Origin of the sequence: Herbaspirillum sp. NPDC087042 (assembly GCF_044745245.1) — a bacterium.
Classification (GTDB): Bacteria; Pseudomonadota; Gammaproteobacteria; order Burkholderiales; family Burkholderiaceae_D; genus Herbaspirillum.
In genome coordinates this window covers 1-107927 of the sequence record NZ_JBIUZW010000019.1, presented here as the reverse complement: position 1 = coordinate 107927, position 107927 = coordinate 1, and the positions used below count along the sequence as shown (strand labels likewise).

At 64.9% G+C, this 107927-nt stretch carries 101 protein-coding genes; 56 read left to right on the top strand and 45 right to left on the bottom strand.

Going from position 1 to position 107927, the window contains the following annotated elements; translation table 11 throughout:
• Positions 1–74 precede the first annotated feature (74 nt).
• The 15 genes from ACIPHN_RS22555 (at position 75) to ACIPHN_RS22485 (ending at position 14502) form a co-directional block, all read left to right on the top strand.
• Complete coding sequence (locus tag ACIPHN_RS22555; RefSeq protein ID WP_006462119.1) at positions 75–380, top strand: integration host factor subunit beta; 306 nt, start codon at positions 75–77, stop codon at positions 378–380.
• A gap of 317 nt (positions 381–697) precedes the next feature.
• Positions 698–1024 carry a lipopolysaccharide assembly LapA domain-containing protein gene (locus ACIPHN_RS22550; RefSeq protein ID WP_400440444.1) on the top strand — a complete coding sequence of 109 codons (327 nt, stop codon included), beginning with the start codon at positions 698–700 and terminating at the stop codon, positions 1022–1024.
• A gap of 15 nt (positions 1025–1039) precedes the next feature.
• A complete protein-coding gene (gene lapB / locus ACIPHN_RS22545) occupies positions 1040–2215 on the top strand; it encodes a lipopolysaccharide assembly protein LapB (protein WP_400440441.1) in 1176 nt (391 codons plus the stop codon).
• 37 nt (positions 2216–2252) lie between these two features.
• A complete protein-coding gene (locus tag ACIPHN_RS22540) occupies positions 2253–3632 on the top strand; it encodes a UDP-glucose dehydrogenase family protein (RefSeq protein WP_400440438.1) in 1380 nt (459 codons plus the stop codon).
• The gene (gene rfaE1, locus ACIPHN_RS22535) at positions 3595–4569 is read left to right on the top strand and encodes a D-glycero-beta-D-manno-heptose-7-phosphate kinase (protein WP_400440436.1); all 975 of its coding nucleotides are present in this window, start codon (positions 3595–3597) and stop codon (positions 4567–4569) included. Before ACIPHN_RS22540 ends, rfaE1 begins: the two co-directional genes overlap by 38 nt.
• A gap of 166 nt (positions 4570–4735) precedes the next feature.
• Complete coding sequence (locus ACIPHN_RS22530) at positions 4736–5113, top strand: ComEA family DNA-binding protein (protein WP_400440434.1); 378 nt, start codon at positions 4736–4738, stop codon at positions 5111–5113.
• Positions 5114–5315: 202 nt separating this feature from the next.
• Positions 5316–6287 carry a sensor domain-containing diguanylate cyclase gene (locus ACIPHN_RS22525; protein ID WP_400440431.1) on the top strand — a complete coding sequence of 324 codons (972 nt, stop codon included), beginning with the start codon at positions 5316–5318 and terminating at the stop codon, positions 6285–6287.
• A gap of 100 nt (positions 6288–6387) precedes the next feature.
• The gene (locus ACIPHN_RS22520) at positions 6388–8532 is read left to right on the top strand and encodes a DNA polymerase III subunit gamma/tau (RefSeq protein WP_400440429.1); all 2145 of its coding nucleotides are present in this window, start codon (positions 6388–6390) and stop codon (positions 8530–8532) included.
• Positions 8533–8619: 87 nt separating this feature from the next.
• Positions 8620–8946, top strand: a complete 327-nt coding sequence (locus ACIPHN_RS22515; protein ID WP_400440427.1) for a YbaB/EbfC family nucleoid-associated protein — start codon at positions 8620–8622, stop codon at positions 8944–8946.
• A gap of 98 nt (positions 8947–9044) precedes the next feature.
• Positions 9045–9347, top strand: a complete 303-nt coding sequence (locus ACIPHN_RS22510; protein WP_400440424.1) for a YciI family protein — start codon at positions 9045–9047, stop codon at positions 9345–9347.
• Complete coding sequence (gene recR / locus ACIPHN_RS22505; protein ID WP_400440421.1) at positions 9344–9940, top strand: recombination mediator RecR; 597 nt, start codon at positions 9344–9346, stop codon at positions 9938–9940. Before ACIPHN_RS22510 ends, recR begins: the two co-directional genes overlap by 4 nt.
• Positions 9941–10269: 329 nt before the next feature.
• Positions 10270–11517, top strand: coding sequence for a CaiB/BaiF CoA transferase family protein (locus ACIPHN_RS22500; RefSeq protein ID WP_400440419.1), 1248 nt, complete (start codon positions 10270–10272; stop codon positions 11515–11517).
• A gap of 68 nt (positions 11518–11585) precedes the next feature.
• A complete protein-coding gene (locus ACIPHN_RS22495; protein WP_400440416.1) occupies positions 11586–12623 on the top strand; it encodes an ABC transporter substrate-binding protein in 1038 nt (345 codons plus the stop codon).
• Between the two features lie 177 nt (positions 12624–12800).
• Entirely contained in the window at positions 12801–13610 is an 810-nt protein-coding gene (locus ACIPHN_RS22490) for an ABC transporter ATP-binding protein (protein ID WP_400440413.1), read from the top strand.
• 40 nt (positions 13611–13650) lie between these two features.
• On the top strand, positions 13651–14502 hold the full coding sequence (locus ACIPHN_RS22485) for an ABC transporter permease (RefSeq protein WP_400440410.1): 852 nt from the start codon (positions 13651–13653) through the stop codon (positions 14500–14502).
• Positions 14503–14559: 57 nt separating this feature from the next.
• Here the strand turns inward: ACIPHN_RS22485 and ACIPHN_RS22480 are convergent, their stop codons facing one another.
• Positions 14560–15687: a mandelate racemase/muconate lactonizing enzyme family protein gene (locus tag ACIPHN_RS22480; protein ID WP_400440407.1), complete on the bottom strand. Its 1128-nt coding sequence runs from the start codon at positions 15685–15687 to the stop codon at positions 14560–14562.
• A gap of 157 nt (positions 15688–15844) precedes the next feature.
• Between ACIPHN_RS22480 and ACIPHN_RS22475 the strand changes: the two genes are divergently transcribed.
• From ACIPHN_RS22475 to ACIPHN_RS22465, 3 genes are all read left to right on the top strand, one after another.
• Positions 15845–16738 (top strand): LysR substrate-binding domain-containing protein, encoded by an 894-nt coding sequence (locus tag ACIPHN_RS22475; RefSeq protein WP_400440404.1) that lies wholly within the window; start codon positions 15845–15847, stop codon positions 16736–16738.
• A gap of 124 nt (positions 16739–16862) precedes the next feature.
• Positions 16863–17828 (top strand): dihydrodipicolinate synthase family protein, encoded by a 966-nt coding sequence (locus tag ACIPHN_RS22470; protein ID WP_400440402.1) that lies wholly within the window; start codon positions 16863–16865, stop codon positions 17826–17828.
• A gap of 89 nt (positions 17829–17917) precedes the next feature.
• The gene (locus ACIPHN_RS22465) at positions 17918–19261 is read left to right on the top strand and encodes an MFS transporter (protein ID WP_400440399.1); all 1344 of its coding nucleotides are present in this window, start codon (positions 17918–17920) and stop codon (positions 19259–19261) included.
• Between the two features lie 136 nt (positions 19262–19397).
• On the opposite strand, the gene mctP is transcribed toward ACIPHN_RS22465, so the two are convergent.
• Together mctP and ACIPHN_RS22455 are read right to left on the bottom strand one after the other, a co-directional pair.
• Positions 19398–20891 carry a monocarboxylate uptake permease MctP gene (gene mctP, locus ACIPHN_RS22460; protein ID WP_400440397.1) on the bottom strand — a complete coding sequence of 498 codons (1494 nt, stop codon included), beginning with the start codon at positions 20889–20891 and terminating at the stop codon, positions 19398–19400.
• Positions 20892–21071 (bottom strand): DUF3311 domain-containing protein, encoded by a 180-nt coding sequence (locus ACIPHN_RS22455; protein ID WP_400440394.1) that lies wholly within the window; start codon positions 21069–21071, stop codon positions 20892–20894. It lies immediately after the preceding gene.
• Between the two features lie 286 nt (positions 21072–21357).
• On the opposite strand from ACIPHN_RS22455, the gene ACIPHN_RS22450 reads away from it, so the two are divergent.
• Together ACIPHN_RS22450 and ACIPHN_RS22445 are read left to right on the top strand one after the other, a co-directional pair.
• Complete coding sequence (locus ACIPHN_RS22450; RefSeq protein ID WP_400440392.1) at positions 21358–23454, top strand: putative bifunctional diguanylate cyclase/phosphodiesterase; 2097 nt, start codon at positions 21358–21360, stop codon at positions 23452–23454.
• A complete protein-coding gene (locus tag ACIPHN_RS22445) occupies positions 23447–24295 on the top strand; it encodes an NAD-dependent protein deacetylase (RefSeq protein ID WP_400440389.1) in 849 nt (282 codons plus the stop codon). The genes ACIPHN_RS22450 and ACIPHN_RS22445 overlap by 8 nt, the downstream gene beginning before the upstream one ends.
• On the opposite strand, the gene ACIPHN_RS22440 is transcribed toward ACIPHN_RS22445, so the two are convergent.
• Together ACIPHN_RS22440 and ACIPHN_RS22435 are read right to left on the bottom strand one after the other, a co-directional pair.
• Positions 24222–25787 carry an MFS transporter gene (locus ACIPHN_RS22440; protein WP_400440386.1) on the bottom strand — a complete coding sequence of 522 codons (1566 nt, stop codon included), beginning with the start codon at positions 25785–25787 and terminating at the stop codon, positions 24222–24224. The genes ACIPHN_RS22445 and ACIPHN_RS22440 overlap by 74 nt on opposite strands.
• 57 nt (positions 25788–25844) lie before the next feature.
• Complete coding sequence (locus ACIPHN_RS22435; RefSeq protein WP_400440383.1) at positions 25845–26333, bottom strand: heme-binding protein; 489 nt, start codon at positions 26331–26333, stop codon at positions 25845–25847.
• Positions 26334–26478: 145 nt separating this feature from the next.
• On the opposite strand from ACIPHN_RS22435, the gene ACIPHN_RS22430 reads away from it, so the two are divergent.
• The 3 genes from ACIPHN_RS22430 (at position 26479) to ACIPHN_RS22420 (ending at position 29582) form a co-directional block, all read left to right on the top strand.
• Positions 26479–27387: a LysR family transcriptional regulator gene (locus tag ACIPHN_RS22430; protein WP_400440380.1), complete on the top strand. Its 909-nt coding sequence runs from the start codon at positions 26479–26481 to the stop codon at positions 27385–27387.
• Between the two features lie 105 nt (positions 27388–27492).
• Positions 27493–28698 carry an acyl-CoA dehydrogenase family protein gene (locus tag ACIPHN_RS22425; protein WP_400440377.1) on the top strand — a complete coding sequence of 402 codons (1206 nt, stop codon included), beginning with the start codon at positions 27493–27495 and terminating at the stop codon, positions 28696–28698.
• A 29-nt stretch (positions 28699–28727) separates the two neighbouring features.
• Positions 28728–29582, top strand: a complete 855-nt coding sequence (locus ACIPHN_RS22420; protein ID WP_400440374.1) for a MetQ/NlpA family ABC transporter substrate-binding protein — start codon at positions 28728–28730, stop codon at positions 29580–29582.
• A 259-nt stretch (positions 29583–29841) separates the two neighbouring features.
• Here the strand turns inward: ACIPHN_RS22420 and ACIPHN_RS22415 are convergent, their stop codons facing one another.
• Positions 29842–31182: an LLM class flavin-dependent oxidoreductase gene (locus ACIPHN_RS22415; RefSeq protein ID WP_400440372.1), complete on the bottom strand. Its 1341-nt coding sequence runs from the start codon at positions 31180–31182 to the stop codon at positions 29842–29844.
• A 22-nt stretch (positions 31183–31204) separates the two neighbouring features.
• Positions 31205–31549, bottom strand: a complete 345-nt coding sequence (locus ACIPHN_RS22410) for a DUF3088 domain-containing protein (RefSeq protein WP_400440369.1) — start codon at positions 31547–31549, stop codon at positions 31205–31207.
• A gap of 163 nt (positions 31550–31712) precedes the next feature.
• On the opposite strand from ACIPHN_RS22410, the gene ACIPHN_RS22405 reads away from it, so the two are divergent.
• The 5 genes from ACIPHN_RS22405 to ACIPHN_RS22385 all read left to right on the top strand — a co-directional run bounded on the left by ACIPHN_RS22405 (position 31713) and on the right by ACIPHN_RS22385 (position 36693).
• On the top strand, positions 31713–32732 hold the full coding sequence (locus ACIPHN_RS22405; RefSeq protein WP_400440366.1) for a DUF4105 domain-containing protein: 1020 nt from the start codon (positions 31713–31715) through the stop codon (positions 32730–32732).
• Positions 32733–32874: 142 nt separating this feature from the next.
• Positions 32875–33741, top strand: a complete 867-nt coding sequence (locus tag ACIPHN_RS22400) for an ABC transporter permease subunit (RefSeq protein WP_400440363.1) — start codon at positions 32875–32877, stop codon at positions 33739–33741.
• A complete protein-coding gene (locus tag ACIPHN_RS22395; protein ID WP_400440360.1) occupies positions 33741–34490 on the top strand; it encodes an ABC transporter ATP-binding protein in 750 nt (249 codons plus the stop codon). Before ACIPHN_RS22400 ends, ACIPHN_RS22395 begins: the two co-directional genes overlap by 1 nt.
• Positions 34491–34530: 40 nt before the next feature.
• Positions 34531–35541, top strand: coding sequence for an NrtA/SsuA/CpmA family ABC transporter substrate-binding protein (locus ACIPHN_RS22390; protein WP_400440357.1), 1011 nt, complete (start codon positions 34531–34533; stop codon positions 35539–35541).
• A gap of 54 nt (positions 35542–35595) precedes the next feature.
• The gene (locus ACIPHN_RS22385; RefSeq protein ID WP_400440354.1) at positions 35596–36693 is read left to right on the top strand and encodes an LLM class flavin-dependent oxidoreductase; all 1098 of its coding nucleotides are present in this window, start codon (positions 35596–35598) and stop codon (positions 36691–36693) included.
• Positions 36694–36720: 27 nt separating this feature from the next.
• Here ACIPHN_RS22385 and ACIPHN_RS22380 read toward each other — a convergent pair whose 3' ends face one another.
• Complete coding sequence (locus ACIPHN_RS22380; RefSeq protein WP_400440351.1) at positions 36721–37275, bottom strand: GNAT family N-acetyltransferase; 555 nt, start codon at positions 37273–37275, stop codon at positions 36721–36723.
• Between the two features lie 73 nt (positions 37276–37348).
• Between ACIPHN_RS22380 and ACIPHN_RS22375 the strand changes: the two genes are divergently transcribed.
• On the top strand, positions 37349–38257 hold the full coding sequence (locus tag ACIPHN_RS22375) for a LysR family transcriptional regulator (RefSeq protein WP_400440348.1): 909 nt from the start codon (positions 37349–37351) through the stop codon (positions 38255–38257).
• Between the two features lie 16 nt (positions 38258–38273).
• Here ACIPHN_RS22375 and ACIPHN_RS22370 read toward each other — a convergent pair whose 3' ends face one another.
• Positions 38274–39563, bottom strand: coding sequence for an O-acetylhomoserine aminocarboxypropyltransferase/cysteine synthase family protein (locus ACIPHN_RS22370; protein WP_400440345.1), 1290 nt, complete (start codon positions 39561–39563; stop codon positions 38274–38276).
• Between the two features lie 224 nt (positions 39564–39787).
• On the opposite strand from ACIPHN_RS22370, the gene ACIPHN_RS22365 reads away from it, so the two are divergent.
• Positions 39788–40636 (top strand): CmcJ/NvfI family oxidoreductase, encoded by an 849-nt coding sequence (locus ACIPHN_RS22365; protein WP_400440342.1) that lies wholly within the window; start codon positions 39788–39790, stop codon positions 40634–40636.
• Complete coding sequence (locus tag ACIPHN_RS22360; RefSeq protein WP_400440339.1) at positions 40633–41247, top strand: 2-hydroxychromene-2-carboxylate isomerase; 615 nt, start codon at positions 40633–40635, stop codon at positions 41245–41247. The genes ACIPHN_RS22365 and ACIPHN_RS22360 overlap by 4 nt, the downstream gene beginning before the upstream one ends.
• Here ACIPHN_RS22360 and ACIPHN_RS22355 read toward each other — a convergent pair.
• On the bottom strand, positions 41244–42140 hold the full coding sequence (locus tag ACIPHN_RS22355) for a LysR substrate-binding domain-containing protein (RefSeq protein ID WP_400440337.1): 897 nt from the start codon (positions 42138–42140) through the stop codon (positions 41244–41246). The two genes, ACIPHN_RS22360 and ACIPHN_RS22355, sit on opposite strands and share 4 nt — an antisense overlap.
• A 193-nt stretch (positions 42141–42333) precedes the next feature.
• Between ACIPHN_RS22355 and ACIPHN_RS22350 the strand changes: the two genes are divergently transcribed.
• A complete protein-coding gene (locus ACIPHN_RS22350) occupies positions 42334–43548 on the top strand; it encodes an MFS transporter (RefSeq protein ID WP_400440335.1) in 1215 nt (404 codons plus the stop codon).
• A gap of 16 nt (positions 43549–43564) precedes the next feature.
• Here the strand turns inward: ACIPHN_RS22350 and ACIPHN_RS22345 are convergent, their stop codons facing one another.
• Together ACIPHN_RS22345 and ACIPHN_RS22340 are read right to left on the bottom strand one after the other, a co-directional pair.
• Positions 43565–45118 carry a methyl-accepting chemotaxis protein gene (locus ACIPHN_RS22345; RefSeq protein ID WP_400440332.1) on the bottom strand — a complete coding sequence of 518 codons (1554 nt, stop codon included), beginning with the start codon at positions 45116–45118 and terminating at the stop codon, positions 43565–43567.
• 215 nt (positions 45119–45333) lie between these two features.
• Positions 45334–46224, bottom strand: a complete 891-nt coding sequence (locus ACIPHN_RS22340) for a LysR family transcriptional regulator (RefSeq protein ID WP_400440329.1) — start codon at positions 46222–46224, stop codon at positions 45334–45336.
• Positions 46225–46358: 134 nt separating this feature from the next.
• Here ACIPHN_RS22340 and ACIPHN_RS22335 point away from each other — a divergent pair, with 134 nt between their 5' ends.
• Both ACIPHN_RS22335 and argE read left to right on the top strand, forming a co-directional pair.
• Positions 46359–47672, top strand: coding sequence for an MFS transporter (locus ACIPHN_RS22335; RefSeq protein ID WP_400440326.1), 1314 nt, complete (start codon positions 46359–46361; stop codon positions 47670–47672).
• An 80-nt stretch (positions 47673–47752) separates the two neighbouring features.
• A complete protein-coding gene (gene argE, locus ACIPHN_RS22330; RefSeq protein ID WP_400440324.1) occupies positions 47753–48985 on the top strand; it encodes an acetylornithine deacetylase in 1233 nt (410 codons plus the stop codon).
• A gap of 59 nt (positions 48986–49044) precedes the next feature.
• Here argE and ACIPHN_RS22325 read toward each other — a convergent pair whose 3' ends face one another.
• A complete protein-coding gene (locus tag ACIPHN_RS22325; RefSeq protein ID WP_400440321.1) occupies positions 49045–50490 on the bottom strand; it encodes an efflux transporter outer membrane subunit in 1446 nt (481 codons plus the stop codon).
• A gap of 158 nt (positions 50491–50648) precedes the next feature.
• Here ACIPHN_RS22325 and ACIPHN_RS22320 point away from each other — a divergent pair, with 158 nt between their 5' ends.
• From ACIPHN_RS22320 to ACIPHN_RS22305, 4 genes are all read left to right on the top strand, one after another.
• Positions 50649–51755, top strand: a complete 1107-nt coding sequence (locus ACIPHN_RS22320) for an HlyD family secretion protein (protein ID WP_400440318.1) — start codon at positions 50649–50651, stop codon at positions 51753–51755.
• A complete protein-coding gene (locus ACIPHN_RS22315; RefSeq protein ID WP_400440315.1) occupies positions 51752–53332 on the top strand; it encodes a DHA2 family efflux MFS transporter permease subunit in 1581 nt (526 codons plus the stop codon). Before ACIPHN_RS22320 ends, ACIPHN_RS22315 begins: the two co-directional genes overlap by 4 nt.
• Positions 53333–53465: 133 nt before the next feature.
• On the top strand, positions 53466–53948 hold the full coding sequence (locus ACIPHN_RS22310) for a winged helix-turn-helix transcriptional regulator (RefSeq protein WP_400440312.1): 483 nt from the start codon (positions 53466–53468) through the stop codon (positions 53946–53948).
• A 193-nt stretch (positions 53949–54141) separates the two neighbouring features.
• Positions 54142–54987: an ABC transporter substrate-binding protein gene (locus ACIPHN_RS22305; protein ID WP_400440309.1), complete on the top strand. Its 846-nt coding sequence runs from the start codon at positions 54142–54144 to the stop codon at positions 54985–54987.
• A gap of 81 nt (positions 54988–55068) precedes the next feature.
• Here ACIPHN_RS22305 and ACIPHN_RS22300 read toward each other — a convergent pair whose 3' ends face one another.
• From ACIPHN_RS22300 to ACIPHN_RS22205, 20 genes are all read right to left on the bottom strand, one after another.
• A complete protein-coding gene (locus ACIPHN_RS22300; protein WP_400440306.1) occupies positions 55069–55686 on the bottom strand; it encodes a riboflavin synthase in 618 nt (205 codons plus the stop codon).
• A gap of 44 nt (positions 55687–55730) precedes the next feature.
• The gene (gene ribD, locus ACIPHN_RS22295) at positions 55731–56852 is read right to left on the bottom strand and encodes a bifunctional diaminohydroxyphosphoribosylaminopyrimidine deaminase/5-amino-6-(5-phosphoribosylamino)uracil reductase RibD (RefSeq protein WP_400440303.1); all 1122 of its coding nucleotides are present in this window, start codon (positions 56850–56852) and stop codon (positions 55731–55733) included.
• Between the two features lie 88 nt (positions 56853–56940).
• Positions 56941–57414 carry a GspH/FimT family pseudopilin gene (locus tag ACIPHN_RS22290; RefSeq protein WP_400440301.1) on the bottom strand — a complete coding sequence of 158 codons (474 nt, stop codon included), beginning with the start codon at positions 57412–57414 and terminating at the stop codon, positions 56941–56943.
• Positions 57415–57418: 4 nt separating this feature from the next.
• Positions 57419–57874 (bottom strand): type IV pilin protein, encoded by a 456-nt coding sequence (locus ACIPHN_RS22285; RefSeq protein ID WP_400440298.1) that lies wholly within the window; start codon positions 57872–57874, stop codon positions 57419–57421.
• Between the two features lie 2 nt (positions 57875–57876).
• On the bottom strand, positions 57877–58515 hold the full coding sequence (locus ACIPHN_RS22280; protein ID WP_400440295.1) for a PilX N-terminal domain-containing pilus assembly protein: 639 nt from the start codon (positions 58513–58515) through the stop codon (positions 57877–57879).
• A complete protein-coding gene (locus ACIPHN_RS22275) occupies positions 58512–59408 on the bottom strand; it encodes a PilW family protein (protein WP_400440292.1) in 897 nt (298 codons plus the stop codon). Before ACIPHN_RS22275 ends, ACIPHN_RS22280 begins: the two co-directional genes overlap by 4 nt.
• On the bottom strand, positions 59409–59933 hold the full coding sequence (gene pilV / locus ACIPHN_RS22270; protein ID WP_400440290.1) for a type IV pilus modification protein PilV: 525 nt from the start codon (positions 59931–59933) through the stop codon (positions 59409–59411).
• A 106-nt stretch (positions 59934–60039) separates the two neighbouring features.
• The gene (locus ACIPHN_RS22265; RefSeq protein WP_400440287.1) at positions 60040–60657 is read right to left on the bottom strand and encodes a DUF924 family protein; all 618 of its coding nucleotides are present in this window, start codon (positions 60655–60657) and stop codon (positions 60040–60042) included.
• Positions 60657–60875 (bottom strand): RNA-binding S4 domain-containing protein, encoded by a 219-nt coding sequence (locus ACIPHN_RS22260; protein WP_198983772.1) that lies wholly within the window; start codon positions 60873–60875, stop codon positions 60657–60659. The genes ACIPHN_RS22265 and ACIPHN_RS22260 overlap by 1 nt, the downstream gene beginning before the upstream one ends.
• A 69-nt stretch (positions 60876–60944) precedes the next feature.
• A complete protein-coding gene (locus ACIPHN_RS22255) occupies positions 60945–61598 on the bottom strand; it encodes a response regulator (RefSeq protein ID WP_400440284.1) in 654 nt (217 codons plus the stop codon).
• 51 nt (positions 61599–61649) lie between these two features.
• Positions 61650–63584 (bottom strand): type IV pili methyl-accepting chemotaxis transducer N-terminal domain-containing protein, encoded by a 1935-nt coding sequence (locus tag ACIPHN_RS22250; protein WP_400440281.1) that lies wholly within the window; start codon positions 63582–63584, stop codon positions 61650–61652.
• Between the two features lie 135 nt (positions 63585–63719).
• Positions 63720–64727 carry a GTP 3',8-cyclase MoaA gene (gene moaA, locus ACIPHN_RS22245; protein WP_400440278.1) on the bottom strand — a complete coding sequence of 336 codons (1008 nt, stop codon included), beginning with the start codon at positions 64725–64727 and terminating at the stop codon, positions 63720–63722.
• A 7-nt stretch (positions 64728–64734) separates the two neighbouring features.
• Positions 64735–65418, bottom strand: a complete 684-nt coding sequence (gene narI / locus ACIPHN_RS22240) for a respiratory nitrate reductase subunit gamma (RefSeq protein ID WP_400440275.1) — start codon at positions 65416–65418, stop codon at positions 64735–64737.
• Positions 65415–66107: a nitrate reductase molybdenum cofactor assembly chaperone gene (gene narJ / locus ACIPHN_RS22235; RefSeq protein WP_400440272.1), complete on the bottom strand. Its 693-nt coding sequence runs from the start codon at positions 66105–66107 to the stop codon at positions 65415–65417. Before narJ ends, narI begins: the two co-directional genes overlap by 4 nt.
• 57 nt (positions 66108–66164) lie before the next feature.
• Positions 66165–67718, bottom strand: a complete 1554-nt coding sequence (gene narH / locus ACIPHN_RS22230; protein ID WP_400440269.1) for a nitrate reductase subunit beta — start codon at positions 67716–67718, stop codon at positions 66165–66167.
• The gene (locus tag ACIPHN_RS22225; protein WP_400440267.1) at positions 67715–71449 is read right to left on the bottom strand and encodes a nitrate reductase subunit alpha; all 3735 of its coding nucleotides are present in this window, start codon (positions 71447–71449) and stop codon (positions 67715–67717) included. The genes narH and ACIPHN_RS22225 overlap by 4 nt, the downstream gene beginning before the upstream one ends.
• Before the next feature lie 157 nt (positions 71450–71606).
• Positions 71607–72992, bottom strand: a complete 1386-nt coding sequence (locus tag ACIPHN_RS22220) for a NarK family nitrate/nitrite MFS transporter (protein ID WP_400440265.1) — start codon at positions 72990–72992, stop codon at positions 71607–71609.
• Positions 72993–73017: 25 nt separating this feature from the next.
• A complete protein-coding gene (locus ACIPHN_RS22215; protein ID WP_400440262.1) occupies positions 73018–74274 on the bottom strand; it encodes a nitrate/nitrite transporter in 1257 nt (418 codons plus the stop codon).
• Between the two features lie 151 nt (positions 74275–74425).
• On the bottom strand, positions 74426–74710 hold the full coding sequence (locus ACIPHN_RS22210) for a hypothetical protein (protein WP_400440259.1): 285 nt from the start codon (positions 74708–74710) through the stop codon (positions 74426–74428).
• Between the two features lie 51 nt (positions 74711–74761).
• Positions 74762–75652, bottom strand: a complete 891-nt coding sequence (locus ACIPHN_RS22205) for a neutral zinc metallopeptidase (protein WP_400440256.1) — start codon at positions 75650–75652, stop codon at positions 74762–74764.
• A 195-nt stretch (positions 75653–75847) separates the two neighbouring features.
• On the opposite strand from ACIPHN_RS22205, the gene ACIPHN_RS22200 reads away from it, so the two are divergent.
• Positions 75848–78322, top strand: a complete 2475-nt coding sequence (locus ACIPHN_RS22200; RefSeq protein ID WP_400440254.1) for an acyl-CoA dehydrogenase — start codon at positions 75848–75850, stop codon at positions 78320–78322.
• Between the two features lie 50 nt (positions 78323–78372).
• The gene (locus ACIPHN_RS22195; RefSeq protein ID WP_400440450.1) at positions 78373–78873 is read left to right on the top strand and encodes a nucleoside 2-deoxyribosyltransferase; all 501 of its coding nucleotides are present in this window, start codon (positions 78373–78375) and stop codon (positions 78871–78873) included.
• A 15-nt stretch (positions 78874–78888) separates the two neighbouring features.
• Here ACIPHN_RS22195 and ACIPHN_RS22190 read toward each other — a convergent pair whose 3' ends face one another.
• A complete protein-coding gene (locus tag ACIPHN_RS22190; protein ID WP_400440251.1) occupies positions 78889–79479 on the bottom strand; it encodes a peroxidase-related enzyme in 591 nt (196 codons plus the stop codon).
• A 242-nt stretch (positions 79480–79721) separates the two neighbouring features.
• On the opposite strand from ACIPHN_RS22190, the gene ACIPHN_RS22185 reads away from it, so the two are divergent.
• Positions 79722–80333 (top strand): PadR family transcriptional regulator, encoded by a 612-nt coding sequence (locus ACIPHN_RS22185; protein ID WP_400440249.1) that lies wholly within the window; start codon positions 79722–79724, stop codon positions 80331–80333.
• 28 nt (positions 80334–80361) lie between these two features.
• Positions 80362–80664, top strand: coding sequence for a DUF3861 domain-containing protein (locus ACIPHN_RS22180; RefSeq protein WP_198983778.1), 303 nt, complete (start codon positions 80362–80364; stop codon positions 80662–80664).
• Between the two features lie 19 nt (positions 80665–80683).
• Here the strand turns inward: ACIPHN_RS22180 and sbcB are convergent, their stop codons facing one another.
• From sbcB to ACIPHN_RS22155, 5 genes are all read right to left on the bottom strand, one after another.
• Positions 80684–82120: an exodeoxyribonuclease I gene (gene sbcB / locus ACIPHN_RS22175; protein ID WP_400440246.1), complete on the bottom strand. Its 1437-nt coding sequence runs from the start codon at positions 82118–82120 to the stop codon at positions 80684–80686.
• A gap of 129 nt (positions 82121–82249) precedes the next feature.
• Positions 82250–82816, bottom strand: a complete 567-nt coding sequence (locus ACIPHN_RS22170; protein WP_400440243.1) for a hypothetical protein — start codon at positions 82814–82816, stop codon at positions 82250–82252.
• Positions 82817–83133: 317 nt separating this feature from the next.
• Complete coding sequence (locus ACIPHN_RS22165; protein WP_400440240.1) at positions 83134–83667, bottom strand: DUF3828 domain-containing protein; 534 nt, start codon at positions 83665–83667, stop codon at positions 83134–83136.
• 229 nt (positions 83668–83896) lie between these two features.
• The gene (locus ACIPHN_RS22160) at positions 83897–84199 is read right to left on the bottom strand and encodes an antibiotic biosynthesis monooxygenase family protein (protein ID WP_400440237.1); all 303 of its coding nucleotides are present in this window, start codon (positions 84197–84199) and stop codon (positions 83897–83899) included.
• 125 nt (positions 84200–84324) lie between these two features.
• A complete protein-coding gene (locus tag ACIPHN_RS22155) occupies positions 84325–84741 on the bottom strand; it encodes a DUF2721 domain-containing protein (protein ID WP_400440447.1) in 417 nt (138 codons plus the stop codon).
• Between the two features lie 310 nt (positions 84742–85051).
• On the opposite strand from ACIPHN_RS22155, the gene ACIPHN_RS22150 reads away from it, so the two are divergent.
• From ACIPHN_RS22150 to ACIPHN_RS22140, 3 genes are all read left to right on the top strand, one after another.
• The gene (locus tag ACIPHN_RS22150; RefSeq protein WP_400440234.1) at positions 85052–86347 is read left to right on the top strand and encodes a solute carrier family 23 protein; all 1296 of its coding nucleotides are present in this window, start codon (positions 85052–85054) and stop codon (positions 86345–86347) included.
• Positions 86348–86607: 260 nt separating this feature from the next.
• Positions 86608–86841, top strand: coding sequence for a hypothetical protein (locus ACIPHN_RS22145; protein ID WP_400440231.1), 234 nt, complete (start codon positions 86608–86610; stop codon positions 86839–86841).
• 111 nt (positions 86842–86952) lie between these two features.
• Positions 86953–87966 carry a transporter gene (locus tag ACIPHN_RS22140; protein ID WP_400440228.1) on the top strand — a complete coding sequence of 338 codons (1014 nt, stop codon included), beginning with the start codon at positions 86953–86955 and terminating at the stop codon, positions 87964–87966.
• Between the two features lie 37 nt (positions 87967–88003).
• On the opposite strand, the gene ACIPHN_RS22135 is transcribed toward ACIPHN_RS22140, so the two are convergent.
• Together ACIPHN_RS22135 and ACIPHN_RS22130 are read right to left on the bottom strand one after the other, a co-directional pair.
• Positions 88004–88366, bottom strand: a complete 363-nt coding sequence (locus ACIPHN_RS22135) for a hypothetical protein (RefSeq protein WP_198983786.1) — start codon at positions 88364–88366, stop codon at positions 88004–88006.
• Between the two features lie 122 nt (positions 88367–88488).
• Positions 88489–90240 carry a glutamine--tRNA ligase/YqeY domain fusion protein gene (locus tag ACIPHN_RS22130; RefSeq protein ID WP_400440225.1) on the bottom strand — a complete coding sequence of 584 codons (1752 nt, stop codon included), beginning with the start codon at positions 90238–90240 and terminating at the stop codon, positions 88489–88491.
• A gap of 246 nt (positions 90241–90486) precedes the next feature.
• Here ACIPHN_RS22130 and ACIPHN_RS22125 point away from each other — a divergent pair, with 246 nt between their 5' ends.
• Positions 90487–90618 (top strand): hypothetical protein, encoded by a 132-nt coding sequence (locus tag ACIPHN_RS22125; RefSeq protein WP_400440223.1) that lies wholly within the window; start codon positions 90487–90489, stop codon positions 90616–90618.
• A 31-nt stretch (positions 90619–90649) separates the two neighbouring features.
• Here ACIPHN_RS22125 and ACIPHN_RS22120 read toward each other — a convergent pair whose 3' ends face one another.
• The 3 genes from ACIPHN_RS22120 to ACIPHN_RS22110 are packed head-to-tail and all read right to left on the bottom strand — an operon-like array spanning position 90650 to position 92966.
• Positions 90650–91459 (bottom strand): LytR/AlgR family response regulator transcription factor, encoded by an 810-nt coding sequence (locus ACIPHN_RS22120; protein WP_400440221.1) that lies wholly within the window; start codon positions 91457–91459, stop codon positions 90650–90652.
• Between the two features lie 19 nt (positions 91460–91478).
• A complete protein-coding gene (locus ACIPHN_RS22115) occupies positions 91479–92621 on the bottom strand; it encodes a sensor histidine kinase (protein WP_400440218.1) in 1143 nt (380 codons plus the stop codon).
• 60 nt (positions 92622–92681) lie between these two features.
• Entirely contained in the window at positions 92682–92966 is a 285-nt protein-coding gene (locus ACIPHN_RS22110; protein WP_400440215.1) for a 2TM domain-containing protein, read from the bottom strand.
• Between the two features lie 191 nt (positions 92967–93157).
• Here ACIPHN_RS22110 and ugpQ point away from each other — a divergent pair, with 191 nt between their 5' ends.
• The 5 genes from ugpQ (at position 93158) to ACIPHN_RS22085 (ending at position 98281) form a co-directional block, all read left to right on the top strand.
• Positions 93158–93901: a glycerophosphodiester phosphodiesterase gene (gene ugpQ / locus ACIPHN_RS22105; protein ID WP_400440212.1), complete on the top strand. Its 744-nt coding sequence runs from the start codon at positions 93158–93160 to the stop codon at positions 93899–93901.
• A gap of 241 nt (positions 93902–94142) precedes the next feature.
• The gene (locus ACIPHN_RS22100; RefSeq protein ID WP_400440210.1) at positions 94143–94364 is read left to right on the top strand and encodes a hypothetical protein; all 222 of its coding nucleotides are present in this window, start codon (positions 94143–94145) and stop codon (positions 94362–94364) included.
• A gap of 342 nt (positions 94365–94706) precedes the next feature.
• Positions 94707–97331: an alanine--tRNA ligase gene (gene alaS / locus ACIPHN_RS22095; protein ID WP_400440209.1), complete on the top strand. Its 2625-nt coding sequence runs from the start codon at positions 94707–94709 to the stop codon at positions 97329–97331.
• A gap of 23 nt (positions 97332–97354) precedes the next feature.
• Entirely contained in the window at positions 97355–97909 is a 555-nt protein-coding gene (locus ACIPHN_RS22090) for an NUDIX domain-containing protein (protein ID WP_400440206.1), read from the top strand.
• 135 nt (positions 97910–98044) lie between these two features.
• Complete coding sequence (locus tag ACIPHN_RS22085) at positions 98045–98281, top strand: sulfurtransferase TusA family protein (RefSeq protein WP_006464319.1); 237 nt, start codon at positions 98045–98047, stop codon at positions 98279–98281.
• A gap of 95 nt (positions 98282–98376) precedes the next feature.
• On the opposite strand, the gene ACIPHN_RS22080 is transcribed toward ACIPHN_RS22085, so the two are convergent.
• The gene (locus ACIPHN_RS22080; protein WP_400440203.1) at positions 98377–99972 is read right to left on the bottom strand and encodes an FMN-binding glutamate synthase family protein; all 1596 of its coding nucleotides are present in this window, start codon (positions 99970–99972) and stop codon (positions 98377–98379) included.
• A 325-nt stretch (positions 99973–100297) separates the two neighbouring features.
• On the opposite strand from ACIPHN_RS22080, the gene ACIPHN_RS22075 reads away from it, so the two are divergent.
• The 5 genes from ACIPHN_RS22075 to nusA all read left to right on the top strand — a co-directional run.
• Complete coding sequence (locus ACIPHN_RS22075) at positions 100298–102463, top strand: putative bifunctional diguanylate cyclase/phosphodiesterase (RefSeq protein WP_400440201.1); 2166 nt, start codon at positions 100298–100300, stop codon at positions 102461–102463.
• Positions 102464–102861: 398 nt separating this feature from the next.
• Positions 102862–103818, top strand: a complete 957-nt coding sequence (gene scpB, locus ACIPHN_RS22070) for an SMC-Scp complex subunit ScpB (protein ID WP_400440199.1) — start codon at positions 102862–102864, stop codon at positions 103816–103818.
• Positions 103805–105865, top strand: a complete 2061-nt coding sequence (rluB, locus tag ACIPHN_RS22065; protein ID WP_400440197.1) for a 23S rRNA pseudouridine(2605) synthase RluB — start codon at positions 103805–103807, stop codon at positions 105863–105865. The genes scpB and rluB overlap by 14 nt, the downstream gene beginning before the upstream one ends.
• A 409-nt stretch (positions 105866–106274) precedes the next feature.
• Positions 106275–106769: a ribosome maturation factor RimP gene (gene rimP / locus ACIPHN_RS22060; protein WP_400440195.1), complete on the top strand. Its 495-nt coding sequence runs from the start codon at positions 106275–106277 to the stop codon at positions 106767–106769.
• Positions 106766–107927, top strand: a 1162-nt coding sequence (nusA, locus tag ACIPHN_RS22055; protein ID WP_400440192.1) for a transcription termination factor NusA, incomplete at its 3' end; no start/stop codon positions are given. The genes rimP and nusA, both read left to right, overlap by 4 nt.

Here is a 107927-nt window from a genome sequence, read left to right as displayed (position 1 = left end):
TGCTTCGGGCACCCCCAGCCTGGGCGCGCTGCTGAAGGCCAAGCTCGACAACAACAACTGATCTTGCAGTCACGATGACAAAGTCGGAGCTGATCGCCCGTCTGGCTGAGCGTTATCCGCAACTTGTAGCCAAGGATGCGGATTACGCGGTCAAAACCATCCTCGATGCCATGGTCGACGCTCTCGCGACCGGCCAGCGCATCGAGATCCGTGGCTTTGGCAGCTTCGCGCTCAACCGTCGTCCGCCGCGTATCGGCCGCAATCCCAAGTCTGGCGACAAGGTGATGGTCCCCGAAAAACGGGTGCCGCACTTCAAGCCAGGCAAGGAATTGCGCGAACGCGTCGATGCGATGGTCGGCCAGCCAATCCGCGAGGATTGAACCGGCATGCCCATCGTGTCTTGTCTTGAGACAGTTTTGCTGCCCCCGGGCAGCACGTTGGTAGCACAAGGTTGAGGCCTGTCACCCGCGCACTGCAAGGTGAGCGGGTGTAAAGGCAGATCAACAAAATGAACGGCATCTTTGGATGCCGTTTTTTTTCACGTACAATCCCGAATTGCCCCGGGAAGCGTGAGAAACAGGCCCGATTCTTCCGGCCAGCGCAACAATGTTGCATCTTTTCCAATGGTCAGCGCGGTCAAAAGACGAGCCGGCCATCTCCCGGGTATCACTACGACCCGCCATAAGAGGATTACGCCATGAAAATACTTTCCAGATTGATCGCGGCCATCCTGTTCGTGTGTTTCTTTTTCTTCGCGCTGCGCAATACCCAGGAAGTGACGCTGCATTTCTTCCTCGGCTATGAGCGCACCGATCCGCTGGTGCTGGTGCTGCTGTCCTTCTTCGTGGTCGGCGCTGTCCTGGGTGTACTGGCCATGGCCCCGATGGTATTGCGCCATCGCCGCGAAGCCGGCCGCTACAAGAAAGCCCTGGCACAAGTCCAGAAGGCCCAGGAAGAGCTCGCCCAGGCACAGGCCCAGCCGCCGCAGCCGGACAGCATCATCACTGCACAGCACATTCTCTGATAGCCTCTTTCGTTTATGGAATTTGAATTTTGGTGGTTGCTTGGCATTCCAGTCTTCTTCGGACTGGGATGGATTGCCGCGCGGGTCGACATCAACCAGTTGGTCTCGGAATCACGAACCTTGCCGCGCGGTTACTTCAAGGGGCTCAACTTCCTGTTGAATGAGCAGCCCGACAAGGCCATCGATGCCTTCATCGAGATCGTCAAGCTCGATCCCGAGACGGTGGAGCTGCACTTTGCCCTGGGTAACCTGTTCCGCCGCCGTGGCGAGACCGAACGCGCCATCCGCGTGCACCAGAACCTGCTGGCGCGTCCCGACCTGCCGGCCGAGCATCATGGCCACGCCCTCTACGAACTGGGCCAGGATTACCTGAAGGCCGGCCTGCTGGATCGTGCCGAGGAAACCTTCAACAAGCTCATCGATACCCAATACAGCGCCCAGGCCGGCCGCGCCCTGCTGGAGATCTACCAGCGCGAGAAGGAGTGGGCGCGCGCCATCTCGGCGGCCGAGACCCTGCAGGCCACCGGCGCCGGCGGTCGCCAGCGCGAGATCGCCCAGTTCTATTGCGAGCTGGCCGCCGACGAACTGGTGCGGACCAACACCGATGCCGCCATGGCCCTGCTGGACAAGGCCCTGGCCGCCGACCGCAAGAGCGTGCGCGCCACCATGCTGATGGGCGATGCGTTGCGCGCCCGTGGCGATATCGAAACCGCGCTGGAAACCTGGCGCCGGGTCGAACAGCAGAGCGTGCCGCATACCGCCCTGGTGGCGCAGCGCCTGATGGATGGCTACCTGGCCGTGGGACGGCCGCAGGAAGGCATCAACCTGCTGCGCGCGTATCTGGCCGAGGCACCGTCGATCGATCTGCTCGAAGTGGTCTTCAAGGCTGTGCTCGATGCCGACGGCGTGGATGCCGCCAATGCCCTGGTCAGCGAGGAACTGCGTCGCACGCCCACCCTGCTGGGACTGGACAAGTTCCTGGAGGCGCGCATGATGACCGCCCCCCTGACGGCCCGCTCCGAGTTGTCGGTGGTCAAGACCCTGGTGCACGGATATACCCAGAAGCTGGCGCGCTACCAGTGCAGCCATTGCGGCTTCAAGGCTCGCCAGTTCTATTGGCAATGCCCGGGCTGCAGCCATTGGGAGACCTATCCTCCGCGTCGCACCGAAGAACTGAATGTCATGAACTGAGGCCCTAGCGCCATTTTTTTGGAAAGTCTGAATCACCATGAAAATCACCATCATCGGCACCGGCTACGTTGGCCTGGTGACCGGCGCCTGCCTCGCCGAACTGGGTAACGATGTGTTCTGCCTCGATGTGGACCAGCGCAAGGTCGACATCCTCAACAACGGCGGCATCCCCATCCACGAGCCAGGCCTGGAAGAAGTGGTGGCCCGTAACCGCGCCGCCGGCCGCCTGCAGTTCTCCACCGATATCGCCGCCAGCGTGGCGCACGGTGACATCCAGTTCATCGCCGTGGGCACCCCGCCGGACGAAGACGGCTCGGCCGACCTGCAATACGTGCTGGCTGCGGCCCGCAACATCGGCCGCTCCATGGAAGGCTTCAAGGTCGTGGTGGACAAGTCCACCGTGCCGGTTGGTACCGCCGATCGCGTGCAGGCTGCCATTGCCGAGGAACTGGCCAAGCGCGGCAAGAACGAACTCAGCTTCTCGGTGGTCTCCAATCCGGAATTCCTCAAGGAAGGTGCAGCGGTCGAAGACTTCATGCGCCCTGACCGTATCGTCATCGGTCACGACCAGACCGTCGACGGCCTGCGTGCCCAGACCCTGATGAAGAAGCTCTACGCGCCCTTCAACCGCAATCACGAACGCACCTACTGGATGGACGTGCGCTCGGCCGAGTTCACCAAGTACGCCGCCAACGCCATGCTGGCCACGCGTATCTCGTTCATGAACGAGCTGGCCAACCTGGCCGACAAGGTTGGCGCCGACATCGAATCCGTGCGCCACGGCATCGGTTCGGATCCGCGTATCGGTCACAGCTTCCTGTACGCCGGCTGCGGCTACGGCGGCTCCTGCTTCCCCAAGGATGTGCAGGCGCTGGAGCGCACCGCGCGCGACTACGACCAGCAGCTGCTGATCCTGCAGGCCGTCGAACAGGTCAATGACCTGCAAAAGCATGTGCTGGGCAAGAAGGTCGTGGCGCGTTTCGGCGAAGACCTGGCCGGCAAGCATTTCGCCGTCTGGGGCCTGGCCTTCAAGCCCAACACCGATGACATGCGCGAAGCGTCTTCGCGCGTGCTGATCGGCGAACTGGTGCGCCGTGGCGCAACCGTGGCGGTCTACGATCCGGTGGCCATGAAGGAAGCCGCACGCGTGCTGCAACTGGACTTCGCCGACGACACCAGCCTGCTGGAACGCATCCGCTTCGGCACCTCGCCCATGGATACCCTGCAGGATGCCGATGCGCTGGCCATCGTCACCGAATGGAAGGCCTTCCGCAGCCCCGACTTCGAACGCGTCAAGGCCACCCTGAAGACCCCGGTCATCTTCGACGGCCGCAATCTCTTCGATCCGCAGCTCATGGCCGACAGCGGCGTCGAATACTATGGCATCGGCCGTTCGCTTCTCGCCCGCGAGCAATAACGTGAACAACGACATCGTTTCTGCATGGAGCCAGGCCCGCATCCTCATCGTGGGCGACGTGATGCTGGACCGTTACTGGTTCGGCGAAGTCAACCGCATCTCGCCCGAGGCACCGGTGCCGGTGGTGCGGGTCGAGCGCAAGGAGGAACGCCTGGGTGGTGCGGCCAACGTGGCACGCAACACCGCCAGCCTGGGCGCACAGACAGCGCTCCTGGGCGTGACCGGCGACGACGAGCCGGCCCGCGTGATGGATGCCATGCTGGGCGAGATGGGCATTCGCAGCCATCTCAACCGCGATGCCAGCATTTCCACCATCGTCAAGCTGCGTGTGATCGGGCGCCAGCAGCAGCTGGTGCGCATCGATTTCGAGGAAGCCCCCACCGACACGGTGTTGCGCGACAAGCTCACGCAATTCAATTCGCTGGTGGCTGACTACGACGTCATCATCTTCTCCGACTACGCCAAGGGCGGCCTGGTCAACGTGGCCGAGATGATCGCCACGGCCAGGAAGCTGGGCAAGCGCATCCTGGTCGATCCCAAGGGGGATGATTTCGCGCGCTATGCGGGCGCCTCCATCCTCACGCCCAACAAGTCCGAGATGGTCCGCATCGTCGGCCAGTGGAAGAACGAGGAAGACCTGACCGCGCGCGCCCAGAAGCTGCGTGCCGACCTGGACCTGGAAGCGCTGCTGCTGACCCGCTCGGAAGAAGGCATGAGCCTCTACCGCGAAGGCGAGGTGACGCACTTCCCGACCATGGCGCGCGAGGTGTTCGACGTCTCCGGTGCCGGCGATACCGTCATCGGTACGCTGGCCGTCATGCTGGGTGCGGGAGCATCCCTGGTCGACGCGGTGACCATGGCCAACCGTGCCGGCGGCATCGTGGTGGGCAAGCTGGGTACGGCCACCGTGACCTGCGAGGAATTGCTGGCAGGCTGATTTGAGCGTGGTTTTCTAGCAGGATTACTGTCAACACGCGTCTTTCCGTTTCGTTGAGCAAAGGCAGCGCCATCTCCGGATGCGCTGCCTTTTGTTTTTTCGTTCATTTCGTTCGTTCTGTTCGCTCTGTTCGTTCTTTCACTCCAGAAACCCGAAAGGAAACACCATGTTGAAGAAAATCCTGCTATCGATCGTCAGTTTCTTGTTCACCACCAGCCTGGCCTGGGCCCAGGTGGACATCAACAAGGCCGATCAGGCCGCGCTGGATGGCGTGCGCGGCATTGGGCCGTCCATGTCCAAGCGCATCCTGGCCGAGCGCGAGAAAGGCGGCGCCTTCAAGGACTGGGACGACCTGCAAAAGCGCGTCAAGGGCGTCAAGGACAAGAGTGCCGCCCGCTTGTCGGCCAATGGCCTGACAGTCAATGGCCAGGCCAAGCCGGGGGCGGCCGCCGGCGCTTCGGCGAGCAAGGCGCCTGCCAAGGCCGCACGTAGCGAAGGCCGGGAGGGCGGCAAGGCGGAAGCCCGGCCGGCTGCCGGCAAGTAAGTCCTCCGGGATGACAAGAGTGGCTGGCCGGAGGAAGAGGGGGCCTGCCACCAGGATGTTGTGATCTTTTTGATACGATCCGTCTCATCTGCTCGCCAACGATGAGAGAAACTAATTCTTGTTTCTCGAAAAAAATGAGGTTAAAGTGATTTTCAGCGAGTTACCGACGCCTGCCCTCACGTCCTATCTGCATAGACGAATCATGAAAATCGCCGAGCTCCCCGCCAATGAAACCGCGCGCATCGACGCCCTGCATTCGCTGCGCATCCTGGATACGCCGAGAGAAGAACGTTTCGATCGCCTGACCAGGCTGGCCAAACGACTCTTCGATGTACCGATGTCCGTGGTGACCATGATCGATGTGAACCGCCAGTGGTTCAAATCCTGCGTCGGCCTGGGTGACGCCACCGAGACCACGCGCGATATCTCTTTCTGCTCCCACGCCATCCTCAGCGACGAGATCACCGTCGTTCCCGATGCCCGCCTCGATCCGCGCTTCTGCGGCAATCCGCAGGTCACCGGCGAGCCCCACATCCGCTTCTATGCCGGTTGCCCGATCAGGAGCGAGAGCGGCTTTGCACTGGGGACCCTGTGCCTGGTCGATACGAAGGTGCGAAGCTTCGATGCCGATGACCGCGCCCTGCTGAAGGACCTGGCCGTGATGGTCGAGCAGGAACTGGCGGCGATACGGATGGCGACCATCGACGACCTGACCGGCATTTCCAACCGGCGCGGTTTCGAGACGCTGGCCCGGCATGCGCTGGCGACCAGCAAGCGCCTCGGCCGCCCGGCCAGCATGATGTATTTCGATCTCGACAAGTTCAAGCAGATCAATGACCGCTTCGGCCATGCCGAAGGGGATGCCGCGCTGACCAGCTTTTCGGCGCTGCTGTCGTCGAGCTTTCGCGAGTCGGATGTCATCGGGCGCCTGGGCGGGGATGAATTCGCGGCCTTGCTGACCAATACTGCCGAGGGTGAATCGGACCGGGCGCTGCAGCATTTTGCCCAGCGGGTCAAATCCTTCAATCAGAATGGCCAGCGCCAGTATGACCTGGCCTATAGCGTCGGCGTGGTCGAATTCGATCCGGCCCGGCATTACGATGTCAGCGATCTCATGCAACAGGCCGACGGCCTGATGTACCAGCACAAAAAAGCAGCACGCGCGCAAGCCTGAGGGCTGGGGCCTGCAGGTGGTGCCATACGGCAAAGGCGTTACAGGCGGCGAAATAGCTTAAAATGCCCCCCTGAGCCAAAACGCCCACAGCAGCCATCTCATGTCCTATCAAGTTCTTGCCCGTAAATATCGTCCCCGCAGCTTCGACACCCTGGTAGGCCAGGAGCACGTCGTGCGCGCGCTGACGCACGCGCTGGAACAGCAGCGGCTGCACCATGCCTACCTCTTCACCGGGACGCGTGGCGTGGGCAAGACGACGCTCTCGCGTATTCTCGCCAAGTCGCTCAATTGCGTGGGCGCCGATGGCAATGGCGGCATCACCGCCGCGCCCTGTGGCGTGTGCGAGGCCTGCGTGGCCATCGATGCCGGCCGCTTCGTCGACTACATCGAGATGGACGCCGCCTCCAACCGCGGCGTGGACGAGATGGCGCAACTGCTGGAGCAGGCCATCTATGCACCCTCCAATGCGCGCTTCAAGGTCTACATGATCGACGAAGTGCACATGCTCACCAACCACGCCTTCAACGCCATGCTGAAGACGCTGGAAGAACCGCCCGAACACGTCAAGTTCATCCTGGCCACCACCGATCCGCAGAAGATCCCGGTGACCGTGCTCTCGCGCTGCCTGCAGTTCAACCTGAAGCAGATGCCGCCGGGCCATATCATCGGCCATCTGGACAACATCCTGAACCAGGAAGGCATCGAATTCGATCCTCCCGCGCTGCGCTTGCTGGCGCAGGGCGCTTCCGGTTCCATGCGCGATGCGCTCTCGCTGACCGACCAGGCCATCGCCTACGCGGCCGGCAAGGTCACGCTGGAAGCGGTGCAGGGCATGCTGGGTGCGCTCGACCAGTCCTACCTGATCCGCATCCTCGACGCGCTGGCCGTGCAGGATGGCGCCGCCCTGCTGGGCGTGGCCGACGACATGGCCACCCGCAGCCTGTCCTACAATGCCGCCCTGCAAGATCTGGGCACGCTGCTGCATCAGATCGCCCTGGCACAGGCCGTACCGGCCGCGCTGGCCGATGACCTGCCCAATCGCGAAGATATCCTGCGCCTGTCCGGCCAGTTCAGCCCGGAACACGTGCAATTGTTCTACCAGATCGCCGTGCACGGCCGTAACGAACTGGGCCTGGCCCCCGATGAATATGCCGGCTTCAGCATGACGCTCCTGCGCATGCTGGCGTTCCGTCCGGTCAGCGCCAGTGCGAGCGCACCGGTGCCGGCAGCCGCCGCGCCGGCTGCAGCCCGCCCGGCCACGCCGCGTCAGGCTGCGCCGCTGATGGCGCCGCAGGCAGCGGTGGCCAGTGCACCCGTGAGCCGCCCACAACCTGCGCCTGTCCGGGAAAGTGCACCGGCACCCGCCGTCGCCGCTGCAACGCCGGTGTCCGCCCCTGCTGCATCGGCTACATCGGCTGCCCGCGCGGCATCGGCCACACCTGCCTCGCCGCGCGAAGCGGCCCTGATGGCTGCCCGTGCAGCCATCGGCAAGACCGGTCGCGCACCGGCGGCCCGTCCGGCTGCCGAGCAGCCGCAGGCCGCAGCGGAAGCAGCATCGGCACCAGCACCAGCACCAGCACCAGCGCCAGCGCCAGCCGCCGTCACTGCGCCCGCACCCAGGTCGGCCGTGCCCATGCCGCCGGACATGCCCGAGCCGCCGCCTTTTGATTCGATCCCGCCGTGGGAAGAAGACCCGGGTGTCGCATCGATGCCGCCTGCCGGCTTCGAGGCTGAAAAAAAAACTGAATCCATCCCCGCACCGGCTGCCGTCGTAGAAGCCGCTGCACCAGTCGCACCACAGCGTCCGGCCGCCACGCCGGCCCAGCAGCAGGAAACCGCCCGCGTGGTGGCCGAGCTGGGCTGGGATGGCCACTGGCCGACCCTGGCCGCCAGCCTGGCCCTGCGCGGCGTGGCGCACCAGATGGCGTTCCAGAGCGAGCTGTTGCGCTGCGAGGCACTCAACGGCGGCAACGTCTGCTTCCACCTGCGCATCCCGCTGGAAACCCTGCGTTCGTCGGGCAGCGTCGAGAAACTCAGCGCCGTCCTGTCCGAACGTTTCGGCAAGGAAGTGCGCGTGGAGACCGAACTGGGCGCGGTGGCCGATACCGCCAATGCCGTGGCCGAGGCCGATCGCGCCGAACGCCAGCGCAAGGCCGAACACAAGATGAAGAACGATCCCTTCGTGCAATCGATGATGCGCGAATTCGGCGCCAGCATCGTGCCGGGGTCGATCCACCCGTTGTAATCAAGGCGTGCGGGCAGGGGCAGCGAATTTCGCGAGCCCGGCGCCAAACGCGATAGAATTCCGTGAATTGAAACAAGGAGCATTAGCATGATGAAAGGTCAACTGGCAGGTCTGATGAAGCAAGCACAGGCCATGCAGGACAACATGAAGAAGGCCCAGGAGCAACTGGCCGGCATCGAGGTCGAAGGCCAGTCCGGCGCCGGCCTGGTGAAGGTGGTGATGACCTGTAAGAACGATGTCAAGCGCGTCTCCATCGATCCGTCGCTGCTGGCCGATGACAAGGACATGCTGGAAGACCTGGTCGCCGCCGCCTTCAACGACGCCGTGCGCAAGGCCGAAGCCACCGCCCAGGAAAAGATGTCGGGCGTGACCGCCGGCATGCCGTTGCCGCCGGGCTTCAAGATGCCGTTCTGATCGTTTCCCCGCCTGGTGGCCGCTGGCTGCCAGGCAACGGTCGGCCGGCAGTGCGCAGTGCTTTAGGATGAAATGCAGGATTGCTTAGTGGAGGCACCATGTTCATCGTCTCGATCACGTACACCAAGCCGGCCAGTGAAATCGACTCCCTGTTGACCGCGCACAAGAAATTCCTCAACCAGCAATACGCCGAAGGGGTGTTCCTGATGTCGGGCCGCAAGGTCCCGCGCACCGGCGGCATCATCCTGGCCGACTGTAACGACCGTGCCGAGATCGAAGCCATCATGGAATCCGATCCCTTCTTCATCGGCGGCGTGGCCGAATACGAGATCATCGAATTCGTCCCCTCCATGACGGCCGAGGCGCTGGATGCCTTCCGCTATTCCGTAGACCGCAATTGAAAACGCCCTCCAGTCTCACTCTCCTGACCGAAGCACTGCGCCGGCTTCCCGGCATCGGCCCCAAGACCGCGCAGCGCATGGCTTTCCACCTGTTGCAGCATGACCGCGACGCGGCCTCCGAGCTGAGCCGCTCGCTGGCCCATGCGCTGGAGACCATCCGTCACTGCGCGCTGTGCAATACCTTTACCGAGCAGGTCATCTGCGAAACCTGCCAGGACAGCCGGCGCGACCATACCCAGCTGTGCGTGGTGGAGTCGCCCTCCGACCAGGTCATGATCGAGCAGACGCTGACCTTCAAGGGCCTGTATTTCGTGCTCATGGGCCGGCTCTCGCCGCTGGACGGCATCGGCCCGCGCGACATCCATCTCGAAAAGCTGATCACCCGCGCCACCGACGGCGTGGTCGCCGAAGTGGTGCTGGCCACCAATTTCACCAATGAGGGCGAAGCCACCGCCCACTACATCAGCGAAACGCTCAAGGCCCGCGGCCTGAAGGTCAGCCGCCTGGCGCGCGGCGTGCCGGTGGGCGGCGAGCTCGAATACGTGGACGCCGGCACCATCGCCCGCGCCATGCTGGACCGGCGCACCACCTGACGCCTCGCCGTCGCCGCGCCAGGATGAAAATCTTGCAAGCGGCGATGTTCCTTATGATTGTCAAAATGCGCGACAGCCAGGCCATGCTGCAATAGAATGGCGGCTGCCGGCTTGCACGTACGACGTCAGGCGATATGGCAGCGCAACATGCGTCCACCGGCGCGCGCGCGGACCGCATCGCCAGCCTTGGAAGAAGCACAGAACAACTCACGCACTTCAGGACACGGGCCTCTTTCCCCCAGAGCCGGGTCCGGCAACATCGACAAAGAGGAGAACACCGGTCAGCGCCCGCGCCGCGACATGCGCGCCAGGCCGCCGGTGCAAGCACGATGACGACAGCCACATCCAAGCCCGGCCCGCTGGCCGGCATCAAGGTGCTCGAACTGGGCACGCTGATCGCAGGCCCCTTCTGCTCACGCATGCTGGCCGAGTTCGGCGCCGACGTGATCAAGGTCGAGGCGCCCGGCAATGGCGACCCGCTGCGCCAGTGGCGCGTGTTGAAGGACGGCACCTCGCTGTGGTGGTCGGTCCAGGCGCGCAACAAGAAGAGCATCACCCTGAACATGAAGGATGAGCGCGCCCAGGAAATCGCCCGCCAGCTCGCCCTCGAAGCCGATGTCATCATCGAGAACTACCGTCCCGGCGTGCTGGAGAAATGGCACCTCGGCTATGAAGACCTGAAGAAGCTCAATCCCGCCACCATCATGGTGCGTCTGTCCGGCTACGGCCAGACCGGCCCGCTGCGCGACCTGCCGGGCTTCGGTGCCATCGGTGAATCCATGGGCGGCATCCGCTACGTCTCCGGCCACCCGGACCGTCCGCCGGTACGCATCGGCATTTCCATCGGTGACTCCATTGCCGCGCTGCATGGCGTGATCGGCGCCATGATGGCCTTGCGCCACCGCGATGTCACCGGCGGCCGCTGGAACGGCAAGCAGGGCGACGATTGCGTGGCAGGGCAGGGGCAGATGGTGGATGTGGCCCTGTACGAGGCCGTCTTCAACATGATGGAATCGATGGTCCCCGAGTTCGACTTCGCCGGCGTGGTGCGCGAGCGCACCGGCGGCGCGCTGCCGGGCATCGTGCCCTCCAACACCTATACCACCGGCGATGGCATGAACATCGTCATCGCCGGCAATGGCGACGCCATCTTCAAGCGCCTGATGAATGCCATCGGCCGGGAAGACATGGCCAACGATCCGGGGCTGGCCCGCAACGATGGCCGCGTGCCGCGCACGGCCGAGATCGATGCCGCCATTCAGCAATGGTGCGATACCCAGACCATCGATGCGGCGCTGGCGACCCTGCAGGGCGCCGATGTCCCGGTGGGCAAGATCTATTCGGTCAAGGACATGATGGGCGATGCCCAGTTCCTGGCCCGCAACATGTTCGAGCAGCACCAGTTCGCCGACGGCACGCCGGTCAAGCTGCCGGGCATCACCCCCAAGATGTCCGAGACACCGGGCCAGACCCGCTGGCTGGGCCCGGAGCTGGGCGAGCACAGCGATGAAATCCTCAATTCGCTAGGGTATGATGAGGCCCACATCAAGAAGCTGCGGGACGAAGGCGTGGTCTGAAGCAGCACACAGGCGGTACCCCTGCAGCACAACAAGCAGCACCCCATCCACGACACGGAGGAGACACAATGAAATTAAGCTGGAAGCAATTGCTGATCGCCGCGGGCCTGTTCCTGGCCGGCTATTTTTCGTTCAACGGCACTGCTGGCGCACAGGCGCTGGAAAAGCCCAAGGTCTCCATCGCCGTGGGCGGCAAGAACCTGTTCTACTACCTGCCGCTGACCATTGCCGAACAGCTCGGCTATTTCAAGGATGAGGGCCTGCAGGTCGAGATCTCCGACTTCGCCGGTGGTGCCAAGGCACTGCAGGCCATGGTGGGCGGCAGCGCCGACGTGGTCTCGGGCGCCTTTGAGCACACCATCAACATGCAGGCCAAGAACCAGCCCATCGTCGCCTTCGTGTTGCAAGGGCGTGCACCGCAGATCGTGCTGGCGGTCAACAACAAGACCATGCCCAACTACAAGGGCATCGCCGACCTGAAGGGCAAGAAGATCGGTGTCACCGCACCGGGCTCCTCCACCAGCATCATGGCCAGCTATGTGCTGGCCAAGGCTGGACTGAAGCCTACCGATGTCTCCTTCATCGGCGTGGGCGCGGCCGCTGGCGCCATCTCGGCGATCCGCTCCGGCCAGATCGATGCCATCGCCAACCTCGATCCGGTGATCTCCATGCTGGAACAGCATAACGAGATCAAGACCATCGCCGATACCCGTACCCTGAAGGACACCAACGACGTCTTCGGCGGCCCCATGCCGGCAGCGACCCTGTATGCCCCGGCGGCCTTCATCCAGAAGTACCCCAACACCACCCAGGCCCTTACCAACGCCATGGTGCGCGCCCTGAAGTGGATCCAGAAGGCCGGCCCCTCCGACATCATCAAGGCCGTGCCCGAAAGCTATCTGCTGGGCGACCGCTCGCTCTACATCGATGCCTTCATGAAGGTGCGCCAGGCCATCTCGCCGGACGGTTACTTCCCGCCGGGCGGCCCCGATACCGCGCTGCGTACCCTGAAGGCCTTCGAGCCCTCGCTGGCCGACAAGCAGATCGATCTCTCCAAGACCTTCACGAATTCCTTCGTGCAAAAGGCCAACGCCAAGTACAAGTAAGGCAGTGGCAAGCGGCGGGAGCCTGTCTCCCGCCCGCTGCGAATGCAACCCAGATGCCCGGCAACGGGCATTTGCGCATCTTGGGCAGTCCCTAGCAGTGAACAGCAAGCAGCATCAGCCAGTATCGACCAGTATCGACCCGCATCAACAACCGGGGCCTCCACCGCCCAGAACGTCATGACTCCAGCACTCCAGTTCGACAACATCACCTGCACCTTCGTCTCCAAGGACGATCGCACCCAGCGCTACACGGCCGTGGCCAACACCGACCTGTCGATCGCGCCGGGCGAGTTCGTCTCCGTGGTCGGCCCCACCGGTTGCGGCAAGTCCACGCTGCTCAACGTCGGCGCCGGCCTGCTGCGTCCTTCCTCGGGCAGCGTCAAGGTGTTCGGTGAAGAGCTGACCGGCATCAACCGCCGCGCCGGCTACATGTTCCAGGCCGAGGCACTGATGCCCTGGCGCAGCGCGCTGCAGAACGTCATCGCCGGCCTGCAATATCGCGGCCAGGACGAGAAGTCGGCGCAGGAACTGGGCGAGCACTGGCTGGCCCGCGTCGGCCTGCAGGGCTTCGGCGACCGCTATCCGCACCAACTCTCGGGCGGCATGCGCAAGCGCGTGGCGCTGGCGCAGACGCTGATCCTGGATCCCGACATCATCCTCATGGACGAACCCTTCTCGGCCCTGGACATCCAGACCCGCCAGCTGATGGAAAACGAAGTCCTGGACCTGTGGAACGCCAAGAAGAAAGCCGTGCTTTTCATCACCCACGATCTCGATGAAGCCATTGCCATGTCCGACCGCGTGATCGTGCTGGCTGCCGGTCCCGGCACCCACCCCATCGGCGAATTCAGGATCGACCTGCCGCGTCCGCGCGACGTGGCCGAGATCCGCATGCACCCGCGCTTTGTCGAATTGCACCAGCAGATCTGGGATGTGCTGCGCGACGAAGTGCTCAAGGGCTATCAACAACAGAAGCGTGCGGCATAAACGGCCACCGGCAGAATCAGCAAGAGAAAGAAACAGCACCATGTGGAAATTACTGAAACCCAATCACAAGAACATCCGATTCTGGCAACTGATGGTGTTGCTGGTCGTGCTGGTGGTCTGGCATGCGGCCACCCGCAATCCGCAGACCGCCTTCTTCTTCGGCGAGCCGATCAAGGTCGCGCAACGTATCTGGGAATGGTTTACGGTGGGCAGCGGCTCCCTGGAAGTGGGCATCGGTGACACTACCTTCTTCACCCTGAACTTCCCGGCCGAGATCTATTCCCACCTGCTGGTGACCCTGACCGAGACCGTGCTGGCCTTCATCATCGGCACCGTCTCCGGCCTGGGCATCGGCCTGTGGCTGGCGCTCTCGCCGACCGCCTCGGCCATCCTCGATCCCTACGTGAAGGCGGCCAACTCCATGCCCCGCGTGATCCTGGCGCCGATCTTCGCGATGTGGTTCGGCCTGGGTATTTGGTCCAAGGTGGCGCTGGCGGTCACGCTGGTGTTCTTCATCGTCTTCTTCAACGTCTACCAGGGCGTCAAGGAAGTCAGCCCGGTGGTCTTGGCCAATGCCCGCATGCTGGGCGCCAATGCGCGTCAGCTGCTGCGCACGGTCTACCTGCCGTCGGCGACCTCGTGGGTGTTTTCCAGCCTGCACACCTCCATCGGCCTGGCCTTCGTGGGCGCGGTGGTGGGTGAGTACCTGGGTTCGGCGCGTGGCGTGGGCTACCTGATCCTGCAAGCCGAGGGGAGTTTCGACATCAACACCGTCTTTGCCGGCATTGTCGTGCTGACGGTCTTTGCCCTGGTGCTGGACCTGGCCGTGGGCATGATCGAGAAGCGCCTGATGAAGTGGCAGCCCAAGAGCGGCGAGACCGAGAAGCTCTGAGCCACCGACGATACGCAGCCATGCCCTTGGATCGAGGTCGAACGGCATGGCCTGCGCTTATTGCCTGATAGTGCTCCACTTGCCGTAACGGGCCACCTGGGATTCATCGAAATCGAAGCCCAGGCCCGGTGACTGGTGCAAGACCACGTTACCGTTGCGATGCGTCAGCTGACGATCGATCAGTCGGCGGAAGTTGAGCACCTGGTCATCCCAGAAGAATTCCACATAGCGCGCATTGGGGGTGGCTGCCACCAGCGGTGCATGCACATCGTGGAACCAGTGCGGACACATCACCTTGCCGTAGCTGGCGGCCGTGGCGGCAATGCGGCGCCATTCGCTGATGCCGCCGCAGACCACGGCATCGGTTTGCAGGATGGCCGCGCCATCCTTGTCCAGCAATTCCTTGTGATACCAGCGGCCATAGCCGATCTCGCCCGTGGCCACCGGAACGCGCGTGAGCCTGGCCAGGCGCGCGTGGTTGTCGATGTCGTCGGGCGAGAAGGGCTCCTCGATGAAGTAGGGATCGTACTGCTCGAAGCGACGTACATGCTGCAGCGCCTGGGTGAGATCACCCCAGCCGTTGTTGATGTCGAGCATCAGCTCCACGTCCGGGCCGATGGCTTCGCGGGCCGCGCGCACGCGCGCTTCCTCCTCCCTGGGCGAGAGTCGCCCCGATTTCATCTTCACCGCCTTGAAGCCCATGGCCACATAGCTGGCCATTTCATCCCCCAGCGCCTGCGGGGTCTTGCCGTCCAGGTAGTAGCCGCCGCTGGCATAGGCCGGGACTTCGTCCAGGTGGACCGCACCCAGGTACTTGTGCAGCGGCAGCTGGCTGCTGCGGGCATTGAGATCCCAGAGTGCGGTATCGAGAATGCTCAAGGCCCGCATCACCGTGCCGGCGCGCCCATGCAGCAGCGCCTCCTGGTACATGGCTTGCCACAGGCCTTCCACGGCCAGCGACTCCTTGCCGATCAGCAGCGGTGCCAGCAATTGCTCCACTGCCGTCGTCAGGATCGCGCCCCCGGTGCTGCCGACATAGCAAAAGCCGATGCCGACCACGCCGTCGGTGGAGCGCACCTTGACCAGGCCATAGTCACGGGCCGAGACCGTGCGGGTGGCAAATGATGTGACCCGGTCCAGCGGCACGCGCGCGGTGCAGACCGAGACTGATTCGATGATGGGCATGTCTTGTTTCCTCCTCGATGGAATGGATGAGTGATGTGAACACGTCGCCGGCGCTTCGTCGGGCAGCATGTGCGGCACATTCTGATTGACGCCAATCAATGAAAACAGTACGTTCCGATATCTTGAAAAGATAATTATTCTATTGATCGGAGACCGCATGGATACGCGCTACCTGCAGAGCTTCATCCATGTCGCAGAGCTGGGATCGATCGCCGAAGCCGCGCGGCGCCTGGATCTCACGCCGGCGGCGGTGGCCCAGCGGGTGCGCCTGCTGGAGCAGGAGATGGGCATGAGCCTGATCCGCCGTTCCGGGCGCACGGTGGCCCCCACCGAGGCCGGTGCGCGCATCCTCGAACGGGGGCGCCAGGTGCTGCGCGACATCCGCGACCTGCGCGACGACCTCAGTGACGGCCGCGACCTGGCCGGGCAACTGCGCGTGGGCGGCACCCCGACCATGATGCTGGCGGTGCTGCCGGACCTGGTCTCGCGTTTTCTGGCGCAGCATCCCAAGGTGGATATCTACCTGGAGCCTGGCACCTCGACCACGCTGTTTCGCAAGGTGGTCGATGGCGACCTCGATGCGGCGCTGCTGATCCAGCCCCTGTACGAGCTGCCCAAGAGCTGCGGCTGGTACACCATGCGCGAAGAGCCGCTGGTGCTGCTCGCCCCCAGCGCCATGCAGGTCGACGATGTGCATGCCACCCTGGAGCGCGAGCCCTTCCTGCGCTACGACCGCGCCACCGTGGGCGGCCAGCTGGCCGAGGCCTATCTGCGCCAGTACGGCATACGCACCCGCCAGCGTTGCGAGATGGATGGGCTCGATGCCATCGCCGCGCTGGTCGAGCGGGGGATCGGCGTATCCCTGGTGCCGGCCTGGGTGGCCGCCTCCAATACGCGCCTGGCGATCCGCCGCTGGCCCCTGCCACAACGCAGCGCACGCCGCGTGGTGGGCATGACCTGGACACGCACGTCGGCGCGGACCCGGCTGGTGCATTGCTTCCTGGAACTGGTCAAGGCATGGCGCAAGAACGATAAAAATTCTATCGATTGACGCAAGCGAAGCATGATTATTCTGCTTCCTGAAGTGGGCAATACTGGCCGCCGTCCACCAGTGCAACCGTGCTGGCACCCAGACTGCCGCGCGCCGTGCGCCGGCCCATTTCAGGAGACTTGCCATGACCCATCCCGCCGCGCCGCCCGCGCCCGCCCCCGCCCCCCGCCTGGGCGGTGTGCTCTCGCCTGTGCTCACGCCCTTCGAGGCTGACGGTACGCCCTCGATCGCCCGCTTCATCGAACACTGCCGTACCCTGCTCAATCACGATGTCGGCCTGGCCGTATTCGGCACCAATTCCGAGGCCGCCTCGCTGAGCGTGGCCGAGAAGCGCGGCCTGCTCGACGTGCTGCTCGATGCCGGCATGCCTGCCGCGCGCATGATGCCCGGCGTGGGCGCCTGTGCCCTGGGCGATACCGTGGAACTGACACGCCACGCGGTGCGGGCCGGTTGCGGTGGCGTCCTGATGCTGCCGCCGTTCTACTACAAGGCGGTCAGCGAAGAAGGGCTGTTCCGCGTCTTCGCCGAGGTGATCGAGGCGGTCGCCGATACGCGCCTGCGCATCTATCTCTATCACATCCCCCCGGTGGCGCAGGTCGGCATCAGCCTGGGCCTGATCGAGCGGCTGCTCAAGCGCTTCCCCGGCGTGGTGGCCGGCATCAAGGACAGTTCGGGAGACTGGAACAACACCGCCGCCATGCTGCGCGAATTCGGCGCGGCCGGTTTCGATGTCTTCGCCGGCAGCGAGACGGCGCTGGTGCAGACCATGCGCCATGGCGGCGCCGGCGTGATCTCCGCCACCGCCAATGTCAACCCGGCCGGCATCGCCGCCCTGTGTCGCCAATGGGATGACCCGCAGGCCCAGGCCTGGCAGGAGGAACTCAACGAAGTCCGCGCCGCCTTCGCCGGCTTCCCCATGATCGCGGCGATGAAGGCGGCCATGTCCTGCGGACTGCGCGATCCGGGCTGGAACCGCCTGCGGCCGCCCCTGGTGGAGCTCGACGCCATCGACCGCGAGGCCCTGCTGCGCCAGCTCGATGCCCTGGGCTTTGCGCTCTACCAGGGCCGGGTCAGCACGGCCCTCTGCTGAGCGCCGCAACGTCCCCATCCATCACAAGAAAGCTGCAGCGGCCTCGCAGGGCGGGAGGCCAGCCGTGGCATCCACATCAAGGAGACTCCATGCATTCCCAGACCCTTTCTGAACCGGCCAGCGCTCAGTCCTCCCGGGCGGGCGAGGCGGCACCTGCCGATCCGGCCCTGGGCGAACGTGTCTTTCGCCGGGTCGCCTGGCGCTTCATTCCACTGCTCTTCGTCAGTTACGTGGTGGCTTACCTGGATCGCGTCAACATCGGCTTTGCCAAGCTGCAGATGCTCAGCGACCTGCAGTTCAGCGATGCCGTCTACGGCCTGGGCGCGGGCCTGTTCTTCCTCGGCTACTTCCTCTTCGAGGTGCCCAGCAACCTGCTGCTGCATCGGCTGGGGGCGCGCCGCTGGATCGCCCGCATCATGATCAGCTGGGGGCTGCTCTCGGCCCTGACGGCCTGGGTCGAGACACCGGCGGCCTTCTATGCCATCCGCTTCCTGCTGGGCATTGCCGAGGCCGGTTTCTTCCCGGGCGTGATCCTGTATCTGACCTACTGGTTCCCGGCCCGGCGACGCGGCCGCATGACCGCCATGTTCATGGCCGGCAATCCGGTCTCGGGCATCGTGGGCGGTCCGCTGTCGGGCTACATCATGTCCGCCTGCGGCGGTGCCATGGGCTTGTCGGGGTGGCAGTGGCTGTTCGTGCTGGAGGCCATCCCGGCGGTCCTGCTGAGCGTGCTGATCTACTTCCACCTGGATGACCGCGTGGCCGATGCCTCCTGGCTCGATGCCGACGAGAAGCAGGTGATCGAAGCCGCCGTCGCCCAGGACGCCAGCGGTCGCACCCACAGTTCGGCAATGGGCGCCATGCTCTCGGGCCGGGTCTGGCTGATGTGCCTGATCCTCTTCGGCATGGTCATGGGCTCCTATGCCATCGGCTTCTGGCTGCCGTCCATCCTGCGCGGCGCCGGCATTGCCGATCCCTTGCATATCGGTTTGCTGGCGACGATTCCCTATGGCGCCGCCCTGGTCTCGATGCTGCTGGCCGGACGCAGTGCCGACCACTTCCGCGAGCGGCGCTGGCATGTGGCGATACCGGCGCTGGTGGCGGCCGCCGGGTTCATCCTGTGTGCGCTGAGCGAGAATCAGGTCCTGCCCGCCATTGCCGGCCTGAGCCTGGGGGCGATGGGCGTGGTCACGGCGGTGTCGATGTTCTGGGCCTTGCCGACCGCCTTCCTGGGGGGCGCCGCCGCAGCAGCCGGTATCGCGCTCATCAATTGCACCGGCAACCTGGCCGGCTTCGTCAGCCCTGCGATGATAGGTTGGCTGAAGATGCAGACCCATTCGGTGTCCTCGGGTCTGTTCCTGGTGGCGGCGATGCTGACACTGTCGGCCTTGCTGGTCGTGTTGTGCGTCCCCTCGCGGCTGGTCGATCGCTGACGCCGGACGCGATGCGCGAAAAAAAAGAGGAGGACCATGTCCTCCTCTTTGCTGTCGGGATATCAGGTAGCCGTCATGGCGTGCGGTCGCTGCAACCTTCGGATAACGCCGCACGCACGACCACGCTGTTATCTCCTCAGTGCTTCAGCGCGGGCTGCTCGCCACGCCCCAGCACCAGGTTGGCCAGCACGGCCACCACCACGTTGATGGCCAGGGCGATGAGACCGGTATAGAGCGTATAGGTCTCGCCGCCGATGATGAAGCTGTGCACCGGCTTGATGCCATCGGCAAAGGCCAGCCAGCTGCCGCTGACGATGCCCACCGTCCAGCCGCACAGCAGGGCGCGTGCACCGAACCAGCTGACGAACAGACCGAACACCAGCGCCGGGAAGGTCTGCAGGATCCACACGCCACCCAGCAGCTGCAGGTCCAGCGCGAACTTGGTCGGCAGGAACAGGATGAACACCAGCGCGCCGAACTTGACCACCAGCGACACCACCTTGGCCACCTTGGCCTCGCCTTCATGGGAGATGCCCGGATTGACGTAGGGCTTCCAGAAGTTGCGGGTGAAGAGGTTGGATGCGCCGATGGACATCACCGCCGCCGGCACCAGGGCACCGATGGCGATGGCTGCAAACGCGAAGCCGGCGAACCAGCCCGGGAACAGGCCATTGAACAGCGCCGGTACCACGTCGTTGTTGGTCTGCACTTTCACGCCGGCCGCATAGGCCATGTAACCCAGCAGCGCAATCAAGCCCAGCAGCACGGTATAGGCCGGCAGGAACACGGCGTTCTTGCGGATGGTGTTGGCGTCGCGGGCCGCGAAGATGCCGGTCAGGGTATGCGGATACATGAAGGCCGCCATCGCCGAGCCCAGCGCCAACGTAGCGAAGGGCAGGAACTGCGTGGGCTTCAGGGTCAGGCCGGTAGCGCCACCCTTGAGGGCGAAGGCATCGCGGGCCGAGCTGAACACCGCGCCATAGCCACCCAGCTTGGCCGGTACCACGATCACCGCCACCAGCACGACGATGTAGATCATCACGTCCTTGACGAAGGCGATCAGCGCGGGTGCACGCAGGCCGGCCGAGTAGGTGTACAGCGCCAGGATCACGAAGGCCGCCAAGAGCGGCAGCTCACCGGTCAGGCCCAGCGCCTTGATCACCACTTCCATGCCGATCAGTTGCAGGGCGATGTAGGGCATGGTGGCCACCACGCCGGTGAGGGCAATGGCGAACTCCAGCGGACGCGACTTGTAGCGACCCCAGACCACGTCGGCGGCCGTCACGTGGCCGGCCTTGTGGGCGGCATGCCAGAGCTTGGGCATGATCACGAACACGATGGGATAGACCAGGATGGTGTAGGGCAAGGCAAAGAAGCCATAGGCCCCCACCGCATAGACCAGCGCCGGCACGGCGATGACGGTATAGGCGGTATAGAAATCGCCGCCGACCAGGAACCAGGTGATCCAGGTACCGAAGTTGCGGCCGCCCAGGCCCCATTCGTCAAGATGGGCGCCCTTGTTGCTGGGACCGGCCATCCATTTCGAGGCCAGGAAGCCCATCACGGTGACCAGGGCGAAGAAGAACAGGAAGACCCAGAGCGCGGTCCAGTGGATGTTGGAGGTATCCATTTACTCGACTCCCTTCTTCACGCCATCACGATAGACCAGCCAGATGATCAGCGAGGTCAGCGGTACCCAGGCGAACTGGTACCAGTAGAAGAAGGGGAAACCGAACAGGGTGGGCAATTCGGTGTTGTAGAACGGGACCCATAACAGGCCGATGAACGGCAGCAGGAGTAAAAGCCGCATGAATGATGCTCCTCGAACTTTTGGCGGAAGGTTTTTTATATCAATGCCCCTCCGCCTTGAGGGCGGGAGGCATTGTGAAAGTTGCACTGAAATTATAGGGAGAATTGCAAACTCGCGCCGCCCCACGGTGAGATCAGGGGAATCCTGAATGAAGGACTTGGCCGATCAGGTTAGAATGCTGCCGTAAAAGCAAGAAATATCCGTGCGGCAACCCGCCTGCATCCGCATCATGCCGATGTCCAGGGGGATCCACGCAACGGACCGGCCGTGAACGGGAGGTTTAGCAATGACCCAGCAAGATGACTTGAACGAATTCAGTTCCGAGAATGCCTATCGCCTGCTGGTCCAGGGCGTCACCGATTACGCCATCTACCTGTTGCGCGCCGATGGCGTGGTGGCCAACTGGAATGCCGGCGCCCAGCGCTTCAAGGGCTATACCGCCGAGGAAATCGTCGGTCGTCACTTCTCCACCTTCTACAGCCCCGCCGAGCGCGCCGAAGGCCTGCCCCAGCGCGGCCTGGATACCGCCCTGCGCGAGGGCCGCTTCGAAGGCGAGGGCTGGCGCATCCGCAAGGACGGCAGCCGCTTCTGGGCGCATGTGGTGATCGACCCCATCTACAAGGAAAACGGCGAGCTGATCGGCTTTGCCAAGATCACCCGCGACTGTACCGAGCAGCGCCGTATGGAAGAGGCGCGGCGCGACACCGAAAACCGTTTCCGGCTGCTGGTGGAGGGCATCACCGACTATGCCCTCTACATGCTCAACCCCGATGGCACCGTAGCCAACTGGAACGCCGGCGCCCAGCGCGCCAAGGGTTACCTGGAGAAGGAGATCGTGGGCCAGCATTTCTCCGTGTTCTACCAGGAGCAGGACCGCCTGGCCGGACTGCCCACCACCAACCTGGAAATCGCCCTGCGCGAAGGCCGCTTCGAGGATGAGGGCTGGCGCGTACGCAAGGATGGATCACGCTTCTGGGCGCATGTGGTGATCGACACCATCTACAAGGAAAACGGCCAGCTGCTGGGCTTTGCCAAGATCACCCGCGACCGTACCGAACAGCTCGAAAGCAACGCCAAGATCATCTACCTGGCGCGCCACGATGCCATGACCGGCCTGCCCAACCGCCTGCAGTTCCTGGAGCGTCTCGACGAGGCCATGGACAACCTGCATCGTGGCGAACAGCAGATCGCCGTCGTCAGCATCGACCTGGATGGCTTCAAGGAAGTCAACGATGCCTTCGGCCACGCGGTGGGCGACCAGCTGCTGTCCGAACTGGGACGCCGCATGAAAGCCCTCGCCGGCGAAGGCGAGACGGTGGCGCGTTTCGGCGGTGACGAATTCGTCGCCTTCAAGGTGTTCCGCCAGCAGCGCGCGCTGGCCGACTTCATCAGCCGCCTGCAACGCGCCCTGACCACCATGCTGCACCTGGCCGATACCGATATCGCCCCGGGCGCCAGCATCGGCGTGGCCATGTTCCCGGGCGATGCCGAGGAACGCACCCAGCTGCTCAACAATGCCGACCTGGCCATGTATCGCGCCAAGAAGAGCATGGACGAGAAGATCTGCTACTACGAAGCCACCATGGACGAAGCCTCGCGCGCGCGGCGTGCCATGGCGCGCGACATCTGGACGGCGCTGGAACGCGGCCAGTTCTTCCTGAACTACCAGATCCAGCGTGCGGTCAGCAGCGACGAGATCACCGGCTACGAAGTCCTGCTGCGCTGGGAGCATCCGGTGCAGGGCCTGATCTCGCCATCCATCTTCATCCCCGTGGCCGAGGAATGTGGCGCCATCGGCGCCATCGGCGACTGGGTGCTGGAGCGCGCCTGCCGCGAGGCCGTGCAATGGGACCTGCGCCCTCGCATCGCCGTGAACCTGTCGGCCATGCAGCTCTCCAACGCTGCCCTGGTGGAGCGGGTGCGCTCGGTCCTGGCGGCTACCGGACTGGCGCCGGAGCGGCTGGAGCTGGAAGTCACCGAGACCGCCATCATCGCCGACCGCGACCGGGCGCTCTACCTGCTGCAGCAACTCAAGGTCATGGGCGTGACCATCGCCATGGACGATTTCGGCAGCGGCTACTCGTCGCTGGAAACCCTGCGCTCCTTCCCCTTCGACAAGATCAAGCTGGACCGCAGCTTCATCAGCGAGCTGGAAACCAGCAAGCAGGCCAAGGCCTTCGTGCGCGCCATCCTGGCGCTGGGCCACAGCCTGAACGTAGCGGTGCTGGCCGAAGGGGTGGAAACCGAAGCCCAGCGCGCCATCCTGGAACAGGAAGGCTGCCACGAGGGCCAGGGTTTCCTGTTCGGCCGTCCGGCCCTGCTCGATGTGCTGGGCGAGCTGCACCAGGCCGTGCCACCACAGGACCAGCCGCGTCGTGCCTGACATCGCCGATCCGCTGGCGGCACTGGTGCAGCTGCTGCTGGAGCGGCGCGATGTGCTGGTGCTGACCGGGGCCGGCATCAGCACGGCCTCCGGCATTCCCGATTATCGCGATGACGATGGCGTGCGACGCGGTCGCCTGCCTATCCAGGGCAATGAGTTCCGCCAGTCCGAGGCCGCGCGCAAGCGTTACTGGGCGCGCAGTATGCTGGGCTGGCCACGCCTGGCGCAGGCCACGCCCAATGCGGCCCACCGGGCGCTGGCGCAATTGCAGCAGGCCGGCCATCTCGGCGCCATCCTGACCCAGAATGTCGATGGCTTACACCAGCAGGCCGGCAGCGCCCAGGTCATCGAGCTGCACGGCAGCATCCACGAGGTGCGTTGCCTGTCCTGTGCCACCGTCTATCCGCGCGCGCAGATCCAGCAGGAGTTGCAGCGCCGCAATCCCGCCCTGGCGCACCTGAAGGCCGAGGCATTGCCCGACGGCGACGCCCAGCTGGAGCCCGAGGCCGATGCCAGCTTCCATGTGCCCGACTGCGTCGCCTGTGGCGGCGTGCTGCAACCGGACGTGGTGTTCTTCGGCGATGGCGTGCCTGTCGCGCGCAGTGCCCTGGCCGAGCAGGCGGCACGGGCCTGCGATGCCATGCTGGTGGTGGGCAGTTCGCTGATGGTGTTGTCGGGATTCCGTTTTCCGCGCATGGTGGCCGAGGCCGGCAAGCCGGTGGTGGCCATCAATCGCGGTGTGACGCGGGCCGATGCGCTGCTGGCCGTCAAGATCCGGGAGGACGCCGCAACGGTGTTGCCGCGACTGGCCGATCAGCTACTGCAGGCGCGGCGCGCCTGATCGCCCACACCACGATCGCCGCCGCCGTCACGGCCAGCAAGGCCGCCACCGCGAAGGCATGCGAAAACCCCTGCGCATAGGCTTGCCGCGCCAATACCATCACACTGTTCTGCTGCCCTGGGTAGAGTTGTGCGGCTTGTTCCAGGTCACCGGCCATGGCGCGTTCGACAAAGCGGCGCACATGTAGAGCATCGCCATCGAAGGTGGCCAGTGCGCTCGCCATGGCCTGGCTTGCGCCTTCGGCCAGCACCGCTCCCAATCCTGCAAAGCCGGCCAGCACGCCCGTGAAGCGCGCCGTCGTGCTGATCCCCGAGGCCATGCCGGCGCGCTCGCGCGGCACGTTGCCCATGATGGCCTTCTGCGTCTCGCCATTGAGCAGGCCACCACCGCTGCCTAGCACCGCCATGCCCAATGCGGTCCACAGCGGAGATGCCGCGCCAGCGGCCATTACCATCAGCAGATTGCCCAGCGCGGTGATGCCCAGCCCCAGCGCCAGGATGGCGGGTGAGGAAAAGCGTTGTCCCAGCCGGCGACCCCATTGCGGCAACAGCAGCATGGCCAGCGCGAAGGGCAACATCGCCAGGCCGCTGTGCAAGGCATCCAGGCCACGCGCATTCTGCAGGTACAGCGGCAAGAGCGAGGCCATCACCTGGGCCGAGGCCGCATAGGCGAACATGGCCGCCACCGCCGCCACGAAACCGGGACGGCGGAACAGGCCCAGCTCCAGCATGGGATGGGCAGCGCGACGCTGCCAGCCGATGAAGAGCGCCAATAAAAGAGCGCCGCCCAGGCTGCGAGCGACGCAAGCAACGCTGGTCCACCCGTGCTCGGGGCCGGTGATCAGGGCCCAGGTCAGCAGGAAGATCGCGCTGGAGAAAGACAGGATGCCCAGGGGATCGAGCGGGCGTGGCAGGGGATTGCGCGACTCCGGCACATGGTGCCAGACCGCCACGCCCAGCACGGCGCACACCGGCAGGTTGATGGCAAAGGCCCAGCGCCAGCCCAGCAGGGTATTGATGACCCCGCCCACCAGCGGCGCCAGCACCATGGTCAGGCCCATGACGCCGCCCCAGACCGCCCAGGCATGGGCGCGTTCGCCTTCGTCGTGGAAGGCATGGCCGATCACCGCCAGCGCCGGTGCCAGCAGCAGCGCCGCCCCCACGCCCTGCAGCGCACGCGCCACGTACAGCGCCTGCGCCGACGGCGCCAGCGCGCAAGCCAGCGAGGCGGCGGCAAAGAGCAGGATGCCGCACGCCAGCACGCGCTTGCGGCCGAAACGGTCGGCCGTGGCGCCGGCCGGCAGCAGCAGGGCGGCAAAGCACAGCACGTAGCTGCTCACCATCCATTCGATCTCGCTGAAGGAAGCGCCCAGCTCGCGTGCCACCGTGGGCAGGATGATGCCGACCACGTTGGTGTCCAGCACCGTCATGGCACACCCGAGAGAACCGGTCAGCAGGATGCGTCCCGCCGCAGTGGAAAATGGCCAGCGCATGAGCTTGCTCCTCGTTCAGTGGGCAGGGTGGTCGGGTTGGTCGGGTTGGCTGGCGGCTTACTTCAGGGCGGCGGCGCCGGCCTTGGCGATTTCCTCGTCATGCTGGGGCGTGTCGGCCGAGACGCCGATGGCACCGACGATCTGGCCCTCCGCCACCAGCGGCACGCCACCGCGCATCAGCACGAAGCCGCGCGCCGTGATGGCGGCCGGACGCGTGCCATTGATGGCATCTTCCAGCGCCCCGCTGGGACGGCGGAAGAGGGCGGCGGTACGTGCCTTGCCCGGCGCCAGCTCGACTCCGGCGGGCACGGCTGCATTGTCCATACGCACCAGCGCCAGCGGCAGGCCGGCCGCATCTACCACCGAGATGACGCAGGGCCAGTTTTCGGCCTGGGCCTTGGATTGCGCGGCCTGGATCACCTGCTGGGCGGCGGCCAGCGTCAACACCGGTTGCGTGGGCAGGCCAGCGGCGCTGGCGACGTTGGCGATACCGGCTGCCAGCAGGGTGGACAGGAAGAGGGTAGCGGGAAGTCTGGCCTTGGACATGGAGGGCTCCTGGAAATGAAGTGAAAGGAAGTCCTCCATTGGAGCAGCAGCGATAATTCGTTTCAATAACGGTGAAATGGCAAATAATTAGTTTTAAACTAATTCAAAATCACCACCTTCATCATCATCTATCTGGAGCAAAACGATGGAACTGCGTCACCTGCGCTATTTCCTGGTCGTGGCCGAAGAGCTGCACTTTGCCCGCGCCGCCGAGATCCTGGGCATCGCACCACCCACGCTCTCGGTACAGATCCGCGAACTGGAGCGCCAGCTGCAGGCGCAACTGTTCGTACGCACCAAGCGCTCGGTGGCGCTGACCTCGGCCGGGCGCGATTTCGTCGTGCAGGCGCAGGCGGTGCTGGCGCGCTTCGACCAGGCCATCGACGTCGGTCGCCGCGCCGGACGGGGCGAGCTGGGCCGGGTCGAGATCGGCTATGTGGGTTCGGCCGTCTTTGGCGGCATCCTGCAGCAGCAGATCAGCGCCTTCCGCCAGCGCTGGCCGCAGGCCAGCGTGCATGCCCGCGAATGGCCGATGGACCAGCTCGCCGATGCGGTCGAAGAAGGCAAGGTCGATATCGCCTTCCTGCGCATGCCGCTGCCGCTGGGTCCGGCGCTGCAATCGCATGTGCTGTTGCGCGACCGCTTCTGCCTGGCCCTGCCGGGCGATCATGCGCTGGCATCGGTCACCGATGCGACAGCGGTACGCTCGCGCGCGCTGGCGCAGGATGCCTTCATCCTGCCCGAGCAGGAGCTGGGCAGCCGCGAGGTCTGGCGTCGTGGTGGTTTCGAGCCGCGCAGCGTGAGTCGTCCCGGCGGCTTGCTGGCGGTGCTGGCCGAGGTGTCGGTGGGTGCCGGCGTGGCAGTGGTGCCGGGCGTGCTCACCTCGGTGGTGACGCTGCCCAATGTCTGCTACCGCGCGCTGGCCGGCGCGCCGCTGGTGTCGGAGGTGGCGGCGGTATTCCGCCGCCATGAACGTGCACCGGCGGTACGCAACATGATCGCGGCCATCCGCGCCAGCAAGCCCGTACAGCTGCACGCCGTGCCGGGCCACTGAGACGGCGGGGGGCGGCGCTGCATATCCATATCCGATTTCCTTCCTTCATTTGCACGCGACTGCGGCCACATAATCCTTTGTCAGCTTCATCCAGCAAAGGACCTCATGAGCACCTCCACGCCCGCGTCTGCCCAGGCATTGCACCAACGCTTTGCCGATCTCTTCGCCCGCATCGCCGAGGGCGCCATCGCCCGCGAGAGCGAGCGCCGCTTGCCCACCGAAGAAGTGCGCCAGTTGAAGGAGAGCGGCTTCACCGCCCTGCGCGTGCCGGTGGAACACGGGGGGGGCGGCGTGAGCCTGGCCGACTACTTCTCGCTGCTGATCCGCCTGGGCGAGGCCGAATCCAACCTGCCGCAGATCCTGCGCGTGAATGCCGGCTTTACCGAGCTGCTGCAGGAGCGTCGCGACGACGCCGATACGCGGCGCTGGCTCAAGGTCATCGGCAGTGGCCAAACCTTCGGCGCGGCCGCTTCCGAGCGTACCGGCACCACCTCCAACTCGGTGGTGCTGGAACAGGATGCCAGCGGCCAGTTGCGCCTGAATGGCGAAAAATACTATTCCACCGGCACCCTCTATGCCGACTGGATCCTGGCGCGCGGCCACGACCATGAATCCGATCTCAACGTCATCGTCCACGTCAACGCCCCCGGTGTGGAACGTGTCGACGACTGGGATGGCTTCGGCCAACGCCTGACCGGCAGCGGCACCACGCGTTTCCACAACGTGCCGGTGCAGGCCGACCAGATCCTGGACCGCTACCAGCTCTCGCAGCCGCGCCGCAATACCATCATCACCTCCTTCTACCAGACCTTCCACCTGGCCACGCTGGCCGGCATTGCCCGCGCCGCCCTGCGCGATGCGATCGCCTTCACCCGTCCGCGCAGCCGCACCTTCGGCGTGCCGGGGCAATCGGTGCCGCGCGAGAATCCGCTGGTGCACAGGGTGGTGGGGCGCCTGTCCAGCCTGGCCTGGTCGGCCGAGCAACTGACCCTGGCCATCGCCCGCGAGCAGGATGCACTCAATGAAGCCCGCCGCGCCGGCAGCGCCACCACCGAGGATTACAACCTGCTCGACATCCGCACCTTCGAGGCGCAGCAGATCGTCATCGGCCAGGTGCTGGAAGCCACCACGCTGCTCTTCGAAGTCGGCGGCGCCTCGGCCACCAGCCAGGCATTGCGCCTGGATCGTCACTGGCGCAATGCGCGCACGCTGGCCTCGCACAATCCGGTCACGCAGCGCGAGGCCGCCATCGGCAACTTCCACCTCAATGGCGAAGCGCACAACGAGCGCTTCGGCCACGGCTATGTCTGAGTGCCAGTGATCGTCAAAGGAAATCCCTCATGCTGAAAAAACTTGCCAGCCTGCTGTTGCTCGGCGCCGCCGTGGTCGCCGGCGCCCAGGCCGCTCCGCCGGCTGCACCCGAGCGCGAACTGAAGGTCGGCTTCGTCCCCGGACCCTACATCGATGAGTTCAAGCTGGGCGTGCAACCCGAGCTGGAGAAGAAGGGCTACAGGATCCGCTACTATGAATTCTCCACCGGGCTGGAAGCCAACAGCGCCGTCTTCAAGGGCGACATCGATGCCAACGTGATGCAGCACTCGGTCTTCCTGGCCTCCTACAACGAGCGCAACAACACCGACCTGGTGGGCATCGTGCAGGTGCCTACGCCGCCCATGGGCCTGTATTCGCGCAAGCACAAGGACCTGAACAATCTCAAGAAGGGCTTCACCGTGACCGTGCCCAACGACCCGGTCAACCTGCAGCGGGCCCTGTGGATATTGCAGCGGCTGGGCTGGATCCGCATCCGCGAGAACAAGCCGGTCGATGTCACCGAACTGGACGTGGTGGAAAACAAGGTCGGCCTGAAGCTGTTGCTGTTGGAAAACGCCCAGGGTCCGCGCGCGCTGGACGATGCCGACTTCGTCGCGATCCAGGGCAACTTCGCCATCTTCGCCAAGCTCAAGCTCTCCGAGGCCTTTATCCTGGAAGACATGAAGCCGCCCTACATCAATGTGGTGGCCGTCAAGAAGACCCGCCAGGACGAGACCTATGCCCGCGACATCGCCCAGGCCTACCGCTCCGAGAACTTCCAGAAGGCCATCCGCAGCGACCGCTTCTATGACGGCTTTGCCTTGCCGGATTACTTCAGCAGCAGGGACAGGGACGACAGGAATCTCAAGCTGGGCAAGAACTGACCAAGCGGTCCATTTAAAGTTCTCTTCAACCCATTTGAAACCGTTCGGACTGAGTAGGCCCTTCAGGGCCGTATCGAAGGCGCTCCTGAGCCTGGTGCGCCTTCGATACGCGGCTACGCCGCTACTCAGGACGAACGGTCAGCGCCGGCGCGATCAAAGTCGAAGCAGGCTTAGGGGCTGGCAACACGCTTGACTGAACGGCATCACGCCCCGGTCTATTCCGGGGCGAGCTTTTTTCCTGTAGGTGTGAGCGGAAGGTTCAGGCGGCTCTTGCCTGGCCACCGGTACTGGCCGGATGGGCCAGTCCGAAATGCTCGCGCAAGGTCTTGCCCTCATACTCGCGGCGGAAGATCCCGCGCTGTTGCAGCAGCGGCACCACACCATCGACGAAGTGTTGCAAGCCATCCGGCAAGGCATCGGGCATGAGGTTGAAGCCATCGGCAGCACCGGCCTTGAACCACAGTTCGATTTCGTCCGCAATCTGCTCGGGCGTGCCGACCAGTACGCGATGACCGCCACCCCCGCACAGGGCGCGGATGACATCGCGCACGGTATGCGCACGCCCCTTCACCAGCGACAGCGTGGCATGGAAGAAGGTATGGTTGCCATTTCCGCCAGCGGGCAGGGCCAGCTTCTCCGGCAACGGGCGATCCAGATCCAGGCTATCCACCGGGACGCCGAGGATGCCGGCCAGGCGCTTCAAGCTATATCTCCAGGGAATATTGTCGATCAGCTCGTCACGTCGGCGCAGCGCCTCGGCCTCGGTGGCACCGATGATGGTGGCCAGCCCCGGCAGGATCTTGACCGCATGCGGACCCCGGCCGAGCTGGGCCGCGCGGGTGTTGATGGCGCGACTGTAGGCCAGGGATTCTTCCACCGTATGGGCCGCCGAGAAGACCGCCTCGGCATGGCGCGCCGCCAGCTCCTGGCCATCCCCCGAACCACCGGCTTGTACCAGCACCGGCTGCCCTTGCGGCGTGCGCGGCAGGTTCAGCGGGCCATGGACCTGGAAGTGCGGGCCGCGATGGGCGATGGGATGTACCCGGCCGTCGTCGATGAAGCGACCGCTGGCCTTGTCGGCCACCAGTGCCTCGTCTTCCCAGCTGTTCCACAGGGCCTTGACCACCTGGGTGAATTCGTCGGCGCGGGCATAGCGCGCCGCATGGTCGGGGACCTTGTCCTGCCCGAAATTGCGGGCCGAGGCCAGGTCGGCGGTGGTGACGACGTTCCAGCCGGCCCGTCCGCCGCTCACATGGTCCAGCGTCGCAAAGCGTCGCGCGATGTTATAGGGCTCGTTGTAGCTGGTCGAGGCCGTGCCGATGATGCCGATATGGGTGGTCGCCGCTGCCACGGTCGCCAGCAGCACGGTGGGCTCCAGCGCGGTGATGGGGCGGAAATCGATCTGCTCGATGATGGCCGCGTTATCGGCCAGGAACACCGCGTCGAACTTGGCGGCCTCGGCGATGCGCGCCACCCTGACGTAGTGGGCGGCATCGATGAAGGCCAGCGGATCGGCCTGCGGCAGCCGCCAGGCCGAGGGGATGAAGCCGGAATGCAGGATATTGACGTTGAGGTGCAATTGCCGTGGGGGCTGGCTCATGGGGGCTCCGGAAACAGGTGGCTCAATGCACGCGGGCAAAACCGTGGCGTTGCGCCAGCAGCGCCAGGATGCGGCGCGTATCGGTGACGAAGTGGCGGCCGTTGGCCACTTGCGCATCCTCGGGCAGGGGATGTTCATCCCCCAGGATCAGCACCGGCAAGCCCTGGTGCTGTTCACCCAGCAGGGCGACCACTTCGGCGCGTGGACGCGCGAAGGGCAGGCGACGGATGTCGACGCCCCTGGCACGTTCAGGCTCACCGGCCAGCAAGCCCTCGATGGGCGCGCCATCGGGGCAGATGAAGCGCTCGCCCGGATGGGCGGGATCGGTGAAGCCGTATTCGAGCAAGACTAAGAGGTCGCGGGCCATGGATACATTCCTGATGGTGGGAGATCCGCCGATTCTCTGCCTGCCGGGCGCAGGGCAGCCACGAATATATCCGCATAAACTTATACACAGGGCGCGGCTACAATGCCCGCATGCGGGAGGGACCCCGCTGCCTGACCAATAACGACAATATCGCACGATGCCGATGGGCCTTCTTTCCTTTGTATTGCTGATCCTGCTGGCCGGCCTGGTGCTGGGGCTGGCCGTGTGGGGCGGGTTTGCGTTGTGGTACCAGTGTCCGGGAGCGCGTCGGGCGCGCGTCCTGGCAATCCTTGCCTGGAGCGTGCCAGCGCTGGCGACGCTGGCGTCACTGGCTGGTGCGGGAAGTGCCCTGCGCTGGGGGCCGATTGCATTCGTGCTGGCGCTGGTGCTGCTGCTGTCGTGGTGGCGTGGCATCCGTCCTTCGCATGAGCGCCGCTGGGCCGATGATGTGGCGCGCATGCTGGTCTCGCAGGTGAACGGCGACCAGGTCGCGCTGCAGCAGGTACGCAATTTCGACTGGCGCAGCGAGGCCGACTACGACATCCGCTGGGAGACCCGCCACTACGATCTCGCGCAACTGGTCTCGGCCGACCTGGTGCTGTCCTACTGGATGGGGCCGGCGATCGCCCACACGCTGGTGTCCTTCGGCTTTGCCGATGGCCAGAGGCTGGTGTTCTCGCTGGAGATACGGCGCGAGCGTGGCGAGGCGTTCTCGGCGCTGGGCGGATTCTTCCGCAAGTTCGAGACCGTCATCGTTGCCGCCGATGAACGCGACATCCTGCGCACCCGCACCCATGCGCGCGGCGAGGACGTCTACCTGTACCGGCTGCGCCTGCGACCCGACCAGTTGCGCAAGGTCTTCCTGGGTTACCTGGAACGCGCCGCGCAGTTGCACCAGACGCCGCGCTTCTACAACACTCTCACCAGCAATTGCACCACCATCGTCTTCGAACTGGCGCGCCGGCTCTCGCCGGGCCTGCCGCTGGATTATCGCCTGCTGCTTTCCGGGTACTTTGCCGAGTATGTCTACGACCATGGCGTGATGACGCCGGGGTATACCTTCGATCAATTGCGTCTGGCGGGCCGTATTACCGAGCGCGCGTTGCAGGGCGGTCCGAAGGATGACTACAGCCGGGTCATCCGGGCCGGCGTGCCGGGCGTGGCGGACGATGAGCTGCCCTGAGCCCGGGCCGCGCTCATGTGATTTCCGGATATCCAAGTTCAAAATGATTCCTTATCGCCAGCGCCGAAGCTGATTAGGATTTCCTTCTCACCATGGCAGCTCTCCTGCAGCTGTCTGTCAATCTCATGAGAAGGAAGTCCGAATGTCCGATGCGGTCAACCGACTGAGCCTGCCCGCTGCCGCCGCCTCCGCCACCTCCGCCGCAGAGCGGCCTGCCCGGCGCGTGCCGCGCGTGCTCGGCGCACGCAGCCTCTTCCTCATCTCCTGGGCAGCGCCGCTGGCCTTGCTGCTGCTCTGGGAAGCCTTTGCCCGTGCCGGCGTGCTCTCACCACAGGTGCTGCCGGCGCCCAGCAAGGTCGTGCAGACCGCCTGGAAGCTGATCGGCCAGGGCCGCCTGCTCAGCGACCTCGGGGCCAGCCTCTTGCGCGCCGCCGCCGGCTTCATCATTGGCGGCAGCCTCGGTTTCGTGCTGGGCACACTGGTGGGTTTCTCGCGCCTGGCCGAGGCGCTGTTCGACCGCAGCGTGCAGATGGTGCGCGCCGTGCCTTTCCTGGCAGCGCTGCCGCTGGTGATCGTGTGGTTCGGCGTGGGCGAGGGCGGCAAGGTGTTCCTGGTTTCGCTGGGCGTGCTCTTTCCCATCTACATCAATACCGTGCTGGGCATCCGTCAGGTCGATCCCAAGCTGCTCGAACTGGGCCGCGTGACCGGCCTGTCCAACTGGACATTGATCCGCCGCATCGTGCTGCCCGGCGCCTTGCCCTCCATTCTGGCCGGGGTGCGCTACGCGCTGGCGGTGGCCTGGCTGGCACTGGTGATTGCCGAAACCATCGCCGCCAACACCGGCATCGGCTCGCTGGCCATGGATGCCCGCGAGTTCCTGCAGACCGACGTGATCGTGCTGACCATCGTCATCTATGCCGGCATCGGCGTGGTCTCGGACGCCATCGCACGCCTGCTGGAACGCCGCCTGCTGGCCTGGCATCCCAACTACGCCGCCAAGGGGAAATGATGAGCACTACCTCCCATGACGTGCACACCATGCATCCCGCCGGTGTCGACGAGGTCGCCGTACAGGTGGCCGGTCTCAGGCGCCGCTACGGTGAGCGCACTGTGATACAGGGGCTGAACCTGCGCATCCGGCGCGGCGAGTTCGTGGCGCTGCTGGGTGAGAGCGGTTGCGGCAAGACCACCTTGCTGCGCGCGCTGGCAGGCCTGGATGCCATCGACGGCGGTCGCATCGATGGTCCGGCGCAAGCGGCCGTGGTGTTCCAGGAACCGCGCCTGATCCCGTGGGATCCGCTCTGGCGCAATGTTGCCCTGGGCTTCGATGACAAGATCGGCAAGCCGCTCGCGCAGGCGGCGCTGGAAGAGGTCGGGCTGGGTAGTCGCATCGATGACTGGCCACGCAATCTCTCCGGTGGCCAGGCGCAGCGTGTGGCGCTGGCGCGTGCCCTGGTGCGCGAGCCGCGCCTGCTGTTGCTGGATGAACCCTTCGCCGCCCTCGATGCACTGACCCGCATCCGCATGCATGCGCTGGTGCGCCAGTTACTGGCGCGTCATCGTCCGGGCGTGCTGCTGGTCACGCACGACGTGGATGAAGCCATCTTGCTGGCCGACCGCATCCTGGTCATGCGCGACGGCGCCATCGCCAGCGACTACCACGTACTGCCCGCAGCGGCCCATGACCGCACCCATCCTGCCGCCGGAGAACTGCGCGCCCAGCTGCTGGCCGAGCTGGGCGTGGTGAGCGGCGACTGAGTCCCTCTTCCTTTTTGCTATCCACTTCCCCCATCAATCCATGAGTCACGATTCCAAGCCCGCCAATGCACACCGACGTCAACTGATCCAGGCCGCCCTCGGCGCCAGCGCCCTCGGCGCGGCCGGCTTGCCCATCGCCGCGCTGGCCGCTACCGGCAAGTCGCGCAATACCGATACCGTGCGCCTGGCCTGGGGCAAGGGCGGCCTGCCCGGCATTGCCCGTACCCGCGGCGAGTTCGAGAAGATCCTGGCCCGCGACGGCATCAAGGTGCAATGGATCGGCCCCTTCCCCAATCACGCGCCTTCGCTGCAGGCGGTCACCGGCGGCAGCGCCGACTTCGGTTTCGGCGGCAGTACCACGCCGGCGCTGGCGGCCATGATCGCCGGCTCGCCGCTGGTCTTTACCCAGTTCGCCGTGGTCGAGCCGCGCAGCACGGCCATCATCGCCAAGGATGGTTCGGGCATCAACAAGGTCAGCGACCTGGTCGGCAAGACGGTGGCGGTGAACCGCTCCGGCCTGGGCGAATTCCTGCTGGTGGCAGCGCTGGAAAAGCACGGCATCGCGCGCGACAAGGTCAGGTTCGTCTACCTCAACCCGCCCGATGCCGGCCCGGCCTTTGCCCAGGGCAAGGTCGACGCATGGTCGATGTGGAGCCCGGGCGTGGATATCGCGCGGGTCGAATACAAGGCCCACGACGTCTTCTTCGAAGGCCGCGACCTGGAGTTCCTGATCGACTTCAACTCCTACGTCACGCACCGCAAGTTTGCCGAGGACAACGCCGACATCGTGCGCGCCGTCAATGCCGCCTATCGTGCCGAGGGTGAGTGGATCACGAAGAACCCGCGCGAGGCCGAACTCCTGGTGCAACAGGATGCCGGCTATTCGGATGCGGTGCGCGACTCGCTCATCAAGCTGGCACGCCGCTGGGAATTCCATGGCGCCGACGATGCGAAATTCATCGCCACCTTCCAGGGCGCCGCCGACTGGCTGGCCGCACGCAAGATCCTGCCGCAGCAGGTGCGGGTGAGCGACTACATCGTCAAGGTCTGAGGGCCGAACCAACTTATCCACCGCCTGTCAGCACAGGCCCACAGGAGAACAAGCATGAGCGTCAACTTCATCGGCATGGTCACCACCAACAAGAACTCGGAGATCCACACTCCGGTGGGCCCCGCCATCGATACGGATTACCTGCTGCGCTTTGCGCGTGCCCATGAGGAGGCCGGTTTCGATCGTGTGCTGGTGCCGTACCACTCGACCGGCCCCGATGCCATCCTGACCATCGCCCAGGTGGCCGCCGCCACCCAGCGCATCAAGCTGATGCTGGCGCATCGCCCCGGTTTCGTGGCGCCGACGCTGGCCGCACGCCAATTGGCCACGCTGGACCATTTCAGCGGTGGTCGCCTGGGCGTGCATATCATCTCGGGAGGGTCCGACTCCGAACAGCGCCGTGATGGCGACTACCTCGATCACGACCAACGCTATGCGCGCACCGATGAATACCTGGAGATCCTGCGCAAGGTGTGGACCTCCGGCGAGCCCTTCGATCACCATGGCGAGTTCTATCGTGTCGAACAAGCCTTTTCGGAGGTCAGGCCGGTGCAGCAGCCACATCTGCCGATCTTCTTCGGCGGTGCCTCCGAGGCCGCCATCCCGGTGGCGGGGCGGCATGCCGACATCTATGCCTTGTGGGGCGAATCGCTGGACCAGGTCCGTGAGCTGACCGGGCGCGTGCGTGCCGAGGCGGCAGGTCACGGACGGAAGATCAGTTTTTCGGTCTCCTTCCGTCCCATCCTGGCGGCCACCGAAGATGCCGCATGGGAACGCGCCGAGCGCATCCTGGCCGAGACGCGGCGCCTGCGATCGGGCAATGGCAAGATCCATCCCACCTATGCCGCCGGTCCGCAGCAAAGCGAAGGGGCGCGCCGCCTGCTGGCGGCGGCCGATCGCGGCAGTCGCGTGGACAAGCGCCTGTGGACGGCGATTGCCAAGGAGACCGGTGCCCGCTACAACTCGACCGCCCTGGTCGGTACCCCTGGACAGGTGGCCGAGGCCCTGCTCGACTACTACGATCTGGGCGTGACGAACTTCCTCATCCGTGGTTTCGATCCGCTGGAGGACGCCATCGACTACGGCCGCGAACTGATCCCGCGTACCCGTGAACTGGTGGCGCAGCGGCAGGCGCAGGCCATTGCTGCCTAGTCCTTTCTCATCGATGCAGGCGCACGGCTAGACCAGCGTGCGCTGCATCAGTACGGTGTCGACGGCGCGATTGAATTTCCGGCCGACATCGGTCAGTACGCCGACCTTCCTGAACCCCATTCTCTCGTGCAGCGTCAACGAAGCGGTATTGGCGCTGTCACCGACCACGGCAATCATCTCGCGGTAGCCCAGTGCGCGGCATTGCCTGACCAGCGCATCGAGCAGGGTGCGGCCGATGCCACGGCCATCCTGCCCCTGGCGCACATAGATCGAATCTTCCACCGTGCCGTTGTAGGCCGGGCGCGAGCGATAGGGGCTGGCATAGGCATAGCCGACCACGCTATCGCCCTCCAGCGCCACCAGCCAGGGCAGGCCGACGCGCCTTAGCCGGTCCAGGCGCCGGTGCATCTCGTCCAGCGAGGGTGGTAACTCTTCGAAGGTGCAGAGGGCGCCCAGCACGTAGACCGAATAGATCTCCAGGATGGCGGGGATGTGGTCCGGGCGCGCTTCGGCGAGGGTGATGGCCGGTGCGCCAGGGGGTGCCGGATGCGTTACCGGGCGTTGTGCAGTCAAGGTATCCATGGGATGCATGTTGACAGCCCCGTATCACTAAACATAGATTATGTTGATTATTCATTGCATAAGAAGGTCTTATATGCAGATGTTTTCCTTCGAGCAGCTCGCTACCTTTGTCCGGGTCATGGAGAGTGGCAGTTTCTCGGTCGCAGCGGCCAGCCTGGAGGTCAGCCAGCCGGCCGTGAGCCAGCAGATCCGCGAGCTGGAGCGCCGGCTCGGCACGCGCCTGCTGGAGCGGGTCGGTCGCAAGATCGCCCCCACCGCCGCCGGCGCCACCCTGCTGGGCTACGCCCGCAGCCTGCTGGAGACGGCTGCCGAGGCGGTCGAGGCTATCGGGCAGCATGCCGAAGGCGTGCAGGGAACGGTGCGCATCGGCACCGGTGCCACCGCCTGTCTGCATCTGCTGCCGCCGGTGCTGGCCGATATCCAGCAACGCTATCCCGCGCTGCAGGTCATGGTCGGCACCGGCAACACGGCCGATTTCGTGCGGCGGGTGGAGCAGAACCTGCTGGACATGGCCCTGGTCACCCTGCCGGTGAGCAGTCGTGCGCTGCATGTCAGCGTGGTGCTGGAAGACCCCTTCGTGCTCATCGGCCCGGCCAGCGCGCGCAAGCTGCCGCGCCAGGTGGCTCCACGGCATCTGGCGGCGCTGCCGATGATGCTCTTCGAGCCCGGCACCAATACCCGGCAACTGGTGGATGCCTGGCTGCTGGAGGCCGGCATGCGACTGCAGCCCAGCATGGAGCTGGGCAGCGTCGAAGCGATCAAGGAAATGGTGGCGGCCGGCCTGGGTTACAGCATCATCCCGCAGATGGCCTTGCGCCAGGAGGATAGGCGCAGCTTGCAGGTGCGGTCGCTGGTGCCGGCGTTGAGCCGCCAGCTGGGCCTGATCGTGCGCCACGACAAGCCGGTCACGCGGGCCATGCGGGTGGTGGCCGAGGCCATCCTGGCAGCCCGGCCACCGGCGTCGGGGCGCGGGCTGCGCTAGCGGCTCAATATCGGCCTCAGGCCGATTCCAGCGCCTGCTTCAGGTCGGCCAGCAGGTCATCGATGTGCTCGATGCCGATGGACAGGCGCACCGTATCCTCGGTCACGCCGGCCTTTTCCAGTTCGGCTGGCGACAGCTGACGGTGCGTGGTCGAGGCCGGGTGGGTAGCCAGCGACTTGGCGTCGCCGATGTTGACCAGGCGCGTGAAGAGCTGCAAGGCATCCTGGAAGCGCGCGCCCCCCTCGCGACCATTGGCCACGCCGAAGGTCAGCACGCCCGAGGCGCGGCCCTTGAAATACGTCTGCGCCAGCGCATGGTCGGGATGGTCTTCCAGCCCGGCGTAGTTGACCCAGCGCACCTTGGGATGGCGTTTCAGGTACTGCGCCACCGCCAGGGTGTTGTCGGTGATGCGGTCCAGCCGCAAGGCCAGAGTCTCGATACCCTGCAGGATCTGGAAGGCATTGAAGGGCGACAGCGCCGCCCCCGTATTGCGCAGCGGCACCACACGCGCCCGGCCGATGTAGGCGGCCTCGCCCAATGCCTCGGTATAGACCACGCCGTGGTAGCTCACATCGGGTTCGTTGAGGCGCTTGAAGCGCTCCTTGTGTTTGGCCCAGGGGAACTTGCCCGAGTCCACAATGGCGCCGCCCAGCGTGGTGCCGTGGCCGCCCAGGTACTTGGTCAGCGAATGCACGACGATGTCGGCACCATGCTCGAAGGGACGCAGCAGGTAGGGCGTGGCGACGGTGTTGTCGACGATCAGCGGGACGCCATGGCGATGGGCGATCTCGGCCACGGCGGCGATGTCGGTGATGTTGCCCAGCGGGTTGCCGATCGATTCGATAAAGATGGCCTTGGTGCGCTTGTCGATCAGCGGCGCGAAGGAGGCCGGCTGGCGCGGATCGGCAAAGCGCGTGGTGATGCCGAACTGCGGCAGCGTGTGGGCGAAGAGGTTGTAGGTGCCACCATAGAGGGTCGAGGCCGAGACGATATTGTCGCCGGCCTCGGCAATGGTCTGGATCGCATAGGTCACGGCTGCTTGGCCGGAGGCCAGGGCCAGCGCGGCAATGCCGCCTTCGAGCGCGGCCAGGCGTTTTTCCAGCACGTCCTGGGTCGGGTTCATGATGCGCGAATAGATATTGCCCTGCACCTTCAGGTCGAACAGGTCGGCGCCATGCTGGGTGTCATCGAAGGCGAAGGCCACGGTCTGGTAGATCGGCACGGCCACCGCGCGGGTGGTCGGGTCGGGATCGTAGCCACCGTGGACGGAGAGGGTTTCGAACTTCCATTGCGCATTGTCTGCCATGTTGTCTCTTTCTTGTCGTTCGTTGAAGGGAGAAGCGGTTCGCACATGCCGATGACAGACGCTAGCGCGCCACCCGCCCCGTGCCAAGAAACAAATTCACATAAGCATATGCATTGTCGTTTCGCATTCCCGCTGTGCATGCGTGAGCGGAAATAAGTCGTTTGAACAGGCCCGGCGTGGCTGCTTCAATGAAGCAACATCTCATCCACGCATAAGTAGCCATCATGTCAACTGCCACCCTGGAGAGTCCTGCCGGCGTCTGGGCGCCGCTCAATTACCTGGCCGACAACGCCCGCGACCCGGTCAGCTACGCCTTCGAACCACCGCCGGGAACGCCCTGGGAGAGCGCGGACTACACCGCCCGGCGCAGCTTCATCGCCGATGCCGGTCATCTTGCCGATCTCTCCATCGACAGCAATGGTTTCCAGCTGGTCGATGCGCCCAGTGCCGTGCGCGATTTCGACGATGCCGACGAGATCACCTCGATCTACTACGCCGAGGCCGTGGAGCTGGCCCTGGCCTTGACCGGCGGTACTCACGCCTATGTCTTCGATCACCTGGTGCGCGAACGCGATGCCGCGCGCGTGCCGCTGGATTTCGGGCGTACCGCGCGTGGCGCCACGCCAGCGGCCAATGGTCGCATCCACAACGACTACACCGAGGCATCGGGGCGGCGCCGCTTTTCCATGGTCTTGCGCGATGCCGACCTGATCGCCTACGCCCAGCATTTCTCCATCCTCAACATCTGGCGCAGCCTGCGCGGCGTGGTGCAGGACACGCCGCTGGCGGTGGCCGATGCGCGCAGCGTGGCAGCCGATGAGCTGGTACGCGGCGAGGTTCGCTATCCGCGCCGCAATGGCGAGATCTACCTGCTGCGCCACCATCCCCGGCATCGCTGGTATTACTTTGCCGACATGCAGGCCAGTGATGCGCTGGTGTTCAAGCAGTTCGATTCGCGCACCGAGGGCGTGGCGCGCTTTACGCCCCATAGCGCTTTCGACCTGCCGCAGATACCGCCTTCGGCCCCCCTGCGCAAGAGCCTGGAATTGCGCTGCCTGGTGGTGCATGCATGAGCGCCGCGCTTCCCGTGATCGAGTACTGGTTCGACTTCGGCAGCAACTACAGCTACCTGTCCACCCTGCGTATCGAGCAGGCCGCGCAGCAGGCGCAGGTGCAGCTGCGCTGGCGTCCCTTCCTGCTGGGGCCGGTGTTCCAGGCGTTGGGCTGGAGCACTTCGCCCTTCGTGTTGCAAAAGGAGAAGGGCGCCTACACCTGGCGCGACATGGCACGCCAGTGCCGCAAGTATGGGGTGCCGTGGACCCTGCCCAGCCGCTTCCCGCGTTCGGCGGTGGTGGCTACACGGGTGGCGCTGGCCCATGCCGAGGCGCCGTGGGTGGGGGGATTCTGTCGCCTGGTGATGCACCTGAATTTCGCCGAGGACCGTGACATCGACAGCATCGAGACGGTGCGCGAAGTCTTGCTGGCCATGCAGCTGCCGGCCGACGCGATCCTGGCGCTGGCGCAGTCCGATGCCATCCGCAAGCGCCTGCGCGAACAGACCGCACTGGCCCGTGCACTGGGCATCTTCGGCGCGCCTACCTTCTTCGTAGGGGAGGACATGTTCTGGGGCAATGACCGGCTCGACGATGCGCTGGCGGCCTGCCATCCTGCCAGCCTGCCCTAGCGCAGGCTGGCCTGGGCTTCGGCGATGATCCACGCCGCCACCTGCTGCACCTCGCGACGGGGCTGCTGCTCGGCCTGGATCAGCCAGTAGGCATAGCCTTCCGAGCCCTGTGTGCGTGGCTCGGCCAGCATGACCAGCTGGCCGCCTTGCAGCTGCGGCGTGATCAGTTCGATGCGGCCCAGCGCCACGCCCTGGCCGGCCAGCGCGGCCTGGATCACCATGTCGTACTGGTTGAAGCGCAGCATGCTGCGCTTCTTCCTGGCCGGCTTGTCGTTACCGTCCAGCCAGTCCTTCCAGCGCAGGCGCGGATTGGGCTGTTCGAACTCGATGAGCGGCGTGGCCGGGGGCAGCTTGCCATCGACCAGCAGCAAGGGGTGGGCCACCGGCGCCACCGATTCACCGAACAGGCGGATCGCGCCCGCCGGCGCCTGCAGGCGCGTGGTGTAGCGCAAGGCCAGGTCCATGCCCTCCTGGCGCAGGTCGGTCACGCTGTCGCTGGCCGCCACCCGTACATCCAGCCCGGGCCAGCGTTGCTGCAGCATGGACAGGCGTGGCAGCAGCCACAGGCCGGTCATGCCGATGCTGGCGGTGATGGTGACCGGACGTGCCGCCTGCGTGGCCTGCAGCTCGCCCACGGTGTCCTGCAATTGCAGCAGGACGGCATCGGCGCTGCGAAAGAGCCGCTCGCCAGCCGGCGTGAAGGAGATCGCACGGTGGTGACGTTGCAGCAGCGGCATGCCCATGAATTGTTCCAGCAGGTGGATTTGCCGGCTCACGGCCGACTGCGTCAGGAACAGGTCCTGCGCGGCCAGCGTGATGCTCATGCGGCGACCCACGGCGACGAAGCCACGGATCAGGTCCAGTGGTGGCAGCTTGGCCAGGGGGAGGGGCATGGAGGGCTCTCGCAGGTCGATGGGGATGCGCTATTGAAACACATCGCGGCGCTGGCGTGGCGCTTGTCGGCGAGGCTCTTCGCATGACTGGCAGGAATGTGAAACCTCATCGAAGTCGTTTGAGAGTACGCCGCAGAGGCGCTTAAATGCTGGCTATCGACATCATCAATATCCACAGGAAAATCGACTTCCCATGACTATTTCTGCTACCCGCCGCACCTGGCTGGCGGTCGCCGCCGGTGCCATCATCCTGAGCATGGCACTGGGCTCGCGCCAGACCTTTGGATTGTTCATCAGTCCGCTGTCCTACGATCACGGCTTGCCGGTGACGCTGGTGGCCTTTGCCATCGCCCTGCACAACCTGGTGCGGGGCTTCGCCCAGCCGCTGGCCGGGGCCATGACCGATCGCCACGGGCCGGCGCCGGTGGTCGCCGTGGGCGCCTGTTGCTATGCCCTCGGCCTGGCCATGACGGCACTGGCTGGCAATGGCCTCATGCTGGTGCTGGGCATGGGCGTGTTCATCGGCGCGGGCATCAGCTGTACCAGTTTCGGCGTGGTGATGACGGCGGTCGGGCAGAGCGTGGCGCCGGAACGGCGCAGCAGTGCCATGGGCCTGGTCAGTGCCGGTGGTTCGCTGGGGCAGGTCTTGATGCTGCCGCTGGTGCAGGGGGTACGGGCGTCCGCGGGCATGAGCGGGGCCTTGCTGATGCTGGCTTTCCTGGTGCTGGCGGTGGCGCCGCTGGGCTTGCTGCTGGGACGTGGCGCACGCCCTGCCCAGGAGGCAAGTGCATTGCGCTACAGCCTGCGCGAGGTGGTGGCGCAGGCCCGTCGTCATCGTGGCTACCAGTTGCTGACGCTGGGTTTCTTCGCCTGTGGATTCCAGCTGGCCTTCATCGCCACGCACCTGCCCGGCTACCTGGAGCTGTGCCACATGCCCATGGGCCTGGCGGCGACCGCGCTGGCGCTGATCGGCCTGTTCAACATGGCCGGCAGCTGGGCCTGTGGCTGGCTGGGGGGACGCTACCGGCCGCAGGTCGTGCTGGGCTGGCTGTACCTGTTGCGCAGCACCGCCATCGGCCTGTTCTGCGTGGCCCCCAAGAGTCCCCTGAGCGTGGGGATATTTGCAGCGGTGATGGGACTGGCCTGGCTGGGGACGGTGCCGCTGACCACCGGGCTGGTGGCGCGCATCTTCGGTACGGCGCACATGGGCACGCTGTTCGGCATCTGCTTCCTGAGCCACCAGGTCGGCTCCTTCCTCGGCGCCTGGCTGGGCGGCTGGATGCTGGAGCTGACCGGGTCCTATTCCTGGCTATGGGGCGCGACCTTCGTGGTGGGGATCGTGGCGGCGGTGCTGCATTTTCCTATCGATGATCGCCGCGCCAGCCCGGCGGTGGCGCAGGCGAGCTAGCGCATTGGGGCTGCTGTCAGGCCGCTACCCGGAAATGCGACATGGTCGACATCAATAGCCCGGAGTGGCTGGCCAGCGTGGCCGAGCTGGCGGCGGCCTGTTCCACCAGGGCGGCGTTCTGCTGGGCCATGTCGTTGATGTCGGCCACCGCCAGGCTGACTTCCTCGATGCTGCGCTTCTGGTCGTCGGTGGTCTGTTCGATCGAGGCGATCAGTTGCGATACCCGGGTCACCGATTCCACCACCGCGCTCATGACGCGTCCGGCGTCATCCACCAGCGTGACGCCGGTGGCGATGTTTTCCTTGGAGGCTTCGATGAGTTGCTGGATCTGGCGCGCGGCATGACCGGAGCGGTCGGCCAGGGCACGTACTTCCTGCGCCACCACGGCAAAGCCGCGTCCGTGCGAGCCGGCGCGGGCGGCTTCGATGGCGGCATTGATGGCGAGGATATTGGTCTGCGCGGCGATGCCCTGGATCAGTTCGACAAAGCCATGGATCTGCGCCGCCGAGCGTGCAATGCCATCCATGTTGGTCACCACCGAGGCGACGATGTTGCCGCCGTCCTGTGCGATGTCGGCGGCCTGGGCCGAGAACTTCGATGCATGGGCGGCGTTCTCGGCGGTTTCGCGTACCGTCAGGGTCAGGGTCTGCATGGCTGCCGAGGTCTGTTGCAGCGAGGCGGCCTGGCGCTCGGTGCGGGCCGACAGGTCCATGTTGCCATCGACCATCTCGCGGGACATCACACTCATTTCACGGGCGCAATCCAGGGAGGCCGAGACGATCCTGAGCAGCGATTCGCGCATCTGCGCCATCGCACTCAACATGCTGCCGCCATGGCGGGCCTGGACCGCGACGCTCAGGTTGCCTGCCGAGATTTCGTGGGAGATGCGGGTGGCGTAGTCCGGCTCGCCGCCCATGCTGTGCAGCACGCGGCCGAAGATGCTGTTGAGCAGCCAGCTCAAGCCACCACCGATGAGCAGCAGGGCCAGCAGCAGGATGCGCAGGCGCGACCACACCACGTCATTGATATCGTTGAGCAGGGTGCCGGAGCTGACATACCAGTGCCAGGGAGCGAAGCCCTGCACATAGGTGATCTTGGGCAGCTGCGCCTGGCCATCCGGCGAGCGCACCATGTATTCCACGAAGCCGCCGCCGCCCGGATTGCCGGCGGCCACCATGTTGCGATAGAGCGGCTGGCCATGGGCGTCGAGGTAGTCGTGCATGTCCTGTCCGATCAGCTTGGGCAGGGTGGGGTGGGTCAGCACCACCGGACGGTCATCGATGAGGGTGACGTAGCCATTGCTGCCATAGGTCATCTTCGACATGGCTTGCAGGGCCATGCGGCGGGCCTGGGCATCGTCGAGCTGGCCGGCCTGGACCTGGGCATGGAATTGCCGCAGCACGGCCGAGGCGGCATCGACCAGGTTGACCAGCCCGGCCTTGCGTTCGTCCAGCAGGGAGGCGCGGGTGATATAGGCGCTGGCGGCGCCGATGAGGAGGATACCCAGCCAGGTCGCCAGCAGGGCGAGACGAAGCTTGGTATGCAGGCGGATCTTGGCGGGATTGAACATGGCAGGCTCATCGAGTGTGGTGGCGCGGCGATATCGTCCACCGGAACCCGCGCGACAGAAGCGGGCGGACGATCCGGCACCAGGAGCCCCGCGTGATCAGGCCCTGTGACTTGAATATAGCAATGCCATCCCAATTCGAAAAATACTGTTATCCGCTGTATCTATGCCTTTAAGATATAGCTGAAAACTATTTCCCGTGCCCTGGAAAAACCTCCCTAGTCCGGCGTGAATTTCTGCAGGAAAGCCATGAAATTCTCCAGCGTCGGCGAGCGGTTCTCGTCGCTCCAGACGAATTCGACGTCGTAGGAAGACGACAGGTCGGGGTGCTCGAACAGCACCACATCGCGCGGGCAGTTGAAGCGCGAGGCATCCGAGACGATGGAGTAACCCATGCCGGCCGCGACCAGGCCCAGGATGGTGGAGACATCGCTGCCCAGCTGCACCAGCTTGGGCGAGAAGCCGGCCAGCAGGCATTGGTGGATCAGGAAGTCGTAGTAGCGTGGCGAGCGCGTGCGCGGGAACCAGATGCAGGGTTCGTCGCGCAAGTCCTTGAGGCGCGCCGGTGGCCGCTTGGCCATGGGGCTGCTGGCCGGGATCGCCAGCAGCAGGCGATTGCGGAAGATGGTGAAACCCTGCAGGTGGGCGTCTTCATCGCTGCGCCAGGCCAGGAAGCCGCCATCGAGCGTGCCGTTGCGGATGTCTTCGAGCTGCTTGGCCGACATCGAGGGCTCCAGCAGCAGGGCCACGCTGGGATTGGACTGGCGGAATTTCTGCAGGGGCTTGAGCAGCGCCGGGTGCCAGGTGTAGTTGGGGGTCATGCCGATACGCAGCGAGCCCAGCTGGCCGGAGGTCACGCGGGAGATGCGCTCCTTGGCTTCTTCCAGGTCCTGCAGCAGGCGTTCGGCATCCTTGTGGAACTGCTGGCCGGCGGCGGTCAGGGTGACGCCGCGTGCACCGCGCACGAATAGCGCGGCGCCCAGTTCGTCTTCCAGGTCCATGATCTGGCGGCTCAATGCGGGCTGGGCAATGTTGAGACGACGCGAGGCTTCGGCCACGCTGCCGTGGTTGGCCACGGCCGAGAAGTAACGCAGGTGACGGATTTCCATGTGCTGGGACCCTATGCTTTTTAGATATACAAGAATACAAATATGCTATTTGTGAGGCATATCTTAGTTGCCTATACTCCGTTTGCCAATCGCCTGCCATGCCTTCCCATGGCGGCCACAACACGGAGAGGACAATGATAGAGAGCACGAGGATGGAGAGTGAACACGTCGGCATGGCCAAGGCCGTGCCGGTGGAACGAAAATCGCAAGCCCGACGCGCGGCGATCGCCGCCACCATGGGCAACCTGCTGGAAATCTACGACTTCATTGCCTACGGCATCTTTGCCGTGCCGATCTCCAAGACCTTCTTTTCCCTGCATTCCGATACGATGGCGCTGATCCTGACCTTCGCCACCTTTGGCGTGGGCTTCATCGCTCGTCCGATCGGGGCGCTGGTCATCGGCGCCTATGCCGACCGGGTGGGGCGCAAGAAGGGCATGAGCCTGACCATCCTGCTCATGGCCACTGGCACGGCGGTGATCGCCTTCTGTCCCGGCTACGCCACCATCGGCCTGGCCGCGCCCGTGATCGTGGTGATCGGACGGCTGATCCAGGGCTTTTCCGCCGGCGGCGAAGTCGGTGGTGCCGTGGCCATGCTGCAAGAGAATGCGCCGGATGGACAGCGCGGCCTGTATGCGGCCTTCCAGCAGATGTCGCAGGGCTGCGGCGTGCTGGTGGCCGGCCTGATCGGCCTCTTGCTCTCCAGCGTCTTCACGCCCGAGGAAATCTTCGGTGGCGCCTGGCGTCTGGCCTTCGTGCTGGGCTTGCTGATTGCGCCGGTGGGTATCTATATCCGTCGTACCGTGGCCGAGACGCCGGAATTCCTGGCCAACGCCCATCACAAGAAACCGCCGGTGGGCAGCACGCTGATGCAACACTATCGCACCATCGGCATGGGGGTGTTGATCATGCTGTTCTGGACCATCGCCACCTACATCTCCAATTATTTCTCCACCTATGCGGTGCGCGAGTTGCACCTGAGCCTGCAGGAGAGCTATCTCGGCCAGATCTCCTATGGCGTGACCATGCTGGCGTGCTGTCCGCTGGTGGGCATGATGAGCGACCGTATTGGCCGCAAGACACCGATGCTCTTCGGTACCTTGCTCACCGCCGTGCTGGCTTATCCGCTGTTCTACCTGCTGACCCTGTGGCCGACCCTGGCCTCGCTGATCCTGGTGCAGGTCACCATCGGCGCCTTGCTGGCCTGCTATGCCAGCTGTGCCTCGGGTGTGCTGGGCGAGCTCTTCCCCACCAGCATCCGCGTGACCGGCGTGGCGATTTCGTATGCCATCGGCGTGATGGTCTTCGGCGGCTTCACGCCGGCCATCGTCACCTGGCTGATCGCCTTGACCGGCGACAAGCTGGCCATCGCCTACTACCTGATCGCAGCGGCTGTCCTGAGCTGCATTCCTGTTCTCCTGGTGCGTGACCGTCACGCCGACGCGTGAATCCATGGTTCTGTGTTTTGGCGACTTCCTCCCATGGGCCTGTCACCAGGTATGAGGGTCGCCTTTTTTTATCGAATGCTATGTCGTCCTACAATCCATCCTCTCCGCCATCCCTGCCTACTGCTCCGCTGCCGCCGGGGCTGCGCCTGATGCCGGACCAGCGCTCCATCGATATCCTGCGCCAGCTGATCGCCTTCGATACCGTCAGCCGCCACTCCAACCTGCAGATGATCGATTTCATCCAGGACTACCTGCGCCAGCGCAAGATCAATACTCGCATCACCTTCGACGACGACCGCCGCAAGGCCAACCTGTTTGCCACCGTCGGCCAGGGCAAGGGACGCGGCATCATCCTCTCCGGGCATACCGATGTGGTGCCGGTGGATGGGCAGGACTGGCACTCCGATCCCTTCGTGCTAAGCGAGCGCGATGGCCGCTACTACGGCCGCGGCACCTGCGACATGAAGGCCTTCATCGCCATTGCCCTGGCCAAGGTCGATGCCATGCTGGAGGCCGATTCGGCCACGCCTTTCCATCTGGCTTTTTCGTATGACGAGGAAGTCGGATGCCTGGGGGTGCACCGTCTGCTGGAAGACCTGGCGCGACAGCAGTTGCAGGTGCTGGGCTGCGTGGTGGGCGAGCCGACCAATATGCAGATGAAGACCGGTCACAAGGGCAAGCGCGCCTTCCGTTGCCAGGTGACTGGCCGCAGTGCGCACTCGTCTACGCCGGCTGCGGCGGTCAATGCCATCGAGGTGGGCAGCGAGCTGGTGGCTTTCTTGCGGACACAGTCACGCGAGCTGGAGCAGGGGCCGCACGATCCGCTGTTCGATGTGCCCTATACCACCATGACGACCACGATGTTCAATGCCGGCATTGCCACCAATACGATCCCGGCCAGCTCGGAATTCGTGTTCGAGTATCGCTACCTGCCGGTCCAGGATCCGGCGCCCATCGACCAGCGCATCCGTCATTACATCGACAGCGTGCTGCTGCCGGAGATGCGCCGCAAGGCCGAGGAATCGGCGATCAGCCTGCAACCCTGCATCGACTATCCGGCCCTGGAAACGCCCGCCGGCGCGGAGATACAGAAGATCGTCGCGGTGCGCGCCAGGCCGGGCCAGCAGAGCAAGGTCGGCTTCGGCACCGAGGCTGGCATCTTCGGCAAGCATGGCATCGACTCGGTCATCTGCGGGCCGGGCGACATCAACCACGCCCATCGGCCCGATGAATTCGTGACGGCCCAGCAACTGGTGCTGTGCGAAGATTTCATCGACGGCCTGATTGCGGACATGGCGGCACGTCCGGCCTGATCTTCCTGGCGCGCCTGCGGGCGCGCTTCTTTCTTTCTTCTTTCTTGCTTCTCTTCTTCCTACCAGCCGCCGCCCAGGGCGCGGAAGCTGCCCACGCTGGCACGCGCCGCATCGGCCTGTGCCAGCGCCAGCTGGTCGCCGGCATCGAGTAGCTGGCGTTGCTGCTGCAGTACGTCGAGCTGGCTGGCGGTGCCGCCTTCAAAGGCGTCCCGCGCGGCCTCCAGGGCCTCGGCGGTGGCGGCGCGATGAGCCCGCAGGGCCTGCAGGCGTTCATCCAGCTGGGTTTCGGTGACCAGCGCATTTTCCACATCCTCGGTGGCCTTGAGCATGGCCTGGCGGAAGCGTGCCAGTGCTTCTGCGTTGGCGCCACGCGCTTGCGCCACTTCCGCATCGACCCGACCGAAATCGAACAGGCGCCAGCGCAGGCCGGCCACCGCCAGTGGCTGGAAGGTCTGGCCCGACAGCGTCAGGCTGGACAGGCTCTCGAAGCCCAGCAGTCCCGACAGCGACAGCTTGGGGTAGTACTCGGCCATGGCTACGCCGATGCGCGCGTGGGAGGCTGCCAGCCGCCGCTCGGCGGCCATCACGTCGGGACGGCGGCGCAGCAGGGCAGCCGGTGCCGGCAGGGTCGACAGTGCCGGTGCCGTGGCGATCGGGGTGGCGATGCCGGTCAGCGTCGTGGCGCTGCTGCTGGGTACCTGACCCATCAGCACATCCAGCCGGTTGCGCTGCAACTCGATCACGGTGCGCAGGGGTGTCAGGGCCGCACGGGCGCTGGCCAGTTGCGCCTGCGCCAGGGCCAGCTCGCGCCGGTTGTCGAGTCCATCCTGCAGACGCAAGGCGACCAGTTCGCTCAGGCGGGTGTCGGTGGCGATTTCTTCTTCGGTGATGGCCAGCCGCGCCTGTGCGCCGCGCAGGCTGAAGTAGGCGTCGGCGGCTTCGGCGGCAATCGCCACCCGCACGCCCAGGCCGTCTGCCGCGGCCGCTTCTGCACTGGCCTGGTCGGCATCGCGCTGGCGATGCAGGCCGCCGAAGAGATCGGCTTCCCAGCTGGCGCCCGCGCCCAGGTCGTAGAGGGTCTGGTTGCGCTGGTAACCGGGCTGGTGGCTGGCGAGTTCGCCCAGGGGGCTACGCAGGGATTGCCGCTCACGCGCTGCCTGTGCGCTGACGCTGCCGCTGGGCAGCAGCGCTGCATCGGCCAGGCCGGCGACCGCGCGCGCCTGTTGCACCCGGGCCAGCGCAGCCTGCAGGTCGAGGTTCTGGGCCAGCACGCGTTCGATGATCTGGTCCAGGACCGGATCCTGGAAGCGTGACCACCACTGGCGCAAGTCCTCTTCCTGCACTGCTTCCGGTTCTTGAACGGGCGCCGTCGGCGCGTGGGCGTAGCGCGCCGGCAACGCCTGGCCTTCGGGAAGGGGCGCTGGGGTGTGGTAATCCGGCACGGTGGCGCAGGCGCTCAGCAGGGCGCTGGAGAGGGCGCCGAGTATCCATTTGGAGGTAGGCATGTGCTTTCCTTTTGCGGTTCTTTTCGGAGTGGGGCAGATAGTTACTTGCATTTAGATAGTCACAAGTGTAAAGTAACTTTCAAATCGAAAGCAACTGGTTTTTATCTGGCCGATCTTTCATCTCGACAACATCCCCATCCATGCAAGGAGCCTTGTCCATGTCCACCCCCACCCCCATTCCCATTCCCATTCCCCCCGCAGGCGATGCGCCGACCCAGCGTCGGCGCGCCAGCGGAAAACTCCAGCTGGCCATGGCCGTTGCCGTGGCGGCGGGCCTGGCCGTGCTGTTCTATGGATGGCACTGGTGGCACACCGGTCGTTTCATCGAAGACACCGATGACGCTTACATCGGTGGCGACATCACCGTCATCAGTTCCAAGGTGCCCGGCTACATCGCGACCGTGAAGGTGGCCGACAACCAGGTGGTGCATGCCGGCGACCTGCTGGTGCAGCTGGATGACAGCGACTACCGCGCGGCCCTGGCCAAGGCCGATGGCCTGGTGGCAGCGCGCAAGGCGGAGATCGCCAACCTGGAGGCCACCCGTGCGGTACAGACCTCGCTGATCGCCCAGGCCCGCGCTGGGGTCGATGCCAGCCGGGCCGAGACCGTGCGCGCCCAGGACGATGACCGTCGCTTCGAGCGCTTGGTCACACGGGCGGCGGTGTCGGTGCAGAGTGCGCAGAAGGCCAACGCCGACTTCCTCCAGGCCACCGCCAACGGCCAGAAAGCGCAAGCCGCACTGGCCGTGGCGACACGCCAGCTGGCCGTGATCGATACCCAGCATGAACAGGCTGTGGCCGCCCTGGCCCAGGCCACGGCCGAGCGCGACAGCGCCGCGATCAACCTGCGCTATACCGAGTTGCGCGCGCCCATCGATGGCGTGGTCGGTAACCGCCATGCGCGCCAGGGCGCCTATGCCGCCACGGCGGTGCAGTTGATGTCCATCGTGCCGGCGCGTGGCCTGTGGGTCGATGCCAATTTCAAGGAGAGCCAGCTGGCCCGCATCAAGCCCGGTGACGCGGCGACCATCGAGGCCGACGCCGTGCCAGGCCGGGTCTTCCATGGCCGTGTGGCCAGCGTGGCGCCGGCCACCGGTGCGCAGTTCAGCATCCTGCCGCCGGAAAACGCCACCGGCAATTTCACCAAGATCGTGCAGCGCGTGCCGGTGCGCATCCTGCTCGATAACGCCGATGGCGTGCTGGATGCCTTGCGTCCCGGCCTGTCGGTGGTGGCCCGTGTCGATGGCCGGGGGCAGGGATCATGAACGCCGCTGCCATGCTGGTGCAGCCCTCGCAGATGAGCGTGTCGGCCAAGGTATTTGCCTTTGGCGTGATGTGCGTGGGCATGTTCGTGGCGCTGCTGGATATCCAGATCGTCTCGGCCTCGCTGCGCGATATCGGCGGCGGCCTCTCGGCCGGCAATGACGAGACCACCTGGGTGCAGACCAGTTACCTGATCGCCGAGATCATCGTCATCCCGCTCTCGGGCTGGCTGACCCGCATGATGTCCACGCGCTGGCTATTCGCCGTCTCGGCGGCCGGCTTCACGCTCACCAGCCTGTTGTGCGGCCTGGCCTGGAACATCCAGAGCATGATCCTGTTCCGTGCGCTGCAGGGCTTCCTGGGGGGCTCGATGATCCCCACCGTCTTCACCACCGCCTTCGCCTTCTTCGAGAACAAGCAGCGCGTCATCGCCGCCTCCACCATCGGCGCCATCGCCTCGCTGGCCCCCACGCTGGGGCCGACCGTGGGCGGCTGGATCACCGACCACTACAGCTGGCACTGGCTGTTCTTCATCAACCTGGTGCCGGGCATCTTCATCACGCTGGCGGTGCCGCGCCTAGTGCGCATCGACCTGCCCGACTGGTCGCTGATCCGCCGTGCCGACTATGCCGGCATCCTGTTCATGTCGCTCTTCCTCGGCTGCCTGGAATACACGCTGGAGGAAGGCCCGCGCTGGGACTGGCTGGGTGATCCGGTGATCGCCGCCACCGCCTGGATCTCGGGCATCGCCGGCCTGCTCTTCGTCTGGCGCAGCCTGACGATCGCCGAGCCGGTGGTCGACCTGCGCGCCCTGAAGGACCGCAATTTTGCGCTGGGCTGCTTCTTTTCCTTCGTCACCGGCATCGGCATCTTTGCCACCATCTACCTCACGCCGCTGTTCCTGGGGCGGGTGCGTGGCCTGAGTGCCTTGCAGATCGGCCTGGCGGTGTTTTCCACCGGGGTGTTCCAGATCCTCTCGATTCCGCTCTACGCCTGGCTGACCAAGCGCCTGGACCTGCGCTGGATCATGATGATCGGCTTGGCGTTGTTCGCCCTGTCGATGTGGCAGTTCGCCCCCCTCACGCATGACTGGGGCTGGGCCGAGCTGCTGGTGCCGCAGGCGTTGCGCGGCATGGCCCAGCAACTGGCGGTGCCGCCCACGGTGACGTTGACCCTGGGCTCGCTGGCGCCGGCCCGGCTCAAGTTCGCCTCGGGCCTGTTCAACCTGATGCGTAACCTGGGCGGCGCCATCGGCATTGCACTGTGCGCCACCTTGCTCAATGACCGGACCAATTTGCACTTCATGCGCCTGGCCGACCATCTCAACGCGGGCAATGGCACCATGCTGGAGGCCTTGCGTGCGCTGGGCGATGGCATGGGTGCGCAGTTTGGCGATGTCCTGCAGGGCCAGGCGGCGGCGTTGCGCCAGCTATGGCAGCTGACCTACCGGGAAGCCCTGACGATGAGCTTTGCCGACGCCTTCCTGGCGGTGATGGTTTGCTTTGTCATTGCCACCCTGATGGTGCCGCTGATGCGCAAGATCACCCCGCCCAAGGCGCCGTCGGCGGATGCGCATTGAGACCGGTTGCGCGCCGGCTGCGCGCCGCATGTCACAATGCGGGTTGCGGAGCCCGGCGATCGCGGTTCCTGAATGATTGGTAGAAGAGTGGAAGAGTGGAGAGTGCGTGATGCAACGAAAGCGCTTTGACGATATGCAGTGCCCGATAGCCCGATCGCTGGACCGGGTCGGCGAATGGTGGAGCATCCTGATCCTGCGGGATGCCTTCTATGGACTTACCCGTTTCGACGAGTTCCAGAAGCATCTGGAGATCGCGCCCAACATCCTCACGCGCCGGCTGGCCGGGCTGGTCGAGGAGGGGCTGCTGGAGAAGGTCATGTATTCGGAGCGCCCACCCCGCTACGAATATCATCTCACCCCGCGTGGCCGTGACTTCCGCCCCGTGCTGGTGGCGCTGTTGCAATGGGGTAATACGCATTTCGCGCCGGAAGGGGAGAGTGTCATCCTGGTCGATGCCGCCACCGGCAAGCAAGCCATGCCCATCCTGGTGGACGCCAATACCGGCAAGCCCATTTCTGCAGGCAGCCACATCATCGCCGAAGGCCCGGCCGCGGGCGAGAAGGTCAAGCGCAGCATTGGCGAACTGCTGGAGCGCCGCGCCAGGAAGAGCGCCTGACGGACTGCCAGGGCAATAGTTGATCCGGGGAAATTCCATATCGATAGACGAAAAAATCACATGGCCCGCCGCGCTCCGGTAGCGCAGAGGCGGGGAGTTTCCGTTAGAATCCTGCCGCAGCATCTCCTCGTTGATAACGCTACCATCCACTGGTGGCGGACCTTTCCCCCTGGTTGACCATAGAGAGTAGGCAATGTCGTGTCGAGTCCCGCGTTACTTGCTGTCGCTGCTGTCGCTACTGATCCCCTCCCTGCTGTGCAATGCCGCCCTGGCGGGTGACCAGATCACCTGGGGCAAGTACAACGTGCCGCCCTACATGATCCTCGAAGGAACCTGGGCGCACCAGGGCATCTTCGACCAGGCGCTCGATGTGCTCAAGGCGCAGCTGCCGCAGTATGAGCACGTGGAGCTGGAGGCGCCTTTCCCGCGCATCTACAGCGAGATCAAGAAGGGCAGCCACTGGTGTTTCAATGGCGCGCTGAAGACGCCGCAACGCGAGAGCGAGGGCTATTTCTCCTTGCCCAGTTCGATCTTCCTGCCACTGCGCATCATCGTGCGGCGCGACCGCCTGGCGGAGTTCCCGCAGCGTCCGTCGCTGGAAGTCCTGTTGAAGGACCACCGGCTCATCACCTCGGTCATGCGCGATCGTTCCTACAGCCCGACGGTGGACCGCTTGCTCAAGGCCTATCCACCGCGTGAAAACTATTCCGAGCAGGTCGAGGCCGTGGGCATGCTGCTGGCCGGTCGCATCGACTTCATGGTCGAGCTGCCGCTGCTGGCGCAGGACCAGGCCCGCGTCATGGGACATGGCGGGGAACTGGTGGCCATTCCCATGCAGGAGGCCGATGAGGTGGTCTTCAACCGGGTGATGTGCGCCAAGAATGAATGGGGGCGCCAGGTGGTGGAGGCGGTCGACAGGGTGTTGCTGTCCAACCGGGGCAAGCCCTTTTACCGGCGCATCGTCGAGAAGTGGCACGATCCCGAATCGGTGAACGAGATCCGGGGAATCTACGACAAGGTATTTCTCAAGCTGCCCTGAGGGGCGAGTGATATGGGGCAGGGATCAATGAAAAGAGGGACACGCTGGCGTGTCCCTCTTTTCATTGCGGGGGAGCGGGCTTCAGTGCTGGCCCGAGGAGAGCATACGCTCCACATACCGCGCAATCAGATCGATCTCCAGATTGACCTTGCTGCCCGCTTTCAGGTGCTTCAGGGTGGTGACCTCCACCGTATGCGGGATCAGGTTGATCGAGAAGCGGCAGGCGTCGGCCAGGTCTTCCACGCGATTGACCGTCAGCGAGACACCGTTGACCACGATGGAGCCCTTGTAGGCCAGGTACTTGCCCAGCGCCTTGGGGGCATCGACGATCAGCTCGCGCGACTCGCCCACCGGTTCGAAGGAGTGCACCTGGCCCAGGCCATCGACGTGGCCGGAGACCAGGTGGCCGCCCAGGCGCTCGGCCAGGGTCAGGGCCTTTTCCAGGTTGACTTCGCCGGGGCCATCCAGGCCGGCGGTCAGGCGCAGGCTTTCGCGCGAGACGTCCACGGTGAAACCTTGCGCGGTCTTCTCGACCACGGTCATGCAGGCGCCGTTCAGGGCGATCGAGTCGCCCAGGCCGACATCGGCCATCGGCAGCGCGCCGGCATCGATGGTCAGGCGTACGCCGGCGTCGGGGCCGGCGGCCAGGGGGGTGACGGAAGTGATGGTGCCGATGGCGGCGACGATACCTGTAAACATGGTCCTATCCTGAGTCGGGGAATCCGAAAAACAATCAAAAGCAATCAATCGAAACGTGCAAGGATACGCAAATCCGGGCCGACCTGCTTGACCTCGTGGAAGCGCATGCCCAGCTTGCCCGACAGGTCTTCCAGCGGCGGCAGCTCGAACATGTTGCGGCCGTCGCCGATGAGGGCCGGGGCCATGTAGACCAGCAGTTCATCCACGCAGCCTTCGCGCAGCAGCGCGCCATTGAGCTTGGCGCCGGCTTCCACATGCAATTCATTGATCTGGCGCTGACCCAGCTCGCGCACCAGGGCCGGCAGGTCGACCTTGCCCTCGGCATTGGCCAGCAGGATCACCTCGGCGCCTTCGGCTTCCAGCGCGGCGCGCTTGTCGCGATCGTCGGTGGCGGTGAACACCCAGGTATTGCCACCCTGGATCACGCGCGCTTCGGGGGATACCTGCAGCTTGCTGTCGACCACGATGCGGCGCGGCTGGCGCGGGGTCTCGATGGCGCGTACCGTCAGTTGCGCATCGTCCTTCTGGATGGTGCCGATGCCGGCCATGATGGCGCAGGCGCGGGCGCGCCAGCTGTGGCCGTCGTCGCGTGCGGCCTGGCTGGTGATCCATTGGCTCACGCCGTTATGCAGCGCGGTCTTGCCATCCAGGCTGGCGGCGCTTTTCATGCGGATCCAGGGCTTGCCGGTGCGCATGCGGTGCAGGAAGCCGATGTTGATCTCCTGCGCTTCTTCTTCCAGCAGGCCGCAGGCGGTCTCGATGCCGGCGGCTTGCAGGCGCGCCAGGCCCTGGCCGGCTACCAGCGGATTGGGATCGGCGATGGCGGCGACCACGCGGGCCACGCCGGCGCGGATGAGCGCATCGGCACAGGGTGGGGTGCGGCCGAAATGGCTGCAGGGTTCCAGGGTCACGTAGACGGTGGCGCCGCGCACGTCCTGGCCGCGTGCGGCGGCGTTGGCCATGGCCTGGATCTCGGCGTGGTTGCCGCCCGGCGGCTGGGTGAAGCCGGCACCGATGACGCGCCGGTCCTTGACGATCACGCAGCCCACGCGCGGGTTGGGCGTGGTGTTGAGCATGCCGAAGCCGGCCTGGATCAGTGCCATTACCATGGCTTGCTGGTCGTTGGCGATGTCGAGTTGGTAGAGCGGGTCGTCAGTGTGCGTCATGAGATCGGCAGGAAAATAGAGCAGCGCCATGGCTGGCGAAAACGGATGACCGTCAATATACACGCCTTTGCACCCCCGGCGGCCGGGCTCAGTCGCTGCCGGCCTGGCTGCAATGGCTGTCCTGCTGCGGGTTGCAGATCCTGACCCGGCCCAGGAAATTGATCACCACCACCCGCGACCGGCTAGCGCTGCTGAAGTACCAGCTGCCGCGCGTGACCGGTTGTCCGCCGGGATGATAGCCAAGGACTTCGCCCCCCTGGGTATAGGTCACCGCGATGTCGCGTGGCAGAGGCGCTTGCCGCATCAGCACGCGCTGGCCGACGCGGACCTGCCAGCCGGTTTGCCAGTCGCGGCCATCAACAGGATGCATCTCGGCGCGCCGGCCGTGGCGCAGTGCCTGCGTGCGCGTCAGGCTGACGCTGTGGAAGAACTGGTTGGCGGCACTGACCAGCTGCTGCTCGCTGGCGATGTCCTGCAAGGTCGGCACGCCCGCAGCCAGCACGATGCCGGCGATCAGCAGCACCACCATCAGCTCGATGAGCGTGAATCCCCGGCAGCGCATGGTTTCACCAGCAGTCGCGGCCGTCGGCGCTGCGCTCGCCACGACTGTCGGCGCGCAGCACGCCGCATTGCGTGTCGCGGTAGGCCGCATTGACGTGGGCACCACCCGGCGTGGCAATGACCTGCACGCAGCTGGCCAGGTCCTCGCCTGCACAGGCTTGCGCCGAGAGGGCATAGGCGCTGGTGGCAGGCGTGCCGCCTGAATACCACTTGAAGGTGGTCTCGGCCGGGCCCGGCTGGAAGGCCTGGTAGCGATGGCGGTAGGCGAACTGGCGCTCCTGCTGCAGCAGTACCTGCAGCACGGCGGCGCGGCCTTCGGCGCGACGCGCCCGGCTCACGTAGTGCTGGTAACTGCTCCAGCCGAGGCCGGCCAGCAGGATCACGATGGCCAGCGCGGCCATCAGTTCCAGCAAGGTGAAGCCAGGCTGGCGGCGGGAGGGAAGCGGGTGGGCGTTGGTCATCATCATTGCGTGGCAGGAAGGAACAGGGGACGCCAGGCCAGCAGCGGGCACTGGGCGGGACGGGATGGAACTGAGGGGACTGACGGGTCTGCAGCATCGCTATCGGCATCCGGCCAGGCGACCACCGCCTGCAGCGCCACCATGGCCTCGCCCCGGCCGTAGCCGATGCCATGGAGGCGGTACAGCGTGGGCGCGGAAGCGGCGGCCTTCCTGGCGGGCAGCAGGCGCTCGATCAGATAGCGTGGGGTCGGGATGTCGGGGGCACCGCCGAAGCGGCGGCCGGTGAATTCGCCATAGGCGGCCGTCATGGCCTGCGGGCCGTGCAATTGTGCGGGTTGCCATCCGCTGTGCGCGGCCTTGCCCAGGCATAGTCCGCGTGACTCCGGCGGGTGCAGGCAGCCGGTGCGGGCGTCGAAGCGCTCCAGCGTGACCCGGCGCACCCGCATCAGGTCGTCACAGGCATCGGCCAGCGCGGCCTGGGCGGCCAGGTGGGCCTGGACATGTTCGCGGTGATTGCGCGCCGCATGTTCGTCCAGCATCAGCAGCGAGGTACTGGCGGCACCCAGCAGCAGGATCACGCTCAGCAGGCAGAGCGCGATCATCAGCGTGGCGCCGCGTTGGCGCATCAGGGATGCGCTCATCGCGCTCTTCCTGTCGTTGCGTGGTTGCGCAGCATGACGGTGGCCTGGAAGACGGCGCGACGTCGTTGCTCGCCCTGCTTCTCGGTGACCCGCCAGGCTGCATCGGCCTGGCCGCCTGGCGGATACAGGTCGTAGCTGCGCGCAGCCGCGCCCTCGGCACCGGGACGGCGCTGTTGGCCCCGCACCAGCAGCGCGATGCGCACCAGTACCACCTTGCGCCACTGGCCCGGGGCCATGGCCGAGGCATCCAGCCAGCGGTCGGGGGCGCTATCGCCGTCGCTGTCGATGGCATAGCGCAATTGCATGGCTTCCACGCCGCGTGCGATGGCGTCGGAGGTCCACACCCCGTTCCTGCCCTGGTAGCGGCAGCGCAGTTCCGCCTCGCCGCCCGTACCGGGGGCGATGTAGTAGATGACCCATTGGCGGCTGGCATCGTCCAGCGGGCCGCTGGCGGCATCGGCGCCGCTGCAGTTGCCGACCCGGGCGTGGCTGCCGGCGGGAGCGCCGAAGAAACCGATCATCAGCACGTCGCTGTGATTGACGCCATCGCCGGCCGGCGTGCCGAACAGGCCGGCAGCCGGATCGAGGGCATAGTCCTGGCGGCTGTCGTCGAGGCCGTGCAGGCCGGCGGCCAGTGCCGGTGCGGGAGCGGTCTCGTCAGTGATGTTTTCCCACGGCAGGTGACTGGCCTGGCGTAGCGCCTGCTGCAGGTGATCCAGTGCCATCCGGCCGGTCTCCTGCACGCGGCTGGCGTCGTCCAGATCCTGGTAGGCGCTGCGCGCCTGATGCAGCAGGGTGCCGGCCACCAGCAATACCAGCAGGCCCACGGTCATGGCGATCATCAGTTCGATGAGTGTCAGGCCGCGTTGGTGAGAGCGGGATGGGCGCTGCATTCACGGCCCCAGCACCAGGCTCATCACCGGGCCGTTGTCGGGCCTGGTGGTACCGATGCGGCGCCAGCCCAGCTTGAGCACGACGGCGGCCGAGGCATCGTGGTCGCAACGCCAGGCGGTGTGTGCGGTGGCGCTGCCGTCGTGGCAGGCCACGGCGCGCGCGGCCGGGAAGTCGCGCAGGAAACGACTGCCCCAGTCGGCTACCGCCGCCGTGGCGAAGTCGTGGGCACTACAGGGGGCGCGGGTGCAATCGGCCGCGACCATGGGCGCCTTGCCGGCCTGGATGGCGAAGAGTGTGGGATCGTCGCCACCATCGCGTAGCGGGTAGCTGGCCCGCAATTCGGCCAGTTCCTGCGCCAGCAGCGTGGCGCGGGCGTGCAGGCCGCTTTCGTGGCTGCTGCGCAAGGCATGCAATTGCAGCATCACCATGGCCAGCGCGCCGGTGCCGATGACCAGCATGGCGATCAGCACTTCGATCATCGAGAAGCCGGAGGACGAGGAGGAGGCGGAGGAGGGAGCACGCATGCGGCGCAGATCCGGGGAGGAAAGCCGCGAGTGTAGGCAAAACAAAAAAGCGCCTCCAGTGGAAGGCGCTTTCTGTCTGTGGCTATCGAACTACTTCAGCATGGCCTCAGAACGAGGAGTCGGGCTGGGTGAGGAAGGCCGTCTCTTCTGCCGTCGAGGCGCGCCCCAGGATGCGGTTGCGGTGGGGGAAGCGGCCGAAGCGCTCGATGATGACGTGGTGCTTCCTGGCGTAGTCGGCATAGCCGTCGAAGGTGGCCTTGTCCGCGGCGCCGACCGACTTGGCCAGGGCGCGTATCAGTTGCAGCATGTACTCCTGGTCGTCGATATCCTCGGAATGCTCCAGCGGCAGGTACAGGAACACGCGGGCGATGGCCGGCAGCTCCTGGTCCACGCCCATGGCCAGCGCCAGGTGCGTGTACTGGCGCGCCAGCTCGTCGAAGGCGAAGGCTTGCGGGGTGTCGCGATAGATATTGCGCGGCATCTGGTCCAGCAGCAGCACCAGGGCCAGCAGCGCGGCGGGCGTGTCGCTCCAGTCGGCCAGGCGGTTGGCGGCGGCATCCTGCACCAGGGCCTCGAAACGGCTGCGGCAGTCGGCATCGATGGCGGGGTCCTTGCCCCACCACAGGGCGCGCTGGCGCTCGGCGACCTGGTGCGCGGGCAGCGTCTCCCAATCGGCACCGAACCAAAATGCCAGCAGCTGCGCGGCTTGCGGCGGCAAGCTCATTACGCGGTTACCGTGATGAGCACGTCGCCCAGGCTGACCTTCTGGCCGGCGCTGATCTTGCAGGTCTTGCGCGACTCGGGCTTGCCGTCGACCTTGACGTGGCCTTCGGCCACCAGTTGCTTGCCGGCACCACCGCTGTCGCACAGGCCGCAGAGCTTGAGCAGCTGGTTCAGTTCCACATAGGGATGGTCTTGCAGCGGGAAGGTGATCTTTTGCATATGCTTTCTTTCTTGGGCGCAGCGGTGAGCGAGGCGCCTGGCGCCGGGGGGAGCGGTAAGGTACGCCGCTCAGGCCGTTTTGTCCAGACCATGCTCGACAGCATACACGGCAATCTGCACGCGGCTGCTCAGGTTGAGCTTCTTGAGGATGTTCTGCACGTGGATCTTGACGGTGCTCTCGGCCACCTCCAGGCTGCGCGCGATCTCCTTGTTGCTCTCGCCCCGGGCCACGCAGGCCATGGTCTCGCGTTCGCGCTGGGTGAGTTTCTCCCGGGTGACGGCGCTGCCCTGAGGGTGGGTGGCGGCGCGGAACTGCATGACCAGCTTGGCCGTCATGGCCTCGGAGATGACCGGCTCGCCGGCGGCGGCGCGCTTGATGGATTGCACCAGGGTATCGGTCTCGATGTTCTTCAACAGATAGCCGCGTGCGCCGTTCTGCAGGGCGATCGAGAGGTCTTCGGCTTCCTCGGAGACCGACAGCATCAGCACGGCCGTCTCGGGCAGGTCTTCCACGATCAGCTGCATGGCTTCCAGCCCGGACAGGCCGGGCATGTTGAGGTCCATCAGGACCACGTCCGGGCGCAGCTGGCGGGCGCGCTTGACGGCGTCCAGGCCGTCGACGGCCTCGCCCACGACCTCGAACTCGGGGTGGCGTTGCAGCAGCAGGCGGATGCCGCTGCGAAACAAGCTGTGGTCATCGACCAGAAGTATCCTGATTGTCATGTTCTTTCCTGTTTTTGCCGATTTTGCTGATTTTGCTGATGGTGGTTGTGGCTAGGCCACCAGACGTTCCTGGCGCATGAGTTCGAGGCTGATGCGGGTGCCGCGTCCGGGCTGGCTGTCGATGTCGAGCCGTCCGCCCAGCCGTTCGGCGCGCTCCTGCATGATGCGCAGGCCAACATGTTCCAGGCCCTTGGCATGGGCGGTCTCGGGCAGGAAGCCATGGCCATCGTCGGCCACGCTCATGTGGAAATCCCGCTCGTTGCGCACCACGATCTCCACATGCTTGGCCTGGGCATGCTTGCGTACATTGGACAGCGCTTCCTGCAGGATGAAGAGCACCTGCAATTGCTGCTCAGGCGCCAGGGGTGGACCGTTGCCGCTGATGTCGAGCCGGCTTTGCAAGCCGCTCTGGCGCTGCAGCTTGTCGATGGCCTTGTGCATCTCGGATTCCAGGTTGCTGTCCTGCAGGCGGGTGCGGAAGTTCTGCAGCAGTTCGCGCACGTCTTCGTAGTTCTCCTGCACGCCGGCGCGCAGCAGGGGGGCGATGTCGCGGATTTCATCGACCTGGCCGCGCGCCAGCGAGTCCTCCAGCATCTGCACCTGCAGGTTGAGGAAGTTCAGGCCCTGGGCGATGCTGTCGTGCAGGCCCTGGGCCAGCAGGTTGCGTTCGCTGGAGACGGCGAATTCCTTTTCGCGCGCGATCAGGCGCTGGTTCTCGATGGCCGCGCCCAGATGCCGGCCCAGGGTGTCCAGCAGGCGCCGCTGGTCGGTGCCGATGGTGTGCTGCCGAGAGAAGTGCAGCGAGAAGCTGCCGATGACCTGGTCCCGCACCAGGATCTGGAACACTCCCAGCGATGCCGCGCCCTCCTGCTGGCAGCGGTAGTGTTGCCGTGGATCCAGTTCGCGGAAATCGCGGATCACGATGACGCCCTGTTCGATGGCGCTGCCGCACAGGCATTCGCCGACCTTGAGACAATGTTCCTGTTCCACGATCTCCTCGGAGATGCCGGCATGCGCGGCGATGTAGAGGTTGCCGCGTTCATCGAGGATGCGTACGGTGCCGCCATCGGCCTGCAGCTTGTCCATGATGCGGCGCAGGAAGCCGCTGCACAGCGCTTCGATGGCATGGGCCCCCGAGAGGAAACCGGTGATCTCGTAGAGAGTGCTGACTTCGTCGTTCTGCTCCTGCAGCAGGGCGGTTTTCTCGGCCACGCGTTGTTCCAGCGTGCGGTGCACGCCCTGAACGTGATCGGCCATCTGGTTGAAGGCCTGCGCCAGCTGGCCGAATTCATCCTCGCTCTCCACCGGCAGGCGTACGCCCAGGTCATCCTGGGACATGCGTGCAATGCCCGCCTGCATGCGCCGCACCGGCCCGACGATCCACAGGTAGAGCAGGTAGAGCACGGCGATGCTGGCGGCCAGCGCCATGAAGATCAGTGCCGTCTGGCACAGCCGCAGCCAGGTGGTCTTGTCGGCCAGGTCGGCCTCCACCAGCGAGACCAGCAGGTTGATGTCGCTGACGAAGCCGGGCAGTTCCTGCGCATAGCGCGCTAGCGCCGCCTGCCGCAGGCGCGGATCGGCGGCGTCCAGCGCGCCACGGGCATGGACTTGCATGCGATGTCGCCATTGCTCCTGCACCTGCCGCATCTGCTCGTGGATGGGGCCTTGTGCCGGGATGAAGGTGGGCTGCCCGGGCTGGCCGGTCTGCAGGCCCTCCAGGATCTGGCTGAAGCGATCGATCTCTCCTTCGATCTCGATGCGGGGCTGTCCCTGCTCCAGCTCCAGGGCCAGCTGATAGGTGCGCATGCGCAGGCTGCCGGCCTCGTTGATGACCGTGCCACCACCTTCCAGCTGCCAGGACAGCAGCAGGGTATAGCCGATGGCAGTCATGGTCAGCCCCAGGCCGATCAGGGTCATCAGCAGGATGCGGAAAGTCAGCCGTTTGCGCGGAGGCAAGTACAGCAGGGGGATGGCCTGTACGTTCATGTCGGAGCGTTGGCGGAAGATGGAGACGGAGAGTGGAAAATGCAGTCTACGCGCCAGGCCCTGCGCTGGCCCTGCCCGGGATCAATCTTTGGTCAAATCGAGGGACAGGCGAATGATGTAGATGGCCATTTTTTCTTATCCACCGGTCTGCGACATGAACCGCACGATCTTGTGCGGCTGTTCATTGAATTCATGGCGCTCCGGCTTGAGTTCGATCGCTGTGCGGATGGCCGCTTCCAGCTCGGCGTCGCTGGCGCCACCTCGCAGCAGGGGGCGCAGCGGGAAGCTGGCTTCCTGGCCCAGGCACAGGTAGAGGGTGCCATCGACGGCCAGCCTGACCCGGTTGCAACTGGCGCAGAAATGCTGGCTCATGGGCGTGATGAAGCCCAAGCTGCCGCGACCGTCGGCTGTGTGCCAGTAGCGCGCCGGTCCGCCCCCCAGTTCGGTGGCGGCGGGTTGCAGGCCGAAGCGCGCCACCAGTTGCTCGCGGATGGGACCGAGCGCGCGGTAGGCACTGTTGCGTCCGGTGTCGCCCATGGGCATGGCTTCGATCAGGCGCAGGATATAGCCGTGCTCGAAGCAGAATTGCGCCATGGGGATGACCTCATGATCGTTGATACCCCCCATGACCACCATGTTGACCTTGATGGGCGCGAAGCCGGCCTGCCGGGCGGCCTCCAGCCCGGCCATGATGGCCCCCAGGCTGTCGCGGCCGGTGATGCGGGTGGTGCAGGCCCGTTCCAGGCTGTCCAGGCTGACGTTGATGCGCCGCACGCCGGCGGCGTGCAGGCGGGTGGCATGCTTGTGCAGCTGGGTGGCATTGGTGGAGAGCGAGAGTTCAGCCACGCCCGGCAAGGCCGACAGTTGCGCTGCCAGCGTCGGCAAGTCGCGCCGCAGCAGCGGTTCGCCGCCGGTCAGGCGCACCCGGCCCACCCCCATGCGGGCAAAGGCAGCAATCACACGGCTGATCTCGTCGAAGCGCAGCCAGTTCTCCGGTTCCTCGAAACCGGAGAAGCCCTTGGGCATGCAATAGCTGCAACGCAGGTCGCAGCGATCGGTGACCGACACGCGCACATAGCTGATGCGCCGGCCGAAGCGGTCTTGCAGCACAGGTACGGGGAGGGCTGGGGCGGGCGTCGGCATGGTTGTCCTAGCGCGGCCGTACCAGCTGCCAGGCGCGGTTCAGGTAGGTGAGGGTAGCGAAGCCGCTCCAGACATGGACCAGTCGGGTAAAGGGGAAGATCACGAACAGCGTCAGTCCCATGAACAGGTGCAGTCTGAACAGCAGCGGTGCGGCCACGATGAAGTCGGCGGCTCCTCCACGGAAGGTGATAATGTGCTGCGCCCAGCTCATCAGCAGCACCATCATGTGGCCGTCGCGATGCTGGGCCGATTCGGCGATGGTCGACAGGCCCAGCGCCAGCGTCACCAGCAGCCACAGCAGGAGCAGCTTGTCGCCCTGTCTGGTGATGGCGCGGATGCGCGCGTCGGTGAGGCGGCGATGGATCAGTATCAGCAGCCCCAGCATGCACAGCGAGCCGAACAGGCCGCCGGCCACCATGGCGATCATCTGCTTGAAGCTGTGGCTCACGCCCAGCGCATCCCACACCGCCACCGGCGTCAGCAGGCCCACCAGGTGACCGAAGAACAGGCCCAGCACCCCGACGTGGAAGAGGATGTTGCCCACCCGCAGATGACCGGCATGCAGCAGTTGCGAGGAGTCGCTCTTCCAGGTGTACTGCTCGCGCTCGAAGCGCACCAGGCTGCCGAACAGGAAGATGGCCAGCGCGATATAGGGATAGATCCCGTACAGGAATTGATGCAGATAGCTCATGATGCGCTCCCGGGAGTGTGGACGGCAGGATGGCTGGCGGCATGGGCAGCGGAGGCTCGCGGATGGAAGTGCATGGTCTGCACGGCCGCCATGGTCGGCTTGAGCAGGGGCTCCACGCCATCGACGCCGGGACCGAAGACTTCCATGGCCTCATCCATGTCGCGCACCGGCGGCTCGTCCTGTTCGCGCGGGACCACGTCGGTGAGACCGGTGAGCAGCAGCAACACCGGCGCGTAGGGGCTGTCGCGACGTTGCAGGCGCGCGCCGATGGCGGCCAGCACGTGGATGGCCTCACCTAGCAGGGCGCTGGCGGACTCCGCGTCGAGCTGCCCGAGAAACTCCAGGAACAGCGGTACGTAGTCCGGCAGTTCGGTGCCGCAGGGTTCGAAGCCGTGACGGCGGTATTCCTCCAGCAGGTCGACCATGGCCTGGCCACGGTCGCGGCTTTCGCCATGGATGTGCTCGAACAGGTGCAGCGAGAGCGCATGGCTGCGGTCGAAGGTATCGACATAGGCTTCCTGCAGCGCGAGCAGCGGCGTTGATTGCAGGTGTGCCAGCAGCGGCTGCAAGGCCGATAGCGAATCGGCATCAGCCTGCAGCGCCTGCCCGATCTCGGGCAGGGCGTCGATCAGTTCGGCCTGTGGATAAGACATCAGCGCCGAGAGGATGCGATAAAGGGCGAGGGACATGGGGCTTCCTGAAGGTCCGGATGAAGGGAGGGGCGAGGGCATGATGATCTCTCCTGCTTATTCGTCCACCGGCGTCTTCTTGCGCGACTTGGGCATGTCCACGAAGATCACGCTGCCCTGCGGCTTCTTGCCGAACAGGCTGCCCTCCGAGGTGCCGCCCGAGCAGCCATTGCCGAAGCTGAAGCCGCAGCTGCCTTTTTCGTTGAAGCTGTCTTCCACCATTTCCTTGTGGGAGGAGGGCACCACGAAGCGGTCCTCGTAGTTGGCAATGGCCAGGGTCTGGTACATGTCTTCCACCTGCTCGGCCTGCAGGCCGACCTGTTGCAGCACCGCTTCGTCATGCTGGCCGTGCACGGTCTGGGCGCGCTTGTAGGCGCGCATGGCCAGCAGGCGTTCCAGGGCGCTCAGCACCGGCGCTTCCTTGCCGGCGGTGAGCAGGTTGGCCAGGTAGCGCACCGGGATGCGCAGCGACTTCACGTCCGGGATCATGCCGTTCATGCCCATGTGGCCGGACTCGGCGGCCTTCTGGATGGGCGACAGTGGCGGCACGTACCAGACCATGGGCAGGGTGCGGTATTCGGGGTGCAGCGGGAAGGCGATCTTCCATTCCATCGCCATCTTGTACACCGGCGACTTGCGGGCCGCTTCCAGCCAGCTCTCGGCGATGCCCTGCTTGCGCGCTTCGGCGATGATGGCCGGATCGTGCGGGTCGAGGAAGCAGGACAGCTGCGCCTCGTACAGATCCTGCTCGTTCTCCACCGAGGCCGCGGCTTCGATGCGGTCGGCGTCATAGAGCAGCACGCCCAGGTAGCGGATGCGGCCCACGCAGGTTTCCGAGCAGACGGTGGGCTGGCCGGCTTCCAGGCGCGGATAGCAAAGCGTGCATTTCTCGGCCTTGCCGGAGCTCCAGTTGTAGTAGATCTTCTTGTACGGACAACCGGAGATGCACATGCGCCAGCCCCGGCACTTGTCCTGGTCCACCAGCACGATGCCATCATCCTCGCGCTTGTAGATCGAGCCCGATGGGCAGGAGGCCACGCAGGTGGGATTGAGGCAGTGCTCGCACAGGCGCGGCAGGTACATCATGAAGGTGGATTCGAAGGTGCTGTGCATTTCCTTCTGCACGCCTTCGAAGAGCGCATCCTGGCTGCGTGCGCTGAATTCACCGCCGAGGTCGTCTTCCCAGTTCGGGCCCCAGTGGATCTTGTCCATCTTCTTGCCGGTCAGCACCGACACCGGGCGGGCCGTGGGCGGGGTCTTGAGCTCGGGCGCCTTCTGCAGGTGTTCGTAGTCGTAGGTAAAGGGTTCGTAGTAGTCGTCGATGGCCGGCAGGTTGGGATTGGCGAAGAGATTGGCGAGGATGCGCTTCTTGCCGCCCTGGCGCGGTTCCAGGCGGCCGTCTTCGGTGCGGCGCCAGCCGCCGTTCCACTTCTTCTGGTTTTCCCATTGCTTCGGATAGCCGATGCCGGGCTTGGTCTCGACGTTGTTGAACCAGGCGTATTCCACGCCATCGCGACTGGTCCAGACGTTCTTGCAGGTCACCGAGCAGGTGTGGCAACCGATGCACTTGTCCAGGTTGAGCACCATGCCCACTTGTGCGCGAATTCTCATGATGCAGTCCTTTCTTGCTGCTGGCCTTCCAGCCAGTCGATCTTGTTCATCTTGCGCAGGACGATGAATTCATCGCGGTTGCTGCCGATGGTGCCGTGGTAGTTGAAGCCGTAGGCCAGCTGGGCATAGCCACCGATCATGTGGGTCGGTTTCAGGACCGCCCGCGTGACCGAGTTGTGGATGCCGCCGCGCTTGCCGCTCAGTTCCGAGCCGGGCGTGTTGACGATCTTTTCCTGGGCGTGATACATCAGGCACATGCCATCGGGAATGCGCTGGCTCACCACCACTCGCGCCGTCAGGGTGCCATTGCTGTTGAAGACTTCGACCCAGTCGTTGTCGACCAGCCCGGCCTTCTTCGCATCGCCTTCCGAGACCCACACATGTGGCCCGCCACGACTCAGGGTGAGCATGCGCAGGTTGTCCGAGTAGGTCGAGTGGATGCCCCACTTCTGGTGTGGCGTGAGGAAGTTGAGGACGATCTCCTTTTCGCCATTGGGATTCCTGCCCAGCATCGGCGCTACCGTCTTGGTATCGATGGCGGGTTTGTAGACGCACAGGCCCTCGCCGAAATCGAGCATCCAGCGGTGATCCTGGTAGAACTGCTGGCGTCCGGTCAGGGTGCGCCAGGGGATGTATTCGTGGACGTTGGTATAGCCTGCGTTGTAGCTGACTTCTTCCGATTCCAGCCCCGACCAGGTCGGGGCCGAGATGATCTTGCGCGGCTGCGCCTGCACGTCGCGGAAGCGGATCTTGTCATGCTCTCGGCCACGCGCCAGGTGGGTGTGGTCGCGGCCAGTGATCTTGCCCAACGCTTCCCAGGCCTTGACCGAGACATGGCCATTGGTCTCGGGCGCGAAGGTCAGGATCATCTCGCAGGCGTCGATGGCGGTGTCCAGGCGCGGCCGGCCCTGGCTCACGCCGGCTTCGGTGACGCGCTTGTTGAGGCCGCCCAGCTCGCCCACTTCATGCTCGGTATTCCAGTTGATGCCCTTGCCGCCATTGCCCAGCTTGTCCAGCAGCGGGCCTACCGAGGTGAACTTCTTATAGATGTCGCGGTAGTCGCGTTCCACCACCACGAAGCTGGGCGCGGTCTTGCCGGGGATGAGATCGCATTCGCCCTTCTTCCAGTCCTTGGGTTCGAAGGCCTGGCCCAGTTCGCCGGGGGTGTCGTGCATCAGCGGTTGCAGCACGATGTCGTTGCGCTTGCCCAGGTAGTCGCCACCGATGTCGGTGAAGGCGCGGGCGATGCCCTTGTAGATTTCCCAGTCGGTCTTGCTTTCCCACAGCGGCTGCACGGCTTCCGAGAGCGGGTGGATGAAGGGATGCATGTCGGAGGTGTTGAGGTCATCCTTCTCGTACCAGGTCGCGGTGGGCAGCACGATGTCGGCGTACAGGCAGGTGGTGCTCATGCGGAAGTCCAGCGTCACCAGCAGATCCAGCTTGCCTTCGGCGGCCTCTTCGCGGTACTTGACCTCGGTGGGGCGCACGGCCTCGCTGGCATCATCGAAGAGGGCGTTCTGCGTGCCCAGCAGGTATTTCAGGAAATATTCATGGCCCTTGCCCGAGCTGCCCAGGATGTTGGAGCGCCACACGAACATGTTGCGCGGGAAGTTCTTCGGATTGTCCGGGTCCTCGCAGCTCATGTGGATGTCGCCCGACTTGAGCGCTTCCTTGAGGTAGTCCTGCGGTGTCTGGCCCATGGCATGGGCGGCATCGCAGACGTCCAGCGGATTGGTCTCCAGCTGCGGTGCCGAGGGCAGCCAGCCCATGCGCTCGGCCTTGGCGTTCATGTCGATCATGCTCATGGGGCCGATGCGCTGGCGGTCGGCCGTGGGCGCAAGGATCTCGTCCAGTCCCAGCTTTTCGTGGCGCCACTGGCTGGTGTGGGCGTAGAAGAAGCTGGTGCCGTTCATCTGCCGTGGCGGGCGGACCCAGTCGCTGGCGAAGGCCAGCGGCGCCCAGCCGAATTGCGGGCGCAGCTTTTCCTGGCCGACGTAGTGAGCCCAGCCGCCACCGGACTTGCCGATGCAGCCGCACATCATCAGCAGGTTGATGATGCCGCGATAGATCATGTCGTTGTGGTACCAGTGATTCAGCGCCGCACCGACGATGATCATGCTGCGGCCTTCGGTGTCATGGGCGTTCTGGGCGAACTCGCGCGCGACCTGGATCACCAGTTCACGCTTGACGCCAGTGTGCTTCTCCTGCCAGGCCGGGGTGTAGGGGACGTCGTCGTCGTAGGTCTGGGCGACATCGCCGCCCAGACCCTGGTCGACGCCATAGTTGGCCAGCATCAGGTCGTAGACGGTGGCCACCAGCACCGTGCTGCCATTGGCCAGGCGCACGCGGCGCACCGGCACCTGACGTTGCAGCAGCGGCTGGGCATCGTCGCCGCCGAAGTAGTTGAAGCTGACGGTGGCCACCTCATCGTGGCGGCCCAGCAGCGAGAGCAGGGGATCGATGCTGCGGCCGGAATGGCCGTCGCGGGCTTCCAGGTTCCAGCGGCCGACTTTTTCGCCGCCGTTGACCTGGCCTTCGCCCCAGCGGTAGCCGATGGAGCCATTGGGCGCGACGATCTCGCCGCTGGTCTCATCGATGGCCAGGGTCTTCCAGTCGGCGTTGTTGGCCTCGTCCAGCTGGCCGGGCAATTGCGAGGCGCGCAGCAGGTGATCGGGCAGCAGGCGGCCATCGTGTTCGACCAGGCGCACCAGCATGGGCATGTCGGTGTATTGCTTGACGTACTGGCGGAAGTAGGGCGAGGCCGACACCTTGGTGGCGTGGAACTCCTTGAGCACCACATGGCCCATGGCCATGGCCAGCGCGGCATCGGTGCCCTGCTTGGGGGCCAGCCAGATATCGCCGAACTTGACCATCTCGCCGTAGTCGGAGGACACCGCGACCGTCTTGGTCCCCTTGTAGCGCACCTCGGTGTAGAAGTGGGCGTCCGGCGTGCGCGTCTGCGGCACGTTGGAGCCCCATACCATCAGGTAGTTGGCGTTGTACCAGTCGGCCGACTCCGGCACGTCGGTCTGTTCGCCCCAGATCTGCGGGCTGGCGGGCGGCAGGTCGCAGTACCAGTCGTAGAAGGACAGCGGCACGCCGCCGATGAGGCTGAGATAGCGCGCCCCGGCCGCATAGGACACCATCGACATGGCCGGGATGGGCGAGAAGCCGACCACGCGGTCCGGGCCGTATTGCTTGATGGTGTAGGCATTGGCGGCGGCGATGATCTCGTTGGCGGTATCCCAGTCGGCGCGTACGAAGCCGCCCAGGCCACGGGCCGACTTGTAGCTGTTCGCCTTGGCCGGGTCGCCGCTGATGGCGGCCCAGGCCTCGATGGGCCCCAGGGTCTTGCGGGCCTGCTGCCACAGTTCCATCAGGCGGCCACGGATCATCGGATACTTCACCCGCTGTGCCGAATACACGTACCAGCTGTAGGACGCTCCGCGCGGGCAGCCGCGCGGCTCGTGGTTGGGCAGGTCGGGGCGGGTGCGCGGGTAGTCGGTCTGCTGGGTTTCCCAGGTGATCAGGCCGTTCTTGACATAGACCTTCCAGGAGCAGGACCCGGTGCAATTGACACCGTGGGTGGAGCGCACCACCTTGTCGTGCTGCCAGCGGCTGCGGTAGGCGTTTTCCCATTGGCGGTCTTCATCGACCACGGCGCCGTGGCCGTTGGCGAAGGTGGACTTCACCCGCGACATGAACTTCAATCGGTCCAGAAAATGACTCATCGTGAATCCTTGGTTGCGTGGGTGAGCGTCCCACCTGCGTTGACTGTTGAAAAGTGTAGGCAATCGCCCTGCGCGCGCCTATTGGCCGGCTTGGGCAGGGCGGCCATCCAGGCGGAGGAGGCCGCCTAGTTCGAAAGAACTAGACCCGAGGTCTTGCTCAGCAGGGCATCTGCGCACCCTTGCGGGCGTAGTACCACCAGGTGATGAGCATGCAGCTGGCATAGAAGGCGATGAAGACGTACATGGCCATGTCCGGCGCGCCGGTCATCTTGATGGAGGTGCCGAAGCTCTGCGGGATGAAGAAGCCGCCATAGGCGCCGATGGCCCCCGAGAAACCCAGCACGGCAGCGGACTCCTTGCCCGCATCCAGGCGCGCCTGCAGCAGCGCGGCCTCGCCCTGGCCCTGGACGGCGCGTTCGCGCTCGGTCTGGAAGATGATGGGGATCATGCAGAAGGTGGAGCCATTGCCCAGTCCGGTGAGGATGAACATGACGATGAAGGACACCAGGAACAGCGTGAACTGGTGACCGTGCAGGCCCGGCAGGATGCCCAGCAGGATGGTCAGGCCCATGGCCAGGAAGACCCAGAAGGTGACCCGCGCGCCGCCGATGCGGTCCGAGATCATGCCGCCCACGGGGCGCGCCAGGGCGCCGGCCAGCGGGCCCAGGAAGGCGAACTTCGCCACCTCGATCTCGGGGAACTGCGACTTGATCAGCATGGCGAAGGCCGCCGAGAAACCGATGAAGGAGCCGAAGGTCCCCACATAGAGCCAGCACATCAGCCAGTTGTGCTTGCGCTTGAAGATCACCGCCTGGTCGGCCAGCGAGGCCTGGGCCGAGGCGATGTCGTTCATGCCGAACCAGGCCATGAGGCTGGCGGCGGCGATGAAGGGCACCCAGATGAAGCCGGCATTGGCGAGCCAGTACATCGCGTCGGCGCCGCTCTTGGGGTCGTGGAAGACGATGCCCTGCCCGGAAATGGAGGCGGCGAACACCGCCGAGGAAATCGCCAGCGGCGTGACGAACTGCACCACCGACACCCCCAGGTTGCCGATGCCGGCGTTCATGCCGGTGGCATAGCCCTTGCGCGCCTTGGGGAAGAAGAAGCTGATGTTGGCCATGCTGGAGCTGAAGTTGCCGCCGCCCAGGCCGCACAGCAGCGCCAGTCCCAGCAGGGTGGAATACGAGGTGCCGGGATCCTGCAGGGCCAGGCCCATGCCGATGGCGGGGATCAGCAGGCTGGCGGTGGAAATGGCGGTCCACTTGCGACCGCCGAAGACCGGTACCAGGAAGGAATAGAAGATGCGCAGGGTGGCGCCGGAGAGGGCCGGCAGGGCCGTCAGGAAGAACAGCTGGTCCTTGCTGAAGTGAAAGCCGGCCTTGTCCAGGTTGGCCGCCACCACGCTCCACAGCATCCAGACGGCGAAGGCCAGCATCAGGCAGGGGATGGAAATCCACAGGTTGCGGCTGGCGATCTTCTCGCCCTCCTTGTGCCAGAACTCGGGGTTCTCGGGTTCCCAGCGATTTAAGACGTGACTCATCATTGACTCCTTACAGGAAAAGCGGGGTTCACTTGGCCGCCAGGGCGGCCTGGGCGGCGTGCATGCCTTCGCGGCGGAACTGGAAGTGCATCCACACCAGCGAGAACGAGACCGTGCCGTAGAGCAGCATGAAGCAGGAGCTGCGCACGCCGGTGAGGTCGAGCACGATGCCGAAGAGGATGGGCAGGATGAAGCCGCCCAGCCCGCCGGCCAGGCCGACGATGCCGGAGACCGCACCGATGTTGGCGCCGTAGTCATCCGAGATGAACTTGAATACCGAGGCCTTGCCCACGGCCATGGCCACGCCCACCACGAAGAGCAGCACCGTGAAGAGCACCGGGTTCAGGCCCAGATGGAAGTTCTGCGGGCCGCCCACGGTCTGGATGGTGAAATCGGTCTGTGGATAGGACAGCAGGAAGAAGGCGACCCAGCAGATCCACATCACCCACCAGGTCACCTTGTAGGCACCGTGGCGGTCGGCCAGCCAGCCACCCATGGCGCGCAGCACGCCGCCGGGCAGCGAGAAGCAGGCCGCCAGCAGGGCGGCATGGCGGATATCGAAACCGTATTCGGTGACGTAGTACTTGACGATCCACAGGCTCAATCCCACGTAGCCGCCGAAGACCACCGAGTAGTACTGGCAGTAGCGCCAGACCTTGGGATCCCTGAGCATGCGGAGCTGGTCCATGAAGCCGCTGTCGGACTTGACCTGGTGGCTGGGATCGGTGGACGAGAAGAGCCAGAACACCAGTGCCGCCACCAGCATCATGGCGGCATAGACCTGCGGCACCAGCATCCAGCCGGAGGCGGCGATCAGGGCCGGGGCGATGAACTTGTTGACCGCTGCGCCCGAGTTGCCGGCGCCGAAGACGCCCATGGCCAGACCCTGGCGTTGCTTCTTGAACCAGCGCGCCACATAGGGCGTGCCCACCGAGAAGGAGCCGCCGGCCAGGCCCACGAACAGGCCCAGTACCAGGAAGTGCCAGAACGCGCTGGCATAGGCGATCAGGTAGATCGGCAGCACGGTACTGAGCATGAGCAGGAAGAACACGATGCGTCCGCCGTAGCGGTCGGTCCAGATCCCCAGCGGGACGCGGATCAGGGAGCCGGTCAGCACCGGCATGGCGGTGAGCAGGCCGAATTCGGTTTCGTTGAGATGCAGGGCATTCTTGATCGGGATGCCGATGACGCCGAACATCATCCAGATCGTGAAGCACACGGTGAAAGCCAGTGTGCTGGACGCCAGCACGGCATAGGCCTGGCGTGGCGCGTTGCGGTCAGACATGAAGACTCCCCCCAGCGTTGATGGACGCTATCGAGCTTATCGGCGGGGCGGGCGGGGCAACATTCGTCCGACGGTCAGTCGGGGGAGGGAAGAAGGAGGAGGCGGGCTGCCGGAAGAACTAGTTCTTCCGGCCAGGGTGGGGACGTGTGGCTCAGGCGGCCGAGAGGGTTTGCGCGGCCTTCTCCAGCCAGGTGGCGAGGCTGTCGGTGAGGTCCTTCTGGCTGAAGGAACAGCTTTCCTCGGTGAACAGGCTGCCGGCCTCCAGCCGGCCCAGCAGGTCTTCGGCAACCTGCTGGTAACGTGGCGGCAGGGCTTGCATCACGTCTTGGCGGGCGCGCCAGGTGGCGCACAGGGTGGCGATGCTGCCCTGGCCCTCGCGCAGGTCGTGCAGGGCGGCTTGCATGGGGGCCAGCTGGCTGGCGGCGGGATGGCTCATGTCAGGTGTTCCGGGTGGTCGAATGGATGGTCAGAAAAACGCAGGTGGAGATCACAGTTCCTTGGCGGCGAAGGTATTGCAGGCGCTTACCTTGCCCTCGGTGATGCCGCGCTTGAACCAGCTCACGCGCTGGGCCGAGCTGCCGTGGGTGAAGGAGTCCGGCACCACCACGCCGCGCGCCTGGCGCTGCAGGGCGTCGTCGCCGATGGCCGAGGCGGCGTTCAGGGCGCCTTCGACATCACCTTCTTCGAGGATGTGGCGGGCCTGGTTGGCGTGGAAGGCCCAGACACCGGCGAAGCAGTCGGCCTGCAGTTCCAGCCGCACCGAGAGGGCATTGGCCTGTTTCTCGCTGGCATTGCGGCGGGCCGCATCGACCTTGTCGGAAATGCCCATCAGGTGTTGCACATGATGGCCGACTTCATGGGCGATCACATAGGCCTGGGCGAAGTTGCCGGAGACCTTGAAGCGCTGCTTCATCAGGTCATAGAAGGACAGGTCGATATAGACCTTCTGGTCGCCCGGGCAGTAGAAGGGGCCGGTCGCGGTCTGGCCGGTGCCGCAGGCGGTCGGCGTGCTGCCCGAGAAGAGCACCAGCTTGGGCCGCACGTATTGCTTGCCGTTGGCGGCGAAGATCTGGCCCCAGGTGTCTTCGGTATCGGCCAGCACGGTGGAGACGAAGCGGGCCATCTGGTCGTCCGGCGGCGGCTTGTGGGCGGGGGCGTGCTGCTGCACCGGCGCCGGTGCGCCACCGCCGCCGGAGAGCAGGTTGAGCATGGTCAGCGGGTTGATGCCCAGAAAGTAGGAGGCCACCAGCGCCACGGCCACCGTGCCCAGGCCGATGGAGCGCCCACCGAAGCCGAAGCCACCACCGCCGCCACCGCCGCCATCCTCGCCACGGCGGTCTTCCACGTTATCGCTTTCGCGGTTGCCTTCCCATTTCATGATCTGTTCCTCGCTGGCTGCATTTGATACTGCCGCGATTGTAATGGAAGGCGGGCCCGGCCGGCTTGTCCGACATTGTCTGACGGGGCGCTGGTGGCGCCGTCCTATGTCGCCCGGCGGCGCGGCACGGTAAGCTTGGCGCGGCGGACTTTCGGTGCCACACTGCCCCTCAACAATGACAACAGGAGGCGACACATGCTCATCTGGCTCATTCTTCTCGTGGTGGTCAAGCTGGCGCTGATGATGGCGCGTACCAGTGCCTGGGTCTGGCTGGTGGCTGAACTGGGCTGGATCTGGCTGGGTGGTCGCCTGGCGGGGGTGGAGTTGCCAGTGCAGGTGCTGCTGGCCATCCTGATGGGGACGCCTACCCTGCTGGTGGCCTTGAAGTCCGTGCGCCAGCAGTTGATGACGCGCCCGGCGCTGGACCTGTTCCGCAAGATCATGCCGCGCATGTCGGCCACCGAGCGCGATGCCATCGAGGCCGGCACGGTCTGGTGGGATGCCGAGCTGTTCTCGGGCAGGCCGCACTGGCCGCGCCTGTTCGAACTGCCGCCGCCACGCCTCACCCCCGAGGAGCAAGCCTTCCTGGACAACGAGGTGGAGGCCTTGTGCGCCATGGTCAGCGACTGGGAGACCAGCGTGAAGACGCTGGACCTGCCGCCCGCGGTCTGGCAATTCATCAAGGACAAGGGTTTCCTGGGCATGATCATCCCGCGCCAGTATGGCGGCAAGCAGTTCTCCGCCTATGCCCATTCGCAGGTGATCATGAAGCTGGGTTCGCGCAGTTCGGCCGCCGCCATTGCGGTGATGGTGCCCAATTCGCTGGGCCCGGCCGAGTTGCTGCTGCACTACGGCACCGAGGCGCAGAAGAACCACTACCTGCCGCGCCTGGCGCAGGGGCAGGAGATTCCCTGCTTCGCCCTGACCAGCCCCTATGCGGGCTCGGATGCGGCATCCATTCCTGACATCGGTATCGTCTGCAAGGGCGTGCATGAGGGGCGCGAGACGCTGGGCTTCCGGGTCACCTGGAGCAAGCGCTACATCACGCTGGCACCGATTGCCACCGTGCTGGGCCTGGCCTTCCGGGTGCGCGATCCGGATGGCCTGCTGGGGGGCGATCCCGAGCCCGGTATCACCTGCGCGCTGATCCCGACCGATCATCCGGGGGTGATCACGGGCCGGCGTCACTGGCCGTTGAATGCGGTGTTCCAGAATGGCCCTACCGAAGGGCAGGACGTCTTCATCCCGGCAGAGTGGGTCATCGGCGGGGTGGCCCAGGTCGGGCGCGGCTGGCGCATGCTCATGGAATGCCTGGCGGCGGGCCGGGCCATTTCGCTGCCCTCGTCCAGCGTCGGTTTTTCCAAGCTGGCCGTGCGCGGCACCAGCGCCTATGCGGCCATGCGGCGCCAGTTCAGGATCGAGATCGGCAAGTTCGAAGGCGTGCAGGAGGCGCTGGCGCGCATGGGCGGCAACCTCTACATGATGGATGCCACGCGGCGCCTGTCGGCACTGGCGGTGGATGCGGGCGAGAAGCCCTCGGTAATCTCGGCCATCTCCAAGTACCACGTCACCGAGCGCGGGCGCATGGTGGTCAACGACGGCATGGATGTGATCGGCGGCAAGGGCATTTGCATGGGGCCGGGCAATTTCCTGGCGCGCATCTACCAGCAGGTGCCGATCGCCATCACGGTCGAAGGCGCCAATATCCTGACGCGCTGCCTGATCATCTTCGGCCAGGGGGCGATCCGTTGCCATCCCTATGTGCTGCAGGAGCTGGCCACGGCTGCCGACGAGGACCGCGAGCGCGCCGTGCAGGAGTTCGACCGCCTGCTGTTTGCCCACCTGTCCTTCGTTGCCGCCAATGCCGCGCGCAGCTTCACCGGTGGCATCAGCGGCGGCTGGCTGCTGCCCTCCAGCGGCCAGGCGGCGCGCCAGACGCGCCGCTACTACCGCAGCGTGGTGCACCTGTCGTCGGCCTTTGCGCTGCTCACTGACGCCAGCATGGGCGTGCTGGGCGGCACGCTCAAGTTCCGCGAACGCATCTCGGGACGGCTGGGCGATGTGCTCTCGCAGCTGTACCTGGTGTCGGCGGTGCTGAAGCGCTACGAGGATGATGGCCGGCAAGAGGCCGACCTGCCCTATGTGCACTGGTCGGTGCAGGATGCGCTGAACCGGGCCCAGGAAGCCATCATCGAGGTCTTGCAGAACTTCCCCAATCCCTGGGTGGCAGCCTTGTTGCGGGTGCTGGTCTTCCCGCTGGGACGAGCCTACCGCAAGCCCTCGGATCTGCTCGGCACCGAGGTCGCCCGCGCCATGCAGACCCCCGGCGAGAGTCGCGACCGCCTGGTGGCGGACGCCTACCTGCCGCGCAGCGGTGATCCGCTGGCCTGCGGCGAACGCGCCTTTGCGTTGACGCCCATCGTGCAGCAACTGGAACATCGCCTCAAGGCCGATATCAAGGAGGGCAAGCTGCCGCCGATGCCGCAGAGCCTGCGCGAGCTGCCCGCCTGGAGCGCACTGGCGCTGGAGCGCGGGCTGGTCTCGGTGCAGGAGAGGGAGGCGCTCGATGCCTTCGCGCACGAGGGCGACCTGTCTGTGCAGGTCGATGATTTCGGCGCCGACTTCGACCTGGGGCAACACTGGGGGCAAGAGCGGGCCCCTGTGTCCTGAGCGATTTGTGGCGTATGCTGGGCGACCCGATCAATCGACCAGGATTCCAGATCATGACCCAGCCCCGCATCTACATGGCCGGCCCCGATGTCTTCATGCGCGACTATGCGCAGCACAAGGCGCACATCCGGCAATGGTGCGCCGAACTGGGCCTGGTGGCGCTGTGCCCGGGGGACGATGAGGTCAGCGGCGAGAGCCGTGGGGAAGTGGCGCGACGCATCTACGAGCTCAATATCGCCCTGATCGAGTCGGCCGATTACGTGGTGGCCAATGTGCGCGATTTTCGCGGACATGAACCGGACTCGGGCACCGTCTTCGAGATCGGCTACGCGGTCGGGCGCGGCAAGAAGGTCTGGTGCTACCACACTCCCACGCAAGACCTGCTGCACCAGATCCCGCAGGGCGAGGCCGGTTACTGCCGCGAGGGCATGCATATCGAGGACTTCGGCCTGCCGCGCAACCTCATGCTGGCCGGCGCCTGCGAGCTGGTGCCGGCGGACCTGCCCGAATGCCTGCGCCGGGTGGCGCGCTGGCACGCCGGCCAGCGCTGACGGCGGTCTGATGCCTTATTGCAGGGGCACGCGCCCCATCAGGTAGAACTCGTCGTTGGGCCGCATGCTGGTGACATTGGCCAGCCGGTTCGACATGCCGAAGAAGGCCGCGATGGCGGCGATATCCCAGGCTTCCTCATCGCCGAAGCCGTGCTGCCTGAGCAGGGCAAAATCGGCATCGTTGACGGCCCAGGCGCTGGCCGAGACCTTCATGGCGAAGTCCAGCATGGCCAGTTGCCGCTCGCTGATATCGGCCTTGCGGTAGTTGATGGCAACCTGGTCGGCCAGCAGCGGATCCTTGGCGCGGATGCGCAGGATCGCACCATGCGCCACCACGCAGTACTGGCACTGGTTGGCGTTGCTGGTGGCCACCACGATCATCTCGCGCTCGGCCTTGCTCAGCTTGCCGGGCTTGTCCATGAGCGCATCGTGATAGGCGAAGAAGGCGCGGAATTCCTCCGGGCGATGTGCCAGCACCAGGAATACGTTGGGAATGAAACCGGACTTTTCCTGCACCGCCAGGATGCGCTCGCGGACATCGGCGGGCAGGTCGTTCAGTTCGGGAATGGGGAAGCGGCCGATCGGCGCGCCTGAGGGCTGGGTCATGCGGGTCTCCTGATGTTGTTGTGGTGTGCGCTGCTTCCGTGAAGGTAACACTTCCGGCCCGGCAGCAATGTCGCCGTCCTGACGGTGCAGGCTTTTCCTTCCGATGATTTCTTTTAAGTAACTAAAAATATTATTAAGATATATCTTGAAATAGCTCTTTTAAAGATATATCTTAGCTCTATCGATCGACACGCAGCGTTCGATAATCGCTGCATTGAAGCATCCGACAAAAAGGAAACACCATGTTCAAGCATTTCATGGCCCGTGCCGGCCACGGCCCCAAGCATCACCGTTTTGACCGTCCGCATCATGGCGGCGGCATGTTCGAAGAAGAAGGCCCGCGCGGCCACCATGGCCCGCGTGGCCGCGAAGGTGGCGGTGGCGGCGGGCGCGGTGCGCGCATGTTCGAGCAGGGCGCATTGCGCATCGTCATGCTGCACCTGTTGCAGGAAAAGCCGCGCCACGGCTACGACATGATCAAGGCCATCGAGCACCTGGTTGGCGGCGGCTACAGCCCCAGCCCGGGCGTGATCTACCCGACCCTGACCCTGCTGGAAGAAATGGGGTTTGCCTCGGTGCAAGGCGAGGACGGCGGCAAGAAGCTCTACAGCATCAGTCCCGAAGGACAGGCGCACCTGGAAGAGAACGCCGAACTCTTGCAGCAGGTGCTGCGCAAGTTCGAACTACGCCGCCAGGAGCGTCCCGACGCCGATTCGCCCGAACTGCAACGTGCGGTACAGAACTTCCGCATGGCGCTGCATACGCGGCTGGCCAAGGGGCGGCTGTCCAAGGAAGAACTGCACGCCATCATCGACATCATCGACCGCGCAGCGGTGGCCGTGGAGCGCATCTGAGCGCCGGCCCGATCAGGAAGGAAACAGCATGAGGGAACATCGCTATCGCATCACCCTGGAACACCTGGCCACCACCTCGGAAGGGCAGACGCAGCATGCGCCATTGAGCTTCGAGGCGGGCAACCATGACGATCTCTTCAGCATCATCGAGCGCGTGCGCGGCAACGGCCAGTTCGACAGCGATACCAGCGCGCAACTGGCGCTGGGCTTAAAGCTCTTTACGGAGGTGATGCTCAAGAACCGCAAGCATCCACTCTTCGAGGAGATCCAGCCAGCCATGCGCGCATTCATCGGCAAGCTCAAGGCGCAGGGCAAGCCGGCTGCCGAATGAGGCAGCCGGCGCTCCGGCCTCACTGATTGGCGGGGGCGATCATCTCCGCATAGTCGTATAACGCACCCAGGATGTCCTGGGTGCGTTCGTCGTCGGCCTCTTCCTGCAACTGGTCGATCTGCTCGAACAGCTGTGCGATCGTGCGGGCGCCACCGTCGCCCTCGAACAGCCGCGCGGCGCGGTGCTCTTCCCAGTGCTGGGCTTCTTCGGCGCTGAGGCTGTCGGGGAAGTTGCGGGCGCGGTAGCGGTACAGGATCTCGTTGAGGCGGGCGTCGTCGAAGGCCACGCTGGCCTGGGCCAGTTCCTGCGCCGACAGGGCGCGCAGTTGCGTGAGCTGGCGGCGGTCGCCGTTGCCGATGAAGCCGCCATACAGATCCTCGTCCACGTCCGGCGCACCCTCGCTCGTGCGCTGGTACACCTCGCGCCACAGCGGCGACAGGTCGGGCAGGGCAGCTGCCTGTTCGGCGTGACGCAGGGCCTTTTCCACATCGACCCCCAGTTCGGCGGCGCGCTCGGCGGAGAGCGTCTTGAGGCTGCCCACCACCATCGGCGACTTGTTGAGGTGGATGCTCTTGACCGGCAGGCGCGTCATGCCCTCGGGCAGCTCATCCTTGCGGGTGAACATGCGTTCGCGCACGGTGGCCGCATCCAGGCCCGCCAGTTCGCTCGGGTCGTAGCCGAGATCCCAGGCGATCACTTCATTCTTGTTGGTCGGATGCATGCCCAGCGGCCACATCAGCGCCAGGCAGCCATTGGCCACCGGGAACATGCCCGACACATGCAGGAAAGGCTTGGCCACCGGCAGGCCGATCTCGGCGGCGGCTTTATCCTTCTTGTGCAGGGCCAGCGCGAAGTCGAACAGGCGCGGATTGTTCTGGCGGATCAGGCGTGCCAGCGCGATGGTGGCGCGCACGTCGGAGAGCGCATCGTGGGCGGCTTCGTGGACCAGGCCGTTGGCCTTGGAGAGGTGTTCCAGCTTGAAGCTGACGCTGCCATCTTCCTTGGTGGGCCACTGCATGCCCTGCGGGCGCAGCGCATAGGTCAGGCGTACCACGTCCAGCAGGTCCCAGCGGCCACAGCCGTTGGCCCATTCGCGCGCGTACGGATCGATCAGGTTGCGCCAGAACATGAAGCGGGTCACTTCATCGTCGAAACGGATGGTGTTGTAGCCCACGCCGATGGTGCCGGGTTCGCCCAGGGCCGCTTCGATGCGGGCGGCGAATTCATGTTCGGGCAGGCCGTGTTCCAGGCAGTGCTGCGGCGTGATGCCGGTGATCAGGCAGGAGACCGGGTCGGGCAGGTAGTCCGGGGCCGGCTTGCAGTAGATCATGATGGGCTCACCGATCTCGTTGAGCTCGGCGTCGGTGCGCACGGCAGCGAACTGCGCGGGACGGTCACGGCGCGGCACGGCGCCAAAGGTTTCGTAGTCGTGCCAGAGGAAGGTGTGATTGGACATCGCGGCGTGGTTCTAAGGGAATCGCGCGATTATAGAGCCTTGCGCCGCCAATGCCGCCAATGCCGCCACGCGGGAGTGCCGCGCAGCGAGGAAAGCGATATTTTCGAAGGACTTGGGGCTGGCGCGGCCTTATTGCAGCGGCGCCGTATCGCGCTTCAATACCTTGCGCATGGCGTCCTGCAGGCTGCCCTTGCGCAGCGGCGCGGCACCACCCGGATACTGGATGTTGTCGATCACCCAGCCGCGTGCATCGCGCGCCAGCAGGACCTTGTCGGTCCACTTGGCCGGCGCCTGCAGCTTGGCATCGCTGAAGATCAGTTCCACCGTGCAAGTGGCCTCGCGCTCCTGGGCTTCGCACTGGACCACGCGGAAGGTGGAGTCGCTGCCGGGATGGCCGGTAAAGGGGTCACCCTGCACCAGCGGTGCCGGCGGATCCTCATCCGGATCGGCCGCAGCCTGGGTGACCAGGGCTTCCTGGGCCACCGAGACATCCTTGAGCAGGTCGAACAGGGACACCGACAGGAAGCGGCGGAAGGTGATCAGTTCCTTGAGCGTGAGCGCGCCCGAGGGGCGGTTGGACTGGTGCGCCTGGTAGAAATCCCTGACCACTTCTTCGGCCTTGCCCTCCTCATTGGCCGAGCAGGCTGCAAGCAGCAGGCCGGCGGCGACGATGAGCAACTTAGCGATCCGCTTCAATCCAATTCTCCCATGAGCTGTCCCGTGCGGCGGGACGGCGTGTCTGACCTGTTCGTGATTCGGGTTGCGATGATGGACGCACACAAGGACGGGCGCGGCATGGCTGCCGCCCGTCCTGGATCGGGCATCTCCCCTGATGACCTCGCGTTGTGGCCTATGCGGGCCATTTGCATGCCAACTGCACGCAAAGTGCTGGCAAAGCAACAAGCATTCTGGAAGGCAATCTTACGCCGGTTGACCCGGCGGGAAGGCCGAGAACACATTGCCAAAAGGCCGCCAATTCCGCTCACGCCGCCCGGCCAGCGGAACGTGGCGTCTCATTGGGCCTGCTTGATGGCGTCGGTAAGGGTGTCGCTGAGGTATTCGCGTTGCGAGGACTGGTCGTTGCCGATGAATTCGATGTCATCGATACGCCACTGCTGGCCTTCCAGCACCAGCAGGATCTTGTCGTTCCAGGATTCGTCGGCGCCATCCTTGCGATAGCGCAGGGCCACCTGGCAGGAGGCGCGCTGGGCGTCGCTGTCGCAGGATTGCACGGCAAACGAGGTGGCGCCTTCGTAGAGCGAGGTGAACAGGTCGCCATCGATCAGCGGGGCGGCCTGGTTGCCCAGGGCGGCGTGGTAGCGGGTGTCGGCGGCCTCGGTCTCGGTCAGCAGGGTGTAGAGGGCGTGACTGAGCAGCGGCTCGAACTGCTTGAGCTCATCGGCCGAGGGCAGGCCGGGGGCGTGGATCTGGAGGTGGATGCGGTAGAAGTTGCCGACCACCTCGGCCTGGCGCTGCTCGTCGCTGCTGAAGTGGTCGCAGCCGCCCAGGGCCAGCATGAGGCTGCACAGGCCCGCAGCTGCGGCCAATCGCCGGTGCGAGGGAGTGCGGAGGGGGAGGGCGCGGGCAAGGCGATGGGCAAGGCGGGGCAGTCTGGTCATCCTGGTATTCCTGGGCGGCGGCAGCGCCGCTCTTGTCGTGGCGGCGCATGTTACACGAGCGGCGCGCGGGTGGCACGCGCGCTCTGTCTCTCATTGCCCGTTAGTCAGGGCGATGCCGCAAACGTTCCTTCGCGCCGGGTGGGCGCGGGCCGGATGTTCAGGCCGATTCGGTCAGCAGCGAGAAATGCTCGACCTGCGGGGCGCCGGCGAAGAAGGGGCCGACGATGCCGCGCCATTCGGTAAAGGCGGGCGATTCGCGGAAATCCACGGTATGGTTTTCCAGGGTGGCCCAATGCACCATGAGCAGGTAGCGCTGGGGCGATTCCACGCCTTTTTGTACCTTGTGGCCGAGATAGCCACGGGCCTTGCAGATGGTTTGCGCCAGGCCGCGCTGGATGGCTTGGTCGAATTCGGCTTCCTTGCCGGGTTGGATGCGGATGTCCGCCAGTTCCAGGATCATGTAGGTCTCCAGTCCATAGTCGAGGGTCGCCTGCCGGCACCGTGGTGTGCCGGCCAGGCCGAGCGATTATCACATTTTCCCCGGGAGGCGGCCTGCAATAGAATTCGCCGCTCCTTGAAAACGCTTCACTCGACCACGACGCTGGAGCGGCCCAGCTTCTGGGCCATGTCTTCCAGGGTGATCTCGATGGCGCGGGTGCTGATCATGATTTCCCACAGCGACACCAGCAGCGACATCACCAGCAGGAACAGGCTGATGCCGAACAGCACCTCGGCAGCGCGGTTGCGGTCCACGAAGATGAGGAACATGGAGACGGCGCACATGATGAAGCTCGACACCCCCAGGGCCTGCATGTAGCGGGTCAGCACGATGCGCTTGCGCAGGTTGAGGATCTGGCGGATCACCAGGCCGCGCTCGTCGTTCTGGCCCTGGTTCTGCAGGTTGCGGATCAGCTGCGCCAGCACCAGGAAGCGGTTGGTATAGGCCAGCAGCAACAGTGAGGTGGCGGGGAAGAGCAGGGCGGGGGTGGTCAGGTTGATCATGGACATGGTGAGGATGACTCGGCGGCGGGATTCTAACCTCTCCCGTGGCGCAAGAAGCATGCCCGTGGCCTCTGGCGCATCTTCCCTTGGCGCGAGGCCGTGGGGTGGCTGTCAGTTTTGGGGCAGGCGGCCGCACCGCCCCGGGTTTTTGCACCGCTACGCAGCACTGCTGGCGCGCCCGGAAAGCTTTTACGGATTTTTTTGCGTCCGGGCCGCCGCAGCAATTGTTATTTGTGCGAGCGCTCAATACACTAGCCCCCGTTCCACAACACGAATAATCCATAACAAATCCACTAAGAAAGGGATCTCCATGTCGGGTTCGTACTTCCCCCAATGGCGGCTGCGCAGCAGCACCACCGATGGCAAGGGTGCCGTGATCGCCGCCGATGAACGGCTGCCTGCGCCGCAGACGCTGGCCATGGGCGTGCAGCACGTGGTCGCCATGTTCGGTTCGACCGTGCTGGCGCCGCTGCTCATGGGCTTCGATCCCAACCTGGCGATCCTGATGTCGGGCGTGGGTACCCTGCTGTTCTTCCTGCTGGTGGGCGGCCGCGTGCCCAGCTACCTGGGTTCCAGCTTCTCCTTCATCGGCCTGGTGATCGCCGTGACCGGCTATGCCGGTTCGGGCCCCAATGCCAACCTCCCGGTGGCGCTGGGCGGCATCATCGCCTGTGGTGCGGCCTATACCGTGATCGGCCTGATCGTCTCGGGCGTGGGCACGCGCTGGATCGAGTCGCTGATGCCGCCGGTGGTGACCGGTGCCGTGGTGGCCGTGATCGGCCTGAACCTGGCACCGATCGCCGTCAAGGGGGTCTCCGGCAGCAGCTTCGACAGCTGGATGGCGCTGGCCACCGTGCTGTGCGTGGGTGGCGTAGCGGTGTTTGCGCGCGGCATGCTGCAACGCCTGCTGATCCTGGTCGGCCTGCTGCTGGCCTATGTGCTCTATGCGGTACTGACCAACGGCGCCGGCCTGGGCAAGCCCATCGATTTCTCGGGCGTGGCCAATGCCGCCTGGTTCGGCGTGCCGCACTTCGCTTCCCCGGTCTTCCATGCCAGCGCCATGGCGTTGCTGGCGCCGGTGGCGATCATCCTGGTGGCCGAGAACCTGGGCCACATCAAGGCGGTGTCGGCCATGACCGGCCAGAACCTGGACCGCTACATCGGCCGCGCCTTCATCGGCGACGGCCTGGCCACCATGCTCTCGGGCAGCGTGGGCGGCACCGGCGTGACCACCTATGCCGAGAACATCGGCGTGATGGCCGTGACCAAGATCTATTCCACCCTGGTGTTCGTGGTGGCGGCGGCCATTGCCATCCTGCTGGGCTTTTCGCCCAAGTTCGGCGCGGCCATCCTGACCATCCCGGGTGCGGTGCTGGGGGGTGTGTCGATCGTGGTGTTCGGCTTGATCACCGTCTCGGGTGCGCGCATCTGGGTGGAGAACAAGGTTGATTTCTCCAACAATACCAACCTGATCGTGGCGGCCGTCACCCTGGTGCTGGGCGCGGGCGACTTCACCCTCAAGCTGGGTGGTTTCGCACTGGGTGGCATCGGTACCGCCACCTTCGGCGCCATCATCCTGCATGCCTTGCTCAAGCGGCGCGGATGAGGGATTGCTGAACTGAACTGACAAGGCCGGTCCATGTGACCGGCCTTGTCGTCTGGGCGGTCCTGGCCGATAGTGTGGCTATCCGGATGCATTTGTGGCCATCGCCGGGAATGCTGGAAATTTCCATTGAGCAATCCGGATTTGCTGTCTATACTTTGCGGCGTCGCAGCGACCATACGCCGCATCGGCCCCGGGGAGGGAGCCGTGACGCGAAGCTGCATGTCTTCGGGCCGGGGCCCGGTTTTCAGGGGATTCGCTGCATGAACAAGTTCATTCGTCTGCCGGCTTTGCTGTGCATTGCACTTCCATTGCTCTCGGCCTGCGATGCCATCGGTGGCAAGAAGGACTACGCCTATTTCCGCCAGAATCTCGACGAGGCCAAGTCGGTGGCCGATCAATGCTCGCTCAACGGTACCTCCGGCATGAGCGCGACCCAGATCCGCGTGTGCGACGCCGCCCGCGAAGCCTACGGCAACCGCAACTTCAACTACTGATCTGCTGGCGTGGCGGCACGGCATGTCGCCGTCACGGGTTTGTCATAAATGGGTCAAAGAGGACCGCTAGAATGCCGGTTCATCCTCTGAAGCCCTTATCGACTGGCCGCCATGCACAATCCGCCGGATACGCCGCACGCCCTGCACCTGCTCTATGAACCGGCCGGATTCATCTGCGCCTTCCGCTTCAACGAGGGCCGCGCCAGCCAGCTCAAATGGAATGACCTGATCGACTACCGGCCGGCTGCGCCGGAGTTCACCTGGTTGCATGTGAAGACGGCCGACGTCAAGATCCAGCACTGGATGCAGCATCACAGCGGGATTGCGGAATACATCACCGAATTCCTCCTCAGCAGCGATACCCATCCCGGCCTGCATGCCACGCCCGACGGCGTCTACGGCACGCTCACCGACATGAAGATGGAGATCGGCGATACCGGCACCGAGAAGGGGGCCCTGCATTTCTACCTGGACCGCACCCGCCTGCTGACCTTGCGCACCCAGCCGCTGATCTCCACCAACATGCTGCGCCAGAAGGTGCTCGATGGCGGCGAGTTCGACAATCCCATGGACCTGTTCGCCGAGCTGCTGCGCTGCCTGGCCGATGGCTTCAATGCGCGCCTGGACAAGCTCAATGACAAGGTCGATGACATCGAATTCTCGGTGCTCTCGGACCGCCGTGCCGAAGACCGCAGCGAACTCTCGGGGATCCGCCGGCAACTGGCCGAGCTGCGCCGCTTCATCGCGCCGGAGCGGCGCATCCTGGCGCAGTTCCATCGCCTGCGTCCGTCCTGGGTACCGCTGGAGGCGCTGGAAGACCTGACCCACGCCCTGGACGAACTCAATGAACTGCATTCCACCGTGGAAGCCGTCTATGAACGGGCCAAGCTGCTGCAGGAAGAGATCGCCTCGCAGATGTCGGAACAGATGAACCGCAACCTGATGGCACTATCGGTGCTGACCGCCTTGCTGATGCCGGCCACGCTGGTATCGGGGATCTTCGGGATGAACGTGGCGGGGCTGCCGGGCCTGCATGACGAGGGCTCGTTCTGGATCGTGATGGGAATCATGGGCGGCCTCGGTGTGGCCACCGTGGCCTTCCTGAAATGGATGAGGATGTTCTAGGCGCCGATGGTGGTATGCCACCCGGCGCTCCGGCGCTTCAGTCGCGCGTGGCCATGGCTTCTTCGCTGTCGCGGATCAGCTTGTCGATATCGAGGTTGTCCACTGGCTCCACGCGCAGCGCCAGCGGGCGCCACAGCGAATACAGCCACAGCCCGATGGTGCAGAGCGTGCCCAGGAACAGGGTGATGAAGCCCGACAGGAACAGGCCGATGAAGGGCGAGGCGATCAGGCCGTCATAGCCGATCAGGTGCTTGCCATCCCAGGTGATGGTCTGGGCGCCGAACAGCGAGAGCACGCCCATCAGCGTTGAAAACGGCACCAGCGAGAACGTGGTGCCGATGGCCAGCAGCTTGTAGATGGTGGCCATCGACATGCGCTGGATCTTGATCTGCTCGAACATGAGCCTTCCCCTTGCCGGTCGACGTGGAAAGCTCCACGCCATTGCGCCTTCCCTGTGCACGGGCGGCGTAGCGCAGTGCGCCGCCCGCGTGGCCTTGCGGCCGGTTCCCCGGAACACCGGGCTTATTTGCCCCAGCTGTCCTTGAGCGTCACGGCGCGGTTGAAGACCGGCTGGCCATCGGTCGAGTCGACGCGGTCGGCGACGAAATAGCCGTGGCGTTCGAACTGGTAGATCTCGCCGGGCTTGGCGCTCTTCAAGGTCGGCTCCAGGTAGGCGGTGATGACTTCCTTGGAGTTCGGATTCAGGGCGGCCAGGAAATCCTTGCCGCCGGCATCCGGGTGCGGGTCCGAGAACAGGCGGTCGTACAGGCGCACTTCGGTGGCCAGCGCGTGCTCGGCGCTGACCCAGTGCAGGTTGCCCTTGACCTTGTAATTGGAGCTGCCTTCGGTGCCGCTCTTGCTGTCTTCGAAGTAGTTGCAATGCACGGCGATGACGTTGCCGTGTTCATCCTTGTCGCAGCCGGTGCACTCGACCACGTAACCGTAGCGCAGGCGCACCTTGTTGCCAGGGAAGAGACGGAAGTAACCCTTGGTGGGTTCTTCCATGAAGTCTTCGCGTTCGATCCACAATTCCTTGGTGATGGGGAAATGGCGGTGCGCGCTGTCGTGTTCCGGGTGCGCCGGCGGATAGACCGGGGCGCTGCAGTCGATGCTTTGGCCGGCGGGGAAGTTGTCGATGATCAGCTTCAGCGGGCGCAGCACGGCCACTGCGCGCGGGGCCTTGGGATCGAGGTCTTCACGCAGCGCGCCTTCGAGCACGCTGAAGTCGATCCAGCTGTTGTTCTTGGAGGCGCCGGTGCGGTCGCACATCAGGCGGATCGCTTCCGGGGTGTAGCCGCGACGGCGCAGGCCGACGATGGTGGGCATGCGCGGGTCATCCCAGCCAGAGACGATCTTCTCATCCACCAGCTGGCGCAGCTTGCGCTTGCTGGTGATGATGTAGGTCAGGTTCAGGCGGGCGAATTCGTACTGGTGCGGCAGCGGCTTCTTGAAGAAGCCTTCCTCGGCCAGCTGTTCCAGCAGCCAGTCGTAGAACGGGCGCTGGTCTTCGAACTCCAGGGTGCAGATGGAGTGCGAGATGCTTTCCAGCGCGTCTTCGATCGGATGCGCGAAGGTGTACATCGGGTACACGCGCCACTTGTCGCCGGTGTTGTGGTGGGTGGCGTGGCGGATGCGGTAGATGGCCGGATCGCGCAGGTTCATGTTGGGGCTGGCCATGTCGATCTTGGCGCGCAGGATCATGGAACCGTCCGGGTGCTTGCCGTCGCGCATTTCCTCGAACAGGCGCAGCGATTCGTCGGCCGGGCGGTCGCGCCACGGCGAGTTCTTGCCGGCTTCGGTCAGGGTGCCGCGGTTCTCGCGCATCTGCTCGGCGTTCTGCTCGTCGACATAGGCCAGGCCCTTGCGGATCAGCGCCTGGGCACAGGCGTACATGACGTCGAAGTAGTTGCTGGCGTAGTACAGGTGCGACTTGCTTTCATGCTCCCAGGAGAAGCCCAGCCACTTGACCGAGTCCAGGATGGTGTCGACGTATTCCTGTTCTTCCTTTTCAGGGTTGGTGTCGTCGAAGCGCATGTGGCAGCGGCCGGCGTAGTCGGCGGCCAGGCCGAAGTTCAGGCAGATCGACTTGGCGTGGCCGATGTGCAGGTAGCCGTTGGGTTCGGGCGGAAAACGGGTCACCACCTGCGGCAGCGCCTGGCCATCCTGGTTGCCGCGCTCGGCGTAGGTGCCGGAGACCAGGTCGGCCTCGATGATGCCGCGCAGGAAATTGGTGGAGGGGGCAGGGGTGTGTCCGTTTTTCAGTTCGTTGCTCATGGGATGAATCGGGAGGAATGCCTATTTATTCAGATGGCAAGCATTTTACCCCACGCGCCCGTTTTCATCGGCCTTTGCGCCCGACCGGGCCGGATTTTTTGCCAGATGACAACGCCAGCGGTCGGTTTTCTTGTTACAGATGATACGAGCAGGAATTACCTGTCATGGGGCCACGCTGGCAATCTGCCAGTGTGGCTTGGCGACTTGTCTGGCCTACCTAACAAGACCGTAACGATGGAGGACATCATGAAACGATGGATCAAACTGATCGTGGCCGCCGCCCTGGCTGCCGCTACCTTGTCTGCTTGCGTGGTGGTGCCGGTTGGCCCGCCGCAGCCGCATTACTATCATCCGTACTATGGCGGCTACTACCGCTAGGACGTGTGCCGGGGCTGCCCGTGGGGCTTGCCTACATCTGCTTGAACAGATGGGCGAACAGGCGGCTCACCGGCAGTTTCTCGGGCCGGTCATGCAGTACCAGCGAGAGCTTGCCGGCCTCGTCGCGTAGTGCCGCCTGCACCTTGCGCACCTGTACCACGGTGCCGCGATGGATCTGCCAGAACTGGCGTCCATCCAGCTGGGGCAGCAGTTCGCGCAGGCTGGTGCGGATCAGCGCCTCGCCATCGGCGGTGACGACATTGACGTATTTGTCGGTGGCCTCGAAGTAGAGCACCTCCTCCACCGGGATCAGCCGGGTGCGGTTGCCGACGGCGGCGCGGATGATCTCCAGGCGCGGCGTCGCCGCTTGCTCTGCCGGGGCGGCCAGTTGTCGCAGCCGGGCCAGGGCAAGCTCCAGGTAGTCGTCCTGGCTGCTGGCGCTGCGTTGCGCCAGCAGGGTTTGCAGCCGTTGCACGGTGCTGCCCAGGCGGGCATCGGTGACCGGCTTGAGCAGGTAATCGATGGCGGCCCGCTCGAAGGCCTCCAGGGCATGCTCGTCATAGGCCGTCACAAAGACGATGAGCGGGAAGGGCTTCTCACCCGGGCCTTGCGGCCATTGCTCGGCCAGTTCGCGGGCCACCTCCAGGCCGCTCTGGCCGGGCATCTTGATATCCAGGAACAGCACATCGGGGCGCAGCGCCAGCGCCTGCTCCAGCGCGACGATGCCGTTGGGGGCCAGCTGCAGCACGTCCAGCTGCGGCCAGGTGCGTTGCAGCGCCTGGCTTAGCGCCTTGGCCAGCAAGGGTTCGTCTTCGGCGATCAGGGCGGTAGGAGAGGGCATGCGCGTTTCCGCTGGGTGGTCAGTGATCGAGCAGGCGGCTGCTCTTGGCGGGCCGGTGCGCCGCCTTGAGCGTCTTGAGCGGGATGGTGACCTGGGCCATCGCGCCAGCCGGGACGTTATGGGTGATGATCAGTTCGGACAGCGGACCATAGAGGGTCACCAGCCGTTCGCGGATATTGTCCAGGCCGAAGTGCATGCCGATGACCGGCTCCTTCTGCGCCGGCGGCTGGTTCAGGCTGAAGCTGGTGGGCAGGCCCACGCCGGTATCGAGCACGCTCAGCACCAGCATGTCGTTGTGGATGGCCGCGCGCACGGTGCAATTGCCGCCTTCCACCTTGGGCTCCAGGCCGTGCTTGATGGCGTTTTCCACCAGTGGCTGCAGCAGCATCGGCGCCAGGCGCAGCCGGCCCAGGTGCTCCGGCAGTTGCAGGGTATAGGACAGGCGCATGCCCATGCGCAGCGACATCAGGCCCAGATAGGCCTTGATCAGGTCGAATTCCTTTTGCAGCGTGGTGCTGTCGGCGCGCGAGGCCGACAGGGTGGTGCGCAGGTATTGCACCAGCTGGTTGAGCATCAGTTCGGCCTGCAGCGGATCGGTGCTGATCAGCGATTGCAGGGTGGCCAGGGTATTGAACAGCATGTGCGGCTCGATCTGTGCCTGCAGCATCTGCAGCTGGGCTTGCACCGCCTGCTTCTCGACCTGGCTGGCGTGGGCCTCCAGGGCGGCCAGCTTCTGGCGGTTCCAGAAGAACAGGGTGGCGCCGAAGCAGACCAGGAAGGTCAGCACGATCGCCGCGATGATGTTGTCGCTGTGCTCGGGGACCAGGCTCAGGATGGGCTGGCCCAGCAACAGGCTGGCCAGGATGCGGCCCAGCAGCACCGACACGGGTGCGGCCACCAGGATCAGGACGGCAAAACCGAGCTTGTTGGGCGGGCCATCGCCCCAGATCGCCAGGCGCGTGCCGTTGATGAACAGCATGGCCAGCAGGCCGATGCACATCGAGACCTGCAGGTTTTCGTAGAAGCTGCCGCCGATGCGCATCAGGTAGGTCACCGCCAGCGCGCACAGCAGGTTGATCACCAGCGTGGGCAGCAGCGAGCTGGCCAGTTCGCGCAGCAACAGCAGCAGGCGGGGTGGGACGGAGGTATCTCGTTGATTCATGCGTTCTCGGTGGTGAAGCGGGCTGGCGGGCTTGCGGACGGGCGCCGGTGGCCGTGCCAGTCAGTGGCGGCGCAGCTCGCGCTCTATCATCGCCTGCTTCCAGCCGGCGGGAAAGCGCCCGAATACGCCCAGGGCGTGGAATAGTAACCCGATTCCCCAGCCAAGGAGAGGCCCCAGGCTCCACCAGTGGTGATGCGCGGTGAGCAGGTTCAGGGTGACCAGGCCGGCATTGACCACTACATAGAGGGCCAGGTGGCGCAGGAAACCCAGTTGCCGCTCGACCCGGCGCCGGGCTTGCCGGAACTGGTCGGGGCTGACGCTTTCGGGCTGGTCGGATACAGGCATGGCGCTCTCGCAGGATGGGGGGGAATGGCCGCAGGATGCGCCTGGGCAGGGTGAGCGGCCAGCACCATGCGACCAGATGCCGCCGGCATGTCGCCAAATGCTTGTGGCGCGGCGCGATCTGCACTACCTTATGCGCCCATTGGCGGTGCTTGCGCCTGCCTGTCCCGATCTTCCTGTCTGGAGAGAACACCATGTGGCCCTATCCCAAGATCCTCGCCCATCGCGGCGGTGGCACGCTGGCACCGGAAAACACCCTGGCCGGCTTTCGCACCGGTCTGCAGCACGGTTATCGCGCGGCCGAGTTCGATGTCATGCTCACCCGCGACGACGTCCCCATCCTGATGCACGACCCCCAGCGCGGACGCACCCTGCCCGGCAGCGGCAAGATCGCCGAGACCGACTGGGCCGAGCTGCGCGAGCTCGAAGCGGGCGCCTGGCTGGACGCTTCTTTTGCTGGCGAGCGCATCTGCACGCTGGAGCAGGGGCTGGACTTCTGCCTGGAACACGGTATCTGGATGAACGTCGAGATCAAGCCGGCCGCCCCCGAACATGCCCGCCGCACCGCCGAACTGGCCGCGCAGGCGGTGGCACGTCGCTTCGACGGTGCACCGGCAGCGTCGCTGCCGGTGCTGTCCTCGTTTTCCTTCGAGGCGCTGCTCGCCGCCAAGGACGTGGCGCCACAGCTGCCGCGGGGCTTCCTGACCGACGTGATCCATGACGACTGGGAAGCGCGCCTGCAGCAGTTGCAGGCCGTGGCCCTGCATACCAACCACAAGCACCTCACGCCGGCGCTGGCCGCCGCCGTCAAGGCTGCCGGCTACGGCCTGTTCTGCTATACCGTCAACGAGACGGCGCGTGCCGCCGAGATCCGCAGCTGGGGCGTGGACGCCTTCTGCACCGATCGCATCGACCTGATCGCGGCCGATAACTGGTAATCACGCAATCCGCGCCATCGCGCTGCTTGGAAATGAACGGCAAATCGCGCTCTTACCGGCGGACTGAATCGCGCCATGCTCGCTATGATGGCCCTGCGGCTGACAGCGGCCTTCAGGGGGGAGCTTCCAGGAAGCTGTCAACGTGCCGCAAAAGCCCTGCGTTAAGGATGCACAAGGCCGGCGCCCGTGAGCACGCCGGTGGACTTGTGGAGCACACAACACTGAGATATAGAGGAAAACGATGAAGATCAACAAACTGCTGGCAGCCGTACTCGTCGCCGCTTTCGCCATGCCCGTCCTGGCCCAGCCCGCACCGGCCGCGGCTCCTGCAGCCGAAGCTCCGGCCGCCAAGCCTGCGCACAAGAAGCACAAGAAGCACACCAAGAAGGCCAAGAAGCACAAGAAGCACAAGAAGCACGCCAAGAAGGCCGCTCCGGCAATGCCCATCAACAAGGGCGCCTGATCGGTTTTCTCGCCACTGGCCGGTTCACCCCGGCCGGGGCCAGGATTTACCGGAAGGTGCGGCTGATCGTTAAGGTCCGGACGCGCGATCCTTCGCGCCAAGCCGGGTCAGCCGGACCTGTGACCCGTCGGGGATACCCCGGCGGGTTTTTTTTCGCCTGTTCCATCGGTAGCGGCCAGGGCAGGCCGATCCCGCGAGAGGGACCTCCGCACGGCCTGCCATCCGGCAACGCCGCCCCGGCTGCTTATCTGCGGCCGGATCACGTATAATCGTCGGTTCGCAATTGTTTTTTGCACCGACTATCATCCGGGCTTATCCAGGTCCATTTACCAGTCTTCGAACATGAACTCAGCCGAAATTCGCGACAAGTTTCTGAAATTCTTTGAATCCAAGGATCACACCATCGTCCGCTCCTCCAGTCTGGTGCCGGGCAATGACCCGACCCTGCTGTTCACCAACTCGGGCATGGTGCAGTTCAAGGACGTGTTCCTGGGCACCGACAAGCGCAACTACGTGCGCGCCACCTCCGTGCAGCGCTGCCTGCGCGCCGGCGGCAAGCACAACGACCTGGAAAACGTCGGTTACACCGCGCGTCACCATACCTTCTTCGAAATGCTGGGCAACTGGTCCTTCGGCGACTACTTCAAGCGCGAATCGCTGAAGTGGGCCTGGGAACTGCTGACCCAGGTCTATGGCCTGCCGGCCGACAAGCTGTGGGCCACCGTCTACCAGACCGACGACGAAGCCTACGACATCTGGACCAAGGACATCGGCCTGCCGCCCGAGCGCGTGGTGCGCATCGGCGACAACAAGGGCGCACCCTACGCCTCAGACAACTTCTGGCAGATGGCCGAGACCGGCCCCTGCGGTCCCTGCTCCGAGATCTTCTACGACCACGGCCCGGACATCTGGGGCGGCCCCCCGGGTAGCCCCGACGCCGACGGCGACCGCTACATCGAGATCTGGAACAACGTGTTCATGCAGTTCGACCGCCAGCTCGATGCGGCCACCGGCGAATACACCCTGACCCCGCTGCCGGCGCCCTGCGTCGATACCGGCATGGGCCTGGAGCGCCTGGCTGCGATCCTGCAGCACGTGCACAGCAACTACGAGATCGACCTGTTCCAGGCACTGATCAAGGCCGCTGGCCGCGAGACCGGCATCACCGACCTGACCAACGCCTCGCTGCGCGTGATCGCCGACCACATCCGCGCGACCTCCTTCCTGATCGTCGACGGCGTCATTCCGGGCAATGAAGGCCGCGGCTACGTGCTGCGCCGTATCATCCGCCGCGCCCTGCGTCACGGCCACAAGCTGGGCCAGACCAAGCCCTTCTTCCACAAGCTGGTCAAGGACCTGGTGGTGCAGATGGGCGCCGCCTATCCGGAACTGCCGGAAGCCGCCGAGCGCGTCGAGATGGTGCTGAAGCAGGAAGAAGAACGCTTCGGCGAGACCCTGGAACACGGCATGAAGATCCTGGAAGCCGCGCTGGCTTCCAATACCGGCAAGCTCGATGGCGAAACCGCCTTCACGCTCTACGACACCTACGGCTTCCCGCTGGACCTGACCGCCGACATCTGCCGTGAACGCAAGGTGGAACTGGACGAGGCTGGCTTCGACGCCGCCATGGAGCGCCAGAAGACCGCCGCCCGCGCCGCCGGCAAGTTCAAGATGGCCGCGGCCATCGAATACACCGGCGACAAGACCCGCTTCGTCGGCTACGAATTCCTGGCCCAGCAGGCCAAGGTGGTGGCCCTGTACGTGGCCGGCAGCCCGGTGCAGAAGATCGAGGCCGGCCAGGATGCCATCGTGGTGCTGGACACCACCCCGTTCTACGCCGAATCCGGCGGCCAGTCGGGCGATGCCGGTGCGCTGGAAGCCGCTGGCGGCCTGTTCGCCGTGGCCGATACGCACAAGATCCAGGCCGAGGTGTTCGGTCACCACGGTCAACTGGTCAAGGGTAGCCTGGCCGTTGGCGACGCCGTCGAGGCCAAGGTCGATGCCGAGCAGCGCGCCCGCACCATGCGCAACCACTCGGCCACCCACCTGATGCACAAGGCCCTGCGCGAAGTGCTGGGTTCGCACGTGTCGCAGAAGGGTTCGCTGGTCGATGCCGACAAGACCCGTTTCGACTTCAGCCACAATGCGCCGATGACCGCCGACGAGATCCGTCGCGTCGAAGAAATCGTCAACCGCGAAGTGCTGGCCAACGTTGCCACCGGCGCCCAGCTGATGGCTTACGACGATGCGATCGCTGCCGGCGCCATGGCGCTGTTCGGCGAGAAGTACGGCGACCTGGTACGCGTGCTCTCCATCGGCACCTCCACCGAACTGTGCGGCGGCACCCACGTCACCCGCACCGGTGATATCGGTCTGTTCAAGATCGTCTCCGAAGGCGGCGTCGCGGCCGGTATCCGCCGCGTCGAAGCCGTCACCGGCGAAGGCGCGCTGGCGCTGGTGCAGTCGCTGTCGGCCCGCGTGGCCGAAGCCGCTGCCGCCCTGAAGACGCAGCCGGAAGAACTGCTGCCGCGCATCGGCCAGGTGCAGGATCAGGTCAAGGCACTGGAAAAGGAACTGGCTTCGTTGAAGTCCAAGCTGGCCTCCAGCCAGGGCGATGAACTGGTCAACCAGGCCGTCGACATCAACGGCATCAAGGTGTTGGCAGCGACCCTGGAAGGCGCTGATGTCGCGACCCTGCGCGAGACCATGGACAAGTTGAAGGACAAGCTCAAGACCGCCGCCATCGTGCTGGCCAGCGTCAAGGATGGCAAGGTCAGCCTGATCGCCGGTGTCACCGCGGACGCGACCGCCAAGGTCAAGGCGGGCGAGCTGGTCAACTTCGTCGCCCAGCAGGTCGGCGGCAAGGGTGGCGGCCGTCCCGACATGGCCCAGGCCGGCGGCACCGAACCGGCGGCCCTGCCGGGCGCGCTGCAAGGCGTGACCGCTTGGGTGCAAGCCAAGCTGTGATCTGATTCCATCGCGGAGCGCGCATGAGTGATTTCAAGTTCTGCCCGGTTTGCGCAGCATCGCTGGTGCTGCGCGCCGATGAGGACGAGGCCGGCAAGATCCGTCTTGCCTGCCCCGACGGCCACTGGACCCATTGGGATAACCCGCTGCCAGTCCTGGCCGCGCTGGTGGAAATCGACGGCAAGATGCTCACTGCGCGCAATGCCGCCTGGGCCGAAGGGCGTTTTGCGCTCATCACCGGGTTCATGGAGCGCGACGAGACGCCCGAGCAGGGTATCGCCCGTGAGCTCAAGGAAGAAACCGATCTCGATGCCCAGCATATCGAACTCATCGGTGTCTACGAATTCATCCGCAAGAACGAGCTGATCATCGCCTACTACGTCAGGGCCAGCGGCAGCATCACGCTCTCGCCGGAACTGGTGGAATACCGCCTGTCCGAGCCGGCCGACCTGCGCCCCTGGCCAGCCGGTACCGGCCACGCGGTGGCCGACTGGATGCGCGCGCGCAAGCTGCCGGTGCAGTACGTTGAATTTGCCGGTTCCAGCACGCCCATCGAAACACCGCAGGTCAACAAGTAGGCAGCGCAGTCGGGCCATTTCATTGCTTTTGCACAAGCTTAGTGCGGCGAATACAACATATCTTGTGCAATGCATCAACTCGGCGCATCTTTGCAGTAAAATCGTTTTCGTTGTGATCCATTTTGAGTCGCTGTAATGACCATTCAATTTCACCGGGAACTGGATGCCCGCGGCCTGAACTGTCCGCTGCCCATCCTCAAGACCAAGAAAGCACTGGCTGATATGGCCAGTGGCCAGGTACTCAGGGTGACCGCCACCGATACCGGATCGGTGCGCGATTTCCAGGCCTTCGCCAAGCAGACCGGCAACGATCTGCTGGAGCAGTCGCAGAATGATGAACATGAATTCATCTTCTTCATGAAGCGCAAGTAATTCCCTGCCAGGGTTCCACTGGGACTTCCGGCAATAAAAAACCCGCAGTCGTTCAAGACTGCGGGTTTTTTATTGTCCAGCGGAAATGACCGGGCTCAGAATTCAGGATGGAAGCTTTCCGCCCGGGCGATGGGCCAGAACCTTTCATAGACTTGATAGCGATAATTGCCGTCCAGCAAGTCGTTGGGTTGCAGGTACTTCAGGACATTGGACATCAACTGGATCTCGTGATCACTGATGCGCCGCACGATATGGTGTGGACGCAGCGCCGAGGTATGTGGCAGGCCGGCCGCCTGCACCAGTTCCTGCAGGGCGTGCAGGGTGCTCTGGTGGAAGCGGAAGACGCGCTCGGCCTTGTCCGGCACCACCAGCGCGCGGGCGCGGTTGGCATTCTGGGTTGCCACGCCGGTGGGGCAGCGGTCGGTATGGCAGCTTTGTGACTGGATGCAGCCCAGCGCGAACATGAAGCCGCGCGCCGAATTGCACCAGTCCGCCCCCAGCGCCAGCGTGCGGGCCACATCGAAGGCGGTGATGATCTTGCCGCTGGCGCCGATCTTGACCTTGTCGCGCAGGCCGATGCCCACCAGCGTGTTGTGTACCATCAGCAGGCCTTCCTGCAGGGGCATGCCGACGTGGTCGACGAACTCCAGGGGCGCGGCACCGGTGCCGCCTTCGGAGCCATCCACGGTGATGAAGTCGGGCACGATGCCGGTCTTGATCATGGCCTTGGCGATGCCGAAGAATTCCCAGGGGTGCCCCACGCACAGCTTGATGCCGACCGGCTTGCCACCGGAGAGGCCACGCAGCTTCTCGATGAATTCCAGCAGGCCGATGGGGGTGGAGAAGGATGAATGCACGGCCGGCGAGATGCAATCCACGCCCATCGGGATGCCGCGCGTGGCGGCGATTTCCGGCGTGATCTTGGCGGCCGGCAGCACGCCGCCATGGCCGGGCTTGGCCCCCTGCGACAGCTTCACCTCGATCATCCTGACCTGTGGTGACTGCGCCTGGGCGGTGAATTTCTCCTCATTGAAGCTGCCATCGGCATTGCGGCAACCGAAGTAGCCGGAGGCGACCTGCCAGACCAGGTCGCCGCCGAATTCGCGGTGGTAGGAGGAGACCGATCCTTCGCCGGTGTCATGGGCGAAATTGCCCTTTTTTGCGCCCTGGTTCAGCGCGCGGATGGCATTGCCCGAGAGTGCGCCGAAACTCATCGCCGAGACATTGAACACCGACATCGAATACGGCTGGGCACGATCGGCACCGACCACGACGCGAAAGTCGTGGCTGGCGATCTTGGTGGGCGAGAGCGAATGGCCTATCCATTCATGGCCGGCCTGCTGCATGTCCAGCTCGGTGCCGAAGGGGCGGCTGTCGACATCGGCCTTGGCGCGCTGGTAGACCACGCTGCGCTTCTTGCGGGAGAACGGCCGGCCATCCATCTCGTCTTCGAAGAAATACTGGCGCAGCTCCGGGCGGATGGCCTCGAACATGAAGCGGAAATGGCCGATCAGCGGATAGTTGCGCAGGACCGCGTGGCGCCGCTGCACCAGGTCACGTACTCCGATGAACGTCAGCACCAGCGGCACCAGTGCCCAGGCCCAGCTGAGGTAGTGGCCGGCGGCCAGCAGCATCAGCGCGACGGTGAGAACCAGGACTGCCCAGAATACGAAATACCGATTTGCCCACATAGGAAGGATCCGCTTGTTGTCATTGTTGAACCGGCGCCGGTCGACCGGCTGGCGGTCGCGGGCGGGCTTGGGAGGATTCTACCGCCGCCCGGCGCCGGCCCTGCGGGACGAAATGAGGGGTGTTTCCGGTCGATTTGCCGATGTGCCGCGCCGGGTGGCATGCATGTGACCTCTCATCATGGTCTTTTTCGTGCGATGGCATCCTTATTGCTTTATCGGTACATCCGAAGAACCGCTGCACGGACAAGACGGTTCCACTATTCCGATCACCACAAGCACATCTTCTACAGCCTTGCGTAGAGGGGGCGAGAGACGCGATGTCGTTATGAAAACAGCTGCTGCACCGGCCCAGTGTCGCCACGATGCGGGCCAGAATCACGCCGTCGTGGCCATTCCGCGTTCACCGCGGCTGCTGGAAACCCTGCTGGCCAACCTGGATGGGGCAGTCTATCGCTGCCGCGACGATGAGCACTGGACCATCGAGTTCGTCAGTGAAGGTTGCCTGGCCCTGACCGGCTACCTGCCCGAGGAGCTGCTGCTGAACCAGCGCATCTCCTTTCTGGAGTTGACCCACCCGGAAGACCGCGCCATGGTGCGCGCCCATATCGATAGTTGCATGCGTGAGCGTCGCCGCATCGACATCGAGTACCGCATCGTGCGCGCCGATGGCGCCCTGCGCTGGGTGTGGGAGCGCGGGGTGGGCATCTACGGCGCCAGCGGGCGGGTGGAAGCCATGGAGGGCTTCCTGCAGGATGTGACCGAGCGCAAGGAAGCCGCGCAAGCCTTGCAGGAAGCCGAGCGCCGCTATCGCAGCATCTTCGAGAATGCCATCGAAGGGGTATTCCAGACCACACTCGATGGCACCTATATCGCCGTCAACCCGGCGCTGGCGCGCATCTATGGCTATCGCTCGCCCGAGGACCTGATCGTGGGCCTGCGCGACATCAGCCACCAGCTTTACGTGGAGCCGGAGCGGCGCCGTGAATTCATGCGGCTCATGGAGCAGCAGGGATCGGTCTCCAATTTCGAGTCGCGCGTCTATCGCCGTGATGGCGACATCATCTGGATTTCCGAAAACGCCCGTGCCGTCCATGACGACAGTGGCGGACTCAGTTGCTACGAAGGCACGGTGGAGGTCATCACCGAGCGCAAGCTCTATGAAGCGGAAATGCGCCACCAGGCCACACATGACGCCCTGACCGGATTGCCCAACCGCAACATGCTGCACGAACACCTGCAGCGCGCCATCCAGGCGGCGCGCCAGAAGGGCGGCCTGACCGCGGTAGCCTTCGTGGACCTGGATCAGTTCAAGTTCATCAATGACAGCCTGGGCCACCAGGTCGGCGATGAATTGCTCAAGACGGTGGCGCAGCGCCTGCAATCCTGCCTGCGCGATAGCGACATGGTGGCGCGCCAGGGCGGCGACGAGTTCGTGCTGGTGCTGCAGAACCAGAGTGGCGGCGAGGCAGGCATCGCCGAGGTGATGCAGCGCATCCTGGTGGCCGTGTCGCGCCCCTGGCAGGCTGGCGGGCGTGAGTTCCAGGTCACCTCCAGCATCGGCGTGAGCCGCTACCCGGACGATGGCCGGGATGTGGAAACCCTGCTCAAGCACGCCGATTCGGCCATGTACCGGGCCAAGGAGCAGGGGCGCAACAACTTCCAGTTCTTCGCGCCCTGGATGGATACGCAGGTCAGCAATCGCCTGGAAATGCTCATCAACCTGCGCCGGGCGCTGGACCAGGAGGAGTTCAAGCTCTATTACCAGCCCAAGCTGAGTCTGGTCGATGGCAGCGTGGTGGGCGCCGAGGCGCTGATCCGCTGGCAGTCTCCCGAGCAGGGCCTGGTACCGCCGGACCGCTTCATCCCCTTTGCCGAAGAGGCCGGCTTGATCGTGCCCATCGGCGAATGGGTCTTGCGCACCGCCTGCCACCAGAACAAGGCCTGGCAGCAGGCCGGGTTGCCGCCGATGCCGGTGGCGGTCAATCTTTCTCCGCGTCAACTCAACCAGAGCCTGCCGGCCTTCGTGGCCGACGTGCTGGCCCAGAGCGGACTGGCGGCCTCCTGCCTGGAGCTGGAAATCACCGAGAACGTGGTGATGAAGGATGCCGAGAAAAGCGTGGCCACCCTGCATGCCTTGAAGCGTCTGGGCTTGCAGATCTCGGTGGATGATTTCGGCACCGGTTATTCCAGCCTGTCGTATCTGCGCCGCTTTCCGGTCGATGCGCTCAAGATCGACAAGTCCTTCGTGCGCGATATCGCCCGCGATGCCGACAGTGCGGCCATCGTCAAGGCGGTCATCTCGCTGGCCCATATCCTGAACCTGCGGGTCATCGCCGAAGGGGTGGAGGACGAGGAACAACATGTTTTCCTGAAGGAAAATGCCTGCGACGAGGTGCAGGGATATTACTTTGGCAAGCCCATGGCGGTGGAGGATTTCACGGCCTGGTTGGGCAAGCAGGCGATCCGGCGCCCGGACCCGGCGTGCAAATAATTGTCCGTGGGGCGCAACAGGCTCCAACCCCGGAAATCTTTGTGCTACACTCCGCGCAGTACTTTTTTATGCCTTGCGCCCGACCGCCGCAGCCTGTGCGGCCAATAACGGATCCATGACGCAAGGCCGGTAGTTGAAAAGGTGCAGGTCGGCCGTCCGCAACCCCGCGACATGACGGCTTTGCGAAAGCGCGATATCCCCGCGACGCCGATTTGCCCGGGTCTTAGATTCCAGCTCATTCAATCTCCAAACACCGGAAGGCAGCGCCGCCACAGACAGCACTGCGCCAGACTGGTCGTACCCGGCTTGCCCGCAAGCCGGATTCGTCGCAGGCATGCCGGACGGAGACCAGCTGCAAGCCGAACTTTTGTTAACAACAAGACGCACAAGAGTGGTACATGAATATTGCTGAGGCCAAGAAAGTCCTCGAAACCGCATTGCTTTGCACGCATGAGCCCCTGTCGGTCAATGAGCTCAAGAAGCTGTATATCGATCCCGAGAGCGAAGAAGCCAGCGAAATCAACGCCGAGATGATCCGGCAGATGCTCGAGGAGCTGCGCACCGAGTGGGCCGACAAAGGCGTGGAAGTGGTCAGCCTGTCGACCGGGTGGCGCTTCCAGAGCCGCAAGGAAATGAAGGTCTACCTGGAGCGCCTCAATCCCGAGAAGCCGCCCCGGTACACCCGCGCGACCCTGGAGACCTTGGCCATCATCGCCTATCGCCAACCGGTGACGCGTGGTGATATCGAGGACATCCGTGGCGTGGCGGTCAATTCTCAGACCATCAAGATGCTGGAAGAGCGGGGCTGGATCGAATCCATCGGCCATCGCGACGTGCCGGGCCGACCGGCCCTGTTTGCCACCACGCGCAAGTTCCTGGATGACCTGGGACTGAGTTCGCTGGAAGAGTTGCCGCCGCTGCAGCAGGTCGGCGGCGAGGCTGCCGTCCAGGGGGCGCTGCTGGAATTGCAGGCACTCGAAGGAGGTGCCGCGGCACTGGTCGAGGAAGACGCTGCCGGCGCGACCGAGGAGTCGCAGCTGCCGCTGGCGGACATCGACGAGGGAGCGCCTGACGAGCACGAAGCGGCTCAGCCGCAAGCCGATGCCGTCGACGTGGCGGAACCGCAGGAAATGGATAACGCAGTGCCCCCGGGGGAAGAGGGCGCGGCAAGCAGTGAAGACGCTTCCCCAGAAGCGCAAGAACCTTTTGAGCAAGACGTTGCCGTAATTGGCACAGACGCCACCGAGGCTGCCGTTGAAGCGGCCGGCGAGCATAACGACACCACCGAGCGGGCCCAGGAGCGGGAAGACGACGCGCGTCCGCCACATCAAGATCCGAAGAATGAAGCCAACTAGTTCCAAAGACGAGCACAACGTCGAATCCGTCGCAGCCGATGCCGCTGCCACCGAGAAGCCGGTGAAGAAGCGCACCCGCAAGACTGCGGCTGCGACCGATACCCCGGCTGTCGCGCCCGAAGCGGTCGAGGCGGCAGCGCCTGCGCCCAAGAAGCGCGCGTCGCGCGCCAAGAAGGTGGAGGGCGAAGAGGCGGTAGCCGCGCCTGCCGCCGCCGTGAAGGCCGCGCCAGCACCGGAAAAGAAGCCACGCGCCACCAAGCCGCGTGCCAAGAAGTCCGAGCAGGCCGCCGAGGTGGCTGAAGTCGCAGCCGCACCGGCGCAGATGAGCCTGGAAATGGAGGCGCCGTCCAAGCCCGCCAAGGCCCGTGCACCGCGCGCCAAGAAGGCTGATGCACCTGCGCCGGCACCGGCCGCGGTCGAGGCTGCGCCCGTCGAGCCGCCCAAGGTCATCGTGACCGTGGGTGAGGAAGTCGTGGCGCCGCCGGTCCTGCTGGATGCCCCGCTCGATCCGAATCGAGCCAAGCCTGCCCGCCGTGGCGTGCGTGGTCCGCGTGCCTTGCGCAACAACCGCGCCGCCCAGCGCGCCGCTGCTGGTGCCGAAGGCGCACCGGCCGGCAAGGACGAGGCTGTTGCAGCGCCCGAGCAGCGCGGCCAGTTCGGCAAGAACCGTGGTCAGCAAGGCCAACAAGGTCAGCAGGGCCAGTCGGGCCAGCAGCAAGGCAAGAAGAATTTCGACAAGAACGGCAAGAAGCCGAAGGCTCCGCAACTGGGCCTGCGCGCTGGCGAGCAGACCGATGACATCTTCAGCTTTGTCACCTCCGAAGCCTATGATCGTGAAGACGGCGCCAAGGGCGCGGCACGCCAGCCGCACCAGATGCGCGGCAAGAATGGTCGCCGCGATCTGACCGCCGAGGACGATGCCCCCAAGCTGCACAAGGTGCTGGCCGACGCCGGTCTGGGTTCGCGTCGCGACATGGAAGAACTGATCGTTGCCGGCCGCGTGTCGGTCAACGGCGAGCCGGCCCACATCGGCCAGCGCATCCTGCCCACCGATGCCGTGCGCATCAATGGCAAGCTGATCCAGCGCAAGGTGAGCAAGCGTCCGCCGCGCGTGCTGGTCTATCACAAGCCCTCCGGCGAGATCGTCAGTCACTCCGATCCGGAAGGCCGCAGCTCGGTCTTCGATCGTCTGCCCACCATGAAGGCCGGCAAGTGGCTGGCTGTGGGTCGCCTGGACTTCAATACCGAAGGCCTGCTGCTCTTCACCACCTCCGGTGACCTGGCCAACCGCCTGATGCACCCGCGCTACAACATCGAGCGTGAATACGCCGTGCGTACCCTGGGCGAGCTGGAAGAGGGCATGCGCCAGAAGTTGCTGCATGGCGTCGAGCTCGATGACGGTCTGGCGCAGTTCTCGCGCATCGCCGATGGCGGTGGCGAAGGCGTCAACAAGTGGTACCGCGTCACCATCGGCGAAGGCCGCAACCGCGAAGTGCGTCGCATGTTCGAGGCGGTCGGCCTGACCGTCTCGCGCCTGATCCGTACCCGCTACGGTGCCATGAGCCTGCCGCAGACCTTGAAGCGTGGTCGCTGGGAAGAGCTGGAAGAAAACGCCGTGCGCAACCTGATGGCCGCCTGTGGTCTGGAAAAGCAGGCTGGTGAGGGCAAGTCCGGTAACGCCGGAAATGCTGGCAACGCCGGCAAGGGTTCGGGCAACAATGGTCCGCGTGGCAACTCCATGCAGAACAAGGGGCCGCAGAAGGGTCGTGGCGGCAGCTACGGCGGCGGCCAGGGTGGTAATTACGGCGGTGGCCAGGGTGGCAACTACGGTGGTAACCAGGGCGGCAACTACGGTGGCAACAAGGGTGGTGGCCAGTCCAAGAGTCGCCAGCCGGATCCGCTGCAGACTGCGCTGGGCTTCCCCGATGCCGGCAATGGCCAGCGTCGTGGCAATCGCCCGCAGCGCAATGGCAATACCGCGGCCAACTACATGCTGGGCGGTCTGCCGGGCATGAACCGCCGTCGCGGCGGTGGTGGCGGTCGTTGATCTGTTGATGCGGCCGTGGCCGCCATCCCGCGGCTTGCCGCGCGGAAAATGGCGGTGCGGCCAGTCTGCAGGATGATGGCCCTGGTGCGCAGGGAGTGCGCCGATGACGTTTTTTATGGACGTTTTTGGCGCGCTCAATACATTTTGGGTCACTCCGGGTTTGCTGCGGCTACCTGTATCGGTTATAATGTGTTAGTTAAACGCAACCTGCCGCGAATCGCATATGTGATAAATCATTGAAAGATCCGCCTGCGCCACGAAGCTACGGAAGTAGGGCGGTTCGCGTGATGTGTGATCTCGATTTGCGTGAGAGATAACAAAAGATGGGCAGATGCCCATTTTTTTTTTGCTGATCAATTTTCGATGCCGGTCTTTTCGATGAGTCCGGCGTCCTGATGGAGAAATAGTCTTGCAATTGCTGGAACTGATCGAATCCACCCTCTCGGGCCTGGGCTACGAACTGGTTGAGTTCGAGAAGGCGCCGCGCGGCCTGGTGCGCGTCTTCATCGATTTCCCGTTCGACCCCGAGGCGGAAGAAGCGCATTCGATCACGGTCGAGGATTGCGAGAAAGCGACGCATCAGCTGTTGCACGTCTTCACTGTGGAAAACGTGCTCTATGAGCGTCTGGAAGTCTCCTCGCCGGGGCTGGATCGCCCCCTGAAGAAGTTCTCGGACTTCGTGCGCTTCGTCGATTGCGAAGCCGTCGTCAAGCTGCGCGTGCCGCTGCCTGGCACGTCCAATCGCAAGACCTACGAAGGTGTGCTGCGTACCCCCGAAGGCGAGGAACTGGTACTGGAATTTGAAGCAAACGATGGGTCGGCTGCCGTGTTGAATTTCACGCTGGCCGATGTGGATAAGGCACACCTGGTGCCGCAGGTCGATTTTAGGAGTCGCAAAGGATGAGTCGCGAAATTTTGTTGTTGGTCGATGCGCTGGCGCGCGAAAAGAACGTCGATAAGGAAGTCGTCTTCGGCGCGTTGGAGCATGCCCTGGCGCAGGCTACCAAGAAGCGCTATGAAGGCGAGGTCGACATTCGCGTCTCGATCGATCGCGAAAGCGGCGAGTTCGAATCCTTCCGTCGCTGGCATGTGGTGCCTGACGAGGCCGGCCTGCAACTGCCCGACCAGGAAGTGCTGCTGTTCGAAGCCCGCGACCAGTTCCCCGATATCGAAGTGGACGAGTACATCGAGGATCCGATCGAATCCGTCGAATTCGGCCGCCGTTTTGCCCAGGACACCAAGCAGGTCGTCCTGCAGCGCATCCGCGACGCCGAGCGCGAGCAGATCCTGGCCGACTTCCTGGCCCGTGGCGATGCCCTGGTGACCGGTACCATCAAGCGCATGGAGCGCGGTGACGCCATCATCGAATCCGGCAAGATCGAAGCACGCCTGCCGCGTGACCAGATGATCCCCAAGGAAAACCTGCGTATCGGCGACCGTGTGCGTGCCTACATCCTGCGTGTGGATCGCAGCGCCCGTGGCCCGCAGGTGATCCTGTCGCGTACCGCGCCTGAATTCATCATGAAGCTGTTCGAGCTGGAAGTACCGGAAATCGAACAAGGCTCGCTGGAAATCAAGTCCGCTGCCCGTGACCCGGGTGTGCGCGCCAAGATCGCGGTCTACACCGCCGACAAGCGCATCGACCCCATCGGTACCTGCGTGGGCATGCGCGGTTCGCGCGTGCAGGCTGTCACCGGTGAACTGGGCGGCGAGCGCGTGGACATCGTGCTGTGGTCGGAAGACCCGGCCCAATTCGTCATCGGCGCACTGGCACCGGCCAACGTCAGCTCCATCGTCGTCGATGAAGAAAAGCACGCCATGGACGTCGTGGTGGACGAAGAGAACCTGGCCATCGCGATTGGCCGTGGCGGTCAGAACGTGCGCCTGGCCGCCGAGCTGACCCGCTGGCAGATCAATATCATGACGGCCGAGGAATCGGCCGACAAGTCGGCAGCCGAGACCGCGCTGATCCGTACGCTGTTCATGGAAAAGCTCGATGTTGACCAGGAAGTGGCCGACATCCTGGTCGAGGAAGGTTTCTCGACCCTGGAAGAAATCGCCT

Bases quoted from the DNA above. Each gene is read 5' to 3' on its own strand.
- ACIPHN_RS22555 (WP_006462119.1), top strand. From the start codon at position 75: ATGACAAAGTCGGAGCTGATCGCCCGTCTGGCTGAGCGTTATCCGCAA.
- ACIPHN_RS22550 (WP_400440444.1), top strand. From the start codon at position 698: ATGAAAATACTTTCCAGATTGATCGCGGCCATCCTGTTCGTGTGTTTC.
- lapB (WP_400440441.1), top strand. From the start codon at position 1,040: ATGGAATTTGAATTTTGGTGGTTGCTTGGCATTCCAGTCTTCTTCGGA.
- ACIPHN_RS22540 (WP_400440438.1), top strand. From the start codon at position 2,253: ATGAAAATCACCATCATCGGCACCGGCTACGTTGGCCTGGTGACCGGC.
- rfaE1 (WP_400440436.1), top strand. From the start codon at position 3,595: ATGGCATCGGCCGTTCGCTTCTCGCCCGCGAGCAATAACGTGAACAAC.
- ACIPHN_RS22530 (WP_400440434.1), top strand. From the start codon at position 4,736: ATGTTGAAGAAAATCCTGCTATCGATCGTCAGTTTCTTGTTCACCACC.
- ACIPHN_RS22525 (WP_400440431.1), top strand. From the start codon at position 5,316: ATGAAAATCGCCGAGCTCCCCGCCAATGAAACCGCGCGCATCGACGCC.
- ACIPHN_RS22520 (WP_400440429.1), top strand. From the start codon at position 6,388: ATGTCCTATCAAGTTCTTGCCCGTAAATATCGTCCCCGCAGCTTCGAC.
- ACIPHN_RS22515 (WP_400440427.1), top strand. From the start codon at position 8,620: ATGATGAAAGGTCAACTGGCAGGTCTGATGAAGCAAGCACAGGCCATG.
- ACIPHN_RS22510 (WP_400440424.1), top strand. From the start codon at position 9,045: ATGTTCATCGTCTCGATCACGTACACCAAGCCGGCCAGTGAAATCGAC.
- ACIPHN_RS22500 (WP_400440419.1), top strand. From the start codon at position 10,270: ATGACGACAGCCACATCCAAGCCCGGCCCGCTGGCCGGCATCAAGGTG.
- ACIPHN_RS22495 (WP_400440416.1), top strand. From the start codon at position 11,586: ATGAAATTAAGCTGGAAGCAATTGCTGATCGCCGCGGGCCTGTTCCTG.
- ACIPHN_RS22490 (WP_400440413.1), top strand. From the start codon at position 12,801: ATGACTCCAGCACTCCAGTTCGACAACATCACCTGCACCTTCGTCTCC.
- ACIPHN_RS22485 (WP_400440410.1), top strand. From the start codon at position 13,651: ATGTGGAAATTACTGAAACCCAATCACAAGAACATCCGATTCTGGCAA.
- ACIPHN_RS22480 (WP_400440407.1), bottom strand. From the start codon at position 15,687: ATGCCCATCATCGAATCAGTCTCGGTCTGCACCGCGCGCGTGCCGCTG.
- ACIPHN_RS22475 (WP_400440404.1), top strand. From the start codon at position 15,845: ATGGATACGCGCTACCTGCAGAGCTTCATCCATGTCGCAGAGCTGGGA.
- ACIPHN_RS22470 (WP_400440402.1), top strand. From the start codon at position 16,863: ATGACCCATCCCGCCGCGCCGCCCGCGCCCGCCCCCGCCCCCCGCCTG.
- ACIPHN_RS22465 (WP_400440399.1), top strand. From the start codon at position 17,918: ATGCATTCCCAGACCCTTTCTGAACCGGCCAGCGCTCAGTCCTCCCGG.
- mctP (WP_400440397.1), bottom strand. From the start codon at position 20,891: ATGGATACCTCCAACATCCACTGGACCGCGCTCTGGGTCTTCCTGTTC.
- ACIPHN_RS22455 (WP_400440394.1), bottom strand. From the start codon at position 21,071: ATGCGGCTTTTACTCCTGCTGCCGTTCATCGGCCTGTTATGGGTCCCG.
- ACIPHN_RS22450 (WP_400440392.1), top strand. From the start codon at position 21,358: ATGACCCAGCAAGATGACTTGAACGAATTCAGTTCCGAGAATGCCTAT.
- ACIPHN_RS22440 (WP_400440386.1), bottom strand. From the start codon at position 25,787: ATGCGCTGGCCATTTTCCACTGCGGCGGGACGCATCCTGCTGACCGGT.
- ACIPHN_RS22435 (WP_400440383.1), bottom strand. From the start codon at position 26,333: ATGTCCAAGGCCAGACTTCCCGCTACCCTCTTCCTGTCCACCCTGCTG.
- ACIPHN_RS22430 (WP_400440380.1), top strand. From the start codon at position 26,479: ATGGAACTGCGTCACCTGCGCTATTTCCTGGTCGTGGCCGAAGAGCTG.
- ACIPHN_RS22425 (WP_400440377.1), top strand. From the start codon at position 27,493: ATGAGCACCTCCACGCCCGCGTCTGCCCAGGCATTGCACCAACGCTTT.
- ACIPHN_RS22420 (WP_400440374.1), top strand. From the start codon at position 28,728: ATGCTGAAAAAACTTGCCAGCCTGCTGTTGCTCGGCGCCGCCGTGGTC.
- ACIPHN_RS22415 (WP_400440372.1), bottom strand. From the start codon at position 31,182: ATGAGCCAGCCCCCACGGCAATTGCACCTCAACGTCAATATCCTGCAT.
- ACIPHN_RS22410 (WP_400440369.1), bottom strand. From the start codon at position 31,549: ATGGCCCGCGACCTCTTAGTCTTGCTCGAATACGGCTTCACCGATCCC.
- ACIPHN_RS22405 (WP_400440366.1), top strand. From the start codon at position 31,713: ATGGGCCTTCTTTCCTTTGTATTGCTGATCCTGCTGGCCGGCCTGGTG.
- ACIPHN_RS22400 (WP_400440363.1), top strand. From the start codon at position 32,875: ATGTCCGATGCGGTCAACCGACTGAGCCTGCCCGCTGCCGCCGCCTCC.
- ACIPHN_RS22395 (WP_400440360.1), top strand. From the start codon at position 33,741: ATGAGCACTACCTCCCATGACGTGCACACCATGCATCCCGCCGGTGTC.
- ACIPHN_RS22390 (WP_400440357.1), top strand. From the start codon at position 34,531: ATGAGTCACGATTCCAAGCCCGCCAATGCACACCGACGTCAACTGATC.
- ACIPHN_RS22385 (WP_400440354.1), top strand. From the start codon at position 35,596: ATGAGCGTCAACTTCATCGGCATGGTCACCACCAACAAGAACTCGGAG.
- ACIPHN_RS22380 (WP_400440351.1), bottom strand. From the start codon at position 37,275: ATGGATACCTTGACTGCACAACGCCCGGTAACGCATCCGGCACCCCCT.
- ACIPHN_RS22375 (WP_400440348.1), top strand. From the start codon at position 37,349: ATGCAGATGTTTTCCTTCGAGCAGCTCGCTACCTTTGTCCGGGTCATG.
- ACIPHN_RS22370 (WP_400440345.1), bottom strand. From the start codon at position 39,563: ATGGCAGACAATGCGCAATGGAAGTTCGAAACCCTCTCCGTCCACGGT.
- ACIPHN_RS22365 (WP_400440342.1), top strand. From the start codon at position 39,788: ATGTCAACTGCCACCCTGGAGAGTCCTGCCGGCGTCTGGGCGCCGCTC.
- ACIPHN_RS22360 (WP_400440339.1), top strand. From the start codon at position 40,633: ATGAGCGCCGCGCTTCCCGTGATCGAGTACTGGTTCGACTTCGGCAGC.
- ACIPHN_RS22355 (WP_400440337.1), bottom strand. From the start codon at position 42,140: ATGCCCCTCCCCCTGGCCAAGCTGCCACCACTGGACCTGATCCGTGGC.
- ACIPHN_RS22350 (WP_400440335.1), top strand. From the start codon at position 42,334: ATGACTATTTCTGCTACCCGCCGCACCTGGCTGGCGGTCGCCGCCGGT.
- ACIPHN_RS22345 (WP_400440332.1), bottom strand. From the start codon at position 45,118: ATGTTCAATCCCGCCAAGATCCGCCTGCATACCAAGCTTCGTCTCGCC.
- ACIPHN_RS22340 (WP_400440329.1), bottom strand. From the start codon at position 46,224: ATGGAAATCCGTCACCTGCGTTACTTCTCGGCCGTGGCCAACCACGGC.
- ACIPHN_RS22335 (WP_400440326.1), top strand. From the start codon at position 46,359: ATGATAGAGAGCACGAGGATGGAGAGTGAACACGTCGGCATGGCCAAG.
- argE (WP_400440324.1), top strand. From the start codon at position 47,753: ATGTCGTCCTACAATCCATCCTCTCCGCCATCCCTGCCTACTGCTCCG.
- ACIPHN_RS22325 (WP_400440321.1), bottom strand. From the start codon at position 50,490: ATGCCTACCTCCAAATGGATACTCGGCGCCCTCTCCAGCGCCCTGCTG.
- ACIPHN_RS22320 (WP_400440318.1), top strand. From the start codon at position 50,649: ATGTCCACCCCCACCCCCATTCCCATTCCCATTCCCCCCGCAGGCGAT.
- ACIPHN_RS22315 (WP_400440315.1), top strand. From the start codon at position 51,752: ATGAACGCCGCTGCCATGCTGGTGCAGCCCTCGCAGATGAGCGTGTCG.
- ACIPHN_RS22310 (WP_400440312.1), top strand. From the start codon at position 53,466: ATGCAGTGCCCGATAGCCCGATCGCTGGACCGGGTCGGCGAATGGTGG.
- ACIPHN_RS22305 (WP_400440309.1), top strand. From the start codon at position 54,142: ATGTCGTGTCGAGTCCCGCGTTACTTGCTGTCGCTGCTGTCGCTACTG.
- ACIPHN_RS22300 (WP_400440306.1), bottom strand. From the start codon at position 55,686: ATGTTTACAGGTATCGTCGCCGCCATCGGCACCATCACTTCCGTCACC.
- ribD (WP_400440303.1), bottom strand. From the start codon at position 56,852: ATGACGCACACTGACGACCCGCTCTACCAACTCGACATCGCCAACGAC.
- ACIPHN_RS22290 (WP_400440301.1), bottom strand. From the start codon at position 57,414: ATGCGCTGCCGGGGATTCACGCTCATCGAGCTGATGGTGGTGCTGCTG.
- ACIPHN_RS22285 (WP_400440298.1), bottom strand. From the start codon at position 57,874: ATGACCAACGCCCACCCGCTTCCCTCCCGCCGCCAGCCTGGCTTCACC.
- ACIPHN_RS22280 (WP_400440295.1), bottom strand. From the start codon at position 58,515: ATGAGCGCATCCCTGATGCGCCAACGCGGCGCCACGCTGATGATCGCG.
- ACIPHN_RS22275 (WP_400440292.1), bottom strand. From the start codon at position 59,408: ATGCAGCGCCCATCCCGCTCTCACCAACGCGGCCTGACACTCATCGAA.
- pilV (WP_400440290.1), bottom strand. From the start codon at position 59,933: ATGCGTGCTCCCTCCTCCGCCTCCTCCTCGTCCTCCGGCTTCTCGATG.
- ACIPHN_RS22265 (WP_400440287.1), bottom strand. From the start codon at position 60,657: ATGAGCTTGCCGCCGCAAGCCGCGCAGCTGCTGGCATTTTGGTTCGGT.
- ACIPHN_RS22260 (WP_198983772.1), bottom strand. From the start codon at position 60,875: ATGCAAAAGATCACCTTCCCGCTGCAAGACCATCCCTATGTGGAACTG.
- ACIPHN_RS22255 (WP_400440284.1), bottom strand. From the start codon at position 61,598: ATGACAATCAGGATACTTCTGGTCGATGACCACAGCTTGTTTCGCAGC.
- ACIPHN_RS22250 (WP_400440281.1), bottom strand. From the start codon at position 63,584: ATGAACGTACAGGCCATCCCCCTGCTGTACTTGCCTCCGCGCAAACGG.
- moaA (WP_400440278.1), bottom strand. From the start codon at position 64,727: ATGCCGACGCCCGCCCCAGCCCTCCCCGTACCTGTGCTGCAAGACCGC.
- narI (WP_400440275.1), bottom strand. From the start codon at position 65,418: ATGAGCTATCTGCATCAATTCCTGTACGGGATCTATCCCTATATCGCG.
- narJ (WP_400440272.1), bottom strand. From the start codon at position 66,107: ATGTCCCTCGCCCTTTATCGCATCCTCTCGGCGCTGATGTCTTATCCA.
- narH (WP_400440269.1), bottom strand. From the start codon at position 67,718: ATGAGAATTCGCGCACAAGTGGGCATGGTGCTCAACCTGGACAAGTGC.
- ACIPHN_RS22225 (WP_400440267.1), bottom strand. From the start codon at position 71,449: ATGAGTCATTTTCTGGACCGATTGAAGTTCATGTCGCGGGTGAAGTCC.
- ACIPHN_RS22220 (WP_400440265.1), bottom strand. From the start codon at position 72,992: ATGATGAGTCACGTCTTAAATCGCTGGGAACCCGAGAACCCCGAGTTC.
- ACIPHN_RS22215 (WP_400440262.1), bottom strand. From the start codon at position 74,274: ATGTCTGACCGCAACGCGCCACGCCAGGCCTATGCCGTGCTGGCGTCC.
- ACIPHN_RS22210 (WP_400440259.1), bottom strand. From the start codon at position 74,710: ATGAGCCATCCCGCCGCCAGCCAGCTGGCCCCCATGCAAGCCGCCCTG.
- ACIPHN_RS22205 (WP_400440256.1), bottom strand. From the start codon at position 75,652: ATGAAATGGGAAGGCAACCGCGAAAGCGATAACGTGGAAGACCGCCGT.
- ACIPHN_RS22200 (WP_400440254.1), top strand. From the start codon at position 75,848: ATGCTCATCTGGCTCATTCTTCTCGTGGTGGTCAAGCTGGCGCTGATG.
- ACIPHN_RS22190 (WP_400440251.1), bottom strand. From the start codon at position 79,479: ATGACCCAGCCCTCAGGCGCGCCGATCGGCCGCTTCCCCATTCCCGAA.
- ACIPHN_RS22185 (WP_400440249.1), top strand. From the start codon at position 79,722: ATGTTCAAGCATTTCATGGCCCGTGCCGGCCACGGCCCCAAGCATCAC.
- ACIPHN_RS22180 (WP_198983778.1), top strand. From the start codon at position 80,362: ATGAGGGAACATCGCTATCGCATCACCCTGGAACACCTGGCCACCACC.
- sbcB (WP_400440246.1), bottom strand. From the start codon at position 82,120: ATGTCCAATCACACCTTCCTCTGGCACGACTACGAAACCTTTGGCGCC.
- ACIPHN_RS22160 (WP_400440237.1), bottom strand. From the start codon at position 84,199: ATGATCCTGGAACTGGCGGACATCCGCATCCAACCCGGCAAGGAAGCC.
- ACIPHN_RS22155 (WP_400440447.1), bottom strand. From the start codon at position 84,741: ATGATCAACCTGACCACCCCCGCCCTGCTCTTCCCCGCCACCTCACTG.
- ACIPHN_RS22150 (WP_400440234.1), top strand. From the start codon at position 85,052: ATGTCGGGTTCGTACTTCCCCCAATGGCGGCTGCGCAGCAGCACCACC.
- ACIPHN_RS22145 (WP_400440231.1), top strand. From the start codon at position 86,608: ATGAACAAGTTCATTCGTCTGCCGGCTTTGCTGTGCATTGCACTTCCA.
- ACIPHN_RS22140 (WP_400440228.1), top strand. From the start codon at position 86,953: ATGCACAATCCGCCGGATACGCCGCACGCCCTGCACCTGCTCTATGAA.
- ACIPHN_RS22135 (WP_198983786.1), bottom strand. From the start codon at position 88,366: ATGTTCGAGCAGATCAAGATCCAGCGCATGTCGATGGCCACCATCTAC.
- ACIPHN_RS22130 (WP_400440225.1), bottom strand. From the start codon at position 90,240: ATGAGCAACGAACTGAAAAACGGACACACCCCTGCCCCCTCCACCAAT.
- ACIPHN_RS22125 (WP_400440223.1), top strand. From the start codon at position 90,487: ATGAAACGATGGATCAAACTGATCGTGGCCGCCGCCCTGGCTGCCGCT.
- ACIPHN_RS22120 (WP_400440221.1), bottom strand. From the start codon at position 91,459: ATGCCCTCTCCTACCGCCCTGATCGCCGAAGACGAACCCTTGCTGGCC.
- ACIPHN_RS22115 (WP_400440218.1), bottom strand. From the start codon at position 92,621: ATGAATCAACGAGATACCTCCGTCCCACCCCGCCTGCTGCTGTTGCTG.
- ACIPHN_RS22110 (WP_400440215.1), bottom strand. From the start codon at position 92,966: ATGCCTGTATCCGACCAGCCCGAAAGCGTCAGCCCCGACCAGTTCCGG.
- ugpQ (WP_400440212.1), top strand. From the start codon at position 93,158: ATGTGGCCCTATCCCAAGATCCTCGCCCATCGCGGCGGTGGCACGCTG.
- ACIPHN_RS22100 (WP_400440210.1), top strand. From the start codon at position 94,143: ATGAAGATCAACAAACTGCTGGCAGCCGTACTCGTCGCCGCTTTCGCC.
- alaS (WP_400440209.1), top strand. From the start codon at position 94,707: ATGAACTCAGCCGAAATTCGCGACAAGTTTCTGAAATTCTTTGAATCC.
- ACIPHN_RS22090 (WP_400440206.1), top strand. From the start codon at position 97,355: ATGAGTGATTTCAAGTTCTGCCCGGTTTGCGCAGCATCGCTGGTGCTG.
- ACIPHN_RS22085 (WP_006464319.1), top strand. From the start codon at position 98,045: ATGACCATTCAATTTCACCGGGAACTGGATGCCCGCGGCCTGAACTGT.
- ACIPHN_RS22080 (WP_400440203.1), bottom strand. From the start codon at position 99,972: ATGTGGGCAAATCGGTATTTCGTATTCTGGGCAGTCCTGGTTCTCACC.
- ACIPHN_RS22075 (WP_400440201.1), top strand. From the start codon at position 100,298: ATGAAAACAGCTGCTGCACCGGCCCAGTGTCGCCACGATGCGGGCCAG.
- scpB (WP_400440199.1), top strand. From the start codon at position 102,862: ATGAATATTGCTGAGGCCAAGAAAGTCCTCGAAACCGCATTGCTTTGC.
- rluB (WP_400440197.1), top strand. From the start codon at position 103,805: ATGAAGCCAACTAGTTCCAAAGACGAGCACAACGTCGAATCCGTCGCA.